Here is a 115,343-nt window from a genome sequence, read left to right as displayed (position 1 = left end):
AAACTCCTTTGGTGCAATGCTTAGAAACGTAATTTTACCATTTTTTTTAGTACACCTTAACAGGGGTAGTTGAACTATACCTACTCAATCTAGAAATCTCGCTTTCAAAACGGCTGATAGCGCACTGAAAAATTAAAGCCATTCTCTTGCAGCGAACTACCGCGATCGCTTGTGCCAATTAATGGTATACCATAGTCTGCACGCAATACCAAACCGTTAAAAGGTTGCCAGTTCAAGCCCAACCCCAAACTAGCAATGGTTTGCGGGTCGGCATTAATACCGCGATTATTCCAAGCTGTACCGATGTCAAAAAATGGGATTAGCTGTAATGTTTCCACATTTGAAGCCAGGGGAATCCGAACTTCCACACCTCCAACTACCCCATTGTCAGCCACAATTTGATTTTGATCGTAACCGCGCACTGTATCAACTCCCCCAATGCTAATTTTTTCTAACGAAAGTAAGGAATCAGGAGTAAGTTGAGTGTTAACTTTGGCTAGCATCAAAATGCGGGGAGATAGTCGTTGTACCCATTGAAATTGTCCCACCCAAGAGAAAAAACGCCCATCAGTACCACTATCGTTAACGGTTGCGTCAATTGCATCAATCCCAAAACTAAATTGCGATCGCGCCGCTAAAACACTGTTAGCATTACGTTGTAACCAATCTTGAGAAAAGCGGATTACCGTTAAATTTAAGTGAATTGAAGACCTCAATCAAAAAGGTGAGAAAATAGTTAGCAGCGATACCCTACAGAAAAAAATTGCCGAGTTTCGCACGGGACTAGTTAAAAGAGAAGAAATTAACTACGATACAACAATTGCATCACAGCTTTATGATTGGATAATTCGCCCCTTTGCGGAGGATATCAAACCGGAGAAAGTCAAAACTCTGGTATTTATTCAGGATGGGTTTTTGCGTAGTGTTCCGATGGCGGCACTTTATGACAGCAAACTTAATAAATATTTAGTCGAAACTTATGCAGTTGCAACAACTCCCAGTTTACGACTAACCACACCTAAACTACGCGATCGCAGTACGCAAAAGGCGTTAATTTTGGATTTGACAAAAGAAGCCACCATCGATGGCAAGACTTTTGAACAGCTTTTTGCGGTTCCCGATGAAGTCAGTGCAGTTGAAAGTATATTCCCCAATCATACCCCTCTAATCGACGATAATTTTATCCCCGAAATTTTTCAAGACAAACTTGACAAAACCACATATCCCATTGTTCACATAGCTAGTCACGCTCAATTTGGGATTATTCCTGAAGATACCTTCATTGTCACAGGGAAAAACCAAAAACTTACCATTAGCCAATTAGAAAACTCACTGCGAAACCTCAACAGCAAATCAGATAGCGTCAAACTACTCACACTAACTGCCTGTGAAACCGCAGTTGGCGATGACCGTGCCACACTAGGATTAGCTGGAGTTGCATTGCAAGTTGGGGTTAAAAGTGCGATCGCATCTTTGTGGAGTGTTACCGATCAATCGACATCCGAACTAGTGAAAACATTTTACACCAACTATCGCAACACTGGCATGAGTATTGCAGAGGCTTTGCAAACTGCTCAAATCAGAATGATTCATGCTAATAAATTACCGCTATCAGAAGGTGTCAATATTATGTACAATCATCCTGTATATTGGGCACCAATGGTTGCGATCGGTAATTGGGTTTGAAAAAGATCCCCAATATCGCAAGGCATAAGTCAAAAGGGACGCATAACATGCGTCCCTAAAGCAAATTGCTGTAAACTTTTAGAATGTGAAAGTTGTTCTCAGCGTACCGATAATTGCATCATCGTTATTGCTGTTTTGGCCAGGAGAGGTCAACCAAATTACACCAGGGGTAATTGAGACGTTATCTGACACGCGATACTTGTAAAAGCCTTCAAAGTGATAAGGTATATCATTACCAGTACCAGCAAAAGCTCCTCCTCGGTTACGGGCATAAGGTTCTGCACCAGCAAAAATACCTAAAACGTTACCCTTTTTACCAAGGTCAGGTAAGGCTACCCCAAGACCGTAACTCCAAGCTTCATAATCATCACCAGCACCAAAGCCTGTGACATCGTGGTAAGAAATGAAGCCACTGACTGACAGTTTGTCGCTGGGTTTGAAGGCTGCCGATATCCCATAAGAATTACTGGAAGATGCATTTAGGGTACTTAGAGTGTTAGCTTGATTAGTACCTACGACGCGGTTAGTGCTACCCAAACCACCACCGAAATCAAATAAATTACCACCTCCAGCACCATGATAACCGTGAACGTAGGTAGCACCTATAGAGAAGCGATCGCCAACACTAAAGTTCAACTGTCCAAGAGCTGCATAGTTACCTTCTAACAAACCTTGATTTGGTCCAGGATTATTAGCATTTGACGCCAAGTAGCCTATAGTCAATGAAGGTTTGAAAAAACTGCTGCCGCTACCTAAGGGTAAAGTCAGTGCTGCACCTGCACCACCACCAATGCGATAAATCGGACTTTCAGAAGCAAAGGTAGACAAAGCACCATTACCACCATCAAAATCCTCAAAGTAAGGATTATTAGTGGGCACATAATCGCTATGAATACCTCCGGTGCCCGCAAAGTAAGCTTGAACTGGGCCTATGGGTACGTAATACGCCAGCCAGTCGATAATCACACCGTTGTTACCAGTACTACCGATTTGAAAACTTTGTGTGCCTTCAGCAGTATCAATAGGAAGACCAGCATTATCCACTTGATTAAAGGCTAGTGCATTCCCGGCTGCAAGACGGGTATGTAAAAGGTCTTTACCGGTGAAACTGGTTTGCAAGTCTAAACGTACCCTATCTTGGAAGACAGTATTGTTCGCACCGCCAGTATTATTGCCAAAAATATCACTAACAGCAAAAATAGCTTCACCCACCAATTTTGTGGTAGTGGAAAACTGATTGGCTTCTAGTTCAGCAGTCCGTGCTTCTAGAGAATCTACTCGACCGCGTAGAGTTGCCAGTTCTGCCGAGAATTCCTCTTGCAAACGCTGGAGAGTCGCCAAATCCTGTTTTGTCACCAAGTCAGCAGTTGCTGTCGCAATCAGTTCATTAACTCGATCTAAACAAGCATTCAAACCCGCGGCAAACTCATAACGAGTCAGTGCCCGATTGCCACGGTAAGTAGAATTGGGGTATCCAGCAATACAACCGTAGCGTTCAACCAAGGATTGCAAAGCTTGGAATGCCCAATCAGTTGGCTGCACATCAGAAAATTGAGAAACTGATGTGACTTGAGACAGTGAATTCTGATTTTTGCCTTCGCTACTGTAGCGATTAACCTCTTCTAAAACCTTATTTTCATCGGTCTTTTGGGCAACTAATTGCTGATTAACTTTTGGTTGCTCTGTTTGAATGAATATTGAAGCATTAGCAGCTGTTCGTGCTTCTGTCTGAGCAGCTTTTGGCTTTATATGTTCAGAATAACTTGCTACTTCAGCAGCCATCGCCTTAGCGGAAACCAACACCGTCACCCCCAAAACTACTGGACTTAGTACCAGAGTTTTCCACAATAGATGAGACATTTTTATTTTCCTTTCCCAAAAAATAACCAAAATCAGTGGGTTCAAGAAAAAGAGAACAAGTGATTATTCTACTTGTTGGAAATCTTATCAGATTGCTGTTAACTAAGCTAGATATCTAAGAAAACTTTTCCAGATATGGAATTGTCAAGTTTTGCAGATAAATTATTTGCCAAAGGTTGGGTTTATAAGGGAGTTTTACACGATTTTTTGCTATATATCGACTTTAGCTTCTTGTTTTTAACTCTAGTTTTTGCTACCTCCTTTTTATCTTTCAATTTATTCTTTAATCAAGAAAGTGCATTTATGTATGGAGTTGTGATGATAAATTAGTAATTATTGACTATTAATTCTTTTGAACTTCCAACCTGCGGAATGTTGGATATAAGTCAATATCGTCAGTGAAGCCCAAAATTTTTGGTAGAGACACAAAAATTATCGTCTCTTGAGGTTAAAAATCAATACCAAAAATCCTTAACCCAAGGGAATTTGGATATAAATGTTAGTTTCAAGAGTCTTTAATAGTAGCCAGTTTTGTGTCAGGATAGCCCCCCCAAACACATCTCCATCCTTTTTTAAGTCTTTGATTTAGGCAGATAATTTTTCATAACTATCGGCAGTTGTTGCTTCTAATCCCAAAATGGGATACATATCTGGTTCAGATGTTCCGTGCATCGTCAGAAGCAGAGCGTCGATTAAGGCTTTGGCTTTAAGCAGCGTTTCCTGAAACTCCATCTCCGGCTCAGAAAGGGCTATAATTCCACCACCGATGCCAATGGAGGTTCGATCGGGAGTCAAAACAGCAGTCCGAATCACAATATTCAAATCGGCTGAACCATTCAAACCCAAAAAGCCGATCGCACCTGAATAGACTCCCCGCGCCTCTTGTTCTAAGCGATCGATAATTTGCATGGTGCGGATTTTGGGCGCACCAGTCATCGATCCTCCGGGAAATGCAGCCCGCACGCAATCCACCGCTTGTAAATCTGAACGTAACCGCCCGCGTATCGTTGTCACCAACTGATGTACTGTTGAGTATGTTTCCACATCCATTAATTTTGGTACATGGATGCTACCAACTTCACAGACTCGTCCCAAATCATTGCGTAACAGATCGACAATCATCAGATTTTCAGCTCGGTCTTTTTCGCTGTTGCGTAGCTTCTCACGGAGGACGAAATCGGCTTCGGGGGTTTCTCCTCGTGGTAGGGTTCCCTTAATCGGCTTAGTTTCTACCCATCCTTGGCGATCGATCCGTAGAAACCTTTCTGGAGATGAGCAAGCGATCGCAATTTCACCAAAGCGCAAAAATGCAGAGTAAGGAGCTGGGTTGATTTTACGTAATGTGCGGTAGAACGTCAATGGGTCGGGGGTTGCATCGGTGTGCAGCTGATTTGTCAGGCAAACTTGATAAGTTTCCCCTTTGTGAATTTCGTCCAAGCATTGCTGAATATCTTGAATGTAATTTTGGTAAGTGCGACTCAAACGGAATTTAACAGGCTGACAATTTTCTTGGGGTACAAGAGCAAAAAGAGGATCGAGAGTTTCGAGTTGTTGTTGGATAGTATCAAACCAAGTTTCTACTTGTTCTGTTTGTCCTTTTTTGATTAATTGCAGCAAATAAAGACACTGTTCTTGATGATCGATCGCAATCATGCGATCAGCAAGTAAGAAAATTGCATCAGGTAATGGTGAAGAATGCACCAATGACGACCCACACTCCGCCTTGAGTTCATAGCCAAAATAGCCAACAAATCCACAATTAAAATCAAAAGGTAACTGATCAGATTGACAAAATCGGCAATCTATTTCCCGCCTCAAATACTCAAAAATACTTTCGGTGCGATGAATCACGGTATCTGACTGTGTGACGATCAGTTCTTGTGTTTGGGTATGGTATCGCACCAATAAACTGTTTGCTCCACTTCCATCACCCATAAACGAGAAGCGAGATAGACCAAGTTCTACACGGCTGCTATCTAGCCAAAAAGCGTTTGCTGCATCCCCAAATAGCTGTACAAATATTTGTTCTGTATTTGGGCAGATATCTAACTTGCGTGTATGCAATTCAAACTTCTCTTCCTGTTCTTCTCTACGAGACGCTGCGCGAAGGCGGGGTCGATCAATAACAGGAGTAACAGATCCATATCCAATCCAATATTGCGTTTGTGGACTTCTTGACTCTGCCAATAGGCTTTCAAGCCCTGCCCCTTGTGGGTGGCTCTCCCTCCTGCCTTCTGCCTTCTTCCTCCTGCCTCCTGCCTCCTGCCTCCTTGACGATCTCTCTATAAATTGCAGCGTAATATCTCGAAAGTTTGCTAGTAATTTTTGCCCATATTCTGTACAAATAGACTCTGGATGAAACTGCACGCCCCAAAAAGGTAGATGGCGATGACGCAATCCCATCACCAGTCCTTCTTCAGTCCAAGCAATTTTTTCTAGACACTCAGGTAATTCATTAGCCACTAATAACGAGTGATAGCGCACCACAGAAAAGTTACTAGGAATACCTTGAAATAATTCCGAATTATTATGATAAATTTTACTGAGTCTACCGTGTCGAACTTCCGGTGCATGAATCACTCTTGCACCATGTAGGTAGCCAAGTCCTTGATGCCCCAGACAGACTCCCAGCAAGGGCACATCCGCATTCTCAATTATCTGTCGGCAGACTCCAAAATCTTCTGACCTTTCTGGACGACCGGGGCCAGGTGAAATCACAATGTTGTCAAATGCAATTTCTTTTAATTCATCCCAGTTAAGGCGATCGTTATAAATTACTAGAGGTAGTTTACCATTTACCTCGGCAATCATCTGATAAAGATTAAAGGTATAAGAGTCATAGTTATCAATAATTAATGTTTGCATACATACTTAATTAACGACTGTATAGAACATTTTTGCAATTAGAATAGCACCTAGATAATTTATCTGCTACTTTAAGTTTTTCGGTTCTATCTTTGTTAATAAGTTATGTTGTCATACACTTTGCAGTTCTTGATTTTGGTTAAGCTTGTCCTTACTGCCTGTAAAGTATCCTAGCATAAGGTATTTCCAACAAATAAATTATCTAATCTTGTCGGGTGGGCAGTATTCGACTCAGCGCTCACGTCGAAGTCCTGCTCACCCTGAATATGAGATGGGTAAGGACACCCATATTACAAGAAAATTTGGGATATTTTTTTATTTGGAAGTCCCTAATCTAAGGCTTTCGATTTTAAGTAATCATTAAGGATTGCTATAAATAACTATTCCGAATAGGAGGCGTAGCAATAATCAAGATCACTCACTTTTTGCTATTTCCCAAGCCCTTATCCCTTAATCTTATCCAGAGCTAAATTCAGCTTTAACACATTAACTCCAGGTTCGCCAAAGATGCCGAGAAAGCGGCCATCGGTGTTTTGAGAAATTAAAGTTTCGAGTTGGTTCGGCTGAACTCCTCGCGTCTTGGCTACTCGTGCAACTTGCGCGATCGCAGCTTCCGGGGTAATGTGGGGATCAAGGCTGGAACCGGAGGTATAGACTAGATCGCCAGTCGGTTGTACACCTGCTGTTTTCAGACGATTGAAGTCACCTTCAACTTTTTTGCTGGGGTCTGGGTCATCTTTACCTTTAATGCGTTCCAGCAATGCGGGATTACTGGGAGCCAAGTTACTAGCACCGGAAACTCCAGTTTTCAAAACTCCCGCATCATCCTTTTTGGGATCGGCTGTGCTGTAGCTGGTGCTACTGGGACGGCTGTTAAAATAGCGATCGCTACTAAAAGGTTGACCAATCAAAGCAGAACCGACAACTTGACCTGTGCTATTTTTCAGTAGACTGCCGTTTGCTTGAAAGGGAAAGACAATTTGCCCAATGGCAATCATCGCAAAAGGATAAATAATCGCTCCAATTACCCAGAGTACCAAGGTAGAACGAACGGCTCTACCAGCTTCGCGTGCAAAACTCATTAGAATTTCTCCGGTACAAACATTACAAAAAATAGATAGATGGAAAGTCCCAGTGTCACCAGTCCTAACAGCCCCAATCCCCAAGATTGACTGCGGGAAAGTTGTTCACCAGTAGCTGCATAAACTACAGGTGCAACCACTAGGTTGAAACACATTGCTAAGAACAAATACAGTGGCAGCTTTTGTCTACGCCATTGACACCAGATTTCGGTTATTTCTTCTAATACTTGGGATGCAGCGATCGCACGTCGGATCTGAACAGGTTTCATAGTAAATTAAGACAAAGGTAGGATAATATCTATCAGTTTGATGGCAATGAAGGGAGCAACGATACCGCCAAGACCAAAGATGAAGATGTTACGACGTAACAGTTGATCTGCTGTTAAAGGTAAGAACTTCACCCCTTTGAGTGCTAGCGGAATTAGTGCCGGAATAATCAAGGCGTTGTAAATCAGCGCCGAGACGATCGCAGATTGGGCACTCTTTAATCCCATAATATTAAGTGCGCCGATTCCAGCAGCAGCAAAGATTGTGGGAATGATCGCAAAATACTTAGCAATATCGTTAGCGATGGAGAATGTTGTCAATGCTCCACGAGTAATTAGCAGTTGTTTACCTATGGTTACTAAGTCAATCAACTTCGTGGGGTCTGAATCTAAGTCCACCATGTTAGCAGCTTCTTTGGCAGCTTGCGTCCCCGAATTCATCGCCACACCCACATTTGCTTGAGCCAGAGCAGGTGCATCGTTCGTACCATCCCCAGTCATTGCCACCAGTTTACCCTCAGATTGTTCCGAGCGAATCACCTCAATTTTGTCTTCTGGAGTGGCTTCGGCAATGAAATCATCCACCCCAGCCTCTTCAGCGATTACTGAAGCGGTAATTCGATTGTCACCTGTGAGCATGATAGTCTTAACACCCATGCGGCGGAGTTGGTCAAACCGTTCCCGCAAACCAGGTTTGACAATATCTTTCAGGTAGATGACACCATAAATTTTGTCATCTTGGCAGACAGCTAAAGGCGTACCGCCTAACCGGGAAACTCGCTCATAAGCTGCATCTATATCATCAGGAACGTTGCCGCCACGGGAACGGACAAATCCCTTAATCGCCTCTACCGCTCCTTTGCGAATTTGTTTACCATCAGGTAGATTCGTACCGCTCATTCGGGTTTTAGCGGAAAATTCTACACCTTCGGCTTTGTCAATGTTAAAGTCTACCCCAGCCTGAGATTTTTCTGCTAAAAGTACAATCGATTTACCTTCTGGCGTATCGTCAAATAAGCTAGCAGCTAAAGAGACTCGCGCCACATCTATTATTGAGTGGTTATCCAGGGGAATAAACTCATCAGCCATCCGATTACCCAAGGTGATCGTGCCTGTCTTATCCAGTACCAAGGTGTTGATGTCACCGCAAGCTTCTACTGCTCGACCAGAGGTAGCGATGACGTTAAATTGTGCTACTCTATCCATCCCTGCAATACCGATCGCACTGAGTAAACCACCGATAGTTGTGGGAATTAAAGCTACCAGTAGCGAGATGAGAATAGCAACGCTAGCACCCGCCCGCAAACTGTTTCCCGCCTCAGCCCCAAAGGCTGTACTGATAAAACTGGCGATGTAGCCCACGAAGGGAGGCATAGTTGCCACCACAATCAAGAACACCTGTGTTAACACTGCCAACAATACCGTCAAAGCAATCTCGTTGGGAGTTTTGCTGCGTTCTGCCCCTTCTACCAGGGAAATCATGCGATCGATAAAGCCTTGACCAGGATCGGCACTGATGCGAATTGTCAACTCATCGGAGAGTAGGCGTGTACCGCCTGTCACTGAACTGGCAATATCTGTACCTGGTTGCTTCAGTACCGGGGCAGATTCCCCAGTAATTGCCGACTCATCCACTGAGCCAATGCCTTTAATTACATCGCCATCGGCGGGAATCATATTATTTGCAACCACTTTTACTAAATCGCCCCGTCGCAGTTCCGTAGAATTGACTTTTGCTATCGAACCATCGGGGAGGATTTTGTTAGCGATCGTATCCGATCGCGTCGAGCGCAGTGAATCAGCTTGTGCTTTACCGCGTCCTTCAGCTACGGCTTCGGCAAAGTTGGCAAAAACGAGGGTGAAAAAGAGAATAAAGGTAATCAAACCATTTAACAGGCGTTGTTGGTTGACATCAGCCTGGATTGTGCCAAACAGATTTGGGTTAAGGGTAACAAGCAAGGTGATAATTGTCCCTACCCAAACAACAAACATCACTGGGTTTCTGACAGTAATTCGCGGATCTAGCTTGACAAATGACTCACGAATTGCCCTTTGATAAAGTCCCCGCATATCTGTTTTGGAGGTGTGTTTACGCGAGTCACGAGTTCCAGATGGAATACGGGGCGAGGGAGAATCAGTAGTAATTGGCATACATTAAATTTTGAGCATGAGTCTTTGAGGTGGATGAACGGAGTTCCAAAGTCGATGAATGGAGTTCCAAAGTCGATGAATGGAGTTCCAAAGTCGATGAATGGAGTTCTGAGGTCGATGAATGGAGTTCCGAAGTCGATGAATGAAGTTCTGAGGTCGATGAATGGAGTTCTGAGGTCGATAAATGGAGTTCCGAAGTCGATAAATGGAGTTCCGAAGTCGATAAATGGAGTTCCGAAGTCGATGAATGGAGTTCCGAAGTCGATGAATGGAGTTCCGAAGTCGATGAATGGAGTTCCGAAGTCGATAAATGGAGTTCCGAAGTCGATGAATGGAGTTCCGAAGTCGATGAATGGAGTTCCAAAGTCGATGAATGGAGTTTTGAAGTGGATGAATCAGTCTCTAATTCTCCTTGTCCCCTTGTCCCCTCATCCCCAATCCCTAGCCGATACCTTTAGCGATAAAAAAGGCTTCACCAATGGGGCCTAATGCTAAGACTGGGAAGAATGTAAGTGCGCCCAGGATTAAAATCACGCCTGCGGTGACGCCTGTAAATAGTCCGGTATCGGTTCGCAATGTACCAGTGGTGTAAGGAACAGCTTGCTTACGAGACATACTATCTGCTAAAAACAGCAAACCGATGATGGGAATATAACGTCCAGCAATTAAACTGAAGCAGGTACTCAAGTTCCACCACAAAGCGGTTAAAGTTGGTGCTGTACCTGTAGATATTGCCAAAGGTGAAGGTTGTGAATCTCCCAAGCCTTCAAAGCCAGAACCGTTGTTAGCAGCAGCTGAGGCGTATTCATAGATAACTTGAGCAAAGCCGTGGAATCCGGGATTGCTAATTCCTGCTAGTTGATCGGGAAACGCTAGGGCGATACCTGCGGGAATCATAATTGCGATCGGGTGAACTAGCAGAATCAAAAAACTAGCAAGTACAACCTCGCGCTTTTCAATCTTGCGTCCGAGAAATTCTGGTGTACGTCCCACCATTAACCCTGTAGCGAACACAGCCAGAATCAGATAAGCAAATAGATAAGCGGTTCCTGTACCCTGTCCACCCCAAATAATTTGCAAGAACATATTGGAAAGGGTAATAAAACCGCCGTTGGGCATGAAAGAATCGTGTAAACTGTTGACTGCACCGCACATAGTACCAGTTGTACTCGTTGCAAATAATGCAGATTGTGCCCAACCAAACCGGACTTCTTTACCCTCTAAATTCGGTTGCTGACTATCCAGCAGTGCATTCACAGCCGGATTACCGTTGTATTCACCAATGGCAGTAATGATGATAAATATTACATAGAGTACGCCAACCATACCGTAGACTAACCAAGCTTGCTTAGTGTTATTCGCAAACAACCCATAAGTGTAAATTAGGGATGTAGGAATCGAAAGCATGGCGACAATCTGAATCAAGTTAGAAAATCCGTTGGGATTTTCAAAAGGGTGTGCAGAGTTGATGGCAAAAAAGCCACCGCCGTTTTCCCCTAATTGCTTGATAATTTCAAAATGAGCAACAGGGCCGCGAGCGATCGCCTGACTGATATTCGGATTTTCCAAGGTGGGGAATACAACCGCACCCCCCAGTGTTTCGGGAACGCCAGCTGCCATGAGAGCGATCGCGCCGACAATACAAATAGGCAGTAAAATTCGGGTAATCGAGCGAATTAGGTCTACATAAAAGTTGCCCAACGATCTACCCGTCAATCCGCGAATAAAGGCAATTCCTACCGCTAAACCAGTAGCAGCAGAGGTAAACATGTGATAACCAAGTCCCCACATTTGGCTGCCATAGCTCATGTAGGTTTCACCTGAATAGTGCTGCTGGTTGGTGTTAGTAATAAAAGAAATAGTCGTATGCAGCACTGTATCCCAGGTTGGGACATCTATCTTAGTTGGGTTTAATGGCAGCCATCCTTGATTCATAATAATCAAGAAAATCAGCAACCCCATTGCTACGTTGCTGTATAGGATTGCCCGCCCATACTGCCAGCCGGTCATATTTTCTTTGGTTTTAACGCCAACCAAAGAATAAAGCACTCGCTCAACCGGATTCAAAATCGGGTCGAGAAAAGTACTTTGTTCTCGGTATACACGCGCCATGTATCGCCCAAAAACAGGAGTGATTGCTACTACAATTAGTAGCGTTAATCCAATTTGAATCCATCCTTCTAGCATGATTTAATCAAACTCCAACCTAAGTAAACTTGAGATAAATATCAGATATTTTATTGTTAATAATCTGAAAAATATATGAAGTATATCGGCATCATTATTAACTAACCAATCTATAACTATGGGCTTTCTCAATCAATCATGAAGCTTTTTGTTAAAGAACACAAGGTATAAATGGATATTTAAACTATGCTATATAAGAAATATATGTTTCTATATATAAGAGTGTTTATCTCGATATATATCTGCAAATATAGAAAGGCAGCTAAATACTAAACAAATAGCTATTTGACACTAAAACTAGCTGAGTCTTTGAGGATTACAGTAATTTTTAACTTTCTTGACTACGTAGGGAATGAGTAAGAAACTTAAAAGGGTGGTTATAAACTGCAACTATAGCGCTTCTCGTTTGCGTGAGGTACACCCGTAGGGGCACGGCAGTGCCGTGCCCCTACACCCCACGATATAATTTTGTACCGCATCTGAATGGGAACCGCTATATACAAACAAAACCACGATTTACGCGCAATTCGCCAAAAAGCTTAATTTATCAAATCACTTTCTCTACGAGACACTACGCTTTGCTTCTTGGAATATTTTACAAAACACTAAATTAACCTAAATATGGATATTTTGTAATATGACATTTCAATAATTGCATCCAATATTTTGTAGTATTTTTGTGAGTTATTTCTATATCGCGCAAATTATGACCTTTGCCTATCTTTAACATACAATATGTTAGTTGTACAGCTATAAATAAATAGCGGAAGCCCAAAGGTTTGAAATGTTGTAAGAATAGGTGATATATAACTTGAAGTTTCTGTTTGTGGCGAAAATAAATCCACCATTTCATTTGATGCTCGGCTATACTTTTTTGTAGACCTAATATAGCCTCAACCTCTATAAATCTATCTTTTACTTGATTATAAAATTTTATTTCTTTCTCGATGTCTCCAGCCTTGTATGATATATCAGCATCGTCAGATAACTGATAGGCTTCACTAATTAAATGACCAACAATTTCTGCTTTTTGTTGGTCATATCCAAGTTTCATATATATTTTAGTTGCTGCTTCTGCCAATTCAGCAAATTTTTCAGCATCATGTAGCCAATATATTTTTGTTTGTAGTTCTCCTAAAGTAGAAGCTAGAGTATTATTCATTAATTTGGCTTGAAATATACTTCCGATTGTCTAACTTAAAATTAAACACTAAAATATAGCCTTTTGGGCAGGGGTAGCGTGGATTCTAGTTTAGTTTGAAATTCCAGGTGTAAAATGCGTCCTTGTAACTGTAAAAATGTGACGTAATCGGCGCGAATCGGTTCAATACTCAATTCAGTTTTGAGGACTTTCACAGAAGTTTGTGGTGAGTCCAGCGCTGCGGGAGGGTTTCTTGCAGTAGGCGACTGGCGAACCCGAAGGGTGTACCTAAAACCCAACTGGCAAAGGTAACGGGATGTTTTTCTGAAATTAGTTTGCACAGGTTATCAAAAGACATTGATGAATTATGAATTATAAATTTCAGGGTTGACACAATAAGCCAAACGATCGCCTCTCAATCCCGCGATTAAATTAGCGATCGCCATTGTTGCCATTTTTGAGCGCGTTTGACGGCTGGCACTACCAATATGAGGTGCAATAATTAGATTTTCTAAGGTCAACAATAGGCTATCACTAGGAATCGGTTCTGGTTCGGTGACATCTACAGCCGCAGCAGCGATTTGACCACTTGCAAGGGCGCGATACAGAGAATCGGGATCTACAATAGTTCCCCGCGCCGTGTTGATCAAAATAGCCGATCGCTTCATCAATTCAAATTGGCGATCGCTAATCAGATGATAAGTATCATCAGCCGATGGCGTATGCAGTGTTACAAAATCTGAGTCTTGCAGTAAGTGTTCTAACGTAGCAAACTCCACACCTAAAGATTGTTCTAATTCTGGGCTGTATCGTTGCCTGCTCGTATACAAAATCCGCATTTCAAACCCTTTGGCACGACGAGCGAGCGCTTGACCAATGCGCCCAAAACCAACAATCCCCAAGGTAGCACCTGTAACATTTGGCCCCAACAGCAAGTCTGGTTCCCAAGTCTGCCACAAACCTGCACGAGTAAACCGATCTGCCTCCACTACGCGCCGGGCAGCTGCCATTAGTAATGCCCAGGCAAAATCTGCGGTAGCATCGGTTAACACCCCAGGAGTATGACCGACGGGAATTTGTCGTGCCGTGGCTGCGGCAATGTCAATGTTATCGTAACCCACCGCCATTTGACTGATGACTTTGAGTTTCCCTGACTCGATGAGTTGGCGATCGATTTGGTCAGTCAGCAAACATAGCAATCCATCTATTTCTTTGACTTTTTTTAGTAAAATTTCATAGGGAGGGGGTTGGCGTTCTGGCCAAACTTCCACAGTGGCGAGCGATCGCAGTTGCTCTAATTCGATCGGTAGGCGACGAGTAACGAAGACTTTATGAAGCATATTAAAATAATTTCTAGATAAAGGGACGCTTCTTGCATCGGTTTCCCCTTAAAATATCATGGCGGAAATTCAAAACCTGATAAAGTTGGTTTTTGTTCTGTGAAAATGAGGCGTGATGTTCCAATCAAGCAGTAGAGAGTTTACAGACAATCATCACAAGCCGTTGGAATTCAAAAGCTTGTCAAAATGTTCTGTCAGAAACTTACTCAATGAAGTAGATATTCTGAGGATTGCTGCAAGCTTGAAACAGGATCAAAAGCAAAAAGGAAAACTGGGGCAATTTTTGACTCCTGCTCCAGTAGCAGAATTAATGGCTGGGATGTTTGGCAAGCTCGATCTTCCTCAAATATCTCTACTTGACGCTGGAGCAGGAGTAGGATCATTACTTGCAGCTTTTGTGGCTAATCTTTGTCACAGCCAAAAACGCCCAGCCAATTTAGATATTGTTGCCTATGAAATCGACCCTTTTCTGATTGGGTATTTGCATCAGACATTGAAATTATGTGCTAGAGAATGTCAAATAGCTGGGATCTCTTTAAATTATGAGATCCGGGATACGGATTTTATTGAGGATGCAGTCAGACTTCTTCAGCCTAGTTTGTTCGATAATCTTGACAATTGCAGATTTACCCATGCTATTCTCAATCCCCCATATTTAAAAATTAACGCTCATTCCAAAGTTCGTAATTTGTTACGTTCTATAGGATTAGAAGCCAGCAATTTATATACAGGTTTTATTGCTGCTACAGTTCAACTTCTTGAATCAAGAGGAGAGCTTGTAGCTATCTCGCCGCGTAGTTTCTGTAATGGGCCATATTTTAGAGACTTCCGCAGAATGTTTTTGGAAATGATGGCTTTAGACCAGATACATCTTTTTGAATCCAGACAGCAAGCTTTTATTGATGATGAAGTTTTGCAGGAAACGATTATTATTCATGCTGTTAAACAAAAACCAAAATTTGACAATGTAACTATCAGTACAAGTTCAAATGCTGATGATGATTTTATTCTGTCAAATTCCTCACCTTATACAGAGATAGTTATTCCCAACGACTCGCAACAATTTATCCACATTATCCCCGATACACTAAGTCAGCAGGTCATTGAAAAAATGGCTAATTTTACCTGTACATTAAAAGACCTAGAATTAACTGTATCAACGGGACGTGTTGTAGATTTTCGTGCTAAAGAATATCTGTGTTTAATACCAGACAAAAATACTGTTCCTTTGATTTATCCATTGAATTTCTCAGGAGGATATGTTGAGTATCCCAAAGTAACTAAAAAACACCAAGCTCTGGTATATGCAGAACAAACTGTATCTCTTTTAGTACCAAATGAACATTATGTTTTGACTAAAAGATTCTCCTCAAAAGAGGAAAAAAAGCGAGTTGTTGCTGTTGTATATGATGCTAACCAAATTAATTGTTCTTGGGTAGGTTTTGAAAATCACCTGAATTATTTTCACAAGAATGGAAAAGGACTTAATCTTACCTTAGCACGTGGTCTTGCTGCTTATCTTAACTCTAGCCTTGTTGATGCACTTTTCCGGTTGTTTAATGGGCATACTCAGGTTAATGCAACCGATTTACGAAATTTAAAATATCCGACAATAGCGCAGCTAATGACCGTAGGACTATATATTACTGAGCATTTTCCATCACAGAAAGAAATTGATGAACTTGTGCAAGAAGAGTTACTGAGTATGAGCAATCAGTCTGAAAACAACCCCTTAATCATCAAAAACCGTATTGATGAAGCATTGCAAATACTAATTGAACTTGGACTTCCACGGGCACAACTTAATGAGCGTTCAGCCTTAACTCTTTTGGCTTTACTTGACTTAAAACCGACTGTTCCTTGGGATACTGCTACATCTCCCCTAATGGGAATTACGCCAATGATGAAATTTATGGCACAGCACTATGGCAAAATATATGAACCTAATTCGCGGGAAGGTGTTCGCCGCCAAACAGTCCATCAATTCTTAGATGCGGCTTTGATAATTGTAAATCCAGATGCGCCTGAACGTCCCGTTAATAGTCCGAAAACAGTATATCAGATTGAAGAAAGTGCGCTTGAACTCTTACGTACTTATGAAACTACTGAATGGAAAAAGAGCATTCGTACTTACCTTGCTTCAGTTGAAACTTTGAAAAAACGATATGCTCAGGAGCGGGAACTATCACGTATTCCTATTGTGATTGAAGGAAAGTTAAAAACTCTATCGCCAGGTGGTCAGAATATTCTGATTGAAAAGATTATTAATGAATTTGCAGAACGTTTTACACCTGGAGGAAAACTGATTTATGTTGGCGATACAGATGAAAAGTTCGCGTATTTTAATAAAGTGGGGTTGAAAGATTTAGGCGTTACTATCAATTCTCATGGAAAAATGCCCGATGTGATTATCCATCATCTAAAAAATGATTGGCTAGTTTTAATTGAAGCTGTAACTTCTCATGGCCCAATTAACCCTAAACGCAAGAAAGAACTTGAAGTCATCTTTGCTGATATAAAAATTCCTATTGTAATGGTAACAAGCTTTTTAAGCCGGAAAGCGATGGTAGAGTATTTGCCTGAGATTGCTTGGGAAACCGATGTTTGGGTTGCGGGAGATTCTACTCATCTCATTCACTTCAATGGAGAATATTTATTACAGGCTTACAAAATGGATAGAGATTCTGAAACGAAATAAACTATTTTTAATTTTTGATAATCTGTGCAAAAAGAAGCGTTAAGGCGATATCAGTATCCACAATATAGCTCCAACAGTTCAGGCAAAGCGTAGTAAAGTTAAAGTAAGAAATATCAAGGTGCGTGTAGGTATAGAAACCTACCAACTATAAACTTAACAGCATATACAGTGCTAACTTTGATCGCTCCCAAAGCAAGATTGTTGCCATGACTAACTCAACTCCAATGGATGACGATAAAAAGCTCCCCAAAAAGAAAGGCAAATCGCTTCCTCCGAAGCTAATTATCTGGCTGGGAAAGTTTGTCTGGACAAGTATTTGGCAAATAATGATGTCAAACCTTGCTCCTCGCAATCAGTCGGGAGCATATATTCGTCCTAATAGCCAGTTTCGCAAGTTCATCGGCACAGACGAAGGAAATCCACACCCACCAGCAACGGGGCGCTACAAACTCTATGTTGGGCTGGGCTGTCCTTGGGCACATCGAACCTTAGTTGTGCGATCGCTCAAAAAACTCGAAGCGGTAATATCAGTATGTGTCGTCTCTCCTTCTCCCATTGAAGGCGGTTGGATATTTAACCAAGAAGAAGAAGGTTGTCGCACACTGGCTGAATTTTATCAGAAGGCAGAACCCGGCTACAGTGGACGCTCCACAGTGCCAGTACTATGGGATAACCAAACAAAAACCATCGTCAATAATGAGAGTTCAGAGATTATCGTCATGCTGAACTCTGAGTTTAACGAGTTCGCCAACAATTCGACGCTAAATCTTTACCCAGAAGAACTGAAAGAGAAAATTGACTGGTGGAATGAAAAGATTTATCACGCCGTAAATAATGGTGTGTATCGCTGTGGCTTTGCCCAGACTCAAGAAGCATACAATCAAGCCTGTAATGAACTATTCGCAACTCTCGATGAGATTGAACTTGCATTACAGACTAATCGCTATCTCTGCGGCGAACATCTGACACTTGCAGATGTGCGTTTATTCACAACATTATTTCGGTTTGATAGTGCCTATTATGGACTGTTTAAATGTAATAAGCAGCGAATTCGAGACTATCAGAATCTCGGAGCTTATCTACGCGATCTTTATCAGCTTCCAGGTGTGGCTGACACTTGCGACGTAGAAAGCGTGAAGCGGGACTACTACGGAAACCTATTCCCACTCAATCCCGGCGGAATTATTCCCAACGGCCCTGATATGTCCTATCTTAATCAACCACACGATCGCGATCGCATCGGCAAGGTGAATGCTTCATGAACCAGGTTAATCGAGTTGCAATTGTCGGTGGCACTCATGGCAATGAGTTTACAGGAGCATACCTAATCCAAAAATTTGCCCAGTTTCCCGATTTAATTACTAGACCGAGTTTTGAGACAGTCACTCTGTTAGCAAATCCCAATGCTTTTGCCGCCGGAAGACGATATTTAGAAAAGGATTTAAATCGCTGTTTTCTCAAGCAAGATTTACAAGATCCGACTCTGAATAGTTACGAAGATTTGCAAGCTAAATTAATTCAGGATACCCTAGCATTAAATGGGGATAAACAAGCAGATTTCATCTTAGACTTGCACAGCAGTACAGCTAATATGGGTCTAACAATTATTCTTGATAACAGTCATCCCTTCAACTTAAAATTAGCTGCTTATCTGAGCCAGCTTAATCCTTTAGTTAGGGTTTATCGCTGCTCTTTTAAATCAATTGCAGAAAACCCCTTTGTAAATTCTCTATGCGAATTAGGCTTTGCGTTCGAGGTTGGCCCAATTGCCCAAGGTATCTTAAAAGCAAGGCTGTTCCAACAAACAGAGGAACTTGTTCGCGCGCTTCTGGACTACCTAGAACAGTTTAACCAAGGTAAAATTCCATCAAATAACGAAACTTTGATTCTCTATGACCACTTATCAGTTGTAGACTACCCAAAAAAACCGGATGGTACAATCTTTGGAATGATTCATCCAGAGCTTCAGGATAAGGATTATCAAGCCTTGAACCCAGGAGATCCAATTTTTATAACTTTTGACGATAAAACAATTGTTTATGAAGGTACATCTACTGTTTGGCCAATTTTTATTAATGAGGCAGCTTATTACGAAAAGGGAATTGCCATGTGTTTGACTCAGAGGCAGCAAATCAACATCTAAGATGTGAATAAAAATTTTTGGATAATTGCTTTCAATTGGAAGTGATGATAGAAATTAAACATCCAAATCATTAGACCTCTTGCATAAATCAAAAATAAAGAACCCCACCCCGCATTTGAGTAAATCAACCCCTTCCCTCCCCAAGGCATCGCAGGGTGGTTTCATACAAAGAAAGAAAAAACTTACCATCTTCAGTAAACATCGACGGATATATAATTGCTTCTGAGCACCGCTAGGGAATTGATCAACCGCACCCAGCAAGCAGTAAATTTGCAACTGCCACAACAACAATTACTAGAATTAATCGAGACTCATTAATGGAGTTCAAAGGCTCATTAATGGAGTTCTAAGACTCATTAATGGAGTTCAAAGACTCATTAATGAGTATCAAAGGCTCATTAATGGAGTTCAAAGACTCATTAATGAGTATCAAAGGCTCATTAATGGAGTTCAAAGACTCATTAATGGAGTTCAAAGACTCATTAATGAGTATCAAAGGCTCATTAATGAGTATCAAAGACTCATTAATGGAGTTCAAAGACTCATTAATGGAGTTCAAAGACTCATTAATGAGTATCAAAGACTCAAGAACCAGATGCAGCTTTAGTCGGTCTACCTTTGATAGCCTTAAAACGTTCGCCTAACTGTTCAGCGACAGTCTTTAAACCTGGAGTCTTTTTCGATGCAGTCTTCACGTAATCATAAACTGTCAAACTGCTAGTCATCGCTTCACTACCGACAGCCATTAGGGTATCATCTACCTGTTCGCTGAGTTGCTGGATTGAGATTAAAAGTTCGGTAAGCGCAGCAGCTAATTGATAATCCTGAACAAGTTCTTCAACATCAAAAGTGGCTGGAAGGATTTCGCGGTTAGACTGAGCAGCAGTGACGCTATTATTCACAAAAGCTAGGCTTTTATCGCCCATTTTTACTAACTTACGCCGTTCTTCAGTGCTGAGAGTAATCAGAAAGGGCAGCTTTTTTTGGACTGTCTGTAGCGCAGCTTTAATTTCTTGGATATCTTGTGGCGAAAGGGAGGCTGCAATATTTTGATAGGACATTGTATATTTACCTTGGGAGTTCTAATGGTGAAGTAGCAATAGTTGCTAAGTATAGAATTCCCATTGGTGGATGCGATCGCACATTTTCTGATAATTTTTAGTTTAGTAGGGTGTGAAAGCGTTGCGTAACGCACCACAATACAACTGGCTAATTGATTATCTCGAACAATTTCTTCAAGCGATGTCTACGACGGGCTACGCCTACGCACATCATAACCTATTTATTTATCTGTTTTAGCGCCGATGCTGAGGGATACTGACCAGATGCAATCAAAGCTTGTCGTTCAATAATCCTTTCGTCGCCGTTAAAATCTAGGATACGTGCGGTAACTTCACCAATGTCTGTTTGATGCTCAATTACAGCCTCATCTAGTCGAAAATGCTCACCCCAAAAATCTCTGCGTGGGTTAAAAAACCGTACAAGTTCGCCAGTTTGCCAATTAATTGACCCCAAATCAGTGCCTTTTTGCAGGTTACAGAAAATACAGGCATAGCAGAGATTATCTGCTGTTGTAGCGCCGCCGTGTTTGACGCTGATTATATGGTCAACTTGACAGCTTAAGCCCTCTACTTCTGGATATAAACAATACTCGCATAGATGGGCGGCGCGATCGGCAACTAAACGCCGCAGTTCTGCATTAATATATGAACGGGACACTTTGGATACTTACTTAGGGTTAATGTACTGATGAGCTTTTGCTTTTGCTAACCTCATAATATGTTCTAGCGTGAGGAAATGATCTAACTCTCGCTGGTCACTTCCTGTAAGACCTTCAGTTTTTGCGCGGTAAACGAGGTCCTCTAAACGGTCTTTGGCTGCATCCGAGAGTTTGAAATCGATAACGCTTTGGGGAGTGGTTCCAGCAGCAATAAACTCTATAATTTCATCGTAGACTTTGGCTGTATTTACAGATATGTTCATAAGCTACCCCTTTAATTCCTAAATTTTATGCAACTTCCAAAGATTTTCCTAGCGTTTTAGGCTCTGGTAAAGTTTGACTATCTGCCAAAGATGATTCAATCAGCATTTCTAAAACTTCTTGAGCATTTTTAAAAGCTTCTTCATAAGTCTCTCCGTGAGTGTGACAAAATTCTCCCCATTCAGGAAGACTGACAACAAAACACTCATCTTCATCAGACCACTGAATAATTATTGTGTAGCGAGAATTCATTATTTTTCTTCCTCTTGAGTATTTTTAACTTCTTCTAACCTAGTAATGTTTCCAGATTTCAGAGTTATTGCAGAAACATTCACAGGTATCTGGAAAACCTCTCTCTAAATCTCTCTCCTTTTAGGAGAGAGACTTTGAAATTTCCCCCTTCCCTCGTCGGTAAAGGGGTTAGGGGGGATCTTCGAGTTTGAAAACAGTCCCTAGAGGGTTAGTTTCGCGTTGATTTTTCAGAGCAATTGCTAAGTGTGATGTCTACAACGGGCTGCGCTTAGGCAATTTTCCCCACAGCACGCTCACTCTCGTTATAACCATGAGCCACAGCTAGTTATACCAAGGGATATGTGCAATCAATCACCACTATTTGAGAAAAAGCAAGTCCTCAGCCTTGGGTTTTTCAAACAAAAACTTGGCTTTTTGACTGGGAAAGAACGCTGTTAAGACCCTCTGGATAATGGTTTCGAGGCTAGCTTGAGGACTATTTTAGTTGGAAAGTGCGATCGCTCTGCCTTTTTTATAACTCTCGGTTCACCCATTTTTTGATGAGTTAGAAAAAATAGCAGTAGATAAAGATATTTTAAGTATTTAAAAAGAATAATACCTTTGAGTTAGCCTTATTCAGACTCTCGGTAAAATCGGCTAGCCGAGAATTATTTGTAACATAGATCACTACCAAGCTAGAGGAAAGTTCAAAATGGTTGCATTTACTCTAAAACCAACACAGACACTTGGACGCATACTATCCGCATCGCTAATTAGTTTGATGTCCTTAGAGGTTCTTACCACCACAGCGATTAGCCAACCGCCCCCTGCGTCTGTTGAAACCAAACTGAAAGTGCCTAGTACAATGACCTCTTGGCCCTTTAATATTAACCGTTACTTGAAAGTGCCGCCCAATTTCTCCGTCTCTGTTTATGCTCGCATTAATAAAGCTCGCTTTATGGCAGTTGCTCCCAATGGGGATCTTCTAGTATCACAGCCCAGTTCCGGTAAAGTGTTAATTGTCCGGTCAAATGGCAGCAAAGACCCAATTATTTCTGACTTCGTGACAGGTCTACGCAAACCACACGACATTGTGTTTCATAAGATTGACAACACCACATACGTTTATATCTCTGAGAGTCATCAAATTAACCGCTTCATCTACAACTCTGGAGACTTAATCGCAAAAAATCGTCAAATCGTTGTAACTGGCTTACCAGACAGCAGCACACAAGAACTCAAAGGCGCTTATGGTCACGAACTGAAAAATATCGCACTTGATAACAACCACAAACTGTACGTGTCGATCGCCTCTACATGCAATGCCTGTAAGGAAGATTCTGTCAGTACTCCAAAACGCGGTGCAATTTACCAGTACAACGCTAATGGAACTAATCAGCGACTTTTTGCCCAAGGTTTACGTAATGCTGAAGGGTTAGCATTCTTACCTGGCACAAATGACCTTTGGGTAGTCGTTAATAATCGAGATAACATCGCTTATCCTTTCAAAGATAGCAGTGGCAATTACGGTAAGATTATCCCCTCCTACGTAGACAACCACCCACCAGAGGAGTTCACGAAAGTCCGAGATGGCGGTAACTACGGTTGGCCATTCTGCAATCCCAATCCTGACACGTCAAACGGCCTCAACAATATGCCATTTAACTGGGACTATCAGTTCAATGGTAATGGAAAGGTTAATTGTAATGCAATGGACAGGATTAGCAAAGGTATCCAAGCCCATTCAGCTCCTTTGGGACTAACATTCTTACAAAATACTAACTTTCCCAGCCTATACTCAAATGGGGTAGTGACAGGGCTGCATGGTTCATGGAATCGGCAGAATAAAACGGGCTACAAAATAGCTTACTTTCCCTGGAACAGTACGACAAAGACTCCGGGGCAGGAGATAGATTTAGTCACCGGTTGGGTAGTTCCAGCAACGCAAGAAACCTGGGGGCGACCCGTGGATATGGTAGTAGATGGGCAAGGTAGTTTGTTAATTTCGGATGACTACAGTGGCACTATCTATAAGCTCTCCTACACGCCGTCACAACAGGTTAAGGTCTACAGAGACCCTAACTTTGGTGGAATTTCCCAGTCTTTTCCTACGACTCCAGGAATATACAAAGCCAACCAAGGTGACTTAAATATTGTTGGTAATGACACTATTAGTTCATTAAGTGTACCACCGGGTACACGGGTACGTGTGTGCCAACATGAAACTGGTGGTTTATGCCGTGACTATGCTGCTGGTGATTATAAATCCCTTGGAAAGGACCTTGATAATATCATCTCGTATATAGAGGTCAAGTAGCACCACTCACCGAATTTTAAATTTTGGATTTTGGATTTTGGATTTAATCCTTTACAGCAATTTTCATGTATTTGAACCATATCTGTCGTTAGGGCATAGGAATGCTGTGCCCCTATCGCGTCGTCTATTTAGCTGAAAATAGCTGTAAAAGTGTTCTACTGAACGCTTACGCCGAAGTCCAAAATTTAAAAAGGTCTGATATCAAGTCCGGTTAATCACTTATGATTACCGCATCTGTGCAAAAATCGGAAACGTCTCTTTCTCCTAGCAATAACTGGGGTCTAAATGATAAGTTTTTAGCCGGACACGATATGAGACTATGTTTTGAAAGTCAAATAGAAACTGTGATGTCTACGACGGGCTGCGCCAACGCAATTTTTCCCACTGCACGCCCGTCCTTGGCTTTCGTCCACCAGAGTTAAGACCCTACACTGGCTATGCAGTTGCTTAAGGTGCGATCGCTCTTTAAAAGTTAACACGGAACATTCTCTTTATTCTTCAGTGGTAAATACAACACCTTCATACAGCAATTCAATCGGGCATTCAAACTCAATGCTCGATAAAGCGATCGTATCTCCAGCCGTGTAGGGATAGTAAAGCCACATCCTACCCTCACCCCGACAGTAACGTTCGACGGAGATTTTTTCCGAGTCAATCAAGATATATTCTTGCAAACTGGGGATTGTCAAATAATAAGTGAATTTTTCACCCCGATCTTTAGCGCTTGTACCTGGCGAAAGAACTTCGGCAATTAGCTTGAGATGTTGAATAAAGTTGCGAGCATTCAGGTCTTCAGGAGCGCAGCTGACAATAATATCAGGATAATAGTAGCGACTCTGGGGAGTGAGTTGTATTTTCACATCTGACACATTCACTCGACAACCTCTGGAACGCAAATGAGGGTACAAAGGTCTGTAGAGATTTAGTGCAATGTCGTTATGGGGAATTGTACCGCCTGTCATAGCGAATACTTCGCCATTGGCATATTCGTAGCGAAGGTCTTGCTGAGGTTCCCATTCGAGATATTCCTCAACGGTCATTTTTAGCGGCTGTTGGGGGATAGCGATCATAACTAAGATTTTTTACGCTTGGTTTGATTGTAGCTAAATAGTATCAGTAACAAAGAGCGGTATCTGGAAAATCTCTCTCCTAAAAGAAGAAAGACTTTAAAGTTTCCCCCTTCTAACGCGGGAAGATGGTTAGGTTTTTGCTAAGGTTTGTAGTGAGCAATTCAGAAAATTCATTGCGATCGCTCAATCATGTTAGATTATAGTTTGTTGTTTCTCTCAAACACAAAATCTGAGAGTTCCTTAGCCATCTCCTGATTGTGGGAATGAAAAAAAAGGAGTTAAAAGTTAATTTTTTTGAAAATAATGTGCAGCAACGCCTCTATTTACAATCGCTCACATGGTTTGCCAGACAAGACTTAGAAGCACAATTGAATATCATTGTCAAAGCAAAAATTAAAAAAATATGAATTGCATTTTTACCCTCAAAAAAATGATATGTTAGATACAGAATTGAATTTCGCACGTTTGTGGAGTAGAACGATATAGACTACTCCAGTTTTTCACCCTCAAACCCTTGGCATTTATTGCTTTTGAAAGAATTTGAGGGCAATCTGAGTACACATTTAAATAACCCAAACCTAGTTTCAAGTTAATTCAAGTTATTGCTAGGATTGGGTTATAGCTGAGTACAAAGAAATCCTGAACCCCCATCTATAAACACTAGAACCCCAACCAAAAAATACTAGAACCCCTACCCGAAAAAAACTTTTTTAATTCTTGTAATGCTTGAATAATTAGGGTTTTTAGTATTTGAGTACAAAAGTAATAAATCCAATAAATTCTATCCTAGACAGACGCAACATCTGGCTGGGAGATGGCTGCTATAAATCTTATATCGCCAATCACCTAACGCTCTGAAACAAAACAAAGCGAAGAGTGAGTGGAGGGATGACATAGCACCATGCCTGAAGTGAATAGAAGTCGCGGCTGTAAGCACAAATTCTACCCAAGAACCGAACGTTGACACACACCAGCCGAACATCAGATATCTATCGCCTGCTTTACTTGAAAACAAGTTGCCCGAAGCCAAGGGTTTGCAGGCAGTGTGGAAGACGCGACTTCATTTCTGGGCATGAAAAAGTAGCAACAGCATCTCCCACAGTGGCAGCCAAGTCCACCGACCTTTTGCGAAACTCAATGACATCACCGTCTACACGACTCCTCAACTCCAACGCTACGGAATCGACAACCCAAGCAAAATCAGGTGGTTGCGGCTGCGACAGCACCAGCAGCGCCACCGTGGAAAGGGATGAAACGCTCGAAGAACGCATTGCGAAACATCCCTGCTACAGCGAAGACGCTCATCACCACTACGCTCGGATGCACGTTGCAGTTGCTCCAGCTTGCAACATTCAATGCAACTATTGCAACCGCAAATATGATTGCGCTAACGAAAGCCGTCCTGGAGTAGTTAGCGAGTTGCTAACACCAGAACAAGCAGCACACAAAGCTTTGGTCATTGGCGGCAAGATTCCTCAAATGACAGTTGTGGGAATTGCCGGTCCTGGCGACCCATTGGCGAACCCAGATAAGACTTTCCGCACATTTGAGTTGATTGCAGAGCAAGCACCAGATATCAAGCTGTGCTTATCAACCAATGGTTTAATGCTGCCCGACTACATCGATCGCATTAAAGAATTAAATATAGATCACGTGACGATCACCATTAACATGGTAGATCCAGAGATCGGTGCTAAGATTTATCCTTGGGTTCACTACAAGCGCAAGCGTTACAGAGGTCTTGAAGGCGCAAAAATTCTTCACGAAAGACAGATGGAAGGATTGCAAGCCCTGAAAGATGCTGATATCTTATGCAAAGTTAACTCCGTGATGATTCCCGGAATTAATGACCAGCACTTAGTCGAAGTGAATCGAGTCATTCGTGAAAAAGGTGCATTCTTGCACAACATCATGCCATTGATTTCTGCACCAGAACATGGCACACACTTCGGTTTAACCGGTCAACGCGGCCCCACACCCAAAGAACTCAAAGAAGTTCAAGACAACTGCTCTGGTAACATGAAAATGATGCGTCACTGTCGCCAGTGCCGTGCCGATGCAGTCGGATTATTGGGAGAAGACCGCAGCCAAGAATTTTCCAAAGAGAAATTCTTGGAAATGACTCCAGAATACGACATGGACAAACGCCAAGAAGTTCACGACGGTATTGAGAAGTTTAAAGAAGAACTTAAAGTTGCTAAAGACAAGGCGTTAGTCGGCAAGAAATTTGCCAACAATCCTAAAGTCCTTGTTGCAGTAGCAACCAAAGGCGGCGGATTGGTTAACCAGCACTTCGGTCATGCCAAAGAATTCCAAATTTACGAAGTGGATGGAAAGGAAGTTCTCTTTGTCGGTCATCGTAAAATTGACCAATACTGCCAAAGTGGATACGGCGAGGAAGCTTCTTTTGAGCATATTATGAAAGCGATCGCAGATTGCAAAGCAGTTTTAGTCTCCAAAATTGGTAACAGTCCTCAAGAAAAATTGCTTGAAGCTGGAATACAGTCTGTTGAAGCTTACGACGTGATTGAGAAGGTGGCTTTGGAGTTTTACGAGCAATACGTTAAGGAATTAGGGAATAAGGCATAGGGACTGGGGACTGGGGATTAGGGACTGGGAATTAACGAAGAATTTTCCCAATACCCAATACCCAGTACCCAATACCCAGTACCCAATCCCCACTCCCCTTGCCCTAAAAAGGAGAATAAATCATGGCTTACAAAATTCTTACTAGCCAGTGTATTTCCTGCAATCTCTGTCTATCTGTATGTCCCACAAATGCAGTTAAAGTGGTTGACGGACAGCACTGGATTGACGCTGAACTTTGTACAAACTGTGTTGGTAGCGTTCATACCATGCCTCAGTGTAAAGCTGGTTGTCCCACCTGTGACGGTTGCGTTAAGCAGCCTAGCGATTATTGGGAAGGCTGGTTTGCCGATTACAACCGCGTAGTTGCTAAATTAACAAATAAACAAGATTACTGGGAACGTTGGTTTAACTGCTATTCCCAGAAATACTCCGAACAGTTGCAAAAGCGTCAACCCCAATCAGTGGGAGCAGAAGTTTAACAAATAATTTGTAGTGACGCTGGTTCCGACGCTTCGCTATCGCTGCACTAACGTAATTCGTAATTTGTAATTGAAGACAACAATGCAAAATAACTGCATCTATCTCGATAATAATGCCACCACTAAGGTAGACTCAGAAGTTATAGAGGTAATGCTACCTTACCTGACGGACTATTACGGCAATCCCTCCAGTATGCATACCTTTGGTGGGCAAGTTGGTAAAGCACTGAGAACAGCAAGAGAACAACTTGCAGCCATCCTGGGAGCCGATCAGTCAGAAATCGTCTATACTAGTTGTGGAACTGAGGGAGATAACGCCGCGATTCGAGCCGCACTATTAGCGCACCCAGAAAAGCGACACATCGTTACCACCCAAGTCGAACACCCAGCAGTACTTAATGTCTGCAAACAATTAGAAACCCAAGGTTACAGTGTTACCTATCTTTCAGTAAATCATCAAGGGCAGCTGGATCTAGATGAACTAGAAGCTTCCTTGACGGGTAACACCGCCCTGGTGACAATTATGTATGCTAATAACGAAACCGGCACGATTTTCCCGATTGAGCAAATTGGGTTGCGGGTGAAAGAATATGGCGCTATCTTCCATGTAGATGCGGTGCAAGTAGTGGGAAAAATCCCCTTGAATATGAAGACTAGCACCGTGGATATGTTAACCGTGTCTGGTCATAAGCTGCACGGGCCGAAAGGAATTGGTGCTTTGTATATCCGGCGCGGGGTTCGGTTCCGTCCCTTCATACTTGGGGGACACCAAGAACGCGGACGTAGGGCGGGAACAGAGAATGTTCCGGGAATTATTGCCTTGGGCAAAGCTGCGGAACTTGAAATGTTACACTTAGAAGAAGCAAACAAAAGACAAACAAGGCTGCGCGATCGCCTCGAACAAGCTTTACTCACTACAATTCCCGATTGTGTAGTCAACGGTGACCCTACGCAGAGATTGCCCAACACCACCAATATCGGCTTCAAGTATATTGAAGGTGAAGCTATCTTACTATCGTTGAATAAATACGGTATCTGTGCCTCATCCGGTTCTGCTTGTACCTCTGGTTCACTCGAACCTTCCCACGTCCTTCGGGCAATGGGCTTACCCTACACAACTTTGCACGGTTCCATTCGCTTCAGCCTTTGTCGCTACACCACTGAAGCCGAAATCGATCAAGTGATAGAGGTAATGCCCAGTATTGTAGAACGTTTACGCGCCCTCTCACCCTTCAAAAATGATGATGCAGGTTGGCTGCAAGAACAAGAGCAAGCACTAGCTCATCGTTAGGGACTAGGAATTTTAGATTTTGGATTTGAGATTTTAGATTGAAATCCAATCCAAAATCCAAAATCTCAAATCCAAAATTGTCTGCCAATCCCCAAATCTAAAATCCAAAATCTAAAATCTAAAATTCATTATGTGGGACTACACCGATAAAGTATTAGAACTGTTTTACGATCCCAAAAATCAGGGAGCAATCGAAGAAACGAGCGAACCTGGGGTTAAGCTTGCAATGGGAGAAATCGGTAGCATTGCTTGCGGTGATGCTCTGAGACTACACCTGAAAGTGGAAGTAGAATCTGATAAGATTCTAGATGCTCGTTTTCAAACCTTTGGCTGTACTAGTGCGATCGCATCTTCTAGTGCATTAACCGAAATGGTCAAAGGTTTAACCTTAGATGAAGCCTTGAAAGTGTCCAACAGAGACATTGCAGATTACCTTGGTGGTTTACCAGAAGCAAAGATGCATTGCTCTGTCATGGGACAAGAAGCGCTAGAAGCCGCTATCTATAATTATCGTGGCATTCCTCTAGCTACCCACGATGATGATGATGAAGGCGCGTTAGTTTGCAGTTGCTTTGGGATCAGCGAGGCCAAAATTCGCCGCGTCGTTCTTGAAAATAATCTCACTGGTGCTGAAGAGGTAACAAATTATGTAAAAGCTGGTGGTGGATGCGGTTCCTGTTTGGCGAACATTGATGATATAATTAAATCAGTTCAACAGGAATACGCCTCAGCTGCTATCAACGATTACGGCGTAAAAGTTGCCACAGAAATTGTTACGTCTAAAGAGCGATCGCTAACTAACGTGCAAAAGATTGCTCTAATTCAAAAAGTTCTTGATGAAGAAATCAGACCCGTACTCATTGCAGACGGCGGAGATGTAGAACTCTATGATGTCGAAGGCGATCGCGTTAAAGTTGTCCTGCAAGGTGCTTGCGGTTCCTGTTCTAGTAGTACAGCAACCCTAAAAATTGCGATCGAAGCCAGATTACAAGATCGTGTCAGCAAGAACCTTGTAGTCGAAGCAGTTTAGGAATTGCTGTAGGACTTAACGTACTCTACAAATACGCCCTAATATGCATTCAGCCAGGAACAGAAAGTAGGATTTGAACCATATAATTGTCTCCACATCAATGCTTCAATCCTACTGACAACCGATAGCTAAATTAGCTATGACGGCTAACAGCATATAGTCAAAGAGATTAAGTGCCTACTTGCAATATTTCATCATCCAACTCGCTTCAAAGGAACAGAATATGAGCACATTGTACGACAAACTTGGCGGACAACCAGCTATTGAACAAATAGTAGATGAACTCCACAAACGTATTGCCACAGACAGCCTCCTCAATCCCATTTTTGCTGGTACAGATATGGTCAAGCAACGTAATCATCTAGTTGCATTCTTATCTCAGATTTTTGAGGGGCCAAAGCAATACGCAGGTCGTCCAATGGACAAAACACACGCCGGAATGAATTTACAGCAACAACACTTTGATGAGATCGCCAAGCTTTTGAGTGAATCAATGGCTGTGCGTGGAGAGTCGCCAGAAGATACCCAAGCTGCACTAGAGCGTGTCTCAAATTTCAAGGACGCTATTTTGAACAAGTAATAGGACTGATGCATTGATTGTTGACAAATAGCAACATCAAGTCCTATTTGGTCTTTCCAGTTAAAGCACATTATGACGTATTTGTAAATTGCGTAAGCTCTTAGTCATTAGTTATTTGACTAATGACTAAGGACAAAAGACAAAAAGAAAAGAAATTTAACCAAGAAATATATGTACTTGCTTTCGATCATTTTAGCTGTGGAGCGATCGCCCCCAGCAGGCATTTATGCCAACGCTACCAACGATGCTCTACACGCGCTCACTACTGTCGCTCAACTGGCGTGAACGCAACTGACAAACGCGCATACCCACCAACCAACCAATTGCAGGAAAACACGAACAATGACAGACGAAAAGATTAGACAGATAGCTTTCTACGGTAAGGGCGGTATCGGTAAATCTACCACTTCCCAAAACACCTTGGCAGCTATGGCAGAAATGGGTCAACGCATCCTCATCGTCGGTTGCGACCCTAAAGCTGACTCCACCCGTTTGATGCTGCACAGCAAAGCTCAAACCACCGTTCTTCACCTCGCTGCTGAACGTGGCGCAGTAGAAGATATCGAAATCGAAGAAGTGATGCTGAAGGGTTTCCGTGACGTTCTTTGCGTAGAGTCTGGTGGTCCAGAACCCGGTGTAGGTTGTGCGGGTCGTGGTATCATCACCGCCATCAACTTCTTAGAAGAAAACGGTGCTTACCAAAACTTAGACTTCGTATCTTACGACGTATTAGGTGACGTTGTGTGTGGTGGTTTCGCAATGCCTATCCGCGAAGGTAAGGCACAAGAAATCTACATCGTTACATCAGGTGAAATGATGGCGATGTACGCTGCTAACAACATTGCTCGTGGTGTTCTTAAGTATGCTCACACAGGTGGCGTGCGTTTGGGTGGTTTAATTTGTAACAGCCGTAACACTGACCGGGAAATCGACCTAATCGAAACCTTGGCAAAACGGTTGAACACCCAAATGATTCACTACGTACCCCGTGACAACATCGTTCAACACGCAGAATTGCGCCGGATGACTGTTAACGAGTACGCACCAGAAAGCAACCAAGCTAACGAATATCGGACATTGGCTACAAAGATCATCGACAACAAGAATCTAGCTATTCCTACACCCATCGAAATGGAAGAACTAGAAGAATTGTTGATTGAATTCGGTATTCTCGAAAGCGAAGAAAATGCTGCAATGCTAGTTGGTAAGAGTGCTGCTGAAGCTCCTGTAGTATAAATCGCTGCTAAGAAATAACGCTTTAGCACAAGGAAAAAGGAAAAAGGAAGAATCTCATATTTGACCTTTGACCTTTCCCTCTAATCTCCCCCCTAATCTTACAGGGGACTCCTAGTCCCCCTATGCCCCGATCCTTACAAATCACAGAGGCTAAGTATGACACCTCCAGAAAATCAAAACATCATTCAAGAAAGAAAAGAACTAATTAAAGAAGTTCTCAGTGCTTACCCAGAAAAAGCCGCTAAAAAGCGCGAAAAGCACTTAGGCGTATACGAAGAAGGTAAGTCCGATTGCGGCGTTAAGTCTAACGTTAAATCTCTTCCAGGTGTAATGACCGCTCGTGGTTGTGCTTACGCCGGTTCTAAAGGTGTGGTCTGGGGTCCTATTAAGGATATGATCCACATCAGCCATGGGCCTGTTGGTTGCGGTTATTATTCTTGGTCTGGTCGTCGTAACTACTACATCGGTACCACAGGTATTGACTCCTTTGGTACCATGAACTTCACCTCCGACTTCCAAGAACGAGATATCGTCTTTGGTGGAGACAAGAAACTTACCAAGCTCATCCAAGAACTTGATGTACTTTTCCCCCTCAACCGTGGTGTTTCCATCCAATCTGAATGTCCCATCGGTCTAATTGGGGATGACATCGAAGCTGTTGCCAGGAAGACATCGAAAGAAATTGGCAAGCCAGTTGTACCTGTGCGTTGCGAAGGCTTCCGGGGTGTTTCCCAATCTTTGGGACACCACATTGCTAACGACATGGTTCGTGACTGGGTATTCACCAAATCCGACCAAGCTAAGAAAGACGGTACACTCAAGTTTGAAGGTACTCCTTATGATGTAGCCGTCATTGGTGACTACAACATCGGTGGTGATGCTTGGGCTAGCCGCATCCTGTTAGAAGAAATCGGCTTGCGCGTAATCGCTCAGTGGTCAGGTGATGGTACCATCAACGAAATGTTGATGACCCCCAACGTGAAGATGAACCTCATCCACTGCTACCGGTCGATGAACTACATCAGCCGTCACATGGAAGAAGCTTACGGTATACCCTGGCTTGAATACAATTTCTTCGGCCCCACCAAGATTGCTGAATCTTTACGGGAAATCGCTTCTAAATTTGACGAAACAATCCAAGCAAACGCTGAGAAGGTCATCGCCAAGTATCAGCCCACAATGGATGCGGTTCTTGGAAAGTATCGCCCACGTTTGGAAGGTAAGACTGTCGCCATCATGGTTGGTGGTCTGCGTCCTCGCCACGTTGTCCCAGCTTTCCAAGACTTGGGCATGAAGATGATAGGTACTGGTTATGAGTTCGCTCATAATGATGACTACAAACGTACTGCTGGCTATATCGAAAACGGCACCATCGTTTATGACGACGTTACCGCTTACGAATTCGAGGAATTTATCAAAGCCCTCAAGCCCGACCTTGTAGCCTCTGGTGTGAAAGAGAAGTACGTCTTCCAGAAGATGGGTCTTCCTTTCCGTCAAATGCACTCTTGGGATTACTCCGAACCTAGCGATCGCTCCTCAACATCATATAATGCCAGGTTTTTTCGCGGCAAGATAAAAAAGAGCCTATTTCTAGCCTAAATCCAAGTTGCAGGGTTATCTAACAACAATCTTTTTTGATGCTTCAGATAGTATAACTCTTATGCAGTCTCGTTTTTAGATTTTGCTTGCATTTTGCTCAAAGAAAAACTGTTAAATTGAAAACTATTTTAATTAACGATTTTTTAGATTAAATGGCCGTTGCTTGCAGCAGAATTGTTAACTTGCTTGAGATGCAACCAATAAATCTGTTAAAACCGCGTAAGGTTAAAGAACTCTATATTGCCATATTTATCTCTCTGTGATAAAAATAACAATATTACACGTAAAGAGTAAGGTATAACCAAAACCAATACTCTTGTTCACCAATGATCTGAGACATTTACCCAAACTATGCTTTTAGACACTTTAGCAACCAAGGCTGTGGAGTATTTTGCACTGCAAGTTTCAGGTGGTGCTTTGCAAAAATTGGGGGCGGATGCAAAAGACTACCTTCAAAAGTTAGTGGATGTAATATACACTCACTTCGCTGGTAGACAAGAAATTCAGGAAGCTACACAAAATCCAGCAGCTTTGAAAGCAGTAATCATTAAAGAGGCTCCGAACAATGTTGCTTTTCGTGAAGAACTGGAAAGTGTAGTTAGCAAGCTGATTGAGATTGAGGAAAATCAAAATAGTGGAACTGTTAATCAGGTTTCTACTGGTTCTGGATCAAATATTAATGCTCCCCAAAATACAGGAAATATAGCGGGAGGAAATCAGTACTTTCGGGGCTGAAGAACTTCACTTACATTTATCTTCAAATTCTGAATCATTAGCAACAGAGCTTCCTAAACACTTAATATTAAAGTCATTTTGGAGGAGGCTCGGGAACTATATAATAACTTTATTATTCTTTTTTGTAGTATTTTTCGCATGGTTTTTTCTTGGACTCACTGCAAGCCATGCTTTTCCTATAAACCTTGTTCAATCTCTCACTAACTACCTATTTAGTGGGTTTAAGACATATAAATGGCAGTTGAATAAGGCAGTAGATCAGTCTCTTAACTCAATCTGGCAGGAAGTTAGAGCAAAACTTCATCATATTGCTGTTTCTGAGTCCGTAATCGCTACAGCAGATAAGAGAGAAGCTAATAAACTAAACAGACTTGACTCAGAGTATTGGCTACTCCTAAGAGCTATTGAGTTACTTACAATAGGCGTAAATAGCTATGACAGAGATTTAGTTGATTGGAAATTAAGTGAATTAGATGAACAAAAAGATTTTATTCTTAATAGGTTAGATCCTATTAAGAGAAAACATTATGGCTTGTTAAGTCAAATTCAATATACTTGGCATTCATGTTATGCAATTTTTACTTTTGAAGCAATTAGACGAGAAAAGAGTTTCAAAAAAATTGAGAAGATTTTAACAGATTTGCTCATTTATTATATAAATCAAGAATCTTCCAAGGAAAATATACAAGAAATGCTGGAAGTCTTGGACGAAAAAATTGCAAAAAATCCAAGGCTCAAAACTTTATACCAAACATCACGTTTACTCAATTGGGTTTACTCATATATTGGAAACTTGAGTACGAATATTAATGAAGACCCCATTTACGGAGATTATCCAGTGAGAGCTAAACGGGGAAGATATTGTTATCATCTACCTAATGGTTGCAGCCATTACCCTCGTGTAGAAAAACCTGAACATCAAAAAAAAATTTTATTTTTCAAAACTATTGAAGAAGCCAAAGCAAAAAATTTAGATTTATGTGGAAGTTGCAAGAGGATTATTAGGAGTGAATAAGCTGGTGCTAACTTTAAGAGTCGCACATCTCTAAAGCCCCAACTCAACAACACGCCACTGCATATTTAGAGATTTTGTGTGAGATGCACAAGAAGTAGAACGTTGTTGTGATCGCCTCGTAGCAGGGTGATGTGAAGCTGTTTTAGACTTAGAAATATGCTATACAGTTTATAATGACATGAGCTATTACGATATTATTACAATTGAGCCGGACAAGCAAGGTGGTAAGCCTTATATTCGACGGAAGCATCCACTTTTGGAGAAACATAATTATTTCGTGTCAAAAACCCACTAGATAGGTTGTCTAAAAAAGTCAATCTCCCAAAACCTGATGCTCCCGTATTCGACGGATGCGAATCACCGTGTACGATGTTCTAGGCTGGTTGGCTGTACTCCATAGTTTTGACTCAGGGATGTTACTTAATACACTTGAGGCACAAAAAACTGCTCATTGCGGGGAGCGCGAACATAATCCTCAGCCACTGGTCTAGACGGAAGCTCTAAGGGAGGAGGTGTCATATCTTCGTAAGGAACTTTGCTCAACAAATGATGAATGCAGTTGAGCCGCGCACGTCTTTTATTATCTGCTTCAATCGTAAACCAGGGGGCTTCTGGAATATTCGTGTAAGCAAACATGGTATCTTTTGCTTTGGAGTATTCTACCCAGCGATCGCGTGATTCCAAATCCATTGGGCTGAGTTTCCAGCGCCTTGCTGGATCGTGACTGCGAGAAAGAAAGCGTTCCTCTTGTTCTTCATCGCTGACGGAGAACCAGTACTTGATTAAAACAATGCCCGATCGCACCAGCATTCGTTCAAATTCCGGGCAAGATTGCATGAATTCTTGATATTCTGCTTCGCTACAAAAATCCATCACCCGTTCAACTCCGGCTCGGTTGTACCAACTGCGATCAAAGAGGACAATTTCACCTGCTGTCGGAAGATATTGCACGTAGCGCTGAAAATACCACTGAGTTTTCTCGCGATCGGAGGAAGTTCCCAAAGCGACTACACGACAACCACGAGGATTGAGTGGATCGGCAATCCGTTTAATTACTCCTCCTTTGCCGGCAGCATCCCGTCCTTCAAATATGACGACAACCCGATAGCCAACGTGCTTAATCCAGTATTGCATTTTGACTAATTCAATCTGGAGTTGCTTTAGTTCAGTTTCAAAAGTCTTTTTGGGAATTTTCTTGGCAAAAACTTCTGTGCTACCATCAAAAATCCGTTTTGATTTTTTAGATATTTTCTTGTCTTTTACTTTTACTAGTTTTTCTACTAAGTTTGTAGCGGTTTGAACTAGATCATTATTTTGTTGGTTTTCAACTTCATCAATTGACATCGCTGTTACCCTATGCGATTGAGTCGGCATAATTAGAGTTTATCTATCAAGTATATATTTTAATGCTGACTGAGTGTAACACGTTCTTGAGCTAGAGTCTTTCGGTAATCAACAGCCTCAGCAACTTTCGTAAAAGTTATCTCCGACCTACAGATTTTAAGTTCTGCGTCTGTTTCTCGTACAACTTTGACTATTTCTTCTAGCGAAACTCGGAAAAACTCTTTTCTGTTATTCTCTTTGTTCATTCTTCTAGCATGAAAATACCTGTGCAAACGAGATTCAAGCTCTGGAGCATTTTCACAAAAGATCATAGCGTGAACATCAAAAGGGAAAGGAACAGAAGCATCACCTAGCTCTTTAACTCGATCCATTGGTTCAAGCCTGCGTGTCATACCGATCTTATAAACATCTTCACCAAAGGAACCAATGTTTGAAATGATGTAGATGTGTCCAGATTTAGTCAGTTGAGCTTGAGAGATAGCCCTCTCCTTATTCGCTTCTGCTTCTGCAAGTCGCTTTTGCAACTCTTCGATTTGGCTAAAAAGTTTCTGCTGAGCCTTTCCTGTCACTGATTCTATATCTCTACGGGCTTTTTCCAGAGCCTCTTCATAACTGCGCTCTTCACGCTCAGCTTCCTGTTTAGCTTTCTCAAGGTCGCGTAATGCTTTTTCTTCTTCACGCATTTGTTCACGAATAGTACGCTGTTCTTCCTGTTCCTGATATTTTTTCTCTTGATATTCGTGGGTTAACCAAAGCTCTTCTAGTTTGATATCTAAGTACCGTGGTGCAACCTCACAGTGTGTAGTTTGAGATAGCTTATTCAAGTCCGCATAAGTTTTTCTAATGCGATTCTCCATTGTTTCGACGTTGTTGTACTTGACTTTTGCTACAGAGGCATCACATTCGCCATTGAAAGCGCGAAGAACCAATTTGAGAAAATTATTAGTCATTTTTTTGCCTTCTCTCACACTACCGCCAACCGACCATTCCGTATGACAGACAGCAGCTTGCTTATCCTTAATCATCTGTTTCTGCTGAGCACGAATCTTGTCCAAGCGTTGCTTATATTCTTCAGCTTCTTGAAAATCATACTTGGATTCGTGAAACCCGAAGGCTTCAAAAATTTCTTGCTCTTCAAGTCCTTGAAGTTGTGTCCTAAGCCCTGAAATTTTAACAGATAGTTCTCGCTCTTCCGTCTCTGCCTGTTTGTCAAGTTGTTTAATTCGATCTGTCAGGACAGTGATTTGCGTGTCTAGTTGCCTAGCAGTATCTTCTCTGGATATGAGTCCTCCATATTTCCGATCTGCTTCTTGTAATCGCTTGTCTGTTTCCTTTAATCTCTGCTCCGCTACTGCATAATCGTTTTTGCGTTGCTGTAGCTGTTTAGTTACCAAAGCAAGTGCAGTGGCTAATCCTATGGACACGAAAAATAATAAATATGTCATTTAGTTTCTTATAGATTTTTGTAGGCATATCTATTTAAGGTTTCAGCTAACCGGAAACAAGCAATTTTTACAGATTGGGTTAGACGCGATCGCAAACACTTTTTTACAATTAAAGTCATCAATATGCGATCTAACCCAACTCTCAATCTTTAATAACCAAATCACTGCGGATTCATCCGAATCAAGTCTGTTAAAATACTACCCAAGCTACCGTTAACTTGAATGCGATCGATCTTCTCTGCAATCCGCTCTAATACTTCCAGTTCCTTTAAACAAAGGCTAAAAGATTAGTTTTAGTAAATTGTTTTATTATATACTACAAAGAATTTATTTACTCTGCCAGTGCAGGTTTTTACAGTTCCGGTGCGGGCAAAAGCTTCTCCAAAGCTGGATTAAGATTGCTGTTACTTTTGCCAAACTGCTCAATGGCAATCTAAAAAAAGAGAACCGCGCTCAAATATGCCGTTCGCTTTGCCAATCCAGAATAGTGTTTTCATTGATATTTGCCAAGGGAGCTTGAGCAATTATTCTTGGGCTTCAGTCTGGAAAAGCTAAACCAGTCATGGGGTCACGAATATACAACCCTAATGTGAGACTACGCATTGCTTCATCCCAAACGGGTATTAGTTGTTCTGCTTGATCTGCCCAATAATCGAATGTAATTAAGCATTGAACATTCGACCCCAAACCAATGCAAGTCCGCGAAAAAGCTTCCCGTGGTTCTTCTTGAGTGTCAATGAACTTCATCTCTGTCCAGACAATTCTGGCGGTTTGACGCTTGACGATAATAATTTCTCCCTTGGCAATGATGTTGCGGCTGTCGTCTTCCAGGACTTTCTTCAAGGTGGATTTTAGCGGAAACTGGCTCCAGTCGTTGGGTGGCAGGCGATTAAAAGATACTTCCAGACAGCAATCATCGTTGGGCGGTTTTTTATCCATGAACTTGAAGGATTTCTCTTGTGGCTCAAAAACCCAATTCTGGGGAACATTGAAACGAACAGCACCTCTATCTGCGACAAAAATTTTGTAGCCTGATGGAGATTCCCAACGATGATCGGGTTTTAGTTCAAGTGTTTCTTTAATCCACTGAAGATTGCTTTTTTTACGCTTTGCCATAGTGTTTCTGCATTTTCTGCTGAAGAGGGCGTCACCGATAGCGTAGCCTAAAGCCTTCTCTTCTCTACGAGAGGCTGCGCAAACGAGACGCTGCGCGAATGGCATTGCTTCTCTTCTCTACGAGAGGCTGCGCCAACGAGACGCTACGCGTAGCTTGCTTCTCCGTAGGAGTATGCTTAGAGCGACGCAGGAGGGTCATAGCCCATCGTAGACATTGCCCTTTTTATTAATGTTATCAAATTGCTAGTATTTTGAATAACTCTTATATTAAATAAATAAAATTTTCGGGATTCTATATCAAGGAATCCAAGGTAATTGTAACGTTGTGATTAAAGTTTCAGCTTTTAGCATTAAAATCTTAGCAGCAGTATTCATGGTTATGGATCATCTGTGCTATTTGCTAATGCCAGAGTTGGTAATCTTGCACTTATTGGGGCGATTGAGCTTTCCCCTCTTTGCATGGCTTCTGGCTGAAGGCGAAAAACATACCCATAATGTACACCGCTATGGGGGGAGACTATTAATTACAGCAATAATATCTCAGCCAATCTATACTATTGTCTTCCAGAGCTTATCACTTAATATTCTGTTCACGCTTATTCTTGGACTTGTGATGTTGCGCTTAGTAAAGCGTTACCCACAATTATGGCAGCAATTAATAATTATCGGCTTGTGTGCAGTAGTTGCCGAGGGCTTGGGCGTTGAATATGGAACTTATGGGATTGGAGTAATTTTCTTGATGTCCCTAATAGACAAACTCAAACCCAAAGTATGGTTGCTCTACTGGTGCATTTTTCACTTTTTTATTTTAATAATCCTATCCATGCTTAATATATTTCAAGGTTGGGCAATTCTTGCAGTATTCATTGTTTTTCAATTTAATGGTAAACAAGGTTCACAAGCTAGATGGTTCTATGTATTTTACCCGGCTCATTTAATAATTTTAGGTATAATCAATTATTTAATCCAGTCCAGGTAGGATTTCTATATCTATCTAATCCACGTGCGGTTACAAGATAAACTACAAACGTTCCCAACCAATGACTACTAGAATAATGGTCAATTGCAACATCTACCAACCCACACTGGCGATGTAAAACAGTAACAGAACGCAGGGTATCGAGTCGAGAATCGTTATCGGGTAATCGAGAGATTATTCCCTCAAGCATCCAAGCTCGACTGAGATTTAGACCTCGAAAATGAGATTGTAAATAGTCGTTGGGTTTAGTTGTTTGTACAGGTTGCAACCAGTTTACTGCATCTTCTGTGAGTAAATGTGGAAGAAAATCGGTAAGCCAATTTGCAAAATCTGTTGGTGAAAGAATGCGTCGCATTAAATCCGCTTCTGCAAGACAGGGAGAGACAAAATCATAACCCAATGGTTCAAAATGCAATGGATAGTTGCGATCGCTCCGATAAAATTTTTGGGCTTTGTCTTCGATCAGATCGGCAAAGTCTTTATTCTTCCTAATTTGCGCCCAATCGAGTGCTAAACCAAGTGGAAACGCGGTTTGAAAGTGTGCTCCAGTGCGATTGGGAAGTTCGAGTTTTTCAAGCCAGTCATAAAAGTTGTTGGCAACTAAGGTTTCTAACGGTTCTAACGCCGCTAGCCATTCTTTACCTTGAGAATCATCCCATTCATGCAATTCCGTAGCGAGTTGCAACAGCCATGAAAACCCATAAGGACATTCAAAGAAGGGACATCGATTAAAATGGGTAATTTCTCCTTGAATTTTCTCTGGAGTCAGGGTTTGGGTTAGTGCTTCCCTTGCTGCCGGCTGAAATTCAGCATCAGGAAAATAACGAGCTAGCCTTGCAAGTAACCAATGCCCATGTACGGCAGAATGCCAATCCAAACAACCATAAAATGCTGGCATTAATTCGCGTGGCGGCTTAATGTCCTCATCGCTTTCAAACCAGAAAATATTGTTGTGCGGATACTCTTGGTTGACGCAGTTGAGCACTAATTGAACAAACTTGGCTGCGATCGCTACGTCAATCTCTATTGCTTGGAGTTGCATGGTTTCTCAGCAGTAGTCTTGCAATTGTCTTTTTAGCATTATAGAGAAAATATCCTAAAGCACAACTGGGGTGGGGTACAATAATTTTTCAATTGCGATCGCTCAAGCAATAGCCTCCGGTGGAATAGAAATCTGCCAGAAATCCTGCATCCCTCGACATGCCTCACTATCTGAAATCCTATCGGCCAGTTTTAAACAAAGTTGAGTAATTAACCAATTGTATTTTTATTGCTAAAAAAGTCTAAAATGCAGATGTATCTATATAGATAGATACTATATAGCTACATATCTTTCTTTAGGAAGATATGTTTTTCAAAAAACACTTTTATGAAATTATCAACTTGAAAAACAAATAGTGGATATACATTTCATTCAATGATATTAATCAGATAAATCTTATAAATCTTAGTCTTTTGTTAACCTTTACCAGTTATGATGCCAGAGTAGTGAATGATAATAATTCGGATTTAAATATCTAGGGATAATTGTGTCATCCAGGAAAAAGCCCCTAGATTTATCCCCGAAGCTGCAAAATTGTAGCCAAAACCAACTACTGAATAGCTAAATCTTTAAGGTAATAAGCATGAGTTATACTATCGATTCCGCACGTAATATTTTCTCTAGCACTCAAGTGGCAGATGCTGTTCCAGCTACTACAGCAATGTTTGCTGAACTGAACATTGAGGATCAACTGGCATTTCTCTGGTATGCCTACGCTGAAATAGGTCGTACAATTACTCCAGCTGCTCCCGGAAAAGCAAATCTCCAATTAATGGAAGGTATATTCAACCAAATTAAGCAGATGTCTCATGAAGAACAAACGCAATTAATGACAGATTTAGCGAGTAATGCTGATACTCCTATTAGCCGTTCTTATGCATATTTTGGTGTCAACGCCAAGCTAGGATTCTGGTGGCAGTTAGGAGAGTGGATGAAAGAGGGTATTGTCGCTCCTATGCCAGTTGGCTATCAAATGTCAACTCAAGTTAAAGCATTGCTACAAGCTGTTCAGAGAATCGATCAGAGTCAGCAAATTACTGTACTACGCAATACTGTAGTAAATATGGGCTTCGATCCATCCCTAGCTGATAACAAACAGGCAGAAGTCATAAACTTTAAGTTCCCACGTACATCCCTAACTCCCCAATTTACTATTGAAGGAGTTACAGAACCGACAGTGGTGAAATACATTGAAGCCATGAATGCAGATAACTTTGAAGCTGCTGTTGCTTTATTTGCTAATAATGGTGCGCTGCAACCACCCTTCCAAAAACCAATTGTTGGTCGAGAAGCGATCACTTCCTACCTACGAGATGAGGGACAAGGGTTAGTAATGAAGCCAACCAAAGGCGTTTCGGAAACTATAGAAGATGGTTATACACAGCATAAAATTACTGGTACGGTCGAAACTCCTTGGTTTGGAGGTAATGTTGGGATGAACATTGCTTGGCGATTTTTACTCGATCCTCAAGGTCAAATTTACTTTGTGGGTATTGACTTACTTGCTTCTCCCAAAGAACTGCTTAACCTAACTCGCAAGTAAAATTTCTTTGCTCTGTTAAGACAAAAGCAATTGCGCTTATCTTAGATGATGTTTTAAAATGTTTTTTTGCTCTTATAGTTAGCAAAGCATTGCATCTTAGTAGATAGCTAAAACCTGAATTTGGCGTTGTACTTAACCTAGTGCATAACTGCAAAATTATCACTTTAGGGACTTTTAAAACATCGTCTAAGCGCCATGACGATCGTTAAATCAAATCTCAATCGAAGCTCGGTTCACCTAGAACCGAGCTTTAGTTAAATGTAGGCAAACTGAGTAAGCAATGTCTGAATATACTCTCGATACTTAGCTATTTTATCAATTGCACAATCACCTCATTCATTGGGTCGTAGATAACTAACAAAACTTGATATATTTGTTTGTACTGCTGTCTGCGTGAACTTAAGCCGCTTATCCAAAATTGTCACAAACTCGCATCAATCGGTAGGTCTAAGTTTGTAACGATCATGTCAATTCTAACCCCAAAGCTTCAAGTTGCTCATTTAAATCCCTTTATCTGCGGGGTGATAAGCATTAGGCGCACCATCAGCATTAATGCTCATACCTGCTTTATAGAAAAATGCAGATTCTCCATTTGCCTGGAAAATCTGCATTTCAGCAATTTTAAGAACAGTCTTGATAGAAAATTTTGTGACTGGACTCAGGAATTTTTGAGCTACAAAACCTTCTAAAGTTTTTCCTTCAAGAATAGTTGCAACCTTCCACCACTTGTGATTATCTGAATGTTTAATTTTAGATACAATATATCCTTTTGGAAGAGATGCTATTAGATTAACTTCGTCAACAATCGGTGCTGAACGTATATTCAAACTATCTGAGATTACTTGAAATGGCTGCATAAATTACTCCAAATTTAAAAGTTGAACTCATGAAAATACATTAAAAAAAACCAAATTTTGTGCTGATGGTATTGCTAATATCTAGAACATCTCAAACTCTGATTTTTTGATGTCGCGCCAGCTGCTACAACGGGGAGTCAGTCAGTTGGGCGGGCAATACCTAATTTCCCTGCAAGGAAGCAAGGCAATACAAAAGAACGAACCCTCGCAATCCACGCCACATCTAGATATCACTTACCAAATCGCTGGATTTAGATCCCCGACTTCTTCAAGAAGTTGCGAATCTGGGCAGCAATTTTTGCTTAAAAAGTAGCATTCCACCTTACAGCCGCCTTTGACTTGAAAAAAAATTTAAACAAAGGTGAGTATGCGAACATCTTGGGAACTATAGAAGCAAATCCAATTAACACAACTTTCAGCTTCCAGTAATGAAGACTCACTATCTCAGCAAAGCTAAGGCGTTGCCATTACAGATTGTTCTTATTGTTCCCTTCGTGATTCAAATTTTTGCAGCCGTCAGTTTAGTGGGTTATTTGTCCTTTAAAAATGGACAAAGAGCAGTTAACGACCTGGCAGGGCAGTTGATGGATCGCAGCAGCGATGTAGTAGATGAACACCTGAAGTCTCATCTTTCCATTCCGCAAACGCTTAATCAGATCAACGCAGATGCCATCCACCGGGGAATTTTAAATGTACGCGATCGCCAAACCCTTGGCAAATATTTCTGGGATCAGATGCAGGCGTATGACCTGACTTATATTGGTATCGGACTAACGACAGGTGAGGGGCTGGGAGCAGCTCGTTATGATGGCAAGACAATTACTATTGATGATTGGACTGCCAAGCTTCCCAATAATATTTCCACTTATGCCACAGATAATCAAGGTAATCGAACTCAGGTAAATGCTAAGTGGACTTGGAACAATTTCAGTGAGTCTTGGTATACCCAACCTATGGCTGCTGGTAAACCAATTTGGGCAAAGATTTATACTGCAAATTTTCCAACGGGGCCTTACATCACCGCCTCTGCCAGTCGTCCGATCTATGATTCGCAAAATCGCTTATTAGGAATGATTGCAACAGACATTCACCTACTAAAACTCAGCGATTTTTTACGCAGTTTGGATATTAGTAAGTCTGGGCGGGTGTTCCTTCTGGAGCGGGATGGCACATTAATTGCCAGTTCCGGTACAGAGAAGCCTTTTGTCCTGGTCAATCAAAAGATCCGGCGATTGCAGGCGATCAACAGTTCTGACCCAATAATACAGAACATTGCCAGACACTTGCAAACCTCTGGGTTTGGATCTATCACCCAAGACACAGATTTTCAACTTGAGGTGCAAGGAAAACGGCATTTTGTCAATGTTATACCTTGGCGTGACAAGTATGGCTTGGATTGGCTGGTGGTAATGAGTGTGCCAGAAAACACATTCATGGCGCAAATTAATGCTAATACCCAAACCACGATCGCGCTTTGTTTGGGCGCATTAGTCGTTGCCTCAGTGATGGGCGTGTTTACTTCCCATTGGATTGTACGCCCGATTCTACGCCTAAATTGGGCAAGTGAGGCAATGGCATCCGGCAATCTAAATCAGACAGTAAAAATTAGCGGCATTCGAGAACTTAATACTCTGTCTAACTCTTTCAACTATATGGCAGGACAACTGCATGAATCGTTTACGGCTTTAGAGAAAAGCAAGGAAGAACTAGAAGAGCGAGTAGAAGAACGTACCACTGAACTTAAAAATACATTAGAGGAATTGCGGCGCACTCAATCTCAAGTTATTCAAAGTGAAAAAATGTCTAGTTTGGGACAACTAGTTGCTGGAGTTGCACACGAAATTAATAATCCAGTCAACTTTATTCATGGCAACCTCGATCATATCCAAGAATATACCCAGAATTTATTAGAATTTGTGCAATTGTATCAGCAGCATAATCCTAACCCTATTCCAGAAATTGAAATTGCTGCCGAAGATATGGATTTAGAGTTTTTGCAGTCAGATTTACCAAAATTATTGTCTTCTATGAAAGTGGGTACCGATCGCATTCGCCAAATTGTATTGTCGCTGCGGAATTTCTCCCGCATCGATGAAGCAGAATTCAAAAACGTTGATATTCATGAGGGCATTGACAGTACCTTGATGATTTTGCAGCACCGCCTCAAAGCTAAACCAGAACAACCCGAAATTGAGGTGATTAAAGACTACGGCACTGTACCCCCAGTAGAATGCTATGCCGGACAACTTAATCAGGTATTTATGAATATTTTAGTAAATGCTATTGATGCGTTAGAAGAAAATAATACCAAGCGTACCTATCAGGAAATCAAGGACAATCCCAGTCAAATTAAGATTCGGACATCCGTAGTTAATTCAATGTGGTTAGAAGTGGCGATCGCTGATAACGGAGTTGGTATTTCCAAAGAATTTCAGCAACGAATATTCGATCCCTTTTTCACCACAAAACCCATTGGCAAAGGAACCGGAATGGGTATGTCCATCAGCTACCAAATCATCACAGAAAAACATGGCGGTAAACTGGAATGCTTCTCAACTCCTGGAAAAGGAACCGAGTTTATCATTCAGATTCCTCTGCGGGTAAGGAATGATTGAATTATGAATTATGGCTGAGGCTGTGATGGGCGGACAGGGAAATGTAGAGAATTTTGGATTACACAGCAGATTTCAAGTTGAGGAAGAGTGTACTTCATTGACTTGTAAAATGCTGTGAGTAACAATATCTTTGCTAATTTACAAAGCCGGAACAATGATTTGTTGTTTAGGGCGAATCGGACTGCACTATCCAACGCCTGCTATTGATGCGATCGCCATCTTTAATCATACATCAGCCGCTCTTGCCACTCCACTGCTATAGAATTGTTCAACCCAAGGGTATTGGAGAATTTGTCTATTGTAAAGTTATTTTGCTGGTAATATAATATGCGAATTTTGAGCGCTAACAGATTATACAGTTAAACAGATAGTTAAAATCAGTAGTCCTGTTTGTTAAAAAATCTATGCAGATACATCAGGTGATTGAAACTTACGATCGGGGATCGGTGGATTATGACGCAATTATGAAGCGTTACTGGCACATCGAACGCAAACCCCTAATTGCTTCTTTGCAGCTAAAGCCAGGACAAACTGTCCTGGATGCTGCGGTAGGAACTGGTCTTAATCTTCCAGCCTATCCTGAAGGTGTACGTGTCGTCGGTGTTGATCTTTCTCAGAAGATGATGGATGAAGCACGTAAAAAGCGCGTACCCGCAGACATCACCTTCAAGGTATCGGATCTCTGCAATCTTGATTTTCCTGATAATAGTTTTGATGCAGCAGCATCGGGATTTACCCTCTGTGTCGTTGAAGATCCAGTCCGCGCTCTTGCAGAGATCCTGCGAGTTACTAAGCCTGGTGCCTTGATTGCCATTCTCGATTACTGCAAATCACAAGATCCAGAGATTCAGAAATGGCAAGAATTAATATCTGATAGTACTTCACAGCTAGGTTTTCCGACTGGCAAGATCAAGTGGGATGCATTGATGGATTATGACAAATTGATTTACAATAGCAGGCTGACCATAGAAGTGCTTGCAGACGATCGCACAGAGAGTCAAAATCCGTTTTTATGTGGTTGTCGATTACTGCTGAAAAACTCAAAAAGTTAAAAGCAATAGGATCGATTGACCTCTTGCACAAATACAAAATTCGCCCTCATCCCCCAACCCCTTCTCCCAATTTTGGGAGAAGGGGAGCCAAATTCAAAGTCCCTCTCCCTAGCTAGGGAGAGGGATTTAGGGTGAAAGCTCATTGATTCATCCAAGAAGTCCAATGAGTGCGATCGCAGTATGTGCATTAGAGTTTTACAGGTAGTTTTGAAACAGTTCTAAAACATGTTGCCAAGCATCAGGAGCCGCTTCTGGATTATAACTTGGGTGCTGGGCTAAAAATGGGTATTGGTCTTTGAAAAATCCAGCGAAGAATCCGTGTCCGGCGTCGTATCGAAATACACGATGATTTATTTGATGTTTTTTGAGTTCTGCTTTACAGCTATTTTCAGGTAAATAGACCACGCGTTAGGGGCGCAAGGCCTTGCACCCCTACAACAGATGTGGTTCAAATACTTGAATTCTGCTGTAATTTGCTCGTTTTCTTCCTGGGAAACTAATGCATCTCTTGTACCAAAAAATGCATAAATAGTACCTTTAATTTCTGAGGTGCGATTAATGGTTGGAGTGTCTTCACCATAACTAGCAGTGGTAATCCCACCACCGTAAAACGAAGCTGTTGCTTTGATATCGGGTAAAGTTGCAGCCATATAAGCAACATGACCGCCAAAACAGAAACCAATGACACCAATCGCATCATCTTTGACATTGGGTAAAGTTTTGAGGTAAGCGATCGCAGCTTGAATATCACTTAAGATATCTTGATACTTTACTTGTTGATAGTATTGCAAGCCCAGCCGATAACTTTCTGGGCTATAGCCAACATCTTCTTGGCTATAGTCAGCCTCAAAACCGGGAGCAATACGTTGATACATCGCCGGAGCAATTGCTACATAACCTTGTTTAGCGATTAGCTCGGTGATATCTCTAATATTACTGTTGATTCCAAAAATTTCTGGAAAAACTATAACCGCGCCAAAGGTTCCCTTTTGTGCTGGTTGAGCTAAGTAAGCATCGATTTATAAGTCATTGTTAGGTACTTTGACATAGCAAGTGTTGATTCCGATGTTTGTTGTTTCTAGCATCTTTGTTTCTACATAATTTATACCAATTCATCTATTCTGACTATTTTTTAACACCAATGGGCGATGACTACTACGGGCAGAAACACCAGCGATCGTAATCGCTACACAACTAACTTGCGCGTGTTAATGCCAAATATCTCAGTTGATCAGCTAAATTTCTAACTTTTGAATAGGTGGTATTTCAAACTTCTGGATGATGCTAAGGGTTTTTAATTTGTGCGACCTTAATCAAGTAAGCATAAAGACTCAATATTAAAAAGCACAAGAAAAAACAATGCCTGATGAATCATTTAGAACAAACGTTCCAGAAGTTGACCCAACGGAAATTGAAGATTCTCGAACTGCGATCGCAGACGAACATCATTCGTTCCTGGAAAAGGTCATGGTTCAAAGCGGATTTGCGGATTTGTATGACGCAAGAGACTTTTCCGAAGTTGTGTTTCGTGTTATGCGCGACTTAATGACCACGGACACAATTGATCGCGTCGAGGCAGAACTACATACAGAAGCTATACCTACGGATGAAAAAGCACTCCAGTTTGAAGTAGCCGACCTCTGGAAAGACACCAATCCCATTGTGAAATTTTTAAGTCGAATCCGTCAACCTTTGACAGGCCCGGCTCCCCTTGGAATTGATTCCGATTTATTTCTCAGGCGGGTTGCTAATGAAGGAGGACTCCCAGGAACAGTCGAGGTAGAGCAAGCAGTTAAAGCGGTGTTTTCTGCCACCAAAGACCAACTTTCCCAAGAGCGGATTCAGGAAATTGCTGGCTTGCTCCCTGACCGTATCCGTGAGCTTTGGGAGCAACCTTAATTAGAAGTTTAGAAAAACTCAAGTCTGTTTGCGAGTAATCATCACAAACAGGCTTTTTAATATAATATATTTATTAATTCACAACCATTAATGTAGAAGAAGCAATCAGCTACAATCTATGATTTCTAACAATTATGCCTTATAGTCAGTTTACAACTATTAGTAAAGTTAAAGAAGCTTTCGGGTTAAAAACACAGGAGGGTGGGCGATTTATTCCTGCCACTGAACCAATTGAAGCATCTGTAACACTGACGGCATATCTTGAAGAAAGTCTGCCACTTGCTTCTTCATCAAGTAAAAAAGCGCGTTCCGAAGGAATTATTTACCCAGTATTATTAGAAGTTAGACGCATATTAAATCGCCAAATTAGCTTATTTTCTGGAGAAGATTTTACAGTTGATGAGGCAGTTGGACTGAATGGAATGTGTGATTTCCTTTTGAGTCGTTCGCCGGAAGTACTAGAAATTGAAGCGCCTGCAATTGTCATTGTGGAAGCAAAAAAAGCAGATTTAAGAACTGGGTTTGGAGAATGTATTGCAGAAATGGTTGCAGCACAAAAATTTAACGCCGCCAAAAATCGTCCAGTTGCCGTAATCTATGGTTCTATTAGCAGTGGTACGCAATGGCGATTCCTGAAGCTGGAGGATAATCTTGTCACTATCGACTTGATCGATTATCCTCTCCCACCAGTAAAACAAATTCTCGGATTTTTAGTTTGGATGGTTCAAAATAATTGATCGCTTCAAAGTTACCCTACAGAAAACTCTGTATACTGGCGTACATGAGGTGCATGATATGCTATCACAATATCTTGCTTAGGCACTCCCTCACTCACAAGTTGATCTGCGATCGCATCCTCCGTTCCGTCATGCTGCACCCAAATTTTCTCATCCTTGATATCTATATGCAGCACACAGCCGTAAATCCGGGTACTGCTATCCTTCCATCCCACATGCACAAGCTGATAGTGGTCTTTTGTAGTATCAAAAATGGTTTGACTTTCTATTGGATCACTCCCAGAACGCAACTTTGCGCGCGCCGTCAATAATCTCTGAATTAATTCACGATACAAAATTAGCTTATCCATTCTGCAATCTCCTGTTTTTCTGTGTCGTACACCAAAAGGGGAATTTGATTACGGACAATGACCGTTTGAATAAATGGATATCTGAAAAATCGCTTATAAACGTCGAGCGGAACTGCTAAATACAACCGCCGTTTTGGATCATCATCTTCCAACGCAATGCGATAGTTAATAAATTGTCCAATCGCAGTATGGAACTCAGAAATCGTTGAGGGTGCCAAAAACGTTTTGATTTCAACTGCAATCTTTTCCTCATCCTTTGTCGCTGCTAGCAACAGTTCTGCACCTAAGTCGATATAAAAATCAACAAACCCTAAATCAATATGGTATGGATCGTGAGTAATTACCCACTCTGCTTTTTCAAGGGCAATCCTGACCAATTGATGAAACCTATCTCTTGCAGACATCGTAGACAGCTAACCAGAAAGATAAAGTCTTTGCCTAAATTCTATCGTGTATCCCACTCAAGCAGCACTAGGCTTAGACATATTCTGCTTTGCAGAACCTGAAGGCGATCGCGCAGTCTCTCGTACAAAAGAGAATATATTGCATCGCAGTATGACATTACCTCACAACCAAATCTGTGACAAAATAATATTGTTGTCTTATAGCTAATGCGATCGCCTAAGACCTATGATTTCTACCATCTCGCGCCGCTACAGCTTGGATGAATATCGTGCGATCGAAGAAAAAGCCGAAGGACGCAGCGAATATCGAGATGGAGAAATTGTACCCATGGCCGGAGGAACGCTTAAACACAGCCGCATCGGTGGAAACATTTTTGCCTTTTTCAAATTTCTGCTGCGTGATACTCAATTTGAGCCAATTAACAGCGATTTACGGCTGTGGATTCCCGAACATCGACGCGGAGTATATCCAGATGTAATGATTTTTGACGGCGAACCGCAACTAAATGGCGATCGCTTAGATGAAGTTTTGAATCCCATTTTGATTGTTGAAGTGCTATCTCCTTCCACCGCAGATTACGATCGACTTAGTAAATTTCGGATATATCGATCAATTGAGAGTTTTAGCGAATATTTATTAGTCGAGCAGGATGAACCTTTTGTGGAACGCTACAGTAAACAAGCTGAAGGTTGGTTGCTCAGTGATTTTAGCGGCTTAGAGCTATCTATTTCTTTGGATTCAGTTAGTATTGAATTGCCGATGACGGAAATTTATCGCGGCGTTGTTTTTGAGTAAAGTAGCTCTGGCTTTTTGCGACAACGCACCCTACGGGAGGGATGCGAGCGCATTACGACTGTGGACACACATCAAATACCAGTTGTGAACGATAGAAACACACATCAAATTCCAAAAAGAAGTTCATACGTCCTAGCAACAAAGGTACATCATTAGACAAACTCCACGCAAAAACTAAGCGAACAGGCTCAAATGATCCAATCTGAGCAGATACAAGCAAACCTTTTGCTTCAACAGGAACCAAATTACCAGCCAACATTACAGAAATCGTCTGTTCTTCCCAAATTGCGCTTAGTTGGACACCAATACTGTATGGCAGAACGCTGACGCTTGCTCCAGTATCTAACAAGCCTGAAACGTCTACTGATGAGTTACGATAGGTTAATACTAATGGTAGCTTTGGCAGCGCATCAGGAACACCAAATGTATCGTATCCCTCTGTAAAGGAAAATCTTTGAGGATTAACCATTGTGCATTTACTCGTCCGACTCTAGCAGTTGAGCAAGTTGATGTGCAGCTGTGTGGGAATTAAGTGGCGACCAAATAGGGTAAGTTGCTCCTTGCTCTAATGATGGTTCCTCATCCCTAGATAACTCTGAAACTAGAAACTGCATCACTTTCAGTTTGTCTGCACGAGTTAAATTTCGCAAGGTAGAAAATAGCTCTACGGTGTTCATAATTGTCATGCTGGAGATGAATCGACATTTCTATCTTTCCACAAATTTTTTCAGGCTGCGGTATCAGCTTTGTAAATTTGAGTTGATGCTGTATTGCGCTTTGCGACAACGCACCTTATGGGAGGGATGCGATCGTACTCCTAATTATCTGAATTTTTTACTAAGACAAGATAATTTGAATCAAGTGTTGCTCAATTTCTTGGATGTAGGCTGTTAAGCCTGTATAAACACCTCTTTCACGTAGAATTTTCAAACTCGTATCTTCCCAACACTGCTGTTCGCGTTTCATATCTTTGCCTGTTAGCTGCTCAACAATTACTTTTGGATTTCTAATTCGATCAGGTTCTTTCTGTGAGGTAGAGCGTAGTCTGTGTGAGTCTATGCAAGGGTCGAAATTCAATCGAGTCTTGATTTCTTCTAAAATTTGTTCTTCTTGATTAGACGGAAGAAACCCATTGAGAACCCATGCTTCACGTTTTGGATTAGCTGTACCAATAACAATTTTTAGTTGAGGCTGTCGATTGATATGTTCTGAGCGTGCTTGCTCAAGCCCTTCTCTACGCTCTGGTTGATTGTCTAAATCACGGATAAAGAGAATGGCTTTAATCTGTCGTGTTTTTTGAAGAAAATCTACCAACTTAAGAACCTTAATAGATATTGCTCCATCAGCTTTAAACGGTACACCTTTATTATGATGACCCAGAAATCTTGGAGATTTATATCTTATTTTTTCTTTTGCATCATCAATGATTTTATCAACGTCGCTCCAGCAGGAATATTCTGTTCCTTCCTCTAAGCCTCTCCAGTGGAATATATGTTTTATTAGATCAGGCTCTAACCAATCGATTTGCTCCTTCAAAACGCGCTCGGCTAATTTAGTAGCTGTTCGTGAATCTGCACCACTTTCCACTATTACAATGAACTCAAACACTGACTTCTCCTGCAAAAACCCAATCTTCACCCTCCGCATCCCAAAACTCACCAGTTGTCAAAGTTTGTTTTGCCCATTCCACATCAGGATGTTCATCTAGACGCTTAGAGATTGTGAAGCCTGAATTACTATTATTTAATATATGTACTTGAGAAGGAACAAGTTCATCAATAATATAAGGAGAGTGAGTAGAAAAAATAATTTGCAGATTCGTCTTATCTTGAATGATTTCCTTAAAGACAGTCATCATCTCACGTTGTGCTTTTGGATGAAGTCCTTGTTCCACATCATCGAGAAAAACTAAATTAGGTTGAATAGGGTTCATCAACACAGTTAGTAAACCTAAAGTTAGTATTGTTCCTTCGCTAATTGCATGGGCTGGAATACGCTCACCTGTATTCATGTCTAATATCACTTCTTGTCCTATCATTTCCTGACTTTCTTCATAGGAAATGGACTTCCCATCAACTTCGATTAAACGTTTGCGAATAACTGGAACTTTTGATCGCTTTATGCCAATTTTGCGTACATTTGGTACAATGCGGCTTAACATTTCCTCTATTAATCGAAATTTATCTGGAGCCTCGTTACGCAAAAAATCTAAAGTGGGTGCTAATCCTGAACCGTCGAACTCAACCCTCGGTGTAATTTCTTCACTGTAAGCTGCTTTAGCAAGATTACTTGCAACTAACTTCAGGTAAACAGCATATTTCAGAGATTGAGGAATTGGAGATGGAGATTCACTTAAAGAACTTGACCATCCTACCAATTTTCCAGGTTTTCCATCTATGTTCCATGATGCTGTCGGATACCAAGAATCATTGTTTTCGTGCTTCCAACTATAGGAAGCTTGCCAATACTGGCGATTGGTATATCCCCAAAAACCACTTGCAGTAACAGAAATATCTTTTTCCCCAATTGTTGTAATGAATTGAGGTGATCTTTCATATTGAAATATCTTTGCAAATGATGAATCAGCCAGCCTACTTAGATTATGTAATGCTTGTAAAACGGTTGTTTTGCCAGCACTATTTTTTCCTACTAGTCCATGTAATCGGGAACTATCAAAACTAAGTTCCGTATGTTTATGGCTTTTGAAATTATGAAGTATTACCTTTTCTAGCATTTGATTGTTAACATCCTTTCATAAATAGTCGAATTGGACTCATATTGCTTGCTCCATTTCTGTAGCTAATAAATTACGAATTGCTTGAACATCTTGTTCTAAGTTTTCTTCAGTGTAGGGTAAATAAGCTTGTTTACGTTTGAGGAATTCATAGGTTTCCCAGCGAGAAGATAAATTCAGCATTCGGTGAACTTCAGCGGCTTCAATGCGACCTTGGCGATAATTATCAGCTGCGATAAGTTCCAAAACTCTGCGAGAAATGTTCGTGGGTTACACTTTTAATTGGTTGGCTATATCATCGGGGAGTTCAATGATAATTTGCATAAGTTATACTCCTTGGTTAATTTTAACTCTTGCAGGAATCCTGCGATGAAATTATAATCCATGCATGACTTCGTTTTTTTGTATGTTGATGCTGTGTGACTGGCAAAATTCGCCAACCATAGTTTTTCATCTATAAATCATAGTAAATTATATCAAACTAGGATGATTGATTTATCAGGAAATTTAACTTTGTTTATAAACCATTTCCATTTTCAACTTCTCAATATCCAATCTCAACTTCTCATTATCCATTCTCAACTTAGCATTCTCCTCTTTAATCAACTCAACTTCATTTCTCTTACTCAAAGCCTGATTAATCGCCAACTTCCGCATATCTAACGAAAACCAACGCTGATAAGTTTGGGTGTGAACTTGCACGCTATGCCCCAAATTATCTGCCGCCGCTTTAATTGGTATCCCTAAAATATGCGCCCGAATTGCCCAGGCGTGGCGTAAATCATAAGGTTTAAAATCCAATCCTATCTTGCGAAACCACCAACTAACTCGCTGTGTTAACGCTGTTATCTCCGCATGATTAGTGTTATCTTTTTTAGCGATCGCACTTCTCAACATCTCTAAATATTTAGGATTTCTCAAATCAAAGTCCTCAATCCATTGCCTATATAATGGTAATGCTTGTCTTTCTCCAGTCTTAGAATCCTTATGGACTTTCCATGTTAAATCTGCATTTTCTTGACTCAACCACCAATCTATATCAGGATTAATAAAAAGTTCTCGTGGACGTAAACCAAAAACTGCTAACATTCCATACGTCCAGCGCCAAAGTTGCCAGCTATCTTGAACATTTTGATTAACTTGATTACCTCTGCCATTAAGGTAATCTTCAAACTTTATAATTCCCTCAGCTATTTCTGCATCACTCGGTATATTTCGATAATTACTCTCAGGCATTTTGGAATATTTAGATAAATCAATTTCGATTTTGAATGTTATGCAAAATGCAGATATAGCTCTGGCTGCATTATATTTAGCCCATTCCTTATCGATTTGTTCAATTGAACTTATCAGATTTTCAGCAGTTGCGAAATCTTTAGAATTCGTAAATCTCTTTGTTCGGGAAAAGTAATAAAAAAAAGTATGTTCGCTTTTGGTTGTGCGTTTGTGAGTTTTAAAATACTCATTTTCAAATTCTTCGACTAATTCTCCTATTGTTTGAAAATCTTTTCTAATTGCTTCATTACCTAAATATTTATCATTCCATTCAAAGGTTTTGCGAGCGATTAACTTCCCTAATTCATAAGCTTCTTCCTCAGCCGTCTTGAGTCCATCCAAATTAGCAGGAATATTCAAACTGAGATTGTATTGCTTTCTCCCAGTACCGTTGCTGTCCTTGTCCCCCGGTTTAATTGGTAACGTCGCCCGTAATTGCAGACTTCCATTCGATTCCCTAATTGTCACTTTTGCCTTTGCAGACTTCAAACGCAGATTAACTTTCTCTAATTCCAGTAGTACTTTAGTTCTCATGTGTTCTTTTTGCTGCTGTGCTTGCAGAGATGAGCAAAAAAACGGGCGATTTTTTAATCGCCTTGGCTCAGGACAACATTTAGATGATGCGTGAGTCCTGAACCTGATTATGCATCGCTGTATTTTTAGCCTATATTTAGCCTAAAAATAAATGTGTTATCGGCGAACAATGTTTATCGCTGACACTGTTTACTGCAAACATTAGGCTGTTGAAAAGAATTAAACCATAAAAAGGATTACTCCGGCCCTTATCACGGTTACGATGGCTTCGCCATCTTCGCACGCGACATGGACTTGGCACTCAACAGCCCAACCTGGGGATTAATTGGCGCTCCTTGGAATGAAAAAGCTAACGCTAAGAAGGCTGTAGCTAAAGCTGAAGCTGTAGCTAAAGCTGAAGCTAAAGTTAAAGCTAAAGCTGCCGTCTAGGGAAATGGGAGAGAGCGATAAGTAAGGATAACCTGGGGTTTTAGCCCCAGGGGGGAGTTGGGAATCCAAAATTCAAAACTGAAAAATTAAAATTTCTTTTGATTTTTGCATTTTGAATTTTGAATCATATTCCCATCTCCCTTGTACAGACGCGATTAATCGCGTCTCTACCGCCTCAAATCCTTATTTCTCAATCAGTAAAAGAATTCAGTAAGCTTGGAGATCCAGAAATGCCTCAGAATCCAGAAAAAATTCAAGACCACGTAGAGTTATTCCACCAACCAGAGTACAAACAGCTATTTAAAAACAAAAAGCAGTTTGAAAACGGTCACGAAGCCGAAGAAGTAGAACGGGTTTCAGAGTGGACAAAGGGTTGGGATTATCGTGAAAAGAACTTCGCTCGTGAAGCTTTAACCGTTAACCCTGCTAAAGGTTGTCAACCACTAGGAGCAATCTTTGCTGCTGTTGGTTTTGAAGGTACTCTACCTTTTGTTCAAGGTTCTCAAGGTTGCGTTGCTTACTTCCGCAGCCACTTAACCCGTCACTACAAAGAACCATTCTCTGGTGTATCTTCTTCAATGACTGAAGATGCAGCCGTATTTGGTGGTCTGCAAAACATGATTGACGGCTTGGCGAACTCTTACCAACTCTACAAGCCCAAGATGATCGCTGTCTGCACCACCTGTATGGCAGAAGTAATTGGTGATGACTTACAGTCTTTCATCAACAACGCCAAGGAAGCTGGTTCAGTTCCTCAAGATTTCCCAGTACCCTACGCTCACACCCCTAGTTTTGTTGGCTCCCACATCACTGGTTACGACAACATGATGAAGGGAATTCTTTCTAACCTGACAGCAGGTCATAAGAAAGAAACCAGCAATGGTAAAATCAACTTCATCCCAGGTTTTGACACCTATGTAGGCAACAACCGCGAAATCAAGCGGATTGCTTCGCTGTTCGGCTTAGACTACACCATTCTAGCCGACAACAGCGACTACCTAGATTCACCCAACACAGGTGAGTTCAATATGTACCCAGGTGGTACAAAGATTGAAGATGCAGAAGATTCAATTAATGCTAAAGCGACAATTGCTCTGCAATCACACTCCACCCTCAAGACTCGTGAGTACATCGAAAAAGAGTGGAAGCAACCAACCGCAGTTTGCCGTCCTTGGGGTATTAAGGGTACTGATGAGTTGTTGATGAAAATCAGCGAACTTAGTGGTTTACCCATTCCCGAACAATTGGAAATTGAACGCGGTCAGGCTGTTGATGCCATGACTGACTCCCACTCATGGATTCACGGCAAGCGCTTCGCTATCTACGGCGAACCAGATTTAGTATACAGCGTAGTTGGCTTTATGCTGGAAATGGGTGCTGAACCTGTGCATATCTTGGTTCACAACAGCAACGACGTATTTGAAGCAGAAATGAAAGAACTGCTTGCTTCTAGCCCCTTCGGTAGGAATGCAACTCTTTGGCCTGGTAAAGACTTGTGGCACATGCGTTCTCTAATGTTCACCGAACCAGTAGACTTCCTGGTTGGTAACACCTACGGTAAGTACCTGTGGCGCGATACCAAGACTCCCCTCGTGAGAATCGGCTACCCCATCATGGATCGCCACCACCTACACCGCTACGCCACCATTGGTTATCAAGGTATAATCAACCTCCTCAACTGGACTGTAAATACCCTGTTTGAAGAAATTGATCGCAACACCAACACTCCTTCTAAGACAGATATTTCCTACGACTTGATTCGTTAGAAATTGCGTAGAAACACAACGTGTTAATTAAGGGTAAAGAAGGGGAATAGGGAATGGGGAATGGGGAATGGGGAATGGGGAAATATCTAAACCCAATGCCATTCGCTCAATCCCCAATACCCAATCCCCAACTTCCCTTTTTCTTGATAGCATTTACCCAAGGGATTTATCAATGGAAACCATCAATCACACTCACGAACATACTCACACTCATCCTCATCCTAATTACCATCCACCTAACTATAAAAAACCAGGGAAGTTCAACAATCTTCTCAATCCGTTGCGCCGTGTAGTGGATGAAATTCAGGTTAAAAATAATCGCATCGCTCATCTAATTTGCCAAACAATTCCTTGTTGTTGTCCCTTTGAGCGACAAATTAAATTATTTGGGAAGTCTATTGATATCCCACCACTATGTAAACTCAATCCTTTATATGACGAATTTGTAGGATTGCGTTTCCGTGCTCTATCTTACCTCGCCGATGTATGTGGAGAGGATGTCACAAAATACATTTGTTAGTCATTAGTCATTGGTAACTGACGAATGACAAAGAACAATTCAGCACAAGAAGAGAGATGAAAACCACCCAAGGCAAAATCAACGAACTGCTCACTGAGACAGGATGCGAGCATAATCAGCACAAACAAACGGAAAAGAAAAACAAGTCTTGCGCCCAACAGGCACAACCTGGCGCGGCTCAAGGGGGCTGCGCCTTTGATGGTGCAATGATTTCCCTAGTGCCGATCGCAGATGCTGCTCATTTAGTCCACGGGCCGATCGCCTGTGCTGGTAATTCCTGGGGCAGTCGTGGTAGTCTTTCCTCTGGCCCTCAACTCTACAAAATGGGCTTTACCACTGACTTGGGTGAAAATGATGTCATCTTCGGTGGCGAAAAGAAGCTTTACAAAGCGATTCTGGAACTTAAAGAGCGCTACCAACCCTCAGCAGTATTCGTCTACGCCACTTGCGTTACAGCCTTAATTGGTGATGATCTTGATGCTGTTTGCAAAGCTGCGGCTGAGAAAATTGGTACTCCTGTTATTCCCGTTATTGCCCCAGGATTCATTGGCAGTAAAAATCTGGGCAACCGTTTTGGCGGTGAAGCTTTGTTGGATTATGTTGTCGGCACAGCAGAACCGGAACATACAACGCCCTATGATATTAACTTAATCGGTGAATACAACATCGCCGGTGAAATGTGGGGAGTAACACCACTGTTAGAAAAGTTAGGCATCCGTATTTTGTCTAAAATTACGGGCGATGCTCGCTACAATGAAATTCGCTACGCCCACCGCGCCAAGCTCAACGTCATGATCTGCTCACGAGCGCTGGTAAATATGGCGAGAAAGATGGAGGAGCGTTACAACATCCCTTACATTGAAGAGTCTTTCTACGGCATCGATGATATGAATCGCTGTCTGCGAAACATCGCTGCGAAATTAGGCGATCCTGATTTACAGGAGCGGACAGAAAAGCTGATTGCAGAAGAAACGGCTGCTTTAGATTTGGCACTGGCTCCCTATCGCGCTCGACTCAAAGGTAAGCGAGTTGTTTTGTATACTGGTGGTGTCAAGAGTTGGTCGATTATCTCAGCAGCTAGGGACTTGGGCATTGAAGTTGTTGCTACCAGTACTCGAAAAAGTACTGAGGAAGATAAAGCCAAAATCCAGAAGTTGCTTGGCAACGATGGCATCATGTTGGAGAAGGGCAACGCTAAAGAATTGCTACAAGTGGTTAAAGACACCAAAGCAGATATGCTGATTGCTGGTGGACGTAACCAATACACTGCCTTGAAAGCTCGAATTCCTTTCCTTGATATCAACCAAGAACGCCACCATCCTTATGCAGGTTATGTGGGAATGATCGAGATGGCGCGGGAATTGTACGAAGCTCTGTATAGCCCCATTTGGGAACAAATACGTAAACCTGCTCCTTGGGACGAAGAGGTAGTTTAATGGCGATCGTTAGCATTTCTAACAAAGCACTGACAGTTAATCCCCTCAAGCAAAGTCAAGCTTTGGGTGCAACCTTAGCCTTTTTGGGATTGAAAGGGACGATGCCCTTATTCCACGGTTCTCAAGGTTGTACTGCTTTCGCCAAAGTTGTCCTGGTGCGGCATTTCCGGGAAGCGATTCCCCTCGCTACGACAGCGATGACGGAAGTCACTACTATCTTGGGTGGTGAAGAGAATGTGGAGCAAGCAATTCTGACTCTGGTGGAAAAGGCTAACCCAGAAATTATTGGTTTATGTAGTACTGGGTTAACGGAAACTAGAGGCGATGACATTGAGGGTTTTCTTAAAGCAATCCGCGATCGCCATCCAGAATTGAATGATTTAGCGATCGTTTTTGCACCTACCCCAGATTTTAAAGGGGCGTTGCAAGATGGCTTTGCTGTTGCTGTGGAAAGCATAGTTAAAGAAATTCCTCGACCAGGTGAACTCAGAACTGAACAAGTGACAATTTTGGCGGGTTCTGCCTTCACACCTGGGGATCTACAGGAAATCAAAGAGATAGTCACGTCCTTTGGACTAGTGCCGATCTTTGTACCTGACCTTGGGGCTTCCCTAGATGGACACTTAGAGGATGATTATAGTGCGGTTACAGTCAGTGGAACTACCTTAAAACAGCTACGAGAAGTAGGTAGTTCTGCTTTCACTCTGGCATTGGGTGAAAGTATGCGAGATGCAGCAAAGATTCTCGAAGAACGGTTTGACACACCTTATGAGGTGTTTGGCGATCTGACTGGATTAGAACCAGTAGATGAATTTATCCAAGCATTGGCGTTTCTGAGTGGTAACAGCGTACCCGAAAAATACCGCCGCCAACGCCGTCAGTTGCAAGATGCAATGTTGGACACGCACTTTTACTTCGGTGCCAAACGAGTTTCTCTAGCACTGGAACCAGATTTGTTGTGGTCAACAGTGCATTTCCTGCAATCGATGGGAGCGCAGATTCATGCGGCGGTGACAACCACGCGATCGCACCTCTTGGAGAAACTCCCGGTTAAAAGCGTCACCATCGGTGATTTGGAAGACTTTGAGAGTTTAGTAGACGGTTCTGATTTGCTGATTGGGAACTCGAATGTCAGTGCGATCGCTAAACGGCTCTCGATTCCTCTTTATCGTCTAGGATTGCCCATTTATGACCGCTTAGGTAATGGTCAATTTACCAAAGTTGGCTATCGAGGCACGATGGAAATTGTGTATGGCATCGGCAACCTGTTTTTAGAGGCAGAAGAAGCGAGAGTTAAGCAGTTTCAAGAGTTGGGTACTGTGAGCGCAGAGTTTTGAATTAACACTTCAAAATTCAAAACTTTAGAGAGGAGAATTACGATGAAAATTGCCTTCACGACGAGTGACCGAGTTCATATTAATGCTCACTTCGGCTCGGCAAAAATGATTGATGTTTACGAAATTTCTGATGAGGGATATCACTTCGTAGAAACCCTCAATTTTGAAGGCGAACTCAAAGAAGATGGGAATGAAGATAAAATTACCCCCAAACTTGAGTCAATAGGCGACTGTACGATTGTTTACGTAACAGCAATTGGTGGTAGCGCCGCTGCTCGCTTAATCAAGAAAGGTGTCACCCCAGTGAAGGCGCGATCGGAAGAAGAAGAAATTAGTGAAGTGCTAAATAAGCTACTGAAAACTCTCAAAGGTAATCCCCCACCTTGGTTGCGTAAAGCTTTACAGCCAAAATCCAAAAGTTTTGCAGATGAAGTTGAAGATGAAGCAACAGTATGACTACAAATAATAGCGTTAACGGAACTGCTACAACTGAAGTCTTGAACTCGCCTTTCCTCAAGGTATTAATTAAACAAATCCGTGGTCAAGACAGTTATGGAGTTTATCGTAGTTGGTCGGATGAATTGATTCTCAAACCCTTTATTGTCACCAAACAAAAGAAACGGGAAATCTCCATTGAGGGCGAAGTTGATCCGATCACTCAAGCTCGGATTATGGCATTTTTTCGAGCTGTCGCTGCTGGGATTGAACAGGAAACAGGTTTGATATCTCAGGTTGTAGTTGATTTGAGCCATGAAGGATTTGGCTGGGCGCTAGTTTTTTCTGGTCGTCTTTTGCTAACTGTAAAAACCTTGCGAGATGCTCAACGCTTTGGCTTTGACTCGCTGGATAAATTAGCAGAAGAGGGAGAAAACTACGTCAAAAAAGGTATTGATTTGGCGAAGCGCTTTCCGGAAGTTGGCAACCTGTAACAATTTTAGATTTTGGATTTTGGATTTTGGATTCAAGTTTTAATAACTAGTATACTGTGATGGAAGTTTGCCTACCTTTAACAAACAAAGGGCTTAATCCCCTTGTCGGGTTAATTGAGATGGTAGCTAGATTTCTGCCGTGCTGTACTAATCTCATCACTATTTGATTAAAACAATATCATCCAATCCAAAATTTAAAATCTAAAATCCAAAATCCAATGTGGAGTGGCTGATTGTGCAAGCTGAAGAAACGAGTATTGAGGAACTACAAGGACAAATCAGACGGCTTAACAGCAAAGCAGGTCAAATGAAAATGGATCTGCATGATTTAGCTGAAGGTTTACCAACAGATTACAAACAACTTATGGATGTTGCCGCCGCAACTTATGAAATCTATCGCCAGTTAGATGAACTTAAGCAACATCTGAAAAAATTGGAGAGTGCTAAATGACTGGAACTATTGATGAATTCAAGAAACTCGCAGATGCAGAAGAATTTTTTCAATTCTTTAACATGTCCTACGATGTAAAAGTTGTAAATGTAAATCGTCTACATATTCTGAAAAAATTTTCTCAATACATCCAAGAAATTGATGATAATTCTCCTGACTTGAGTCAAGAAGAGAAATTAAATCAATATTCTTTGGCTTTGCAAAAAGCTTATCAGGTCTTTATCGAATCAACACCCCACGAACAAAAGCTGTTCAAAGTGTTTAACGACAAGCCGAAAAATGTAGTCACACTGACAGAAATCACTTCTGATTAGGAGGTATAAATTGGTTAACCTAACGCCTACCGAATTAGAACGCTATCGTCGCCAAATGATGCTTCCGAATTTTGGCGAAACAGCACAGAAGCGCTTGAAGTCAGCGACGGTTCTGGTTACAGGTGTGGGGGGATTAGGTGGTACGGCGGCGCTTTACCTAGCAGTAGCGGGCGTTGGGCGGCTAATCCTAGTCCGGGGTGGTGACTTGCGGCTAGATGATATGAATCGTCAGGTTCTCATGACTGATGATTGGGTAGGTAAGCCAAGGGTATTCAAAGCTAAAGAAACTCTGGATGCGATTAATCCTGATGTCCAAGTGGAAGCTGTTCATGATTACATCACCCCGGAAAATGTAGATTCCTTAGTGCAGTCTGCTGATATGGCTCTTGATTGCGCCCACAACTTTACAGAGCGCAATTTGTTAAATGAAGCCTGTGTGCGATCGCGTAAGCCAATGGTGGAAGCCGCAATGAATGGGATGGAGGCTTACCTAACGACGATTATTCCTGGTGTGACTCCTTGTTTATCTTGTCTGTTCCCAGAAAAGCCTGATTGGGATCAGCGCGGCTTTTCAGTTATAGGCGCTGTTTCTGGGACACTAGCTTGTCTAACAGCACTGGAAGCGATCAAGCTGATCACCGGGTTTAGTCAGCCTTTACTTTCGCAATTGCTGACAATAGATATGAATCGGATGGAATTTGCTAAACGCCGTTCTCACCGCGATCGCTCTTGTCCAGTATGCGGTAATAGTGCGCCTTGGAGACACGCTCAATCCAATTCGATAGAAGCCACAGGGATTGCACAAAATAGTCATTAGTCATTGGTCATTAGCAAAAGACAAAAGACAAAGGACAAATGACAATCCACATCTGAAATCAGAACAACTAATCGCTACAAATCAGGAGACCTGATGACTGTTACTCTATCAGAAAAAGCAGAATTACATCTGCAGGCATTGCTTCGAGGTTCCGCACCCAACGCTAATGGCGCAACTAAAGGTGTCCGCATCTCAGTAAAAGATGGTGGTTGCGGTGGCCATGAATATGCAATGGATATCACCAGCAAGCCCCAACCAGATGATTTAGTAAGTCAGCAAGGCAAAGTGCTGGTTTACGTTGATGCCAAAAGTGCGTCATTATTAGAAGGAATTGTGGTTGACTTCGTTGAGGGAGTGGTGGAAAGCGGTTTTAAGTTCACCAACCCCAATGCAACTGATAAATGCGGTGGTTGTGGAAAGTCCCTGAAAGCAGGCGACAGTAAGCCTACTGGTGTACCTTGCAGCTAACATCATTCCGTTAGAGCCAAGTCAATTGTAGAAGCTTCCCATAGACGCACTCCGCACAGTTTTTCATAGATGCTTGAGGTGGCTTCTAGTTCGCGTTGCATCCCTTACTCGTATAGAGAAGCCGACTAAGCGTAGCATCTCCGTAAGTAGAAGGGAAGCAAAAAGTAGGATAGGTTGCTCAAAAACTTCGGATATTACACCAACTGTATAACGTTTGAGGAGAATCGGTAAATGGCTTCCTACCAAGTTAGATTAATCAACAAAAAAGAAGACATCGACACCACAATTGAAGTTGACGAAGAGACCACGATCTTAGAAGCAGCAGAAGAAAATGGTATTGAGTTGCCCTTTTCATGTCATGCAGGCTCTTGCTCTAGCTGTGTTGGTAAAGTTGTCGAAGGTGAAGTTAATCAAGACGATCAAAACTTTTTAGATGACGATCAAGTTTCTAAAGGATACGCTCTACTTTGTGTAACTTATCCTCGTTCTAATTGCACAATTAAAACACATCAAGAAGCATATCTAGTCTAAATTATCACTTTGGTTGTTGTCTTTTGCAACCAAATAAAAGATGAAGGATGAAGGATGAAGGATGAAAATATACTTCCTTCTTCCTTTCAAAATTCATAATTTATATATAATTAAAATGTTTACCCGCTTTAGTGTTACTGGCTGTTCATTAGAATTATTGAGAACGGCAGACCGAGGAATCGTAACTTCCTCTAAAACTCAGGATAAAACAATATTGAAAAAACTTTTATCAATAGGAATAGTAACAGTAACTCACGTCCCTTTAAAATTTCCTTCTTTAATTATCAATATTAAGAACATAGATTTTGTACTAAATTTAGAAAGTGTTCGAGCCATTTATGTTCGTATTATTAATAATTTCATTAATTAACCTTTATGTATAGCCTTACTTAATTATTTCTTAAAAATCAGATACCCAACTTTTTAAATAAGTCGAGTATCTGTAATTTTAAATTCTTAAAAATCTCCAATCTAATATGATTAGTGTAATTACGCTTGACTACGCTATTGCAATTTTTTAGTCACTAAATTATATAAATGCAATTTGATAAGAAAAATAGAGTGGCTTGTAAAAGAAGCCAACTCTATTTTTTAATCAACAGCAACTATTACATCTGATGATTTAATCACAGCATAAGCCTGCTTACCTTCTACAAGTGATAGCTTTTCTGCTGATGATTTTGTGATGATTGACACTAGCTCTACTCCTGGCCCTAGTTCTAAAGTTATCTCAGTATTAACTGAACCATGTATAACTTTTTTGACAGTACCCTTAAGAGAATTACGAGCGCTAATTTCCATGTTTTTAATTCGCTAAAGTGAACTATTTATACTTTAGTAAGTTAGCAAGTTTTGATTTTAAAACTAGCTTTTTTTAAGATATCTTAATAATTTTGAAATAATTCTCATTTACTTAACAGTAGTATCTCTACTTGACGAGCATTACACAAATGGGTGGGGTGGTCATTTGCTACAAAAAGTAAGATAAAAATTAAAAAAAACTAACTATTGATGGATATTATCATCAATTTAACCTAGCTATTTACTTACGTATAGATACTTAGGGAATGAAAGTTGGCGTATTTAGATTAACTAAAGTAGCCAGAAGTTCATATTGTGCAGGCTCGACTTAATACAACAAGACAAAATCTATTTTTTGAACACTTAACTCCAGGTGTAGGCGTAGGATTTCCTGTTCCTAAAGACTGGTTGCCAATAACAAGTTTTCCTTTACTAATCATAATAGGTATGACTGGCGTGGGAAAAAGCACAATCACAAAAGCTTTGGTTGAAGAAGGCTTGGATTTCACATTTTACCTAATCGTCATATTTTAACCGAACGCGTAATAATTGCGCCAATGTTAAAAATGCAAGAGAAACTTATGCAACCTCATTGCCGGATTAAACGCCTAACTTACACTCGCCTTTACCCTGAATACTTCCCTGGTGGAAGGGGTCATATTTTAGCTTTGCTACACATCAATCCGCAACAAGTCAACTCTATGTTAGCTTTCGATAGTTTGCGTGGTGAAAATGAAGTTCGCTATGCAGCTAAGGTTTTAAAAATGCTAAATTTGTAATATTAACTGTACCAAATACAGTGCGTTTAGAAAGACTTTTGAAACGTCATGATTCTTTTGATCGGATTGCTAGTCAAGAGTTAGATAATAATAAGCAAACTATCCCAGAAGCACTGACAAACTTTACTAGTTTGGGCGTACCAGAAGCTTCTGCTTATTTTACTCTTAAAGAAGAACAAGAAATCTTAGAACTTGTAGGTAAACAAGTTGTTACAGGTGTAGAATTGCGGGACAAACTAAAAATATTTATCGAAGAGAGTCAGAACTATGATTTGGTTCCGACGAAACAGATTTTAGAGGCGATGGATACGAGCGATCGCTCTCTTATAATTGATACTATAGCCAGTCCCCAAGAATCAGCCAAAGCAATTATTTGTCAATTATGCAATTATGGTGATATTAAAACTAACAAGTAAGCATAATTGGTAACAATTAGCACAAAGGAACGGTCAATGTCGCTATCTAAATTTGCAATTGTAGAAAGCACTCTCCGTGAAGGCGAACAATTTGTCAAAGCCAATTTTTCTTCAGATGATAAAGTCGAAATTGCTGAAGCTCTTGCTGCATTTGGAGTGGAATATATAGAGTTAACATCACCAATTGCTTCACCTCAGTCTAGAGGAGACTGCGAAAGATTGGCTCGGTTAGGCTTGCCAGCCAAAATATTAACTCACATTCGCTGTCACTTAGAAGATGCTAAAGTTGCCTTAGCGACAGGCGTAGCTGGGATTAATTTAACTATCGGTAGTTCTTCTTTAATGCGTCAGTTCAGTCATGGTAAAAATATTAATCAAATTATTGATTTAGCATCTGAAGTTTTAACTTTTATTCATCAACAAGCTCCCGATATTGAGTTACGGTTTTCTGCTGAGGATTCGTCACGCACTTCCATAGAAGATTTAATCACAATTTACTCGGCAATTGAGAAATTAGGTTTTATCAAACGCATAGGAATTGCTGATACAGTAGGAATTATTACGCCGATGCAAGTATTTGAATTAGTGAAGACTTTGCGCCAGTTCACCAATTTAGATATTGAGTTTCACGGTCATAATGATACAGAATGTGCAAATGCTAACAGTTATACAGCACTGGAAGCGGGAGCAACTCATATTGACACTTGTGTTCTGGGAATTGGTGAACGCAATGGTATTACCTCACTAGCTGGATTCATCGCTAGGTTATATGCTACAAATCCAGAGCAGATTAAGTCTAAATATAACTTAGATCGACTTGGTTACTTGCATGAATTAGTTGCAAGAAAAGTAGGGATTTCTATTCCTTTTAACCACTGTGTTTTTGGGGAGAGTGCTTTTAGTCATAAAGCTGGGATTCATACTAAAGCTATGCTCAATAACTCGGAGACTTATGAAGCTATTAATCCCCGGAGTTTTGGTGTAACGCGCTCAATTTTAATCAATCATAAATTGGCTGGAAAACAGGCGGTTAATCACAGAGCTAATGAATTAGGACTTTCATTTAATCTATCCCAGCTTAAAGATATTACCCATAGATTGAAAACTTTAGCTGATAAACAAAGTCTTACCATCGAAGATGTAGACAATATTTTATATTATTATCATTGTCAGTAAATTTAAAAATATACATCTTTACTGCTTAGATTGCCAACTTATTGAATAAGTCGGGAATTTGAATCCACCTTTAGGACATATCTGCTATTAATCTATTTTATAAAACATAACTGTAATCATTAGTCCTTTTATTTTATTTTTCAAGCTTTTTTAAGAAAAATATCTGGCGATCTTTATAAATAATTCATAATTTAAATTTATGAACTTGATAGCATATATGTAAGTTTAAATAATTTAGATAATATTTTTTAAATAATGGTGGGCATTGCTCAAAATTCTGCTTACCAAGCAAATTTATATTAGTAAATTAGCACAAATCAAGTTAACTAAGGAATAGTGATGAATCGAACCAATAGTCAAAAATTGAGTGAAGCAACAACCCAATGGCTAATAGCAAAAGGCTATAATCATAGCAATTTAAATCAGTCAGGTGAAAATGGCGATACAGCTTTAATGAAAGCGACAAGAGAAGGAGTTTATACAGTTGTCAAAGAACTAATTGATGCTGGTGCGGATATCGATGCTCGAAATAGCGATCGCAACAATGCTTTGTGGTTTGCTTGTTTTGGTAATCACTACGATTTAATTAATTTACTGTTGGCTCAAAATATTAACATTGACAATCAAAATGATAATGGTGCAACTGTTTTAATGTACGCAGCATCAGCGGGAAAGACAGAAGTCGTAAAGTTACTTTTACAACATCATCCTAATTTATATTTAAAAAACTTAGACGATTATAAAGCAATAGATTTTGCTAGCAACGTAGAAGTCTTAAGGATAATTAAAAATGCCATCAAGTCAGATATCGGGGAAAGCCTATCATAACGCTACCAAACATACTTACTTCTCGGTACAAATTGACCCAAATTATGTAGATGCTTCAACACAGCCATCTTCATTTAAAGTTTATCCCAAGTTTTATCGCAGAGTGAAATTAAATCTTAATAATTCTGTTCATGCTTTTATCTCATTAACTAGTGCGATAACACTGGAAAAAGTATATAAAGATGGCCCCTATAAACTGCGAGTGAATCCATCAGCAGGCGCTCTCTATCCTACAGAAGTTTACGTACAGGTTCGCGGGATTGAGGGAATAGTAGATGGTATATACCATCTAGAAGTTGAGAATAATTGTCTAACTTTGATCTATGAATTAATTGATGATGGGTTAGAGAGTTATATTATACCGGGTAAAAGTATCAACGGATTCATCTTTTTAATTAGTTGTGTTTATTATAGGTCTAGCTGGAAATATCAAAACAGAAGCATAAGATATTGCTTCTTAGATAGCGGACACCATTTAGGCGCAATCGCAGCTTCAGCTTATCTTCACAACCGAGATATACAACTAATTTTCGACTTTGATAAACTTACCCTCATTTCTGATTTGGGATTTGAGAATAAAGAGTTTATCACTGCTTGTGCGGTGTCAGGAGAAATACAAGACAAGAAAATCAGACGTTTAAGGCTGAAAGTTCCTTTTGTTTCTGGTACTGATTATTTTGAATCCAATCCATTTATTGAAGATGCTTATCAAGCAACTACTCTAGAAAAGAGTCGTCAGCAAAAATTAGAGTATCCTCAATTTGATTTTGATCGGGATAAATTTTACCAAACTGTTTGGGATAGACGTTCTATTAGACGTTTCCGGAAAGAGGCTATTTCTCAAGAAGATTATTTATATGTAGTGCAACAACTTCAGCAGCCAATACCGACAGAAAATTATGAGGAAATAGAAATTTACTCAGTGGTGCATCGAGTAGAGGGAATGACACCTGGGTTATATAGAGGTACACATCTGGTTAAAACGGGTAATTTTAGTGAAAAGACAGGTTACTTATGTATTAATCAGGCTATTGCTAGAGATGGCGCTGTAACTTTATTTTTTGTGTCAGATTATTTAAATTATCAAAATGCTATGCAAATAGCTGGTTTTCTTGGACAGAGACTTTATTTAACTAGTAATTATTTGGGAATTCAGTGTAGTGGGATTGGTGCTTATTATGATGACGAAACCCAAGAATTATTAGAAACAAATAAAGATGTACTTTATGGAATGGTGATTGGAATATAAGCAGGAAGCTAAAGAGAGATGGCTAGAAAGATGTATTACTTAAATGGTGATGACTCACATCCGATACAACCAACATCAGCAGATATTATACTGCGGCAGCAACTAGAGGATTCTATTAGTAGATACTTTTATGACGCTTGCGATCGCACAATTCAAAATCTTCTATCTGATTGTCGGTGGTATGTCACAACCCATGCCAATGCTCTCACATTGGTAATTGAATGTCCCGATCAAGTTACTAATTGGCGTATTTTACAACAAATCGTGCCAATGGGAACATTACTATATGGAATTGTCAGCAGTGCGAAAATCCGTGTTTGTCCGCCAGAGAGTCAAGTAGTACCTTTTGAAATGAGGGTAGATGAACTTTCTGTTTATCGGGATTGGGCATAATTCGATTTTCGATTTTCGATTGTTAATTAAAAGTTAATATTCTGGCTGATAAGTGCAGCTACCTCTTCAAAAACCAAATCAGCAGAATGTTTGACAACAGGACTTAACTCTAGTCCCAAACCAAGATTTGCTGCTTCAATTAAATAAACTGTTACATCTTCGGGAAAATCATTTTGAAAGATTTTCCGTCCGGCGGCTAAAGCATTATCCCAACGAAAATCGTGCAAGTTATAACTTGCTTCTGGCAAAGCTTCCAGTTCTTTTCCTGGAACTTTAAACACAGCACCAGGTTCAGAACCAGTTGAACTTGCATCAATAATTACTAATTGTTTACTACCTCTAGCTTGAAACATTACTTCCATCCCTGCGGTACCACAGTCATATACTCGCACATCAGGATGAGGATTTTCAGCTAGATATTTTTGTAAGCGTTGGGCAATGATTACGCCTACTGCATCGTCATTGCGATTGAGATTGCCGCAACCGATAATAGTTAGCATGGGATGAGATTTAATTGTTTAACTAGTTGCAAATTCAGTTAAAGCGCGATCGGAGGATGGAGCGATCGCAATTCAATAATCAACGGTAACTAAAGTTTCTAAATTAGGCAATCAGTAGTGACTAAAACAGAGGCTCTGACTAATAATATAGACAAAGCCTCTGAAAAACTAAATTCTCAGCAGGAATCTAGAACTCTACACCATGTTTCCTGGCAATTTCAGTAAGTTTCTCAGACTGATTTTGTGATGCTTTAGTTAATATTTCGTCAGCATCTTCTTTAGTACTTCCCTCTTTAGGAATTAAGTACTTGACATAAAGAGATACAAAATCGGCTGCGATCGCTAGACCAGATAAAGCGTGTTTGTCAGCTTCCTTACCAGCGATCGCAGCTACCAAACCGGCTTTAATTGGGTCTGGTTTAACTTTCATGAACTGCTCGACAAGTTTAGGAACGTAGTCTTCTGGTGGCAAATTCTCTAACTTACTTCTATCAGGAGTAAAGTTACATTCTGCGGCTTTTGCCTGCTCTAAAACACACCATTCTATGTATTCTTGCAATGCAGCATCGGGAACGCGAGGGAGATATTCGTGGAGCGCTAAATCAGACACAAGCTTACCTTGAAAATTTCTGTTTTGTTGAAGTGAATTAACGCAAGCCTAACCCACTATTTCTATAAGTTTTAGTGTGTTACGCTACGAGTTTTGAATATAAAGCATTGGGTATAGGGCATTGGGTATAGGTTATTTCTCCCTCATTTTCCTCATTCTTCACTCTCCAGTTAAAATAGTTGATGGCGTGATGTCTCCGACGGGCTACGCCTACGCATTTTTGGTGTTGTGTATTTGTGTAGACAAAGGCACACTAGAAGACAAGTATAAATATATAATTTGTTTATGAAACCTGCTTTACACAAAGGGCAAGTAATCAAATGGAAGGACGATCGCGGGTTTGGTTTCATACAACCCGATGATGGTAGTCAAGAAGTCTTTTTACACATTACAGCATTGAAAGACGTTAACCATCGTCCCCAAGTTGGTGATTTAATTTGTTATCAATTAACAGCTAGTAAAGATGGCAAAGTACGCGCTTGCAATGCTTCTATCGAAGGATTTACATCAAAATCCTCATCTACTACCGCACCAAAGAAGTCTATATCCAGAACTGTAGACAAATCTACATCATTAGCATTAAAGACATTACTTCTATCTTTACTACCTGGATTGGGTTCAATTCATCTTGCACTCACAACTGGCAACCCAATTCCTCTAATTCTTTATCCTGTCATGAGTTTAATTACCTTTAGGCTATATGCCGATGATAAATCTCGTGCACAACAAGGACGATGGAGAAAGCAAGAAAATACTTTACATCTATGCGAATTTATGGGTGGTTGGTTAGGTGCATTTGTTGCCCAACAGAGGCTACGTCACAAAAGCAGTAAAGTTTCTTATCAAGTTGTATTTTGGGTAATAGCAATTCTTCACATTGTATTTTGGTTAGATTGGCTATTTTTTGGTAAGGCGTTGATAAATCTGTTTTTTGGTATTGCTTTTAGGGGATAAGTAAGTTTACTTTGATTGTCATAATGGTACAAAGGCGATGTCTACGACGGGCTACGCCTACGCTCAGGTAAATGACTAATCCAGTAAGCTGTAAGTAACCCTAGTTGGAGAAATGGAGCGCGAAACATGACACTCACTGAGCTACTTCCTGCTGTCAGGAAACTCTCTATGTCAGAAAAAATTAAGCTAATTCGCATTTTGGCAGAAGAATTGGATACTAACGAAGATATTTCGCCTCTAGAACCATTTAAGACCTATGATTTGCCTACACCCTACAATTCGTTTGGTGCAGGTGAAATTCTCATGCAAGCCTTGAAACAGGAAGATTAGGTCTGACCACATGCGATTCAAATATTCGACCACTGACCCTTCCCAAAATGAGTTTGACAATTTGCCACGGATTCCACTTTGTCTTCGTCAGGGTGATAAAACTGTTGAAGCTCTTGGATTAGTGGACAGTGGTGCAACTGTAAATGTCTTGCCCGATGAAATTGGTATTGAGTTAGGTGGAGTTTGGGATGATAGCAGGGCGATTATTCAATTAGCAGGCAACCTGAGCAATATGCCAGCAATGCCATTCTTTGCAAACGTTGAGATCGGTAACTTTGCGCCAGTTCAACTGGCATTTGCTTGGGTGAGAAGAGCGAATGTACCCTTGATTCTTGGACAGACAAACTTTTTCCTAGAATTTGATGTGTGTTTCTACCGTTCCAAACTGGAATTTGAGATCGAACCAAAATCTGAGTAATAAATATGAATTTGTCAATGATGCGATCGCCTCCGACACGCTACGTGATGCCTACAGCTGGCTATGCCTACGCATTTTATTTGAGTATAAATTAGGGGCGATCGCTTCTTTGGTGCTGTGATAACCTGAGTACCCCTTGTTCATAAAGAGCTTCTATAGTTATAGTCATAAACTTTTTCCTCATGCCATAGCTATTTCTAATCATGGCATAATATCTAACATAGTAAAAAACACAGCTAATGACTAACTGAAAAATAATTAGCCATTAGCTATTAGAAATTAACATCCTCTACGCAGTCCGAAAACGCGCTAACTCTTCACCAGTCTTAGCATCGTGGGCGTGAACTGTACACACCAAACAAGAATCAAACGATCGCGCCACATGACCAACTTCCACAGGATCGCTAGAATCGTAAATGGGTGTGCCAATTAAAGCTTCTTCAATCGGGCCGCGGATTCCATCACCGTCACGAGGGCCAATATTCCAAGTACCTGGGGCAATCACCTGGTAATTCTTAATCTTACCGCCCTCTACTTCCACCCAGTGAGACAAGGAACCCCGTGCTGCTTCCGTTGCACCCCAACCGCGACCATCTTTTTCTGTGGGTTTGATATACCAAGGGTCGTTTAACTTGAATTCACGTAAACAGTGTTCAGCTTGACGATATAACTTGACAAGTTCGTGAACTCGTGCTAGCTGACGCACATGAACACTAGCACCACCCATTCGTTTGAAGACATCAAGGATAAATCCGTCGTAGTGCTGCCAAGATTCGCCATGTTTACCACCAGCTACTAATTGCCGCGCTAAGGGGCCAGTTTCCAAACGTCCGAAGTCTTTGTGCAGGACTGCACTCGACCAAGAGTAGGCGTTATCGAAGTCTTTTGTATTGATTGCAGTCGGTTTAGTGGTGCGATCGCTAGGATGAATATCTTCTGTCCCTTCATCGTACCAAGAGTGAGTCGTATTCTCGCGGGTAAATGACTGATCCATTAAGCTGTGAGTGTGTGTGAAGCTGTCGTACACTCCATTTTTCATGATCATCGCCGCATTTCGTCCTTCGATAGTCGGCTTTTGGTATTTATCTTCATGGGCTAAATATCCCCAAGTGACATATTTACCAACACCAGCGCCATATCTATCTAGACCGATGTCTAAACCCATGCGCCAATAAAAACCCAAGTCGGAATCTCGATGATTTCGGTTTTCATCTAACCAGTCTCTGAAGTCGTCATAAGTCTCGATTTGTTCGTAGCGTTCTAAAGAACAACCCAACCACACTGGTTCTAACCAATTGGTGCGGAAATATTCTAGAATCGCCCAAGCGCGGGTAATGTCTGTTAAAGTTGGGGCGCACATCACACCACCAGGAACCATGTAACTAGAATGGGGCCATTGTCCGCCTAATAGTGCATAAATTTCTACGGGTTTAGCAGAAATTGTTATGCCTAATTCATAAGATTTACCAGTGAAAGCGGCAAAACGTTTCACAGCTTCGTCATAAAAGCGACTATTGCGGTATTTTTTATTGGTTAAATCAATGGCAAAGAGTCCATAAAAATAACGGGGGATGCTTTGAATTGTCTCGACAATTTGTCCTAAGTTTCTTGCCAGAATTGCATTGCGCGGAACTTCTGTTTCCCAAGCTGTATCTAATGCCCAAGATGCACAAGTCAGGTGAGAACCGCCGCAAATTCCGCAAATACGAGGTGTGACAATTAATCCGGCTTGGGGGTCTTTACCGCGTAGGATAACTTCAAATCCTCGGAAAAGTTCGGCATGTGTCCAAGCGTTAACTACTCTTCCATGTTCAATATCGACTCGAACATCTAAATCGCCTTCAACTCTACCGACGGGCGATATATCTAATGATTGAATTCCCATTTGTTATTTGTCCTTTGTCATTGGTCATTGGTCATTGGTCATTGGTCATTGGTCATTAGTTTTTCACAAATGACAAAGGACTAATGACTAATGACTAAACTGTAAAAAAGTCTTCTTCTGCCCAAGCTGGTGTGGCATCTTTGGCGATCATTGTGAGTAAGGCGTAGTCTTTTTTGTTCACACCTGGCGGTAATTCTTTGGGAACTCCCATTACTGTTTGGGTTTTGAATACAGTTCCTGGTTTGAGGTCAAAAAAGGGAAATTCTGGTTCTGTGCAACCTAAACAAGGCATTCCGGCGCGAGTTTTGGAGGAAACGCGATTCCATAAGATGCGGTTGCAGGAGGAATGAGTCATGGGGCCGCGACAACCCAAGTCATAAAATAGGCAGCCTTTACGCTGACCAAATTCGGCGGTTGAGGCTTTGTAGGCAAAGTGGACGTTGCGGGTACAACCTGTTTGGGTATAGGTGTTGAAGAAGGTTTGGGGACGATTTAGTTCATCGAAAGCAATGTCTGCTATGCGTCCAGTAGCGATCGCAACTAATATCTGCGTAATCCAGTCGGGATGGGCGGGACATCCAGGTATATTAATTACAGGTAATCCGGCTTGAGACAAGAAGTCTTTACCTAAAAAGCCGCCTTCTTGACGCTTGAGAAATTGCAAACCTTCCGATTCGGTGGGGTTGGGTGACATGGCAGGAATTCCTCCCCAGGTTGCACAGTCTCCCACAGCTACGATAAAATGAGCAACTTTGGCGAGGTCTGCTAACCAATCTTTCATGGCGCGATCGGCAAACCGATTCCATTCGCCAGTGCCGTTGGGGGCGTTAACAACACTGCCTTCAAATACCAAGATATCTAGGGGAATTGTGCCAGAAATGCAATCTCGCAGCATTGTTTGCAAGTTGTTGCCTATTTCTAACCCCAAGGATGGATGCCAAAGTAAATTGATGCCAAAGTCGGCAATTAAATCGCAGACTGTCGGTTCTTCGGCGTTGAGGAATGACATGGTGTTGCCGGAACAAGCACCACCTTGTAGCCATAGTACATTAGTCATCGGCTATGCGTTTTTCTATTGTTTCCCATGCATGATGTAGGTGATAATGCTTGCAAGGTTTCACCTGTTTATCAATATTTATTTTTCAATTTTAAGATATTTTTTTATTGAATTCTATTTCATTAAAAAAGAATTAATCATTAACAATAGCTAAAGTTTTTACGAGATTGTTTGAAAATATTATGTTTGTTATACTCGTAACAGATTTAATAAATAAAAAATAGTAAAAACAGAATTATCGTTTTTTAGTTACTGACGTTAAATAATCTTGTCTACTGAATTAGGTGAATTCTAGTAATAAAATTACCATAGCCGTTGGTTTCGACTACAACTCTTGCAGAGGCTGCGCCAACGACTTCGCTCAGTACAAGTTCGCTCAACCAACTGAGTGGTCGAGAGTTGAGCGACTCGTGCCGAGCATCTCGACTTCGCTCGATGGAGCCGGAGCCGAGGTAAGTCGAAACTCGTCAACATAAGTATTTTTTTCATCATAAATCACCTTAATTACTGTTAAAACTCTGTAATAATTACTACTAACTGTTAATTTTTACAAAAGTATGAGTATTTTAAGCAGTCATATTTTAATGTGATAACCAAGTAAAATTCAGCAAAATATTGGGGCACAAGACTTTGCACCCCGTTAGCTATATATCAGTTGTTCTAAAATTTTGGTTGTGCAGCTTGCCTAACAAGTTGTTCGTCCAAACCTAACGCTTGAGCTATCTGCTCAATACTTAAACCTAACCCTAATAACTGGGGTATCGCTTCTAACTTCCCTTCTTGTTTCCCTTCTTGTCTACCTTCTTGTCTACCTTCTTGTTTCCCTTCTTGCCTACCTTCTTGTTTCCCTTCTTGTCTGCCTTCTGCAAAAACATCTTGGTAAAATCTAGTTTGCTTTAACTCATTTGATCCAAACATTTTTCCAATCTCCTCCTGGCTCAATCGCGGCAACTTGTAAATTAATATCGTCTCTATCAATTGTATAATTTCCCTAATAGTAGTGACATCTGGAATTTGCTGTCGGGCACTGTTGACTATTTCTATAGCTTTTATTGTGGCAGTTGATTCAGGTTCGATAATGAGTTTAACTGTCTCTATGCCGATTGATGATGCCTCAATTGAGCTTAATTCGTCAAGATAGACGCGAGTTACTCGTTGTGAGTTGAGTAATTCTGTATATCTTTCAGTATCTCCAGTATCAACGCTGCGATTGGGGAAGATGACAACACCACGCCAATTGTTAGTTAATTCGGTTTTGTCGAGATAGTTAAAGATTTCGGTAAACAAACGTGAGTAGAATTTTTTGTCTGACTGAAATTGCACTTCGGCAAAATAAATCGGTAACTCTGGTGTATTTGGGAGAAAGACACCATCAATTCTAAACGCCAGTTGTTTGACTTCTACTGAAGAAAATTGGTAAACACTAGCTAGTTGGGGTGGTTGGTTAATCAGTTCAAAGAAAGTGCTGGGGATACTCTGAAAGATCCGATAAAAGATACTGTCTGTTTTCAAGGGAACTTGTTTTACAGTTGATTAACGTATTTTACACTTCGACGATCCAGTGGCGACTATTTCAAGTACACTAAATATTATGTATGTTAACAATTCAATAAAAAATCTTGAAATTGTATAAGATGATGATACAAAAAGTATTTAAAAAATATTAGGTGTTTAAAGCTGACATTAATATTAGCAATTTCCCCCTAGAATTTTAGAAATAGGGTGTTTTATATTTTAATGACTGGGGATTGGGTATTGGGTACTGGGAAAACTCTTCCCTAATCGCCAGTAACTCATCCTTAGTATCAAACAAAAAAGGGGAATTCCGCCTAAAGGACTCGAAGCCTGCGTAAATCAGTATGGCCCGTGACTAGACACATAAACGTGTCTTGATCATTCATGGGTGTTGGACTCAATTCCCAATTGGCTAGAGTACGGCAGAGTTATGACCCCCAGCATTACAGATTCAGCAGTCAAGGCTGCGATCGCAGCTGTTGCATCGGAGTCAGCTACAGCAGAGGAAAAAATCCAAATGCTGATCGAGATAGCACAGGGCTTTCAAAAAAAGCCCAAAGCTGCCCAAGACTTGCGAAATGCAGTTGGGTTATATTACCGGGCCTATGAAATGTGTGGTGAGGAATATCCCCTACTGAAAGCCAGGGCCCAAGTGGGTATGGCGGGGACATTACAGGCAATACCGGATGCTGATTACCAACTGTTGATGCAAGCGAAAGTCGGTTATGAAGAGGCATTACCGATTTTACAACAATTAGCAACGCCAGAGGAAGTGGCAGAGACGCAGATGAATTTTGGGCTGGTGTTGCAGTCGCTAGTGCCATTCAATTTGGCGCGGATAACTGATAGCATCCAGGCTTATCATGAGGCGTTGCGGGTGTTTACTTGGGAAGATTACCCTCAAGAATACGCGATTTTGTATAACAATATTGCGATCGCTTACCTTTCTATGCCCCTAGCATCGGAACGGGAATACTTGCGTCAAGGGTTAGCTGTGCAATCATTTGAGGTGGCACTAAAGCATATTAACTTGATTGATCATCCTAGAGAATATGCGATGTTGCAAAACAATTTAGGTAACGCTTTGCAATATTTAGTGAGTTCCCATCCTGTGGAGAATAATTTAAGAGCGATCGCAGCTTATGACGAAGCCCTAAAAGTGCGTAACTCTAAAGATACACCTCTAGAATACGCTAACACAATTTCCAATAAAGCCAATGCCTTATTCAATTTACCAGACGACCAGGAAAAACCAGAAGCTGGTAATCCTAAAAACCTTTTGCAAGCGCGTGTCTACTATCAAGATGCTTTAGAAATATTTACAGAATACCAACAAATTGCACAAGTAGAGGTAGTACTTCAAGCGCTAGAAGATGTCAAAGCAGAAATGAAGGATTAAGAGTTATGAGTTATGGATCTATAGTGCTTCTCAGTGTAGTCCAATACAGACCTAACCCCCAGCCCCTTCCCTACAAGAGAAAGGGAGTAAGATTCAAAGCCTCTCTCTTTTTAGGATAGAGGTCAAAGTGTATTGCATACAAAACTCACTATATTTCACTCTTCACTTTTAACTTTAATAATGAGGAAAAAACAGCATGAGAGATATTTTAACCTACCCAAATGTGATAAATTTTCTCACAAGTTTAGCAGATGGTGATCTGAATATAGCAACAGAATTCGTGTGGTTAATCATAGCAGCAGCCTTGTCTATGGTCGGCGGTGCAATTGGTGGAATGCTATTAGCTGGGAAAGATATAGGCTATCAGTTTTCAGCAATGCTTGGTGCATTATTTGCCCCTGCTGGTGTAATTCCTGCTATCCTTTTAGGGCTTGCTGCCTTAAATTTATTGACAAATTATTAGGAGAAAATATGTTAGAGATAGGTTGGTTTTCTGCCAAGTTATTTTTGAAAGGAAAGCTACTACGCGACCCAGTGTATTTTGTCAAGCAAACTGCTATTGGTAGTGCTGTAGGTTTCTTCTTGCTAGTATTACTCGCACAAGCACCAATTCCTTTCTACATACCAATAATATTATCTAGCTTAGTGACGGGTATGATTATGCCATTTCTTCTCAAAGACTTCAAAATGAAGTGAATTGTCATTAGTCATTAGTTGTTTGTTAGTTGTTTTCCAATACCCATGCCCAATCTTGAAGAATTAGTTCAGGAAATTAATCGTTTTGAGGCAATTATATCCGATTGGGATGAAAGCCAACGGTGTGTAGCAGTGGGTTTAAAAAGGGCAATTGAAGCTTTGCATAAAGCTGCATTGACTAGTTTGATTAAAAGCTTAAAACAAGAATCAATGCCAGCTTTGCGTCATGCTGTTGCAGATGAAGTAGTGTATGCAGTACTACTGTATCACGAACTAGTTAAACCACCAAAACCACCATTAGCACAGCGCATTCAGACAGCCCTTGAAGAAGTTCGCCCAGATTTAAAAAGCCATAATGGAGATGTAGAATTGGTGGCAATTAAGCCACCAGATACAGTAGAAGTCAGATTAATTGGAACTTGTAGCAGTTGTCCAACTTCTACTTTGACTTTATCTCAAGGAGTAGAACAGGCAATAAAAAACCATTGTCCTGAAATTACCAAAGTAGTTGCAGTCAATAACAACCCTACTGTTAACAACGCTAATTCTGGTTTAATCAGTCCCTTTTCTGCCAAAATAACTTCTACTTGGATCAAAGTAGCAACTATTGATGAAGTTCCTGAATTTAGTGTAGTAGCAGTACAACTTGCTGGTAATTCACTAATTTTACATCGTCAAGGTACTACAGTAAAATGTTACCTTAATGCTTGCGCTCATCTAGGATCTCCCTTAGAAAAGGGTAAGGTTGAAAATGGTATTATTACCTGTCCTTCCCACGGATTTCAGTATAAGTTAGAGACAGGTGAATGCTTAACTGCACCTGATGTTTCGCTTCAGTCGTATCAAGTGAGGATTAAAGACGATAAGGTTTTTGTGAAACTGCAAAAATGATCATGCAAAGGTAACATTTCAGCAAATATACTTGACAATTAGTCAATCACAGCTACTTTGCTTTTTCATTTCAGTAGTTCGCGTATTTATTTCAGTGTCTTGTGCAAGCAAAATGCCTAAATGCTTTCTCAATATCCCTGAATTCATTCTCATTTGTGTAATTCAGGTAACGATTTTAGTGTTTTGAGAAAGCAAAATGACATATTACTTTCTCAAAATGGCATTTGACTTATTCAAACCCCAGTTTGCTTACTCATTTTGGTGTTTTCCGCAAGCAAAAGGTCATTTGACTTATTCAAACCCCAGTTTGCTTACTCATTTTGGTGTTTTCCGCAAGCAAAAGGTGATTTGACTTACTCATTTTAGTGTTTTCCGCAAGCAAAATGAGCTTTTACTTTCTCAAACCCCAGTTTGCTTTCTCATTTCAGTATATCGCGCACTCATGCCGAAGATTCGCTATGTAGCAAAAATTACTATTAGCTAGATTTTTTTAAGCTTGATTAATACGGAAGTTGATTAAAGGTTTTAACTTAATTTGAAAAAAGCATAATGCTAAACTGTTACTGTTGTTACACGCTAATCAACATTAATGTTTTTAAATAATTATCAGCGTCTATTTGCGGTTCATGGATATCCCAATCAAAATTAATCCCATATCACAATTACCGCTAGAAGCAACAGAAATTTATCAAGAATTACCTCTATCACCTCAAGGTGCAGAGGTAATTTTAGGCAACATTATTGAACCAGAACAATTAGTCATACCTGTAGCACCCAGTCCCGTAACAATGTTTGGGCCTCGTGGTGCTTGTTTAGTATCAGAAACTGGCCCGTTATGGGTATCAGATACCGGACATCATCGATTATTAGGATGGCAGAATTTACCCACAAGAGATAGTCAATCGGCTGATTGGGTAATTGGACAACCTGATTTTTATCATGAAGGACAAAATGCTAAAAATACACCGGGAAAGGCAACCTTAAGTGTACCAACTGGAATTTGTGCTTGCGGCGAAGGGTTAGCTGTAGCAGATGCTTGGAATCATCGGGTTTTGATTTGGAAAAACTTACCAGAAGATAACAATGTTCCAGCAGATTTGGTATTAGGGCAAGTGAATTTTACCGATAATGAACCAAATCGAGGAAATCAAGCAGCATCTGCTAGGACAATGCACTGGCCTTATGGTATTTTCTATTATCAAGGACGGCTATTTATTGCTGACACTGGTAATCGAAGACTATTAATTTGGCATCAGTTACCAACAGAAAATGGTCAACCGGCTGATTTAGTTTTAGGACAACCGGATATGATATCTCGCAATGAAAACGGCGGTGGTTCTGCAACCGCAGCGAGTATGCGTTGGTGTCACGACATCACCTTTTGGGGAGAAAATCTGGTTGTCAGCGATGCAGGTAATCACCGAATAATGATTTGGCAGGGAATACCAACAGAAAATAATGCCCCTTGTGCAGTAGTTTTAGGACAAAAAAACTTTGATTTTGTGGAAATGAATCAAGGAGTTTATTATCCTAGTGCTAGTAGCTTGAGTATGCCTTATGGTGTAGGGGTGACTGGAGATTGGTTAGTAGTTGCAGATACTGCTAATTCTCGTTTGTTAGGATGGAGAAAGCCAGAATCAATTTTATCATTGCAAGGTGTAATGGCAGATGGGTTGGCAGCACAAATAGATTTTCAAAGTAAAGGTGAAAATCGGAATTTCGGACTGCCAAAACGAGACAGCTTAAATTGGTGTTACGGGATAAAAATTTGTGGCAATACGGCGGTAATCGCTGATTCTGGAAATAACCGAATATTGCTGTGGCAGTTTAACTATGCCGACTGAAGAAATTAGAGTTAATGGTACTGTTCAAGGAGTAGGTTTTCGCCCTACTGTATATCGTCTTGCTAAAGCCTGCGGTTTGCGTGGAGATGTTTGTAATGATGGCCAAGGTGTTTTAATTAAGGTATCTGGTAGTGAGGAAGAAATAACCAAATTTATTGCCAGATTGCAAACAGAATGTCCACCGTTGGCAAAAATTAATCAGATAATTAGAACTCCTTATGAAGGTGAATTAAAATTTGATAATTTTGTGATTTCTACTAGTGTCAGTAATGCCATTAAAACAGAAATTACCCCTGATGCAGCTACTTGTTCGCAATGTCAACAAGAAATATTCGACCCCTTTAGCCGCTTTTATCGCTACCCTTTTACTAACTGTACTCATTGCGGCCCCCGCCTGAGTATTATTCGTGCGATTCCTTACGACAGATGCAATACCAGTATGTCTGCGTTTGCTATATGTCCCGAATGTGCAAAGGAATACCATGATGTTGAAAACCGCCGTTTTCATGCCCAACCTGTAGCTTGTTATGTTTGTGGCCCCACAGCTTGGTTAGAACGCGCTGATGGGAAATCGGTTACTGCTTCCATGTTTTCTATGCTGGATGATGTTGATGCCGTTTGTACCTTGTTGCAAAAGGGTGAAATTGTAGCAATTAAAGGGTTAGGTGGTATTCATCTGGCTTGCGATGCAACTCAGGAAACCGTTGTACAAAAACTACGTCAGCGCAAAAGGCGCTATTATAAACCTTTTGCTTTAATGGCGCGAGATATTGAGGTAATTGAAGAATATTGCACTGTTAACGCTAAAGAAAAGGAATTATTGGCAAGTTCTGCTGCACCAATTGTTTTACTACAAGCGACAGGTAAAAAAGTAGTAGCATCATCGATAGCATCGGGGCAAAATAGCCTCGGTTTTATGCTACCTTATACGCCTTTACATCATTTAATTCTGCGGCGGATGAATCGCCCAATTGTTTTAACAAGTGGCAATCTAGCCGATGAACCACAATGTATTGATAATCAGGAAGCAAGAAATAAATTAGGGACAATCGCTGATTATTTCCTCTTTCACAATCGAGAGATTATTAATCGGGTAGATGATTCGGTTGTGCGTGTTACGGGTAATAAAGCTCAAACAATTCGCCGTGCCAGAGGATATGCACCAGCACCGATTAGTTTACCACCAGGATTTCACAATGTCCCGCAAATTTTAGCAATGGGTAGTGAGTTAAAAAATACCTTTTGCTTACTGCGTGAAGGAGAAGCAATTATCTCTCAACACCTGGGAGATTTAGAAAATGCTGCGGCTTTCAATGCTTATCAAGAGACTTTAAATTTATACTTAAATTTATTTGAACATCAACCAAAAATAATCACTTTTGATAAACATCCTGAATACCTCTCAAGCAAACTTGGTAAACAACTAGCAAAGACAAATCAAATCCCAATTCATCAAATCCAGCATCATCACGCCCATATCGCTGCTTGCATGGCAGAAAATGAGATTCCTTTAGATTCACCTCCAATATTAGGTATCGCTTTAGATGGTTTAGGCTACGGTGATGATGGTACACTCTGGGGCGGAGAATTTCTTTTAGCAGATTATCGAAAATTTCAACGACTAGCAACATTTAAACCAGTAGTAATGATTGGTGGTGAACAAGCAATTTATCAGCCTTGGCGTAACACCTACGCCCAATTAATAGCTGCTAACCTTTGGGATGATTGCCAACAACAGTATGCTGATTTAGAAATCATAAAATTTCTGAAAAACAAGCCACTAAATCTACTCAATCAACTTATTGAGAAAAAAATTAACTCTCCTCCAGCTTCTTCCGTGGGGCGGTTGTTCGATGCAGTGGCAGCAGCTATCGGTATTTATAGAGATGAATGTAGCTATGAAGGACAAGCTGCGATCGCAATGGAAGCTATAGTAGATGTTAGTAGCTTAAATAATCATAAAGAAACGCCAATATATCCTTTTAACTTTAGCTTTTCAGATAGTATTTATTGTATAGACCCGCGCCCAATGTGGCAAGCCTTACTCAATGACTTACAGCAGCAGATTCCAGAACCAGTTATAGCTGCGAAATTTCACAAAGGTTTAGCTAATGCCATTGTGGAAATGGTTAAGTATCTTTGTCAAGAAAATCTGATTAATCAGGTAGCTTTAACAGGAGGAGTCTTTCAAAATTGTATATTGTTAGAGCAAGTTACCAAACGATTACAAACATTAGGAATAAAAGTACTCACTCACAGCTTAGTTCCAGCTAATGACGGCGGCTTATCTTTAGGACAAGCAGTGATTGCCGCCGCACAATTAATACATTGAAAATTGATATTTCATAACCTTTTCGTCACAAATAATTCTCTCTGTGTTCTCCGCGCCTCTGCGGTTAGTTTATCTTAAAGAAAAAAATGTGCTTAGGAATCCCCGGACAAATTATAGAAATTACCAACATAAAGCATAAATTAGCCATAGTTGACATTGGTGGTGTTAAGCGCGAAGTAAATATTGCTTGTATCGTAGATGAACAACATCCCCTCGAAGCTTGTATTGGCGATTGGGTGCTGGTGCATGTTGGCTTTGCCATGAATCGAATTAACGAACAAGAAGCAGCAGAAACATTACAACTCTTTCAAGAATTAGCAGCAGCACAAACAGGGATTAGTACTTAAAAGAACTTTTTTATCTTATGCATAAGCGTAGAGGTACAGAGAAAGAGTCTAAAACTCACGCCTTTCTTTCTTTCTTTCTTCGCGCCCTTCGCGCCCTTCGCGGTTCGTAAAAAAAAAACTCATTCCCACAAAAGCGAAATTAACTGATACATAAAACTCACCACTCCTCACTTCCTATGAAATATGTTGACGAATTCCGCGAACCGGAAAAAGCTGAAGCCTTATGCCGTGAAATCGCCAAATTATGCCATCGACTAGAAAAACCCATCAAAATCATGGAAGTATGCGGCGGACATACCCATTCCATATTTAAATATGGTATCGAAGAAATTTTACCCCCAGCCATTGAACTAATTCATGGGCCTGGTTGTCCAGTATGCGTTATGCCAAAAGGGAGATTAGATGATGCGATCGCAATCTCCCAAAATCATAACGTCATTTTTGCCACCTTTGGCGACGCAATGCGAGTTCCCGGTTCCAAAACAACTTTACTGCAAGCCAGGGCACAAGGTGCAGACATCCGTATGGTGTACTCTCCCCTAGACAGCCTGCAAATTGCCAGAGATAACCCCGACAAAGAAGTAGTCTTCTTCGCCTTAGGCTTTGAAACCACAGCCCCCAGCACCGCTTTCACCATCCTGCAAGCAGCAGCCGAAGAAATTCATAACTTTAGTATGTTTTCCAATCACGTCCTTGTGATTCCCGCCCTCAAAGCACTATTAGATAATCCCGATTTACAACTTGATGGATTTGTTGGGCCTGGCCATGTCAGCATGGTAATTGGCACTGACCCTTATGAATTTATTTCCCAACAATATAATAAGCCAATTGTTGTCTCAGGATTTGAACCCTTAGATATTCTGCAATCAATTTGGATGCTATTGCAACAGCTAGTAGAAAATCGTTGTGAAGTTGAAAACCAATATAACAGAATTGTCCAAAAAAGCGGGAACACAGTAGCACTGCAAGCCATAAATAAAGTTTTTGCCGTGCGAGATAGTTTTGATTGGCGCGGCTTAGGTGACATCCCCTATTCAGGATTAAAAATTCAATCTGAATATGCTCAATTTGATGCCGAACTTAAATTTACCATTCCTAATCTCAAAGTAGCCGACCATAAAGCTTGTAAATGTGGAGAAATTCTCAAAGGAGTCTTAAAGCCTTGGGAGTGTAAAGTATTCGGTACAGCTTGCACACCAGAAACACCAATCGGTACTTGCATGGTATCTTCCGAAGGTGCTTGTGCAGCCTATTACAAATATGGGCGACTCTCCAACATTGCCAAAAAAACAATCGCCCAAAAACCAAAAGTAGCTATAACTCAAGAACCTCTCCCCGCCTGCGGCTTCTCCTCAGACTAATATCACAAATACTCTGAATTTCAAAAAATCCTCCATTTTAAAATGAATATTCCCCCCCCAAACTCAATACAAAATCCCCTATTCCAAAAAATAGAACAAGCCCGCCGTCGCCAAGGTAAAATACAAGACACTCATATAACTCTCGCACATGGTAGCGGTGGTAAAGCCATGCGCGATTTAATAGATGATATCTTTGTCAGTAATTTTGATAATCCAATTCTCTCCCAACTAGAAGACCAAGCCAGCTTTAATTTAGCCAGTCTCATGCAACAAGGAGACAGACTAGCATTTACAACAGATTCTTATGTTGTAGACCCGTTATTTTTTCCCGGTAGTGATATAGGAGAATTAGCCGTCAACGGCACAGTTAATGATTTAGCTGTCAGTGGTGCTAAACCTTTATATTTAACTTGTAGCGTAATTTTAGAAGAAGGATTACCTGTAGAAACCTTACGGCGTGTCGCAGCCAGCATGAAAGCAGCCGCAGAAAAAGCTGGTGTAAAAATTGTCACTGGTGACACAAAAGTTGTACATCGTGGTGCTGCTGATAAACTATTTATTAATACTGCTGGTATTGGTATCATCCCGCAAGGAGTTAGTATTTCCGCCCGCAATATTCAACCGGGAGATACAATAATAATTAATGGTGAAATAGGCAATCATGGGACAGCAATTTTAATTGCCCGTGGGGAATTAGCTTTAGAAACTAATATTGAAAGTGATTGTCAGCCGCTACATAGTTTAGTAGAAACTATTCTGCATGTATGTCCTCAAGTTCATGCTATGCGAGATGCCACACGCGGTGGTTTAGCCACAGTCTTAAATGAATTTGCCCTTAGTTCTAATGTGGGAATTCGTCTCTTTGAAGAATCTATCCCAGTGCGCGAAGAAGTCAACGGAGTTTGCGAAATTCTCGGTTTAGACCCATTGTATTTAGCTAATGAAGGTAAATTAGTTGTAGTGATGCCAGGGAAATATGCAGAAACTGTTTTATCTGCTATGAAATTACACCCAGCAGGCAAAGATGCTTGTATTATTGGCGAAGTTATTACCTCACCCCCAGGTATCGTATTGTTAAAAACAGTTTTTGGTGCAGAAAGAATTGTTGATATGTTGGTAGGCGACCAATTGCCACGAATTTGTTAATCTTTAATAGATTTATAATATGCACGAATTTGGAATTACCCAAAATATTGTGGCAATTGTGACTGAACATGCCAAAGGCGCAAAAGTACAGCGAGTTTTATTAGAAATTGGCAAACTTTCAGCCATTATGCCCGACGCTATCCGATTTTGTTTTGATATTTGCACTCAAGGCACACTTTTAGCAGGGGCGACATTAGAAATTTTAGAAATTCCTGGATTAGGGCGATGTCGCCAATGCGGTGCAGAAATTTATTTAGATAAACCATTTGGTATCTGTAACTGCGGTAGCGTGGAATTAGATTTAATTACTGGTGAAGAACTGAAAATTAAAGAAATAGAAATAGAGGAATTATGTGTGTAACTTGCGGTTGTTCTGATGATGGCGAAATCAAAATTACCAATCTGGAAACAGATGAAACTGAACATAATCATACTCACACTTTATCAGATGGAATCATCACTCATTCCCACAGTCATGACACTCATATAAAAGCACCTCAAATTCATGCTAAAATACACAAGACAACGATATCCTTAGAACAGGATATATTAGCAAATAATAACCTACTAGCTGCCCAAAATCGGGGATGGTTTAAAGGTCGAAATATTCTCGCTTTAAATTTAATGAGTTCTCCCGGTGCTGGGAAAACAACTCTTTTGACGCAAACCATCAATGATTTAAAACATCAATTATCTATCAGTGTCATTGAAGGCGACCAAGAAACTGCTAACGATGCCAAAAAAATTAAAGAAACTGGTTCTAAAGTCATCCAAATCAACACTGGAACAGGCTGTCATTTAGATGCATCAATGATAGAGAGGGGTTTACAAAAACTGAATCCGCCTTTGAATTCAGTTGTGATGATTGAAAATGTAGGAAATTTGGTTTGTCCAGCCTTATTTGATTTAGGAGAACAGGCAAAAGTTGTGATTCTCTCTGTCACGGAAGGAGAAGATAAGCCGATAAAATATCCCCACATGTTCCGTGCGAGTAACATCATGATTCTCACCAAAATTGATTTGCTGCCTTATGTAGATTTTGATGTTCAAAAGTGCATAGAATATGCTAAACAAATAAATCCCCAAATTCAGATTTTTCAGGTTTCTGCAACTACTGGTACTGGGTTAGAGAAGTGGTATGCATGGCTAATTGAAAAGTTAACAAACTTGTCAACAATCCCTTCCAGCTTGAGGAATACCTAATTTTTTTACGAACCCCGTTATCTCTACAAGAGGCTTACGCCAACGCGCAGCGTCTCATTAGAGAAGGAAGCAAAGGAAGAGATAGGTAATTTTAAAGCCTATCATCACAAAATGAAGTCACTGAATTAGGAAATCCCTCTGTGGGTTAATGAAAACTGGAAGTAGTTTTTCTAACATTGGAAATGCATACTTCTGTTTTACTATCAGTCCGTAAATCCTCATTTTGAGAGATGGCTTTGATAAAAATTGCAACACCCTGCACTTTAGAAGTACAGGGTGGAAGACAGCGATAAGAATGAATAAGCTATATTTTGTGTGATTCCCAGTTTGTGCCTATTTACCTCAAAGCCAATCTCGATAAGCAGATATTTCATTTACGCTGATTTCAAATGGCATCCCTTTACCAAATGGCGGATAAACGCGAATTTTGCCATTGCTAGCAAACCGCTCTAACCTATTACCCAACTGGGGAATATTGCTGACTATATGCCAGTAAGATACTAAATCAGGGCAGTCAATAATTAATGTTAGGATGCTAGCATTTGTTGTGAGATACCACTGACAATTAGATAATAGGACTCGCGTAATGCGATCGCAAGCTTGAAAAAAGCATCTGCCAGTAGATTGCTCTAGCTCCATTTGCAACATTCCATCCTGTTTCGTTACCTCCGCAGGAGGTAAATCATCAGGAGGAAGCAGGTATAGTTTAGAAGACATAATTTCGCACCTCTTGGTTGTAGCGCGTCAAACTCTCCAGGTTTTTTTGCAGATTCGCAGACGAGGGTTTGAGTGCTAGCGTACCTAAATTTAATTCGTCCTGAAATTTCTTGATTTTGTCTCGACAAGTCCCCACATCACCGATAATTGAGTTCTCAATCAAATAATCTTCGTCGAAACAAATATTTGTGCGATCGAATGGTTTTTGGTTGGGATTGGCACTATTCTGCAATAATTCAGCCGAATTAGCTGTCATTTTCTGGCTAAATTGGCGGATGAAAGGCAATGCCTCACTCACTGCCTCATCAAATGTTTTGCCAACATAAAAAAAGCGTGCCAGCACGAAGTTTTCTGCACCACTAGAATTTAAGGCTCGATATTTGGCAACAGTATCCTTCAATCTCTCTAGGGAGAATGGCGGCCCACCCATTAAGCTGAAGGAATGTTTAGCGGCAAGTTCGATACCGTCATCACCGCCAGTAGCAACATACACTGGTACTTTACTCTGCAATGGTTTGGGGTAAATTGTCAAGCGATCGCATTGAAAATATTGCCCATTAAATGATACATCAGTTTCATATAAAAGCTTTTGAATCAATGCGATCGCCTCTAGCATCTTGGGACGGGATTCACTTGGGGGTGTCGCAAAATGCTTATTTTGTTGGGGAAAGGGGCCGCCTTTAGCAACTCCAAATAATAATCGTCCATTGCACAGATTATCCAGAGTGGCGATATCTTCCGCTACCCGAATCGGGTTATGGAATGGCAGTAACACCGCCGCAGTGCCTAATTCGATAGTTGAAGTCAGTCCCGCCAAATGTGCCATTAACAGTAACATAGACGGGCTGAGATTGGATTCACTAAAATGATGCTCACTCACCCAGGCTGACTCAAAACCTAAGCTTTCCGCCTGTTTAATCAGCGTGACTTGCTCAAAGATGGCACGATGAGCATCTTGGTGGTGATTATCGTAATTGCAGAAAATTCCAGTTTTCATTACTTGCGTTGATACTTTGTGCTAGCTATTCGAGTGGTCGATAAGTTCGTACTAAGCACTTTAGTGCTTAAATATTTGAGGGTTAAAGTCCTCAAATTTCCCCTCTCGATTAATGCGATAAATGACTAAGTTGCAACCCACTGCAACTCCAACCATAAGCGTGGGTTGTTTTGTTTGAGCTTCGACATCGGATCGCGCAATAATCGCTTGGCATTCATGCAGACTACCTGCACTAGACCCATGTTGCCTGCTATTTCTCTGAGTATTTCTTTGTGAGCTTGCACACAGGAAATCATTTCGGCAGAGCAATAAATTCCTATATATTGCAAGCGTCTAGCAGGTCGTCCCCAAAAACAGGTGATGACTTTCACATAACACCCGTCTAGTAATTCCCCAACTTTTGGGTAGTAGTGGTTGAGGACTCTTGTGAATTCTTTGGCTAAGATATCTTCAGCAATCATTGGAACTGATGTTTCTGTAGCGTCCATCACGCTATTTAATATAACATAATTCTATCAATTAAATATAATAAAATGTCTGATTGTGCTTAAACAAAATATTAAATGTCAAAAAAAAAGGTGTACCTTATTTGGTATCACCTCAGATTTTTTCAAATATTTTTATATTGAATAAAATATCAAATTAGTGGTTTGAATATCCGTAGCCTTGGCGAATATAATTCGCAGCTACACGAGACTTTACCCACCGCCATTAGTTAGTTTTTTAATCAGCATGCAGATAAATTGCGATTTATCATCAACAGGTAGATTTGCCAAGGATAGATGCTCCCAAATACTCTGATATCAAAGATTATGAATTCAAATAAAATGTATTAAAATAGCACATTTTAATGTTGAATTCTAAATATGTAATTTTGAATCATTATCGAGCATTGCGTTCACAAACTAAGACCTCGGCTATGATATCCGGCAGATTTCCAAAGTCTGCAAATCCTTCATAACCACGCATTGGTGATATAAATGTATAGTTTGGATCGCATACCCCATTGTCATATACTTGAAGAAACCACCTATCGGGAAATCCTTCTACACCTAATTCCACAGTGTACCAACTCTCGCCAATCAGACGAGAGTTAAAGATTGTGAACCACTCCCTATTCTCTTCTGACATATTCCAATCTGCCATGAGCAGTTCTAAAGCTATTTGCCCCGCATCCGTTGAAGTCAACAGCATTTTTACTCCTTATTTGCGGCTTCAGTATTTGCAACTTCAGTATTGGGAACTTCTGGGTATAAACCTAATTCTTTAGCTAGCTCACGCGCCACAAAAAATAAAAATTGTGCACCATCTTGATTGCCTTCATGGGCAAACATAGTTGCTACTTGTAACATTGTTTGTACTAAACCGGAATCAATCAATTCGGGCTTAGATTCTAAAATTTCTGGTTCCTGACCATTAGGGCATTTAAGTAACTCATCAATCAGATTAAAATACAGCTGTTCGCGTTGTTCTGTCATGGTAATTTTGTTGATTTGAGTGAGTAAATTGTGAATAAGTTACTGTTCGATACTTTGATGCCACAGTCTTTCCAACATTTCAACTTGTTCTTTTAAGACAGCAGCACGATGAACAAGATATCTGTCGTAAAAAAGAATTCCTAACCCAACACAAATGGGGGTTAACAGGAAGAACCATTGTAGGATAGTGGCAAATTTATATTGTTCAGCAACAGTCAACATTTGATGAACCACATTCCGATCGGAGGATTGAATGTTAGTTTGAGGGGAATGTGTACCCTCTGTGTAGGGAGCCAAGGCGGGAGCATCTGTAGTTGTGTTGTTAACTTCACAAGCTAAATTCTGAGATTTTACTAACTCCAGATGTCGCTCCCAAACGATGCCAAATACTACTAGTTCTGGTGAAAGCACTGCTAAAGTAACGACGCAAACTGTGAGAAAATTTAAAAGTTTGGCTTTCATCTTGGCTCTCCCTCGCTAGGTAGTATGCACCCAGTAAGAAAATATCTTTTGCTGTTTCTCTAAAGTAGTTGTATATTTCTACCTATCAAACAGTTTTGATATTAAAATATGTGTAATTGGTAATTTTGACAATCGTTAGTTTTCAGTTATTTTTCTCATCACCACTGATCCATGACTAATAAAAAGTTACCAACCTTTTCGCAAAACATAGGATTATTCAGTCAGAAGTAACGCACTTAGATTCGGTCATCTGATTTCATCCCACTCTCAAAAGAGAGATTAAGAAGTCCCCCCTAGTTCACTAAGCTTGCGCTCAGGAATGTTGGGGGGTAGAGGGGAATCTCTGCGTAAATCCTATACGATTTATATCAGCCGCTCTCCACAAAACAGTTTACCCCGGCCCTGTTAAGATTATTAAATTCATTAGAATAGTACTCAAAGCCTATAAGCCTCACCTAATAAGTATTTTAAAAATTCATTGGGGTATGGGTGCTAGTGTTTTTGGGATGGGGTTCTAGTATTTCCGAGGTGGGGTTCTGGTGTTTTTGCACTCAACTTTAAAGCAATGTAGGCAATGGTTAAAGACTATTTTCGATGTAATTTTGGACTGACAAATCTGTACTCAAAAGAAAATATTAATGTCTTTTGATAAAGATAGACTAATAAATCAGGAAAAGCAATTAAATATTTTGAAAATCAATTATTATATTTTCCTAACAAATAGAAAACAAAGAAAAAATATTTATATATACAGAATTACAAAAATTGAATCTTAGCCCAAGAGACAATAATTAACAATTCCAAATGGTAAAATAGAAGAATGATAAGCTAGCCTCTTCTCAAGTGAGAATCAATGGGAATATCTAATAAAAGTTCTTCCTAAGCTTTCAGATTGTGTGGTTTAGTTAGAATACATACTATATGCACTCATTGGCATGAAACGGCAAAAGAAATACATCAAAGCTTATTGTTATAAGTAAATATTCTGTACTAAGATTTAGGATTTTAGGAGTTAAATAATGCGGATTGCTCAAGACGTAACAGAACTGATTGGACGAACACCTTTAGTTCAACTGAACAAGATTCCTCAAGCTGAAGGAGTAGTTGCAAGGATAGTTGTTAAATTAGAAGGCATGAACCCAGCGGCTTCGGTGAAAGACCGTATTGGGTTAAGTATGGTACTCTCGGCGGAAGCTGCTGGCTCAATTTCTCCAGGAAAGACCATTTTAGTTGAGCCTACTTCCGGTAATACAGGAATTGCTCTAGCAATGGTAGCAGCAGCGCGTGGCTACCGTTTGATTTTGACGATGCCAGAGACTATGAGCCAAGAACGACGGGCTATGCTTAGAGCTTATGGTGCAGCTTTAGAATTGACACCAGGCACTGAGGGTATGCGGGGAGCAATTCGCAAAGCCGAAGAAATTGTGGCTAATACTCCTAATGCTTTTATGCTGCAACAGTTCTGCAACCCTGCGAATCCCAAAGTTCACCAAGAAACCACCGCTGAAGAAATTTGGGCAGATACAGACGGGGAAGTAGATATCGTCATTGCTGGGGTAGGTACTGGTGGAACGATTACTGGGATTGCCGAAGTACTCAAACAGCGCAAGCCGACTTTTAAGGCGATCGCAATTGAACCCAGCAACAGCCCAGTCCTCTCTGGCGGTGAAGCCGGGCCACACAAAATTCAAGGTATTGGGGCTGGATTTATCCCAGATGTTCTCCGCCTAGAATTGGTTGATGAAGTAATTAGAGTCAGCGATGAACAAGCGATCGCCTATGGGCGACGTTTGGCAAAAGAAGAAGGCTTATTGTCTGGCATATCCTCTGGTGCAGCTTTGTGTGCTGCAATTCAAGTAGGTAAACGTCCAGAAAATGCTGGACGTTTAATTGTGATGATTCAGCCTTCCTTTGGCGAACGTTATCTCAGCACACCGATGTTTCAAGATTTGTCTTTAGAAACCGCTGGCGTGCGTTAAAAAGACAGGGGGACAAGAGAGTAATGAACCTCTCTGTCCTTCTCATTTGGCTCTTACATAAATTAAGGCAACTTACCTTTTGAGGTGCGATCGCATCTCATATTACATTACTAGTACAGCACGGCGTAAATAAACCACCCATTCCAAATCAACCAAACGGTTATACTGCATTCATTTTGAATTTCAAATTTGGAATTTCGGCTTGCGGTACTAATGCTGCTAACTCCTTGACATTCCCACGGCTGCGTAAATATTGCTACGCTCATTCCCTTTAAAAGCCGTGGTATTCTTGTGCGGAACTTGCCTATGTTGGGTTGCCCCGATTACAGTTCTTATAGTTCGGGCAAGCATGAACTATAGATATAGCGCTTCTGGGTTGAGTGCAATACAGACCTAATAAGAACAGCCCCTAACCTTATAAAAAGATTTATTTTCTCCAAACTCTTGCTGTCTCGGTGGGTAAAGATTAACATATCTGTGGGCAGAAGCAATATCTCGTCAAACTAACCCTAACAACAGTGAAAACCTTGGGCTGTCTATTTTAAATCTTGTTTAGCACCAGTTAACCTTATCTGGATATAGTGACTTAAGACCATTACCTGCTAGGTTATAAATCAGTACAGACTATACTATAGACAATTTACTCAAAACTCTTTTCAGCTTTAAAATCAGAGGTATCAATGATTATAACTAATTTTAGCAAACAAAGAAATGAATTTAAGGAATCTAAAGTACTCAAAGCTAAACCACATTGGCAAGGGCAAAATTTGAGCGATACTGCTGTCAAAGGTAAAGATACCAAGATGCGAGATCCTGCACCTGATAGTTCGATTTTGAATAACTTAAATCGTGGTCGAGTTGCTATTTTTATTGATGGCTTAAGCCTGTTCCATACAGCTTTGCAACTCGGCATAGAAATTGACTACGTTAAATTGCTTTGTCATTTAACCAGCGGTTCCAGACTGTTGCGTGCTTTTTTCTATACTGGAGTTGATATCAGTAATGAAAAGCAACAGGGTTTTCTATTGTGGATGCGTCGTAATGGCTATCGCGTAGTGGCAAAGGAACTCGTTGTACCAAGCGAGAATTTCAAAAAATCAAATCTGAACGTAGAAATTGCTGTAGATATGATAACTTTAGCTCCTTACTATGACACAGCGGTTTTAGTTAGTGGCGATGGAGATTTAGCTTATGCGGTGAACGCTGTCAGCAGAATGGGGGTTCGAGTGGAAGTAGTCAGTCTGCAAACAACGACTAGTGAAAGTTTGATTGATGTTGCTGACTGCTTCATTGACCTCGATAGTATTAAAGCACACATTCAAAAAGATTCTAGTCTTGGCTATAGTTATCGCACAGCGTCAAATTCAAACCTCTAATTAACAAGAAACAAAGAGTGGGAGACAGAGGGACGCAGTTAAAGACATCTCCGTGTCTCCGTGTCTTTGCTCTGCCCATTTTGCTCGACCCTATATTTCAGATGGATATTTTAATAGTTGAAGATGAACCAGAAATTGCTCGTTTAATCGAACTCTCTTTAGAAAAAGAAGGATTTTTTTGTCGCACTAGCCGCGATGGCATGAATGCTTTGCGGATGTTTCAAGAGCAACCACCTGATTTAATCATTCTAGATTTAATGATTCCTGGTTTGGATGGGTTAGAAGTTTGTGCTCGAATTCGCCAGAAACCAGGTGCAAAAGATCCTTACATCTTAATGCTCACTGCTAAGGGTGAAGAAATTGATCGCGTCATCGGTCTATCTACTGGTGCTGATGATTATATGGTCAAACCCTTTAGCCCCAGAGAGTTGGTAGCTAGAGTGCGGGCACTATTACGGCGTAGCCTCCGCCAAGGGGGACAACATCAAGTCAATCGTACCCAACACTTTATTGTCGATGTAGACCAGCGCACTGCCAGTCGCCAGATGAATTCTCAAGAAGTTGAAATTTTGGACTTAACTACCCTAGAATTTAACTTGCTAACCACCTTTGTCAGTAATCCTGGTCGAGTTTGGAACCGCACTCAACTAATTGATAAACTTTGGGGAGATAATTTTTTTGGCGATGAACGAGTTGTAGATACTCATGTAGCTCGGTTGCGAAAAAAGATTGAACCCGATCCGGCAAATCCGACTTTTATTAAAACTGTTGTTGGGGTGGGTTATAAATTTGAAGATCCTTTGGTAGTGTAAATGTTATGAAGATGGGGCTGAGAGGGCGCCTATTTTTCTCCCACTTAGTAGTAATGATTGTGGGGGTCGCTAGTCTGGTGAGCATCAGCAAAATTTCTTCCCCCCGCTTGTTTGTCTTGCATTTGGAAGGATTAGAAAATCAGGGGTTCGACTTAATCGATGTCCGTGCGGAATTGGTTACAGGATTTGAACTTGCTTGGCAGCGAAGCACTCTTTGGTCAGTCTTAGTCGGCACTACCGCCGCCGGAGGATTGAGTTACTGGGTATCTAGACGGATTATGCAGCGATTGACCGAGATGGAACAAATCACCCAAAAATTTGCTGCTGGTCAGATGGATGCACGACTACCTGTGTCTGATATTCCAGAACTTAGTGGACTGAGTACTAGTTTCAACCGAATGGCAGCCAGTTTAGAAGGGGTAGAAGCGCGGCGGCGAGAAGTGATTGGAGATATGACCCATGAATTACGAACACCATTAACTGTGGTGCGTGGTTATTTGGAAGAACTGGCTGATGGGGAAATTGAAGCGTCTCCTGAAATCTATCGGCGTTTAGCTAAAGAAACTCGACGCTTAGAGCGCTTAGTGAACGATTTACAAGAACTATCTAAGGCAGAAGCAGGTTATCTACCAATTAATATCCAACGGGTAAATTTGCGTCCGTTGTTAGAGTCATTAGTGGAGAAATTTTCCGACCAACTATTAGAAGATGGGCCAGTTCTGCTCTTGCAATGTCCATCTGTGCTACCTCCTGTATTGGCAGATATCGATCGCACGGAACAGGTATTGGTTAATCTGCTAGGTAATGCAGTGCGTTATACTAACGAAGGTTCAATTACCATTGGTGTTGGGATTGAAGCATCTCAACTCTGGATTGCAGTTAGTGATACAGGCATTGGTATCGCTCCAGAAAATTTGCCTCATGTGTTTGAGCGCTTCTGGCGAGCCGACCAATCGCGCGATCGCCATTCGGGAGGTACTGGTATTGGTTTAACTATTTCCCGTCGTTTGATTGAATTACAAGGCGGTCAAATTCAGGTAGAAAGCGAATTGGGAGTTGGCAGTACGTTTCGCTTTTTTCTGCCTTTGGCTTGAGTTGAGCCATAAAACCTTGAGATCCTAGACATTGACACAAGGTAGTCACGGCTGTGTCATACCCAATTGCTAATTTGAAAGTATCCAAAATCTTGGTTTGTTGATGAATGCCAGGATTTTAGAGATACATAGAGTGTAACATTATGTCTACTTTTATTTTGGCTGCTTTTTTGGTTAGTTTACTCAGTGCTTCGGGTTATGCTGCGATCGCTTACCTGTTCCCTCAAAATCGTTCCCAAGACTGACCAATTAAAATAATTCGTAATTCCTAATTCGTAGTTAAGAATTGAATTACGAATTAGTAATTTAGTTAATTTCCTTTCGCAATAATTCTGGAATTTGAGAAGGGCGTTCAGCTACTGTCACTTCCGCTTCTTTTAAAGCAGCTAATTTACTTTGGGCTGTACCAAAGTTAGGATCGCGTCCGATAACTGTTGCTAAAGTCCCAGTTTGACGCCAACTTTTTCCTGGTGGTGCTTGTCTACCTGCAATGTAGGCAATTACTGGTTTATCAATTGCCTCAGCAATGTACCGCGCTGCTGCTTCTTCACTACCACCACCAGGTTGACCGACTAAAACGATCGCTTGTGTGGTTTCATCCTCATCAAGAATTTGCAGCCATTGGAGAAAGGAGGAACCGACGATCGCATCACTACCAATACTGACACTAATCGACTGCCCTAAACCTGCTTTTGTTAATTCGTAGGCGATTTCGTAGGTGAGGGTGCTGCTACGGCTAACGATCCCCACTGTCCCAGGGGTATAAAATTCGCTGGGTTGAGTCCCTAAGAGAATTTTTCCCGGTACAATGATCCCCGGACTATTTGGCCCGATTACCAAGGTTTCACAAGCTTCGGCTTTGCGGAGTAATTGCACCATATCCAAGGGTGGCACACCAGCAGTAATAATAATAATCTGGCGAATATTAGATGCGATCGCTTCTAATGCCGCATCTAACACATCGTAAGGATCTACACAAATAATTGTCGTGTCAATTGCCCCAAGTTGTTCTATTACCTCCTCTACTAAATCAAATACTGGCAGTCCATGCAGTTCCTGTCCGCCGCATCCAGGATTGACACCAGCTACTAAATTTGTGCCATAAGCTTTCATTTGAGCGACATGAGTGCTTGATATAAATTCACAAAAGCCTTGAATTAAGACTTTACTTTCTGGCGTTAGGTTCATAAAAAATTACCGTAAGTTTGGCAACCCAGCGCCTTCAACCACCGGGCATAAATACGACACTGTAAATGTCTCGTATTGATTCAATTTTTACTTAAATTCCAAAAATTAGTCTGGAAGCTGAGTGTTCCAAAACTCAGAAAACCAGCCTCTAGCTAAGAATATTCAGTTTGAATGCACTATATAATTTAGTTCCAGGAAGTAAAGCTGTACTTGATTTGAGCATTAAATTCAAAAATTTATACCCGACGGTAAAAATTAATAACTTTTGATTTTTGAATTGGAACAAAATGACATTCACTATCTTTTATTAGCCGTTGGTTTAGCAAGGAGAACTGCTGCTGCCACTGCCTCATCTAAATTTTCTACCACGACAAGGGCATCGCTATGGGTTTTTAGTGTTGTCAAATATTTTCTCGCAGTGTTAAATTCAGAACCAGCAAGGCGGACAACTAAGGATGGAAAATTAAGCTGTCGCCGAACTTTACTACCATTAGAACGTACAACCTGTGATTGAAGTTCGCTGTTGTCTGGCTGCAAAACTCTGGCTATCACTTCAGCCACTTCCTCAGTTTGTGGAATGCTACCCAGAAAGTTAATTAGTATTACTTGAATGCTTTTATCAGCCTCCAGCATTTTCAAACCTGTTTCTAGGCGATCGCGGAAGGTAGTTGGTGTAGTATCTGTAAGGAAAGCATGACGTAGATTCAAACAAACACCTGGATTACCACCAGCATTCGCAACTAAATCCAAAGTTGCCATCACCGAACCAGTACCATTACCTAAAATACCGATTTTCCCATGCATTTCCACACCATCCCAGTCGCCCAAAATACCGTTGATTTCAGTACTGGTATGACGGCTGATAATTTTTGCCGCCATCTCGGCGAGATCGGGATGACGCTTGATCGCCCGTTCGTTGACACTGACTTTACCATTAAGAGCCATAACTTGATCGGTAGTACTGACTGCCAAGGGATTAATTTCTACTAAATCCAGGTCTTTTTGGACAAATAAGTGATACATCTTCTCCACAACACTGCTTACCGACTGCATCAGCGTCCCTTGCAAACCCATTTTCAAAGCCAATCGTCGAGCATAAAATGGCGAGAATTCTTGTTCTACGACAACGTAGTGCATTCTTTCCCCAGCCGATTCCCAATCAATATCTGCTTCTTTGCAACCTAAAAGTACCGGTCGGCAGACAGCAGTATCTAAAACTACAGCTAGATAAAATTCCTGGTTGGCGTCGTATTGAGATTCTGCCAGCACAACTTCCGGCAATTCGCCCCATATTGGTAAACTAAAGATATTTTGAGCTGCTGCGATCGCATCGATAGTCGTTTGGGCAAACCTGACTCCACCCGCTTTTGCCCGTTCCGCTCCGTGGACTTGAGATTTCAGTACAATTGGAAAGCGAATTTTTAACCGTTTCAAATCTGTAGGATGGTCAATTCGTTGGGAAGGCAATACTGGAATGCCTATCTTCGCAAACCATTCTTTAACTTGGTACTCTAATAAATCCATTGATACACCTTGTATTGACACTTTCTAAGCTTTTGGTTAGTCCTGTCTTGATATTTTGCAGCACCTTTATTGCAGAATTAACCTTTTTGCAGCTATAAAAAGTTATTTTTCACGGATCAATTTTATCGAATTCAGTAAATTAAGCATATTAATTTTGATAGTCAACTTGTTTGTGCCAAAGCCACAACACATAATTAATCTCCTCAGCAAGTTCCCCAGCATAGAAGATAGCTAGCATTTTTGTCAAAACCCTCTGACATAACATCGTTTTCTTAACCTTTAGATAATTTGGTAAAAATTGCTTTGCAACAAGAATTTCGCAGAGCAGTAGCTTTTGTGAATTTAATTATCGCAAAGTAATGCAGTGAAAATACTCAAACCTTCTATTATTCCCATTTTTTATTTGTAATTTATATCTGAAGACAGATTATTTTATTTTGCATCTAGCACTCTAAAAATGTATCGCCACGAACAATAATTACTTTTTTAACTTTTGGTGAAAAGTCAGAATTTGTGTTAGAAAGTTGGTCGTTCAGATTCTCAGGCTGTGGTTGATTAAACTGTGCATTTGCATTCAACAAACCTAAAAAATTCATTTCATCCCCTTAAAGATAATCAAAACAATATAGAAGTTCAGCGGCAAAGCTCTATGAAAGTAGCAGTCCAGCAGGAAGATTTACAGCTTTTAGCCAAAACTTTGCAAGAACAATTACTTGTAGAAGTCTCAACCGCTGAAGTCTTCGAGGTTAAGTGCGTCGTCAATAAAGGCGAGCTAATGATTTTAACGCAACACGCGTCAGATGTAATAATTGACGCTCAACTAATTTTTGCAGTCATTGAGGAAGTACTTCAATCTCTAGCACCCCACAAAGAGCAGCGGGTGCAATGTTTCCTCAGAGTTTTTGGCGAACAACTCCCTTATACTAAATGTTTCTTGGCGTTGAAGCCGACTGAGGGATGGGTAGCAGAGGGAGATGAGGAAGCACAAGAAGAGAAGGAAGTAATATCCGCCTCATCATCTCTGACATATTCTCCATCAATCAATGAGAGTGAAGAAGAACTGTTTGACCCGTTTGCAGATGTGCCGAATTTGTCGGCTTCAAAGCCAGGATTCCAGGTCAAACTTATCCTACTGGGTGCGGCGTTGGTAGGAATTATAGTTTTAGGCGGTGGTGCTTACTTATTGACTCGCCCTTGTGTGATGTCTGAGTGTCAAGAAATACAAAACGCCGAGCAATTAAAAACAAAATCCCCGCAGCTGATGCGCCGCGCCAAGTCTGAAAAAGAATTAATAGCTGTACAACAGCAACTTACAGCAGCCAGTACAGACCTAAATGTAATTCCTAGTTGGTCGCCTCGTTACCAGGTGTCAAAAGAACTACAAGCAAGTTTGTCTGGGCGATCGCAAAGAATCAATCAGGTGGTCAAAGCTTTGCAAACTGCATCTTTGGCGACACAAAAAGTTCAAACTCCTGCATCTAGCTTAGAGGAATTACAAACTAGGCAACACTTATGGCAACAGGCTATAGCGCCACTAGAAAGTATAAGTTCCAGTAGTGAACTCTATGGGCTGGTGCAGGGTAAATTACTGAATTATCGTGTCCGTTTGCACGCTGTAAATCAACAGATATTTATTGAGGAAAAATGGCTGAAAAAACTAACCGCAGCAAAAGTTGTAGCCGTTGCAGCCGAGAAGCGCGAAGCTACTGCTAAATCCTTGAATGACTGGCAAAAGGCGCAGTCTACTTGGCTGGTGGTAATTAATACCTTGAATACCATTCCCCGAAATAGTGTTGGATACCAAGAAGCTCAAAAGCTGTTGGTAGATTATAAACCTAAGTTAGTATTAGTACGCGATCGCGCTACTAAAGAACAATTAGCTGTTAAAACCTACCAACAGGCCCTTAGCACCGCCAAGCAAGCCAAAGTTTATCAACAACAAAACCAATGGCAAGCAGCGGCGATATATTGGGATCAGGCTTTGCAAACTGCTAAAAAAGTTCCCCAAGATAGCTTGTACTACACTCAAGCTCAGTCTCTCATCGAACCTTATTCAGCTGCGCTCAAACAAGCACAAGAAAAACTACAAGTTGTTAGTAGTTTGCAACAAACCCGCACTGACTTGGATAAGACCTGTACTAATGGAATTCGGATTTGCACCTTTAGCATGGACAATGCAGGAATTATTGTCCGGCTAACCCCAGAGTATGACCAAATAAGGCAAAATAACTTAGCTAATCCTTATTCTAAGAACTCTAATACTGCTGTTGACGTTACCAATCACTTGCAAATCTTGCGGGAAGCCCTAGCCGTAATTGGTGATAATGCCAATCTGCCCCTTTTTCTTTATGATTCCCAAGGTCAGGTAATTTATACGCGGACTTTAGGCGGGTAAGTAGAATACCCATTGAAGTATAAAGGATGAATTGTACATTAACTAATTATTTGTCAATTTAACAAAATATTGCCACAGCATTTCAAATACCTAAAACCCTAACATATAGGAGTCCTATATCCGATATCTGTTAATTCTGTACCAGCAGCAAGCTTCTGCCGCAAGTTTTCATTACTGGGATGTTGGAGAAAACCTGTACCTAACTGTATTAGTGCTTTTTCTACCCCATCTCGGAGTCTGTCGCGTACCCGTCCGCCCTGTTGCAGTGCTTCTTGGTGGTAATATTCCAGCAAGCACTTATCCGCATCATCCATACCTTCGGGCAAGCGGGAACGGTGAAACAACCGATAAAATAGCCCAAATTCGGCAAAGTTCTCACCGTTGAGAATCTGTTCTAAGTCAAATTCGATATAAGTCAAACGAGTCATTAAGGAAGCAGTCGCGCAGTAACCGCCAGCGAAAACCGTTAGTTGCGATCGCCCACAGATGCTCTGTCTTGTTAAGATACTCCTGCACCAGTGCGTGTGCTGATAACCTGGGTGTGCCACTGGGAGGACGATGATCTACCTTGATTCGACAACCAATAATGTGGATAGGTGGCTTGTTTTCGCCTAATTCCGCACGATGAGAAATCGCATAAGTTTGTCCCTCCACGACTTCGGCTTTAGCAGTGTAAACAGGGTTATATCCGAGACTGCGTAGTAAGGGAACTACCCACAGTTCGCGGGTGACGCTAGTAGCGGTATCATCTGCATCTAACCACCTAATATTAAAAATTGTCTAAAAAATTACTAATTAAGAATTACGAATTTTCCCAGGTTGGAGAATATAAACCCCCAGAATATCCATTTGTAGCTGGGGTTTAACCTGAATCTGTCCTTCTTGGGTGGTAGAACTTTGTGAATGATCTAACTAATATTTTTTAGTAATAGGTAATTGGAGAAAAGCTATTACCCATTACCCATGACTCATTACCGAGGTTCAGCTTGAGTTGAGACTGTTAATACTTGCGGTGGTGTAGCATCTGGGGGATAGAGAAAGTCTACTTCTACTAAAGAGCGATCGCCAGCTTTCATCTTTAATAAAACTAAGGGTTCCCCTAGTTGACCTCTCTTTTGCACTAAATGCACAAACTGAGTTTGTGGCTGATTTTGCTTATCTTTGTAACGTACCCGTACCGTTCCCCGAAAGAATACTTGAGGATCTGGTGTACTAAGAAAGCGTAACCCCGGTTTTCCCAATTGATCCTCCTTGAGTGGTGTTTGTATCGACACACTAACAGTTTGAGGACTTTGAGTATTGTTGTATAGCGGCAACTTGAGATTATATTGAATTCCATAGTTGCCATGAGCGCGATATGCGGTGTCAGGATAGCGTACCAGCAGAGGCGCACTTTGAATTTGACCAGTTCCTAATGTACCGCCATGCAGGGTATTCAAAGCGTAGGAAAACACTTGACCAGGCTGGGGAATAGTTAGATACCTGGCTTTAGGATTATCTACTAATAAAGCTCTCCATCGTGAACCACCAACCACTCCCGCAACTCGCCCATAAATTCTTGGCTTGCCAGTTTCCTCTAAGGGAGTGGGAGTTTTATCTCGTGGCCCAGCCAAATCGCCATTATCTAGTAAATTCTGCCATTCTTCTAAACTAGGCGATCGCTCACTGCCATCAGGATTCACCTGTGCAAACATCGCTAGGCTAGCTGCATAGACAGTGCCATTACTTTGCAGTCGGATCAATGTAGACCGACCATTCAGGGGTGGTGTCAATCCTTGCACAGGAATTGGTAAATTGAGTAACATCCGACTTTGCTTTGGTGGAATCTCAATTTGGGCTGGAAAAATCTCTTGTCGCACTCCCCGAAGGACATCAGACATGACGCGATCGCCTGGCCCGGCAAAAATTTTACCTAAAAGATTTTGGCTAAAAGATGGTAACTGAATAAATGGTGCATCCGGTTGACTCAAATAACTCGCCGCCTGCCAAATATTTACCTTCACGGGTTCCGAACCAGGGTTGTGTAAAATTATTCCTAAATAAAGAGAACGCAAATTCTCTGCTGGTTCAGCCTTCGCAACGTGATGAGCAAAAATATCAAATCGTCCCCGAAAAGGAAAATTCAGATGCGCTGTTGGCACTTTTTTGCCATCTGGTGGAAAGGTGGAAAGTAAAATTCCTTCTTTCAAAACCAATTCTGGACTATTGCTGTTAAAGGTTGGCACTGTATCCAACTTCCCTGGTAGAGGTCGTACTTCTTGTGGTTGAACGACTTCTTCAGGTGGTGGTGTAGCAGGAGTTAATTGGGCTATTGGGAAAAATAGTAACAATGGCAACATATACTTAGATATTTATTTTACCATACAGACATTAACAACTTGATGAAAGTGCCAGTTTGTTAATAATTAATACGAAATCGGCAAGAATCCCGATCAAATTTTCTTGATTGAGAACCGGAACGTGGACAAAAATACAACGTGCCGTAAGTTGATTTTGGCTTAAGTAGTCCAACACGGAATAGTAAAGACCTTCACAGACAAATTTCCCACAGTCGTAACTAATCTGAATTGCTGCTGCTCCCGCCACTAATTTTTCTAAATCAACTTCTGTCTGTAAAACAATTTCTTTGCAGCTAGCAACTGCTTCCACACTTAATTGTGTACGGCTTGCAGCCATGCCACAACAGATGATGTAATCAGGTTGGGTTGCCTTGATTTTTTCCCTTACCTGAGTACTGGCAAGTTGCACATCTACGGGTAACTGGCGTAAAAAAGTTAAGTCATGTGGTATCAACTCAAGTTTGGTAACTTCAAGTAATAAATCATCAGAAGAATTTGACTGTTGATCTTTTAGCCAAGTGTCAAAAGAAGTTAATAGAATTCTTTTCTTCATAACAAATATTATTTAGAATAGAAAAACCCTCCATAATAAATTTACAAGGAGCAGGTAAATGCCAGTAATTGCGGTCGTAGATTATGAGATGGGAAATTTGCACTCAGTTTGTAAAGGCTTGGAAAAAGCTGGTGCAACTCCTAATGTTACTTATTCTCCAAAGGAATTAGAGCAGGCAGATGCTATAGTCTTACCGGGAGTGGGAGCATTTGATCCAGCAGTGCAACACCTGCGATCGCGTGGTTTGGAACAACCTATTAAAGAAGCGATCGCATCTGGTAAACCTTTTTTGGGAATTTGTTTAGGATTGCAAATTCTCTTTGAATCAAGTGCAGAAGGTACCCAACCAGGGCTAGGAATTATCAAAGGAAAAGTGCGGCGGTTTCGTCCCGAACCTGACATCACTATTCCTCACATGGGTTGGAATCAACTAGAAGTGACTCAACCAAAAAGTATTTTGTGGGAGCATTTACCGTCCGATCCTTGGGTATATTTTGTCCATTCCTACTATGTTGACCCAATAGACCCGCTAATCCGTGCAGCAACTATCACTCACGGTACTCAAACCGTGACAGCTGCGATCGCCCATGAAAACCTCATGGCAGTCCAATTTCACCCCGAAAAATCCTCTAATATCGGATTGCAAATCCTATCTAATTTCGTTGCTCAAGTCCGCGAAAAAATTCCTGCCTAATACTAATTTTGTCATTTGTTCTTTGTCTTTTGTCTAAAACTAACGATCAATGACCAATGACTAATGACCAATGACTAATAACTAATGAGCCTGAGAATTTACGGCAATCGCCAGCTAAAAACTTTACCAGGAAAAGAAACTAGACCGACTAGTGCGCGAGTAAGAGAGGCAGTCTTTAATATTTGGCAGGGAGAAATTGTAGGTTGTCGCTGGCTAGATTTATGCGCCGGTACTGGTTCAATGGGCGCAGAGGCTTTGTGTAGAGGAGCCAGCCTAGTAGTGGGAATCGAACAATCGAGCCGAGCCTGTGCCACCATCCAACAAAATTGGCAGCAAGTAGCTGATGCCGACCAAGAATTTCGGATATTGCGGGGAGATATTACGCAGCAGTTAAAGACTTTATCAGGTAAGCAATTCGATAGAATCTACTTCGATCCACCTTATGTCAGTGGATTGTACCAGCCAGTATTAGAAGCGATCGCTCATCATCAACTTTTAGATCCTAGCGGCGAAATCGCAGTTGAACACGCTTTACAAGGTTGGATACCGCCAGAGATTCCCGCTTGGGAAATTTGCCGCCAGAAAGTTTACGGCTACACATCACTTACTTTCTACAGAATTATGGAATGACAGGAATGGGGAGTGGGGGAGAAAAATTGCTTCCTTGTCCTCTTTATCCCCCTTCCCTCACCCTACTCAGCAACACCAGTTGCTTCTCCTGTCGGAGACGCTACGCGTAGCTTGCTTAAGAGCAGGGGTACAAGTACGGCAGAGCCACCCAACGTACTGGCTCCTCAGCACTCACCACTGGCACTCCCTCATCCCCCCAACTGATTGGGGCGCTTATATTGCTTATAGGCAGCGTAAAACAGTCCGGCGAGGGTGACGAAAACTAGACCAAGGACAATACCTGATAGCAGGGGTTCAACCACTGTAAATCTCCTCTTTGTAATTATTAAATATTCGTTGCCTGTTTTTTATTTTACCAAATTTCGTATGAATCCTGCGCCCTACAGCCTTTTTAGAGGGCGACTGCCCACAAGAAAATAGTCTTCTGTGCTTGCAGACACAATCAAGAACTTTTAAGCTATGTGTAGGAAATGAAAACTTTTTAGCACACCTAGACTTTCACAGCAAACCTTTTGGATAACCAGATTACCAAACCTGAAATTTTGATTCAGCGGATCGTTTTATTGACGCTGGCTATACTGCTAGCAGTCCCTTTGGGCTTTTTTGGTGTTCAGTTGGTTCAAGCCTCCGATCCATACGTCAAAAGTGTTCTATCCTTAACAGGAAACCCAGTTCAAGGACACGCGATCTTTCAAATTAACTGTGCTGGTTGTCATGGCTTGGAAGCAGACGGGCGAGTAGGACCCAGTTTGCAAGCTGTCTCAAAGCACAAGTCTCGATATGGACTGATTCGCCAGGTGATCAGTGGCGAAACGCCGCCAATGCCAAAATTCCAACCTAGTGCCCAAGAAATGGCGGATCTTCTGAACTATTTAGAGTCGTTGTAAATGTTAGAATTTTTGGTTGCGGGATACATAATAGGACTTTGGGATAGAGGTATAGTGAGCGTAGGCGCAGCCCGCACAACTCTTGGAGACGCTCTTGCTAGCTTGCTTCCACGTTCGCGGAGCGTGCCGTAGGCAAGGGGTACGACAAGCTCAGTGACCATTGTAGACATCGCTCTACCAAAAAGATAACGGGAAAAGTCAGATTCAAATGAGACTCGCTATAGAGTGAGTATTTCTGGTTAACTAAAAACACCTTTGTTAAGAGAGAGTTATCTCAAAGCACCCTAGCTCAGTCTGATAACAACGCCCTTCTAAGTTGCAGTAGCGAGAAGTGTCATTAGTCATTTGACTTTTGTCCTTTTCTTCACATCTGGTCGTATTTACGTAGAATCTTTGATAAAAACTCATATAAACTGTATATTTTAAAGTATGTTAAAGCCACTATTTAATTAGTACGAAAGTGAGGTTAGCGTACCTAAGTCGGTAAGATTAAGACAAAAGATCCCAGTGAATGGGCTACGCTTTAGCTTCTTTGACAGACCAGATATTCTTAAAATGCCCGAAAGCTAATGACTGAAGCGATCCAAATCGGTAATCGTACAATCACAGCTAGTGAACTGATTTCCTTACTGGCAAGTTATCAAATGCTGCCACAGTTGCAGCGCGAATTAATCATTGATGAGGCGATAGAGCAAAACTCACGCTCCGCCAAGGTCGCAATAGAGTGTACACCTGAGGAAGTAGCCCAAGCTAAACAGCAGTTTTTCACTGAAAAACAGTTCAAAAATGAAGAAGACATCCAGGCTTGGATGGCACATCAAGGACTGACTCTTGAGCAACTAGAAGTTCTTACCACTCGTAAGCTTAAAATTGAAAAATTCAAGCAAGCTACTTGGGGTAATAAACTAGAATCTTACTTTTTTCAGTCCAAGGCAAAACTAGACAAAGTAATTTATTCCCTGCTGCGAACCCAGGATGTGGGAATTGCCCAAGAACTTTACTTCCGGATTCAAGCAAAAGAAAACTCTTTTGCTGACTTGGCGCGTGAATATTCACTTGGGCCAGAAGCCCAAACAGGAGGCTTGGTAGGCCCGATTGAACTGAATGCACTACATCCGGTAATGGTGCAAATGCTATCTAGCAGTCAACCAGGTCAAATATTGCCCCCTACCCGCATTGCCGACTGGTTCGTGATTTTGCGGCTGGAAAAATTTATCTCCGCACAACTGGATGAATTTATGAAGGTACGACTACTGAATGAACTCTTTGAAACCTGGCTACAAGAACAGCAAAAGCAAATCATGTCTGCACCACGACCAGATACGGGGACGGGACTACAGGGAGAAGCTGCTCAACCTTTAACCTAAGTATGGGAGGTGACTGCCATACTTGGCTTCAAAACCGAAGCTAGCGATCGCTCTGTTAGTTTTCCAGGCTGGACGAGCGATCGCTTTTGATGTTGTTCATATAGTAGGTGGAATCCCACCTCATTAATTATTTAAAAAGTTGAATCTCGCCTTTGTCAAGATAAAAATAGGGCTAGTTAGACTAAAGATTAGATAACTTGTAGCAGAAAGAAGTTGGACAATCAAAGAGTTGGCTGAACGTGCCAAAGTAAACTACAACACAGTGAAAAGTTACGCCTGACCATCCGGGGATAAATATGGTTGATCTGACTGCTGGTCAAAAATTAAGCCCAAATGTAGCCTAAACTAGCTTTATAAGCGGCAAATACGTCACGGTTATAGGTCAACCAATCAAAAAAACGATAAGACATATAGCGGTTCTCGTTTCCGTGAGGTACACCCGTAGGGGCACGGCACTGCCGTGCCCCTACACCTCGCAATATAATGTTGTACTGCATCTGAATGGGAACCGCTATAGCTGTTCTAAAGGCTTCCAATGCTTCAGTGCTAGTAAAGCATTATACTCTATTTTTTCCTTCTATTTTGTTTAAGTCCCGTTATGCTTCTGGATAATTTCACTTATTTACTACTTGCTTACTTCGGAAAGTGACAGAAGAGGGATAACAGGGCGGTCAATATTGATCGGTGAATTAACTTCTTCATATTGATAAGGCTTTTCACCCCAAGTTTGTGTATTAAGGGTGAATACTTATTCCGCTCCATGCGTTGCAATAGAAATAGCAAATTATAGCAGGCAATAAAAGGACGGCATGGCAACCGATCAGAAAATCAATCAAGAAACTGAGTTAAATTCGCTCCAGCACCTTATTGGAACCACTATCTTACTGGTAGAGGATGAGCCAGATATTGCAGATTTGCTCACTTTCATTTTGGAAACAGCAGGTGCAGAGGTAATGGCTTTAAGCGATGCAGAAACAGCCCTTGACTTGATCGAATCGCTTCATCCCGATATTCTAGTGTGCAATGTGAAGTTGCCCGATCATGATGGAAATTGGTTAATTGAGCAAATTCGAGTGAATTCTTGCTCATCTATAAGAGAGTTGCCTGCGATCGCGATCACTTCTTATACACGGGAAGTCTCAAGCCATAAAGCATTGAATGCTGGTTTTAATCGATTTCTAGTCAAGCTTGAGAGTCCAGAAGAAATTGTAGATGAGATTGTTAGCCTGTTATCTATCGATCCTTAAATATAACTAACCAGCTTCGATCTCGTTTTGGATACTGGTTTCAGGCAATATATCGTGGGAGCGCACAGCTAGCTATACACTCCTATAAAGCACTTAAAGAAAGGAAACCATACAACCCTAAGTGGGTAGGGTAAAGTGTTGCATATATTTGTTAACCTCGTTGAAAACCCTTTGTTGGCTTTTGTTGCCCCTTACTCTTTGGCTTCGATTTGTTAACTTCTCCTAAAGCTTCCTGAAATAAGTTATGTAAATGTATGGGTACACTAGCAATCTCTGGCAACTCTGGCTCAATCGGTTTGTGAAATTCTTGCAAAAGCGTATCCAAGTCATTTTCAAGCCTAAACTCTGGACGTTGCAAAAATGTTTGCAACACATTTTCTAATTGAGTTGGATACTGTTGTGCTAATCGATGCCAAATAAAAGCATTAATACTTTTATCTTCGAGGTAGTAGCGAATTAGTTTTTCTGCCCCTTGCACACTTTGCCAGTCTTCTGCCGATAAAATTGCTTGTACCTTACTATATGTTGGTAAAAACATTTGTCCCCAACGGGGATGAGAAAGAGCCGTTACCTGTTCTGCTTTCTTGAGTTCAGCAGGCAAATCAACCTTTGGCATAACCATTTTGCTTTTGCTGCTTTTGTTGTTAAACATCTCAGAGACTACGTTAGAATCAGCACCAAATTCTTGTGCGGCTGCTTTTATTTCTTCGTCGCCAATTCCAGCTGCTTCTGCCACTTCCGCAAGAGATTTAGAAGTATCAATTCCTGCGGCTGCAAAGGTTTTTTCAGTAATTACTTCTTGAAATTCCGCTATTTTTTTATTAAGCTGGTATCCAGGTAGTGTGATATCATCAGTGCCAAAAAAGTCCACAAACTGCTGATGATATTGTTCTACTGACTGCCAAGCTTCTTCTAGCAAGTCTGGAGCATCGCTGTAAAGATTACTTTTATAGTTTTCTTTAAAATTACCAATTGCTACGGCAAGTTTTGGTTTACCTAATTTACCCATTATTGTGTAAGGCCCAGAAAACATCCAGTAGCTATCGGTAACGGGGGAAATACGAGTTAGCAAGATTTCTCCGACTTTCAACCGAGATATTGCCTGTAATGTTTGAGTATTGTTTGGCTTGACAATGTAGCGTTTATCTGTCAACCAGTTCGTCAATTCAAAGCCATCAGGTAAAATACTAGTGATGGCAAATAAGCCAATAAAACTATGATGCCAACTGTTTATCAGGCTGCGATCGCTTTCTGCTAAATCTGGATGGCTTTCGATAAACAACTCTAATGGAGACTTATCACCGACTTTTCCATCTGTCAGAAAGCTATCGATGATTAAGTCTTGCTGTGTACTATCCCCACTTCCACGGCGCGACTGTGCTGCTGCATAAGTTTCCAGTGTTTGTGCCAGTTCGCCTTCAGCATCAAAGACAAAATCAACTAAGGCTTGTTTTAATTCGTGCGATCGTTCTAATATGACATCCACAAGTTAATCTCTCGGTGCAACAGATGTAAATTATAGCTTTTGAGAGAATTTCAGCATCTAGCTATTGCTAGATTTATGGAAATACACACTTACCAGAATTGCTTTTGGGATATGGGATTGATTTGTTTTTTGTCAAGCCTGATGCGGTGCATTTGGCGTTGTTTACTGGATTGACAGTTTCAGTGGCGATGTTGTTTGTCAGCTTTAATATTTTGAAGGGTAGCCTCAGCTTTTATCTAGGCAATTCCGAAGGACTGACACAACAGTGGCGAAATGCCATGCTTACCTTCAGTACTTATCGAGCAACTTTGTTTGAGGGAACGGTGAAGCTACTGTTGTACAGGTTGATTCCAGCTGGATTTGTGACTTATTTGCCGATTGAGGCATTGCGATCGCTATCATTAGACTTCTTGCATGAATCAAAAGCCCTCACCCTAAATCCCTCTCCCAAGCTTGGGAGAGGGACTTTAAATTTGGCTCCCCTTCTCCCAATTTTGGGAGAAGGGGTTGGGGATGAGGGCGAATTTTGCATTTGTGCAAGAGGTCTAATGAATTGCCACTATCTGAGAATCAGGGTTGAGGCTATCGTTTTCATAAGTCCTGTAGATGGACATATTCAAAATCTGAGAGTACACCTCGATACAAATAAACAATATTTTGAATCACTTAGCAGCTTTTTTCAAACCTTGCCATCTTTGTCGCAGTTGATGCAAGTTAGGCGTATGACCGCCATAACGCCAGCCAACATAAGCTTGACAAATTTCATCTATTACCTCAGCAGTTGCTAGAGCATGATGCTGGTATGATACTCTGGCATACTCTAAAGGTGTTTGTGCTGGATGTTTGCCTAAACCTTTTTGGGTTGTCCATTGCAGCATTTGTTGATAAAGGCTCTCCATCGCTGGCAATTTATTTAACCATCTACGGTTGCGCCACTCTCGCCACTGACCCCAACCTAGCCAACTTAAGAAAGCTGCTGTAGTTGCCAAGATTAAGCCAGTCAACACGCCGAACCAACCTTGAGAGAATAAAGCTAAAAACCAAGCGATCGCTCTAATCACCCACTTAAATATTGTCTCAAATAGATTATTCAACAAACCTGTCACCGGAGAAGGTAGCCAGCCAGCAACCCAATGCCACAATTGGCGCAACACACTAAAAGTCTGAGTGTCTTCAATGGATGGCGGAATCAGAGGATGATTGGGAATAGGGTCAAAGGCAAACCAACCATATTTCGGAAAATACACTTCCGTCATCGCATAAGCGTCAGTATTACGGACAACATACAGCCCTGTAAATGGATTAAATTCTCCCGCACTAAACCCTGCTACCAACCGCGCGGGGATACCAATGGAACGCAACATCACCGTGAGAACTGTTGAAAAGTGGTCTGGATAGCCTCCCTTTTGCTTAAACAAAAAAGTTTCTACTAAGTCTTCTTTTTCACTCAAATAAGGTAATTCTAAGGGATTTTGGGGAATAGAGTAGCGTTGTTTTAAATATTGAGCTAAGTAGAGAGCCTTCTCATAAGGTGAATCCAGGCTTTTAGCAGACTTTGCGACTTTTTCTTGATTGTAGTTAGCGAGGATTTCTTCGGTAAGTTGCCGAACTTTTTCGGCAATTTCGGGAGGAATTTGCAGATAATGCTTTTTAATTTGTGGTGGATATTTAGTAGAAGCTTCACCTAACAAAGTCCGATCGCGGTATGGTACTTCGGAAATTATTGTGTAGGTGAAACCTTCTGATAATTCTACAGGCGATCGCAATCCGTCTTCCTTATCAACAGCGATCACTGGTGCTGGAAAGTAAACTTCTTTGGGATAAGTCATCGCTGGAATCAGGTTAGGCAAATCCGACACCACTGTATAAGTTTGTACTACCTCTTGGGTTTTACCAGTAAGCACAGACGGGGAAAGAAAAATTTGGTAAGACCAAGGCGATCGCCTAACAGTCGTCACATCTTCATTCCGAGAAACTTCCCATCCTTTACCTGTATAGCGATCGAATCCTAATACTCGCCAAAAACCCTCAGCTTGCGATCGCACCCGCATTACAACCTTGGGTTTCATCTCGCCCCGCAGGTTTTGGTTTATTTGGCTATTAAAACCGTAATAAAAGTTATTATCTACTTTACCTGGTTGACCAGTTTTATTTTGTCCCGTACTACCGCTACCACTGCCTTGATTATCAGCTTTACCTTGGCGGATATAACCGGGATTAATGATGCTACGTCCTGTGAAACTATTTTTTACTTGAATAGCAGAACTTACAGGAAAATTCCGTAATTGATAGCCGGGAAATCTGGGTAAAACAGCAAAAATTGCCAGCCCCAGACCAACAATTAGTAAAAAATTTAGAATTAAAAATTTAAAATTCAGACTTGAGGAATTCTGCTGATTGAATTTTTCATTTTTTATTTTTAATGGCTGTAAACCCAAGCGTGAGCGGTAATCTAATACTAAAGTTGGCAGAGCGATCGCTAAAAATAACAGCAACACAGGTGCAAATGCTAAAGTCTGACTTAGAGTTGCTGCCACACCCAATAAAATCAGTCCGATCACAATCGAATAGCCCAAATTTTTCCGGCGGGGTGTATCAAAACTATGCAACACCTGGAGTTGAATTAATAACTCTGCCAAACCCAAGCGCGTATCATTTAACTCTCCTACTAATCGCCCAAAGAAAGCACCCAGTGC

112 protein-coding genes and 6 pseudogenes (2 of these 118 cut by a window edge) are annotated in these 115,343 nt (G+C 41.0%); 67 read left to right on the top strand and 51 right to left on the bottom strand.

All coding sequences use genetic code 11. The annotated features are described in order from the left end of the window. Nucleotides 1-24 carry the 3' end of an ADP-ribosylglycohydrolase family protein gene (locus tag NLP_RS24820; RefSeq protein WP_234017054.1) on the top strand. It extends 474 nt beyond the left edge of the window, so 24 of the gene's 498 nt are visible here — the last part of the coding sequence; its start codon lies beyond the left edge, outside the window; it ends in the stop codon at nt 22-24. Nucleotides 25-104: 80 nt separating this feature from the next. Here the strand turns inward: NLP_RS24820 and NLP_RS24815 are convergent. After that, nucleotides 105-692: pseudogene (locus NLP_RS24815) on the bottom strand (ShlB/FhaC/HecB family hemolysin secretion/activation protein); the annotation flags it as partial. A gap of 10 nt (nt 693-702) precedes the next feature. Here NLP_RS24815 and NLP_RS24810 point away from each other — a divergent pair. Beyond that, complete coding sequence (locus tag NLP_RS24810; protein ID WP_325034771.1) at nt 703-1,686, top strand: CHAT domain-containing protein; 984 nt, start codon at nt 703-705, stop codon at nt 1,684-1,686. 78 nt (nt 1,687-1,764) lie between these two features. On the opposite strand, the gene NLP_RS24805 is transcribed toward NLP_RS24810, so the two are convergent. The 9 genes and pseudogenes from NLP_RS24805 to NLP_RS24760 form a co-directional block, all read right to left on the bottom strand. Continuing rightward, the gene (locus tag NLP_RS24805; RefSeq protein ID WP_104908650.1) at nt 1,765-3,546 is read right to left on the bottom strand and encodes an iron uptake porin; all 1,782 of its coding nucleotides are present in this window, start codon (nt 3,544-3,546) and stop codon (nt 1,765-1,767) included. Between the two features lie 585 nt (nt 3,547-4,131). Beyond that, a complete protein-coding gene (pabB, locus tag NLP_RS24795; RefSeq protein ID WP_104908648.1) occupies nt 4,132-6,411 on the bottom strand; it encodes an aminodeoxychorismate synthase component I in 2,280 nt (759 codons plus the stop codon). A 443-nt stretch (nt 6,412-6,854) separates the two neighbouring features. Further along, nucleotides 6,855-7,493 carry a K(+)-transporting ATPase subunit C gene (kdpC, locus tag NLP_RS24790; RefSeq protein ID WP_104908647.1) on the bottom strand — a complete coding sequence of 213 codons (639 nt, stop codon included), beginning with the start codon at nt 7,491-7,493 and terminating at the stop codon, nt 6,855-6,857. Further along, on the bottom strand, nt 7,493-7,762 hold the full coding sequence (locus NLP_RS24785) for a potassium-transporting ATPase subunit F (RefSeq protein ID WP_104908646.1): 270 nt from the start codon (nt 7,760-7,762) through the stop codon (nt 7,493-7,495). The genes kdpC and NLP_RS24785 overlap by 1 nt, the downstream gene beginning before the upstream one ends. 6 nt (nt 7,763-7,768) lie before the next feature. After that, on the bottom strand, nt 7,769-9,910 hold the full coding sequence (kdpB, locus tag NLP_RS24780) for a potassium-transporting ATPase subunit KdpB (protein ID WP_104908645.1): 2,142 nt from the start codon (nt 9,908-9,910) through the stop codon (nt 7,769-7,771). Nucleotides 9,911-10,351: 441 nt separating this feature from the next. Next, nucleotides 10,352-12,097, bottom strand: a complete 1,746-nt coding sequence (kdpA, locus tag NLP_RS24775) for a potassium-transporting ATPase subunit KdpA (protein WP_104908644.1) — start codon at nt 12,095-12,097, stop codon at nt 10,352-10,354. Between the two features lie 610 nt (nt 12,098-12,707). Beyond that, a complete protein-coding gene (locus tag NLP_RS24770) occupies nt 12,708-13,259 on the bottom strand; it encodes a hypothetical protein (RefSeq protein WP_104908643.1) in 552 nt (183 codons plus the stop codon). A 56-nt stretch (nt 13,260-13,315) separates the two neighbouring features. Further along, a pseudogene (locus NLP_RS24765) lies at nt 13,316-13,596 on the bottom strand (hypothetical protein); the annotation flags it as partial. A gap of 7 nt (nt 13,597-13,603) precedes the next feature. Continuing rightward, on the bottom strand, nt 13,604-14,578 hold the full coding sequence (locus NLP_RS24760) for a 2-hydroxyacid dehydrogenase (protein WP_104908642.1): 975 nt from the start codon (nt 14,576-14,578) through the stop codon (nt 13,604-13,606). 115 nt (nt 14,579-14,693) lie between these two features. Here NLP_RS24760 and NLP_RS24755 point away from each other — a divergent pair, with 115 nt between their 5' ends. The 3 genes from NLP_RS24755 to NLP_RS24745 all read left to right on the top strand — a co-directional run bounded on the left by NLP_RS24755 (nt 14,694) and on the right by NLP_RS24745 (nt 19,419). Continuing rightward, nucleotides 14,694-17,276 carry a BsuBI/PstI family type II restriction endonuclease gene (locus NLP_RS24755; protein WP_104908641.1) on the top strand — a complete coding sequence of 861 codons (2,583 nt, stop codon included), beginning with the start codon at nt 14,694-14,696 and terminating at the stop codon, nt 17,274-17,276. A gap of 206 nt (nt 17,277-17,482) precedes the next feature. Then, complete coding sequence (locus NLP_RS24750; protein WP_199784683.1) at nt 17,483-18,538, top strand: glutathione S-transferase family protein; 1,056 nt, start codon at nt 17,483-17,485, stop codon at nt 18,536-18,538. Beyond that, nucleotides 18,535-19,419 carry an aspartoacylase gene (locus NLP_RS24745; protein WP_104908640.1) on the top strand — a complete coding sequence of 295 codons (885 nt, stop codon included), beginning with the start codon at nt 18,535-18,537 and terminating at the stop codon, nt 19,417-19,419. Before NLP_RS24750 ends, NLP_RS24745 begins: the two co-directional genes overlap by 4 nt. 584 nt (nt 19,420-20,003) lie before the next feature. On the opposite strand, the gene NLP_RS24730 is transcribed toward NLP_RS24745, so the two are convergent. From NLP_RS24730 to NLP_RS24715, 4 genes are all read right to left on the bottom strand, one after another. Next, a complete protein-coding gene (locus NLP_RS24730) occupies nt 20,004-20,480 on the bottom strand; it encodes a hypothetical protein (protein WP_104908638.1) in 477 nt (158 codons plus the stop codon). A gap of 217 nt (nt 20,481-20,697) precedes the next feature. Beyond that, nucleotides 20,698-21,138, bottom strand: a complete 441-nt coding sequence (locus tag NLP_RS24725; RefSeq protein WP_104908637.1) for an HNH endonuclease — start codon at nt 21,136-21,138, stop codon at nt 20,698-20,700. Between the two features lie 9 nt (nt 21,139-21,147). Further along, nucleotides 21,148-21,402 carry a hypothetical protein gene (locus tag NLP_RS24720; protein WP_104908636.1) on the bottom strand — a complete coding sequence of 85 codons (255 nt, stop codon included), beginning with the start codon at nt 21,400-21,402 and terminating at the stop codon, nt 21,148-21,150. A gap of 25 nt (nt 21,403-21,427) precedes the next feature. After that, a complete protein-coding gene (locus tag NLP_RS24715; RefSeq protein WP_104908635.1) occupies nt 21,428-21,652 on the bottom strand; it encodes a type II toxin-antitoxin system HicB family antitoxin in 225 nt (74 codons plus the stop codon). A 691-nt stretch (nt 21,653-22,343) separates the two neighbouring features. Here NLP_RS24715 and NLP_RS24710 point away from each other — a divergent pair. After that, the gene (locus NLP_RS24710) at nt 22,344-23,948 is read left to right on the top strand and encodes a PQQ-dependent sugar dehydrogenase (RefSeq protein WP_104908634.1); all 1,605 of its coding nucleotides are present in this window, start codon (nt 22,344-22,346) and stop codon (nt 23,946-23,948) included. 491 nt (nt 23,949-24,439) lie between these two features. Here the strand turns inward: NLP_RS24710 and NLP_RS24705 are convergent, their stop codons facing one another. After that, nucleotides 24,440-25,018 (bottom strand): Uma2 family endonuclease, encoded by a 579-nt coding sequence (locus NLP_RS24705; RefSeq protein ID WP_104908633.1) that lies wholly within the window; start codon nt 25,016-25,018, stop codon nt 24,440-24,442. Between the two features lie 1,137 nt (nt 25,019-26,155). On the opposite strand from NLP_RS24705, the gene nifB reads away from it, so the two are divergent. From nifB to NLP_RS24660, 9 genes are all read left to right on the top strand, one after another. Then, entirely contained in the window at nt 26,156-27,607 is a 1,452-nt protein-coding gene (gene nifB / locus NLP_RS24700) for a nitrogenase cofactor biosynthesis protein NifB (RefSeq protein ID WP_104908632.1), read from the top strand. A 122-nt stretch (nt 27,608-27,729) separates the two neighbouring features. Continuing rightward, on the top strand, nt 27,730-28,086 hold the full coding sequence (locus NLP_RS24695) for a 4Fe-4S binding protein (RefSeq protein WP_104908631.1): 357 nt from the start codon (nt 27,730-27,732) through the stop codon (nt 28,084-28,086). A gap of 82 nt (nt 28,087-28,168) precedes the next feature. Then, nucleotides 28,169-29,377 (top strand): cysteine desulfurase NifS, encoded by a 1,209-nt coding sequence (gene nifS, locus NLP_RS24690; RefSeq protein ID WP_104908630.1) that lies wholly within the window; start codon nt 28,169-28,171, stop codon nt 29,375-29,377. Between the two features lie 130 nt (nt 29,378-29,507). Next, nucleotides 29,508-30,407 (top strand): Fe-S cluster assembly protein NifU, encoded by a 900-nt coding sequence (gene nifU / locus NLP_RS24685; RefSeq protein WP_104908629.1) that lies wholly within the window; start codon nt 29,508-29,510, stop codon nt 30,405-30,407. 223 nt (nt 30,408-30,630) lie between these two features. Next, nucleotides 30,631-30,987 (top strand): globin domain-containing protein, encoded by a 357-nt coding sequence (locus NLP_RS24680; protein ID WP_104908628.1) that lies wholly within the window; start codon nt 30,631-30,633, stop codon nt 30,985-30,987. Nucleotides 30,988-31,329: 342 nt separating this feature from the next. Next, nucleotides 31,330-32,223 (top strand): nitrogenase iron protein, encoded by an 894-nt coding sequence (gene nifH / locus NLP_RS24675; protein ID WP_104908627.1) that lies wholly within the window; start codon nt 31,330-31,332, stop codon nt 32,221-32,223. 156 nt (nt 32,224-32,379) lie between these two features. Continuing rightward, on the top strand, nt 32,380-33,822 hold the full coding sequence (gene nifD, locus NLP_RS24670; RefSeq protein ID WP_104908626.1) for a nitrogenase molybdenum-iron protein alpha chain: 1,443 nt from the start codon (nt 32,380-32,382) through the stop codon (nt 33,820-33,822). Between the two features lie 351 nt (nt 33,823-34,173). Further along, nucleotides 34,174-34,557 carry a hypothetical protein gene (locus tag NLP_RS24665; protein ID WP_104908625.1) on the top strand — a complete coding sequence of 128 codons (384 nt, stop codon included), beginning with the start codon at nt 34,174-34,176 and terminating at the stop codon, nt 34,555-34,557. A 241-nt stretch (nt 34,558-34,798) separates the two neighbouring features. Next, the gene (locus tag NLP_RS24660) at nt 34,799-35,572 is read left to right on the top strand and encodes a hypothetical protein (RefSeq protein WP_104908624.1); all 774 of its coding nucleotides are present in this window, start codon (nt 34,799-34,801) and stop codon (nt 35,570-35,572) included. Nucleotides 35,573-35,992: 420 nt separating this feature from the next. Here NLP_RS24660 and ppk2 read toward each other — a convergent pair whose 3' ends face one another. The 3 genes from ppk2 to NLP_RS24645 form a co-directional block, all read right to left on the bottom strand. Further along, a complete protein-coding gene (ppk2, locus tag NLP_RS24655) occupies nt 35,993-36,916 on the bottom strand; it encodes a polyphosphate kinase 2 (RefSeq protein WP_104910023.1) in 924 nt (307 codons plus the stop codon). A 59-nt stretch (nt 36,917-36,975) separates the two neighbouring features. Next, nucleotides 36,976-38,361, bottom strand: coding sequence for a DUF4041 domain-containing protein (locus tag NLP_RS24650; protein WP_104908623.1), 1,386 nt, complete (start codon nt 38,359-38,361; stop codon nt 36,976-36,978). Nucleotides 38,362-38,898: 537 nt separating this feature from the next. Further along, on the bottom strand, nt 38,899-39,477 hold the full coding sequence (locus tag NLP_RS24645) for a hypothetical protein (RefSeq protein WP_104908622.1): 579 nt from the start codon (nt 39,475-39,477) through the stop codon (nt 38,899-38,901). A gap of 325 nt (nt 39,478-39,802) precedes the next feature. Between NLP_RS24645 and NLP_RS24640 the strand changes: the two genes are divergently transcribed. Continuing rightward, on the top strand, nt 39,803-40,456 hold the full coding sequence (locus tag NLP_RS24640; RefSeq protein WP_104908621.1) for a TraX family protein: 654 nt from the start codon (nt 39,803-39,805) through the stop codon (nt 40,454-40,456). Here NLP_RS24640 and NLP_RS24635 read toward each other — a convergent pair. Beyond that, on the bottom strand, nt 40,431-41,498 hold the full coding sequence (locus NLP_RS24635) for a DUF2891 domain-containing protein (RefSeq protein WP_104908620.1): 1,068 nt from the start codon (nt 41,496-41,498) through the stop codon (nt 40,431-40,433). The two genes, NLP_RS24640 and NLP_RS24635, sit on opposite strands and share 26 nt — an antisense overlap. Before the next feature lie 583 nt (nt 41,499-42,081). Here NLP_RS24635 and NLP_RS24630 point away from each other — a divergent pair. Then, nucleotides 42,082-43,041 carry an orange carotenoid protein N-terminal domain-containing protein gene (locus NLP_RS24630; RefSeq protein ID WP_104908619.1) on the top strand — a complete coding sequence of 320 codons (960 nt, stop codon included), beginning with the start codon at nt 42,082-42,084 and terminating at the stop codon, nt 43,039-43,041. A gap of 500 nt (nt 43,042-43,541) precedes the next feature. Here the strand turns inward: NLP_RS24630 and NLP_RS24625 are convergent, their stop codons facing one another. Beyond that, nucleotides 43,542-43,898 carry an SH3 domain-containing protein gene (locus tag NLP_RS24625; RefSeq protein WP_104908618.1) on the bottom strand — a complete coding sequence of 119 codons (357 nt, stop codon included), beginning with the start codon at nt 43,896-43,898 and terminating at the stop codon, nt 43,542-43,544. A gap of 428 nt (nt 43,899-44,326) precedes the next feature. On the opposite strand from NLP_RS24625, the gene NLP_RS24620 reads away from it, so the two are divergent. The 3 genes from NLP_RS24620 to NLP_RS24615 all read left to right on the top strand — a co-directional run bounded on the left by NLP_RS24620 (nt 44,327) and on the right by NLP_RS24615 (nt 47,565). Further along, entirely contained in the window at nt 44,327-46,513 is a 2,187-nt protein-coding gene (locus NLP_RS24620) for an ATP-binding protein (protein ID WP_104908617.1), read from the top strand. A gap of 130 nt (nt 46,514-46,643) precedes the next feature. Further along, entirely contained in the window at nt 46,644-46,775 is a 132-nt protein-coding gene (locus tag NLP_RS35660) for a hypothetical protein (RefSeq protein WP_267894890.1), read from the top strand. A 142-nt stretch (nt 46,776-46,917) separates the two neighbouring features. Further along, nucleotides 46,918-47,565 carry a class I SAM-dependent methyltransferase gene (locus tag NLP_RS24615; RefSeq protein ID WP_104908616.1) on the top strand — a complete coding sequence of 216 codons (648 nt, stop codon included), beginning with the start codon at nt 46,918-46,920 and terminating at the stop codon, nt 47,563-47,565. A gap of 195 nt (nt 47,566-47,760) precedes the next feature. Here NLP_RS24615 and NLP_RS24610 read toward each other — a convergent pair. Next, a pseudogene (locus NLP_RS24610) lies at nt 47,761-48,584 on the bottom strand (dienelactone hydrolase family protein). A 340-nt stretch (nt 48,585-48,924) separates the two neighbouring features. On the opposite strand from NLP_RS24610, the gene NLP_RS24605 reads away from it, so the two are divergent. Together NLP_RS24605 and NLP_RS24600 are read left to right on the top strand one after the other, a co-directional pair. Beyond that, nucleotides 48,925-49,464 (top strand): DUF2267 domain-containing protein, encoded by a 540-nt coding sequence (locus NLP_RS24605; protein WP_104908615.1) that lies wholly within the window; start codon nt 48,925-48,927, stop codon nt 49,462-49,464. A gap of 134 nt (nt 49,465-49,598) precedes the next feature. After that, nucleotides 49,599-50,201 carry a hypothetical protein gene (locus tag NLP_RS24600; RefSeq protein WP_104908614.1) on the top strand — a complete coding sequence of 201 codons (603 nt, stop codon included), beginning with the start codon at nt 49,599-49,601 and terminating at the stop codon, nt 50,199-50,201. An 11-nt stretch (nt 50,202-50,212) separates the two neighbouring features. On the opposite strand, the gene NLP_RS24595 is transcribed toward NLP_RS24600, so the two are convergent. Both NLP_RS24595 and NLP_RS24590 read right to left on the bottom strand, forming a co-directional pair. Beyond that, a complete protein-coding gene (locus tag NLP_RS24595) occupies nt 50,213-50,551 on the bottom strand; it encodes a XisI protein (protein ID WP_104908613.1) in 339 nt (112 codons plus the stop codon). Continuing rightward, nucleotides 50,539-50,955 carry a XisH family protein gene (locus NLP_RS24590; protein ID WP_104908612.1) on the bottom strand — a complete coding sequence of 139 codons (417 nt, stop codon included), beginning with the start codon at nt 50,953-50,955 and terminating at the stop codon, nt 50,539-50,541. The genes NLP_RS24595 and NLP_RS24590 overlap by 13 nt, the downstream gene beginning before the upstream one ends. Before the next feature lie 226 nt (nt 50,956-51,181). On the opposite strand from NLP_RS24590, the gene NLP_RS24585 reads away from it, so the two are divergent. Beyond that, on the top strand, nt 51,182-51,751 hold the full coding sequence (locus NLP_RS24585; protein WP_104908611.1) for a Uma2 family endonuclease: 570 nt from the start codon (nt 51,182-51,184) through the stop codon (nt 51,749-51,751). 52 nt (nt 51,752-51,803) lie between these two features. Here the strand turns inward: NLP_RS24585 and NLP_RS24580 are convergent, their stop codons facing one another. The 6 genes and pseudogenes from NLP_RS24580 to NLP_RS24555 all read right to left on the bottom strand — a co-directional run. Continuing rightward, nucleotides 51,804-52,220 (bottom strand): hypothetical protein, encoded by a 417-nt coding sequence (locus tag NLP_RS24580; RefSeq protein ID WP_104908610.1) that lies wholly within the window; start codon nt 52,218-52,220, stop codon nt 51,804-51,806. A gap of 7 nt (nt 52,221-52,227) precedes the next feature. Further along, a complete protein-coding gene (locus tag NLP_RS24575) occupies nt 52,228-52,428 on the bottom strand; it encodes a hypothetical protein (protein ID WP_104910022.1) in 201 nt (66 codons plus the stop codon). A 160-nt stretch (nt 52,429-52,588) separates the two neighbouring features. Next, entirely contained in the window at nt 52,589-53,359 is a 771-nt protein-coding gene (locus NLP_RS24570) for a hypothetical protein (protein WP_104908609.1), read from the bottom strand. Then, entirely contained in the window at nt 53,352-54,485 is a 1,134-nt protein-coding gene (locus NLP_RS24565) for an AAA family ATPase (protein WP_104908608.1), read from the bottom strand. Before NLP_RS24565 ends, NLP_RS24570 begins: the two co-directional genes overlap by 8 nt. A 39-nt stretch (nt 54,486-54,524) precedes the next feature. Beyond that, nucleotides 54,525-54,746 (bottom strand): UPF0175 family protein, encoded by a 222-nt coding sequence (locus NLP_RS24560; protein ID WP_267894947.1) that lies wholly within the window; start codon nt 54,744-54,746, stop codon nt 54,525-54,527. Nucleotides 54,747-54,992: 246 nt separating this feature from the next. Beyond that, nucleotides 54,993-56,336, bottom strand: a pseudogene (locus NLP_RS24555) (site-specific integrase); the annotation flags it as partial. Nucleotides 56,337-56,519: 183 nt separating this feature from the next. Here NLP_RS24555 and NLP_RS24550 point away from each other — a divergent pair. The 12 genes and pseudogenes from NLP_RS24550 to NLP_RS24495 all read left to right on the top strand — a co-directional run. Then, a pseudogene (locus NLP_RS24550) lies at nt 56,520-56,723 on the top strand (hypothetical protein); the annotation flags it as partial. A gap of 230 nt (nt 56,724-56,953) precedes the next feature. Then, nucleotides 56,954-58,489, top strand: a complete 1,536-nt coding sequence (gene nifK / locus NLP_RS24545) for a nitrogenase molybdenum-iron protein subunit beta (protein ID WP_104908606.1) — start codon at nt 56,954-56,956, stop codon at nt 58,487-58,489. 172 nt (nt 58,490-58,661) lie between these two features. After that, entirely contained in the window at nt 58,662-59,009 is a 348-nt protein-coding gene (locus NLP_RS24540; protein ID WP_104910021.1) for a Mo-dependent nitrogenase C-terminal domain-containing protein, read from the top strand. 56 nt (nt 59,010-59,065) lie between these two features. Next, complete coding sequence (gene nifE / locus NLP_RS24535) at nt 59,066-60,445, top strand: nitrogenase iron-molybdenum cofactor biosynthesis protein NifE (protein ID WP_104908605.1); 1,380 nt, start codon at nt 59,066-59,068, stop codon at nt 60,443-60,445. Further along, entirely contained in the window at nt 60,445-61,782 is a 1,338-nt protein-coding gene (gene nifN, locus NLP_RS24530; RefSeq protein WP_104908604.1) for a nitrogenase iron-molybdenum cofactor biosynthesis protein NifN, read from the top strand. Before nifE ends, nifN begins: the two co-directional genes overlap by 1 nt. 42 nt (nt 61,783-61,824) lie before the next feature. Beyond that, on the top strand, nt 61,825-62,238 hold the full coding sequence (gene nifX, locus NLP_RS24525; protein WP_199784681.1) for a nitrogen fixation protein NifX: 414 nt from the start codon (nt 61,825-61,827) through the stop codon (nt 62,236-62,238). After that, entirely contained in the window at nt 62,235-62,711 is a 477-nt protein-coding gene (locus NLP_RS24520) for a NifX-associated nitrogen fixation protein (protein ID WP_104908602.1), read from the top strand. The genes nifX and NLP_RS24520 overlap by 4 nt, the downstream gene beginning before the upstream one ends. A 235-nt stretch (nt 62,712-62,946) precedes the next feature. After that, nucleotides 62,947-63,162 carry a CCE_0567 family metalloprotein gene (locus NLP_RS24515; RefSeq protein ID WP_104910020.1) on the top strand — a complete coding sequence of 72 codons (216 nt, stop codon included), beginning with the start codon at nt 62,947-62,949 and terminating at the stop codon, nt 63,160-63,162. After that, nucleotides 63,159-63,476 (top strand): nitrogenase-stabilizing/protective protein NifW, encoded by a 318-nt coding sequence (gene nifW / locus NLP_RS24510; RefSeq protein ID WP_104908601.1) that lies wholly within the window; start codon nt 63,159-63,161, stop codon nt 63,474-63,476. The genes NLP_RS24515 and nifW overlap by 4 nt, the downstream gene beginning before the upstream one ends. A 10-nt stretch (nt 63,477-63,486) precedes the next feature. Continuing rightward, on the top strand, nt 63,487-64,293 hold the full coding sequence (locus tag NLP_RS24505) for a HesA/MoeB/ThiF family protein (RefSeq protein ID WP_104908600.1): 807 nt from the start codon (nt 63,487-63,489) through the stop codon (nt 64,291-64,293). Between the two features lie 93 nt (nt 64,294-64,386). Next, on the top strand, nt 64,387-64,761 hold the full coding sequence (locus NLP_RS24500) for an iron-sulfur cluster assembly accessory protein (protein ID WP_104908599.1): 375 nt from the start codon (nt 64,387-64,389) through the stop codon (nt 64,759-64,761). Between the two features lie 231 nt (nt 64,762-64,992). Further along, nucleotides 64,993-65,292, top strand: coding sequence for a 2Fe-2S iron-sulfur cluster-binding protein (locus NLP_RS24495; RefSeq protein WP_069069799.1), 300 nt, complete (start codon nt 64,993-64,995; stop codon nt 65,290-65,292). A 591-nt stretch (nt 65,293-65,883) separates the two neighbouring features. On the opposite strand, the gene NLP_RS24485 is transcribed toward NLP_RS24495, so the two are convergent. Beyond that, nucleotides 65,884-66,093, bottom strand: coding sequence for a TOBE domain-containing protein (locus NLP_RS24485; protein ID WP_104908597.1), 210 nt, complete (start codon nt 66,091-66,093; stop codon nt 65,884-65,886). A gap of 566 nt (nt 66,094-66,659) precedes the next feature. Between NLP_RS24485 and NLP_RS24475 the strand changes: the two genes are divergently transcribed. The 6 genes from NLP_RS24475 (at nt 66,660) to NLP_RS24450 (ending at nt 70,934) form a co-directional block, all read left to right on the top strand. Then, nucleotides 66,660-66,872, top strand: coding sequence for a hypothetical protein (locus NLP_RS24475; RefSeq protein ID WP_158680520.1), 213 nt, complete (start codon nt 66,660-66,662; stop codon nt 66,870-66,872). 38 nt (nt 66,873-66,910) lie between these two features. Beyond that, nucleotides 66,911-67,288, top strand: coding sequence for a hypothetical protein (locus NLP_RS24470; RefSeq protein ID WP_158680519.1), 378 nt, complete (start codon nt 66,911-66,913; stop codon nt 67,286-67,288). Nucleotides 67,289-67,324: 36 nt separating this feature from the next. Beyond that, nucleotides 67,325-68,464, top strand: a complete 1,140-nt coding sequence (locus NLP_RS24465) for a homocitrate synthase (protein WP_104908593.1) — start codon at nt 67,325-67,327, stop codon at nt 68,462-68,464. Nucleotides 68,465-68,803: 339 nt separating this feature from the next. Beyond that, nucleotides 68,804-69,292, top strand: coding sequence for an ankyrin repeat domain-containing protein (locus NLP_RS24460; RefSeq protein WP_104908592.1), 489 nt, complete (start codon nt 68,804-68,806; stop codon nt 69,290-69,292). After that, complete coding sequence (locus NLP_RS24455; protein WP_104908591.1) at nt 69,255-70,541, top strand: SagB/ThcOx family dehydrogenase; 1,287 nt, start codon at nt 69,255-69,257, stop codon at nt 70,539-70,541. Before NLP_RS24460 ends, NLP_RS24455 begins: the two co-directional genes overlap by 38 nt. Nucleotides 70,542-70,559: 18 nt before the next feature. After that, nucleotides 70,560-70,934 carry a hypothetical protein gene (locus tag NLP_RS24450; RefSeq protein ID WP_104908590.1) on the top strand — a complete coding sequence of 125 codons (375 nt, stop codon included), beginning with the start codon at nt 70,560-70,562 and terminating at the stop codon, nt 70,932-70,934. Nucleotides 70,935-70,960: 26 nt separating this feature from the next. Here NLP_RS24450 and NLP_RS24445 read toward each other — a convergent pair whose 3' ends face one another. Together NLP_RS24445 and NLP_RS24440 are read right to left on the bottom strand one after the other, a co-directional pair. Further along, nucleotides 70,961-71,434: a hydrogenase maturation protease gene (locus NLP_RS24445; protein ID WP_104908589.1), complete on the bottom strand. Its 474-nt coding sequence runs from the start codon at nt 71,432-71,434 to the stop codon at nt 70,961-70,963. 187 nt (nt 71,435-71,621) lie between these two features. After that, entirely contained in the window at nt 71,622-72,044 is a 423-nt protein-coding gene (locus tag NLP_RS24440; RefSeq protein WP_104908588.1) for a hypothetical protein, read from the bottom strand. Nucleotides 72,045-72,329: 285 nt separating this feature from the next. Here NLP_RS24440 and NLP_RS24435 point away from each other — a divergent pair, with 285 nt between their 5' ends. The 4 genes from NLP_RS24435 (at nt 72,330) to NLP_RS33550 (ending at nt 73,867) form a co-directional block, all read left to right on the top strand. Continuing rightward, a complete protein-coding gene (locus tag NLP_RS24435) occupies nt 72,330-72,998 on the top strand; it encodes a DUF1294 domain-containing protein (RefSeq protein ID WP_104908587.1) in 669 nt (222 codons plus the stop codon). 126 nt (nt 72,999-73,124) lie between these two features. Beyond that, nucleotides 73,125-73,328 (top strand): hypothetical protein, encoded by a 204-nt coding sequence (locus NLP_RS24430; protein WP_104908586.1) that lies wholly within the window; start codon nt 73,125-73,127, stop codon nt 73,326-73,328. Between the two features lie 61 nt (nt 73,329-73,389). Further along, nucleotides 73,390-73,746: a hypothetical protein gene (locus tag NLP_RS24425; protein WP_234017052.1), complete on the top strand. Its 357-nt coding sequence runs from the start codon at nt 73,390-73,392 to the stop codon at nt 73,744-73,746. Continuing rightward, on the top strand, nt 73,721-73,867 hold the full coding sequence (locus NLP_RS33550; protein ID WP_158680518.1) for a hypothetical protein: 147 nt from the start codon (nt 73,721-73,723) through the stop codon (nt 73,865-73,867). The genes NLP_RS24425 and NLP_RS33550 overlap by 26 nt, the downstream gene beginning before the upstream one ends. 168 nt (nt 73,868-74,035) lie before the next feature. Here the strand turns inward: NLP_RS33550 and NLP_RS24420 are convergent, their stop codons facing one another. The 3 genes from NLP_RS24420 to NLP_RS24410 all read right to left on the bottom strand — a co-directional run bounded on the left by NLP_RS24420 (nt 74,036) and on the right by NLP_RS24410 (nt 78,200). After that, nucleotides 74,036-75,631, bottom strand: coding sequence for a nickel-dependent hydrogenase large subunit (locus tag NLP_RS24420; RefSeq protein WP_104908584.1), 1,596 nt, complete (start codon nt 75,629-75,631; stop codon nt 74,036-74,038). A 94-nt stretch (nt 75,632-75,725) separates the two neighbouring features. Continuing rightward, nucleotides 75,726-76,688: a hydrogenase small subunit gene (locus NLP_RS24415; RefSeq protein WP_104908583.1), complete on the bottom strand. Its 963-nt coding sequence runs from the start codon at nt 76,686-76,688 to the stop codon at nt 75,726-75,728. 660 nt (nt 76,689-77,348) lie between these two features. Further along, complete coding sequence (locus tag NLP_RS24410; protein ID WP_104908582.1) at nt 77,349-78,200, bottom strand: Rpn family recombination-promoting nuclease/putative transposase; 852 nt, start codon at nt 78,198-78,200, stop codon at nt 77,349-77,351. A 433-nt stretch (nt 78,201-78,633) separates the two neighbouring features. Between NLP_RS24410 and NLP_RS24405 the strand changes: the two genes are divergently transcribed. The 11 genes from NLP_RS24405 (at nt 78,634) to hypB (ending at nt 89,422) form a co-directional block, all read left to right on the top strand. After that, nucleotides 78,634-79,602, top strand: coding sequence for a hypothetical protein (locus NLP_RS24405; RefSeq protein WP_104908581.1), 969 nt, complete (start codon nt 78,634-78,636; stop codon nt 79,600-79,602). 196 nt (nt 79,603-79,798) lie between these two features. Then, complete coding sequence (locus NLP_RS24400) at nt 79,799-80,065, top strand: hypothetical protein (RefSeq protein ID WP_104908580.1); 267 nt, start codon at nt 79,799-79,801, stop codon at nt 80,063-80,065. A gap of 8 nt (nt 80,066-80,073) precedes the next feature. Beyond that, a complete protein-coding gene (locus NLP_RS24395) occupies nt 80,074-80,298 on the top strand; it encodes a hypothetical protein (protein ID WP_104908579.1) in 225 nt (74 codons plus the stop codon). 45 nt (nt 80,299-80,343) lie between these two features. Further along, complete coding sequence (locus tag NLP_RS24390; RefSeq protein ID WP_104908578.1) at nt 80,344-81,189, top strand: NifU family protein; 846 nt, start codon at nt 80,344-80,346, stop codon at nt 81,187-81,189. 626 nt (nt 81,190-81,815) lie between these two features. Beyond that, nucleotides 81,816-83,033, top strand: coding sequence for a hypothetical protein (locus tag NLP_RS24385; protein ID WP_234017051.1), 1,218 nt, complete (start codon nt 81,816-81,818; stop codon nt 83,031-83,033). Continuing rightward, complete coding sequence (hypF, locus tag NLP_RS24380; protein ID WP_104908577.1) at nt 83,023-85,365, top strand: carbamoyltransferase HypF; 2,343 nt, start codon at nt 83,023-83,025, stop codon at nt 85,363-85,365. The genes NLP_RS24385 and hypF overlap by 11 nt, the downstream gene beginning before the upstream one ends. Before the next feature lie 86 nt (nt 85,366-85,451). Next, nucleotides 85,452-85,712: a HypC/HybG/HupF family hydrogenase formation chaperone gene (locus tag NLP_RS24375; protein ID WP_104908576.1), complete on the top strand. Its 261-nt coding sequence runs from the start codon at nt 85,452-85,454 to the stop codon at nt 85,710-85,712. 176 nt (nt 85,713-85,888) lie between these two features. Further along, entirely contained in the window at nt 85,889-87,073 is a 1,185-nt protein-coding gene (gene hypD / locus NLP_RS24370; RefSeq protein ID WP_104908575.1) for a hydrogenase formation protein HypD, read from the top strand. A gap of 42 nt (nt 87,074-87,115) precedes the next feature. Next, nucleotides 87,116-88,219 carry a hydrogenase expression/formation protein HypE gene (gene hypE / locus NLP_RS24365; RefSeq protein ID WP_104908574.1) on the top strand — a complete coding sequence of 368 codons (1,104 nt, stop codon included), beginning with the start codon at nt 87,116-87,118 and terminating at the stop codon, nt 88,217-88,219. Between the two features lie 19 nt (nt 88,220-88,238). Continuing rightward, the gene (locus tag NLP_RS24360) at nt 88,239-88,580 is read left to right on the top strand and encodes a hydrogenase maturation nickel metallochaperone HypA/HybF (RefSeq protein ID WP_104908573.1); all 342 of its coding nucleotides are present in this window, start codon (nt 88,239-88,241) and stop codon (nt 88,578-88,580) included. Further along, nucleotides 88,571-89,422 (top strand): hydrogenase nickel incorporation protein HypB, encoded by an 852-nt coding sequence (gene hypB / locus NLP_RS24355; RefSeq protein WP_104908572.1) that lies wholly within the window; start codon nt 88,571-88,573, stop codon nt 89,420-89,422. Before NLP_RS24360 ends, hypB begins: the two co-directional genes overlap by 10 nt. 342 nt (nt 89,423-89,764) lie before the next feature. Here the strand turns inward: hypB and NLP_RS24350 are convergent, their stop codons facing one another. The 6 genes from NLP_RS24350 to NLP_RS24325 all read right to left on the bottom strand — a co-directional run bounded on the left by NLP_RS24350 (nt 89,765) and on the right by NLP_RS24325 (nt 93,076). Beyond that, on the bottom strand, nt 89,765-90,139 hold the full coding sequence (locus NLP_RS24350) for a hypothetical protein (RefSeq protein WP_104908571.1): 375 nt from the start codon (nt 90,137-90,139) through the stop codon (nt 89,765-89,767). Beyond that, the gene (locus NLP_RS24345) at nt 90,129-91,136 is read right to left on the bottom strand and encodes an LLM class flavin-dependent oxidoreductase (RefSeq protein WP_104908570.1); all 1,008 of its coding nucleotides are present in this window, start codon (nt 91,134-91,136) and stop codon (nt 90,129-90,131) included. The genes NLP_RS24350 and NLP_RS24345 overlap by 11 nt, the downstream gene beginning before the upstream one ends. Nucleotides 91,137-91,261: 125 nt before the next feature. After that, nucleotides 91,262-91,624 (bottom strand): hypothetical protein, encoded by a 363-nt coding sequence (locus tag NLP_RS24340; protein WP_199784680.1) that lies wholly within the window; start codon nt 91,622-91,624, stop codon nt 91,262-91,264. A 394-nt stretch (nt 91,625-92,018) separates the two neighbouring features. Then, entirely contained in the window at nt 92,019-92,330 is a 312-nt protein-coding gene (locus NLP_RS24335; RefSeq protein ID WP_104908569.1) for a hypothetical protein, read from the bottom strand. A gap of 2 nt (nt 92,331-92,332) precedes the next feature. Further along, on the bottom strand, nt 92,333-92,614 hold the full coding sequence (locus NLP_RS24330; RefSeq protein WP_104908568.1) for a hypothetical protein: 282 nt from the start codon (nt 92,612-92,614) through the stop codon (nt 92,333-92,335). Nucleotides 92,615-92,653: 39 nt separating this feature from the next. Further along, complete coding sequence (locus tag NLP_RS24325; RefSeq protein ID WP_104908567.1) at nt 92,654-93,076, bottom strand: hypothetical protein; 423 nt, start codon at nt 93,074-93,076, stop codon at nt 92,654-92,656. 1,019 nt (nt 93,077-94,095) lie between these two features. Between NLP_RS24325 and cysK the strand changes: the two genes are divergently transcribed. The 4 genes from cysK (at nt 94,096) to NLP_RS24305 (ending at nt 98,337) form a co-directional block, all read left to right on the top strand. Further along, entirely contained in the window at nt 94,096-95,055 is a 960-nt protein-coding gene (cysK, locus tag NLP_RS24320) for a cysteine synthase A (RefSeq protein WP_104908566.1), read from the top strand. 680 nt (nt 95,056-95,735) lie between these two features. Further along, entirely contained in the window at nt 95,736-96,431 is a 696-nt protein-coding gene (locus NLP_RS24315; protein ID WP_104908565.1) for a LabA-like NYN domain-containing protein, read from the top strand. Between the two features lie 101 nt (nt 96,432-96,532). Continuing rightward, the gene (locus NLP_RS24310; RefSeq protein WP_104908564.1) at nt 96,533-97,243 is read left to right on the top strand and encodes a response regulator transcription factor; all 711 of its coding nucleotides are present in this window, start codon (nt 96,533-96,535) and stop codon (nt 97,241-97,243) included. Between the two features lie 5 nt (nt 97,244-97,248). Next, nucleotides 97,249-98,337 (top strand): sensor histidine kinase, encoded by a 1,089-nt coding sequence (locus NLP_RS24305; RefSeq protein ID WP_104908563.1) that lies wholly within the window; start codon nt 97,249-97,251, stop codon nt 98,335-98,337. A 306-nt stretch (nt 98,338-98,643) separates the two neighbouring features. Here the strand turns inward: NLP_RS24305 and NLP_RS24300 are convergent, their stop codons facing one another. Beyond that, complete coding sequence (locus tag NLP_RS24300; protein WP_104908562.1) at nt 98,644-99,525, bottom strand: succinate--CoA ligase subunit alpha; 882 nt, start codon at nt 99,523-99,525, stop codon at nt 98,644-98,646. A gap of 297 nt (nt 99,526-99,822) precedes the next feature. Further along, complete coding sequence (locus tag NLP_RS24295) at nt 99,823-101,049, bottom strand: succinate--CoA ligase subunit beta (RefSeq protein WP_104908561.1); 1,227 nt, start codon at nt 101,047-101,049, stop codon at nt 99,823-99,825. Nucleotides 101,050-101,698: 649 nt separating this feature from the next. Here NLP_RS24295 and NLP_RS24290 point away from each other — a divergent pair. Continuing rightward, complete coding sequence (locus NLP_RS24290) at nt 101,699-103,444, top strand: hypothetical protein (protein WP_104908560.1); 1,746 nt, start codon at nt 101,699-101,701, stop codon at nt 103,442-103,444. Nucleotides 103,445-103,542: 98 nt separating this feature from the next. On the opposite strand, the gene NLP_RS35180 is transcribed toward NLP_RS24290, so the two are convergent. The 4 genes from NLP_RS35180 to NLP_RS24275 all read right to left on the bottom strand — a co-directional run bounded on the left by NLP_RS35180 (nt 103,543) and on the right by NLP_RS24275 (nt 106,336). Next, nucleotides 103,543-103,872 (bottom strand): hypothetical protein, encoded by a 330-nt coding sequence (locus tag NLP_RS35180; protein WP_234017050.1) that lies wholly within the window; start codon nt 103,870-103,872, stop codon nt 103,543-103,545. After that, nucleotides 103,844-104,098, bottom strand: a complete 255-nt coding sequence (locus tag NLP_RS35175; protein WP_234017049.1) for a hypothetical protein — start codon at nt 104,096-104,098, stop codon at nt 103,844-103,846. Before NLP_RS35175 ends, NLP_RS35180 begins: the two co-directional genes overlap by 29 nt. A 317-nt stretch (nt 104,099-104,415) precedes the next feature. Further along, nucleotides 104,416-105,783, bottom strand: a complete 1,368-nt coding sequence (locus NLP_RS24280; RefSeq protein WP_104908559.1) for a DUF3370 domain-containing protein — start codon at nt 105,781-105,783, stop codon at nt 104,416-104,418. A gap of 31 nt (nt 105,784-105,814) precedes the next feature. Beyond that, entirely contained in the window at nt 105,815-106,336 is a 522-nt protein-coding gene (locus NLP_RS24275; protein WP_104908558.1) for a pyroglutamyl-peptidase I family protein, read from the bottom strand. Between the two features lie 58 nt (nt 106,337-106,394). Between NLP_RS24275 and hisH the strand changes: the two genes are divergently transcribed. Together hisH and rsmD are read left to right on the top strand one after the other, a co-directional pair. Beyond that, nucleotides 106,395-107,030, top strand: a complete 636-nt coding sequence (hisH, locus tag NLP_RS24270; RefSeq protein WP_094352505.1) for an imidazole glycerol phosphate synthase subunit HisH — start codon at nt 106,395-106,397, stop codon at nt 107,028-107,030. Nucleotides 107,031-107,114: 84 nt separating this feature from the next. After that, nucleotides 107,115-107,660 carry a 16S rRNA (guanine(966)-N(2))-methyltransferase RsmD gene (gene rsmD / locus NLP_RS24265; RefSeq protein WP_104908557.1) on the top strand — a complete coding sequence of 182 codons (546 nt, stop codon included), beginning with the start codon at nt 107,115-107,117 and terminating at the stop codon, nt 107,658-107,660. Nucleotides 107,661-107,848: 188 nt separating this feature from the next. On the opposite strand, the gene petG is transcribed toward rsmD, so the two are convergent. Beyond that, entirely contained in the window at nt 107,849-107,962 is a 114-nt protein-coding gene (petG, locus tag NLP_RS24260) for a cytochrome b6-f complex subunit V (RefSeq protein ID WP_063721252.1), read from the bottom strand. A 210-nt stretch (nt 107,963-108,172) separates the two neighbouring features. Between petG and NLP_RS24255 the strand changes: the two genes are divergently transcribed. Beyond that, nucleotides 108,173-108,547: a c-type cytochrome gene (locus tag NLP_RS24255; protein WP_104908556.1), complete on the top strand. Its 375-nt coding sequence runs from the start codon at nt 108,173-108,175 to the stop codon at nt 108,545-108,547. A gap of 569 nt (nt 108,548-109,116) precedes the next feature. Continuing rightward, nucleotides 109,117-109,914, top strand: a complete 798-nt coding sequence (locus tag NLP_RS24250) for a peptidylprolyl isomerase (protein ID WP_104908555.1) — start codon at nt 109,117-109,119, stop codon at nt 109,912-109,914. Between the two features lie 323 nt (nt 109,915-110,237). On the opposite strand, the gene NLP_RS24240 is transcribed toward NLP_RS24250, so the two are convergent. After that, nucleotides 110,238-110,411, bottom strand: coding sequence for a hypothetical protein (locus NLP_RS24240; protein WP_158680515.1), 174 nt, complete (start codon nt 110,409-110,411; stop codon nt 110,238-110,240). Nucleotides 110,412-110,723: 312 nt separating this feature from the next. Here NLP_RS24240 and NLP_RS24235 point away from each other — a divergent pair, with 312 nt between their 5' ends. Next, nucleotides 110,724-111,161, top strand: a complete 438-nt coding sequence (locus NLP_RS24235; RefSeq protein ID WP_104908553.1) for a response regulator — start codon at nt 110,724-110,726, stop codon at nt 111,159-111,161. A gap of 151 nt (nt 111,162-111,312) precedes the next feature. Here the strand turns inward: NLP_RS24235 and NLP_RS24230 are convergent, their stop codons facing one another. Beyond that, nucleotides 111,313-112,647, bottom strand: a complete 1,335-nt coding sequence (locus NLP_RS24230) for a hypothetical protein (protein WP_104908552.1) — start codon at nt 112,645-112,647, stop codon at nt 111,313-111,315. 98 nt (nt 112,648-112,745) lie between these two features. Between NLP_RS24230 and NLP_RS35170 the strand changes: the two are divergent. Next, nucleotides 112,746-113,024 (top strand): annotated as a pseudogene (locus tag NLP_RS35170) (ABC-2 family transporter protein); the annotation flags it as partial. Nucleotides 113,025-113,309: 285 nt separating this feature from the next. On the opposite strand, the gene NLP_RS24220 reads toward NLP_RS35170, so the two are convergent. Next, a protein-coding gene (locus NLP_RS24220; protein ID WP_104908551.1) for a transglutaminase TgpA family protein crosses the window boundary here: on the bottom strand, nt 113,310-115,343 show its 3' portion. Its footprint extends 270 nt past the window's final position; only the last 2,034 of its 2,304 coding nucleotides appear in the window; its start codon lies off the right edge, out of view; it ends in the stop codon at nt 113,310-113,312.

It is taken from the genome of Nostoc sp. 'Lobaria pulmonaria (5183) cyanobiont', from assembly GCF_002949795.1.
Taxonomy (GTDB): domain Bacteria; phylum Cyanobacteriota; class Cyanobacteriia; order Cyanobacteriales; family Nostocaceae; genus Nostoc.
This window is presented reverse-complemented; position numbering and strand designations above follow the sequence as displayed.

Excerpts from the sequence above, each read along its gene's own strand:
- NLP_RS24405 (WP_104908581.1), top strand. The coding sequence starts at position 78,634 with ATGACCCCCAGCATTACAGATTCAGCAGTCAAGGCTGCGATCGCAGCT.
- NLP_RS24360 (WP_104908573.1), top strand. The coding sequence starts at position 88,239 with ATGCACGAATTTGGAATTACCCAAAATATTGTGGCAATTGTGACTGAA.
- NLP_RS24715 (WP_104908635.1), bottom strand. The coding sequence starts at position 21,652 with ATGAATTCTCGCTACACAATAATTATTCAGTGGTCTGATGAAGATGAG.
- NLP_RS24300 (WP_104908562.1), bottom strand. The coding sequence starts at position 99,525 with ATGAACCTAACGCCAGAAAGTAAAGTCTTAATTCAAGGCTTTTGTGAA.
- NLP_RS24710 (WP_104908634.1), top strand. The coding sequence starts at position 22,344 with ATGGTTGCATTTACTCTAAAACCAACACAGACACTTGGACGCATACTA.
- nifU (WP_104908629.1), top strand. The coding sequence starts at position 29,508 with ATGTGGGACTACACCGATAAAGTATTAGAACTGTTTTACGATCCCAAA.
- nifD (WP_104908626.1), top strand. The coding sequence starts at position 32,380 with ATGACACCTCCAGAAAATCAAAACATCATTCAAGAAAGAAAAGAACTA.
- NLP_RS24615 (WP_104908616.1), top strand. The coding sequence starts at position 46,918 with ATGCAGATACATCAGGTGATTGAAACTTACGATCGGGGATCGGTGGAT.
- hypB (WP_104908572.1), top strand. The coding sequence starts at position 88,571 with ATGTGTGTAACTTGCGGTTGTTCTGATGATGGCGAAATCAAAATTACC.
- NLP_RS24590 (WP_104908612.1), bottom strand. The coding sequence starts at position 50,955 with ATGTCTGCAAGAGATAGGTTTCATCAATTGGTCAGGATTGCCCTTGAA.
- NLP_RS24540 (WP_104910021.1), top strand. The coding sequence starts at position 58,662 with ATGGAAACCATCAATCACACTCACGAACATACTCACACTCATCCTCAT.
- NLP_RS24770 (WP_104908643.1), bottom strand. The coding sequence starts at position 13,259 with ATGAATAATACTCTAGCTTCTACTTTAGGAGAACTACAAACAAAAATA.
- NLP_RS24445 (WP_104908589.1), bottom strand. The coding sequence starts at position 71,434 with ATGCTAACTATTATCGGTTGCGGCAATCTCAATCGCAATGACGATGCA.
- NLP_RS24250 (WP_104908555.1), top strand. The coding sequence starts at position 109,117 with ATGACTGAAGCGATCCAAATCGGTAATCGTACAATCACAGCTAGTGAA.
- hypE (WP_104908574.1), top strand. The coding sequence starts at position 87,116 with ATGAATATTCCCCCCCCAAACTCAATACAAAATCCCCTATTCCAAAAA.
- NLP_RS24665 (WP_104908625.1), top strand. The coding sequence starts at position 34,174 with ATGCTTTTAGACACTTTAGCAACCAAGGCTGTGGAGTATTTTGCACTG.
- hypF (WP_104908577.1), top strand. The coding sequence starts at position 83,023 with ATGCCGACTGAAGAAATTAGAGTTAATGGTACTGTTCAAGGAGTAGGT.
- hypD (WP_104908575.1), top strand. The coding sequence starts at position 85,889 with ATGAAATATGTTGACGAATTCCGCGAACCGGAAAAAGCTGAAGCCTTA.
- NLP_RS24600 (WP_104908614.1), top strand. The coding sequence starts at position 49,599 with ATGCCTTATAGTCAGTTTACAACTATTAGTAAAGTTAAAGAAGCTTTC.
- NLP_RS24500 (WP_104908599.1), top strand. The coding sequence starts at position 64,387 with ATGACTGTTACTCTATCAGAAAAAGCAGAATTACATCTGCAGGCATTG.
- NLP_RS24755 (WP_104908641.1), top strand. The coding sequence starts at position 14,694 with ATGTTCCAATCAAGCAGTAGAGAGTTTACAGACAATCATCACAAGCCG.
- nifX (WP_199784681.1), top strand. The coding sequence starts at position 61,825 with ATGAAAATTGCCTTCACGACGAGTGACCGAGTTCATATTAATGCTCAC.
- nifW (WP_104908601.1), top strand. The coding sequence starts at position 63,159 with ATGACTGGAACTATTGATGAATTCAAGAAACTCGCAGATGCAGAAGAA.
- NLP_RS24465 (WP_104908593.1), top strand. The coding sequence starts at position 67,325 with ATGTCGCTATCTAAATTTGCAATTGTAGAAAGCACTCTCCGTGAAGGC.
- nifK (WP_104908606.1), top strand. The coding sequence starts at position 56,954 with ATGCCTCAGAATCCAGAAAAAATTCAAGACCACGTAGAGTTATTCCAC.
- nifH (WP_104908627.1), top strand. The coding sequence starts at position 31,330 with ATGACAGACGAAAAGATTAGACAGATAGCTTTCTACGGTAAGGGCGGT.
- NLP_RS24395 (WP_104908579.1), top strand. The coding sequence starts at position 80,074 with ATGTTAGAGATAGGTTGGTTTTCTGCCAAGTTATTTTTGAAAGGAAAG.
- NLP_RS24430 (WP_104908586.1), top strand. The coding sequence starts at position 73,125 with ATGACACTCACTGAGCTACTTCCTGCTGTCAGGAAACTCTCTATGTCA.
- NLP_RS24580 (WP_104908610.1), bottom strand. The coding sequence starts at position 52,220 with ATGGTTAATCCTCAAAGATTTTCCTTTACAGAGGGATACGATACATTT.
- NLP_RS24760 (WP_104908642.1), bottom strand. The coding sequence starts at position 14,578 with ATGCTTCATAAAGTCTTCGTTACTCGTCGCCTACCGATCGAATTAGAG.
- NLP_RS24400 (WP_104908580.1), top strand. The coding sequence starts at position 79,799 with ATGAGAGATATTTTAACCTACCCAAATGTGATAAATTTTCTCACAAGT.
- pabB (WP_104908648.1), bottom strand. The coding sequence starts at position 6,411 with ATGCAAACATTAATTATTGATAACTATGACTCTTATACCTTTAATCTT.
- NLP_RS24275 (WP_104908558.1), bottom strand. The coding sequence starts at position 106,336 with ATGAAGAAAAGAATTCTATTAACTTCTTTTGACACTTGGCTAAAAGAT.
- NLP_RS24495 (WP_069069799.1), top strand. The coding sequence starts at position 64,993 with ATGGCTTCCTACCAAGTTAGATTAATCAACAAAAAAGAAGACATCGAC.
- NLP_RS24240 (WP_158680515.1), bottom strand. The coding sequence starts at position 110,411 with ATGCAGTACAACATTATATTGCGAGGTGTAGGGGCACGGCAGTGCCGT.
- NLP_RS24565 (WP_104908608.1), bottom strand. The coding sequence starts at position 54,485 with ATGCTAGAAAAGGTAATACTTCATAATTTCAAAAGCCATAAACATACG.
- NLP_RS24350 (WP_104908571.1), bottom strand. The coding sequence starts at position 90,139 with ATGTCTTCTAAACTATACCTGCTTCCTCCTGATGATTTACCTCCTGCG.
- NLP_RS24305 (WP_104908563.1), top strand. The coding sequence starts at position 97,249 with ATGAAGATGGGGCTGAGAGGGCGCCTATTTTTCTCCCACTTAGTAGTA.
- NLP_RS24280 (WP_104908559.1), bottom strand. The coding sequence starts at position 105,783 with ATGTTGCCATTGTTACTATTTTTCCCAATAGCCCAATTAACTCCTGCT.
- NLP_RS24745 (WP_104908640.1), top strand. The coding sequence starts at position 18,535 with ATGAACCAGGTTAATCGAGTTGCAATTGTCGGTGGCACTCATGGCAAT.
- NLP_RS24575 (WP_104910022.1), bottom strand. The coding sequence starts at position 52,428 with ATGAACACCGTAGAGCTATTTTCTACCTTGCGAAATTTAACTCGTGCA.
- NLP_RS24340 (WP_199784680.1), bottom strand. The coding sequence starts at position 91,624 with ATGGACGCTACAGAAACATCAGTTCCAATGATTGCTGAAGATATCTTA.
- NLP_RS24585 (WP_104908611.1), top strand. The coding sequence starts at position 51,182 with ATGATTTCTACCATCTCGCGCCGCTACAGCTTGGATGAATATCGTGCG.
- NLP_RS24680 (WP_104908628.1), top strand. The coding sequence starts at position 30,631 with ATGAGCACATTGTACGACAAACTTGGCGGACAACCAGCTATTGAACAA.
- NLP_RS24595 (WP_104908613.1), bottom strand. The coding sequence starts at position 50,551 with ATGGATAAGCTAATTTTGTATCGTGAATTAATTCAGAGATTATTGACG.
- NLP_RS24330 (WP_104908568.1), bottom strand. The coding sequence starts at position 92,614 with ATGACAGAACAACGCGAACAGCTGTATTTTAATCTGATTGATGAGTTA.
- NLP_RS24475 (WP_158680520.1), top strand. The coding sequence starts at position 66,660 with ATGCAAGAGAAACTTATGCAACCTCATTGCCGGATTAAACGCCTAACT.
- NLP_RS24705 (WP_104908633.1), bottom strand. The coding sequence starts at position 25,018 with ATGATCGCTATCCCCCAACAGCCGCTAAAAATGACCGTTGAGGAATAT.
- NLP_RS24345 (WP_104908570.1), bottom strand. The coding sequence starts at position 91,136 with ATGAAAACTGGAATTTTCTGCAATTACGATAATCACCACCAAGATGCT.
- NLP_RS24625 (WP_104908618.1), bottom strand. The coding sequence starts at position 43,898 with ATGCAGCCATTTCAAGTAATCTCAGATAGTTTGAATATACGTTCAGCA.
- NLP_RS24650 (WP_104908623.1), bottom strand. The coding sequence starts at position 38,361 with ATGACATATTTATTATTTTTCGTGTCCATAGGATTAGCCACTGCACTT.
- NLP_RS24750 (WP_199784683.1), top strand. The coding sequence starts at position 17,483 with ATGACTAACTCAACTCCAATGGATGACGATAAAAAGCTCCCCAAAAAG.
- rsmD (WP_104908557.1), top strand. The coding sequence starts at position 107,115 with ATGAGCCTGAGAATTTACGGCAATCGCCAGCTAAAAACTTTACCAGGA.
- NLP_RS24630 (WP_104908619.1), top strand. The coding sequence starts at position 42,082 with ATGAGTTATACTATCGATTCCGCACGTAATATTTTCTCTAGCACTCAA.
- NLP_RS24235 (WP_104908553.1), top strand. The coding sequence starts at position 110,724 with ATGGCAACCGATCAGAAAATCAATCAAGAAACTGAGTTAAATTCGCTC.
- NLP_RS24375 (WP_104908576.1), top strand. The coding sequence starts at position 85,452 with ATGTGCTTAGGAATCCCCGGACAAATTATAGAAATTACCAACATAAAG.
- ppk2 (WP_104910023.1), bottom strand. The coding sequence starts at position 36,916 with ATGTCAATTGATGAAGTTGAAAACCAACAAAATAATGATCTAGTTCAA.
- NLP_RS24310 (WP_104908564.1), top strand. The coding sequence starts at position 96,533 with ATGGATATTTTAATAGTTGAAGATGAACCAGAAATTGCTCGTTTAATC.
- NLP_RS24635 (WP_104908620.1), bottom strand. The coding sequence starts at position 41,498 with ATGCAACTCCAAGCAATAGAGATTGACGTAGCGATCGCAGCCAAGTTT.
- NLP_RS24295 (WP_104908561.1), bottom strand. The coding sequence starts at position 101,049 with ATGGATTTATTAGAGTACCAAGTTAAAGAATGGTTTGCGAAGATAGGC.
- nifE (WP_104908605.1), top strand. The coding sequence starts at position 59,066 with ATGAAAACCACCCAAGGCAAAATCAACGAACTGCTCACTGAGACAGGA.
- NLP_RS24645 (WP_104908622.1), bottom strand. The coding sequence starts at position 39,477 with ATGGCAAAGCGTAAAAAAAGCAATCTTCAGTGGATTAAAGAAACACTT.
- NLP_RS24420 (WP_104908584.1), bottom strand. The coding sequence starts at position 75,631 with ATGGGAATTCAATCATTAGATATATCGCCCGTCGGTAGAGTTGAAGGC.
- nifS (WP_104908630.1), top strand. The coding sequence starts at position 28,169 with ATGCAAAATAACTGCATCTATCTCGATAATAATGCCACCACTAAGGTA.
- NLP_RS24485 (WP_104908597.1), bottom strand. The coding sequence starts at position 66,093 with ATGGAAATTAGCGCTCGTAATTCTCTTAAGGGTACTGTCAAAAAAGTT.
- NLP_RS24805 (WP_104908650.1), bottom strand. The coding sequence starts at position 3,546 with ATGTCTCATCTATTGTGGAAAACTCTGGTACTAAGTCCAGTAGTTTTG.
- NLP_RS24520 (WP_104908602.1), top strand. The coding sequence starts at position 62,235 with ATGACTACAAATAATAGCGTTAACGGAACTGCTACAACTGAAGTCTTG.
- NLP_RS24695 (WP_104908631.1), top strand. The coding sequence starts at position 27,730 with ATGGCTTACAAAATTCTTACTAGCCAGTGTATTTCCTGCAATCTCTGT.
- nifB (WP_104908632.1), top strand. The coding sequence starts at position 26,156 with ATGACATCACCGTCTACACGACTCCTCAACTCCAACGCTACGGAATCG.
- kdpB (WP_104908645.1), bottom strand. The coding sequence starts at position 9,910 with ATGCCAATTACTACTGATTCTCCCTCGCCCCGTATTCCATCTGGAACT.
- NLP_RS24450 (WP_104908590.1), top strand. The coding sequence starts at position 70,560 with ATGGCTAGAAAGATGTATTACTTAAATGGTGATGACTCACATCCGATA.
- NLP_RS35180 (WP_234017050.1), bottom strand. The coding sequence starts at position 103,872 with ATGACTCGTTTGACTTATATCGAATTTGACTTAGAACAGATTCTCAAC.
- nifN (WP_104908604.1), top strand. The coding sequence starts at position 60,445 with ATGGCGATCGTTAGCATTTCTAACAAAGCACTGACAGTTAATCCCCTC.
- NLP_RS24460 (WP_104908592.1), top strand. The coding sequence starts at position 68,804 with ATGAATCGAACCAATAGTCAAAAATTGAGTGAAGCAACAACCCAATGG.
- NLP_RS24415 (WP_104908583.1), bottom strand. The coding sequence starts at position 76,688 with ATGACTAATGTACTATGGCTACAAGGTGGTGCTTGTTCCGGCAACACC.
- cysK (WP_104908566.1), top strand. The coding sequence starts at position 94,096 with ATGCGGATTGCTCAAGACGTAACAGAACTGATTGGACGAACACCTTTA.
- NLP_RS24785 (WP_104908646.1), bottom strand. The coding sequence starts at position 7,762 with ATGAAACCTGTTCAGATCCGACGTGCGATCGCTGCATCCCAAGTATTA.
- NLP_RS24335 (WP_104908569.1), bottom strand. The coding sequence starts at position 92,330 with ATGCTGTTGACTTCAACGGATGCGGGGCAAATAGCTTTAGAACTGCTC.
- NLP_RS24385 (WP_234017051.1), top strand. The coding sequence starts at position 81,816 with ATGGATATCCCAATCAAAATTAATCCCATATCACAATTACCGCTAGAA.
- NLP_RS24455 (WP_104908591.1), top strand. The coding sequence starts at position 69,255 with ATGCCATCAAGTCAGATATCGGGGAAAGCCTATCATAACGCTACCAAA.
- NLP_RS24325 (WP_104908567.1), bottom strand. The coding sequence starts at position 93,076 with ATGAAAGCCAAACTTTTAAATTTTCTCACAGTTTGCGTCGTTACTTTA.
- NLP_RS24290 (WP_104908560.1), top strand. The coding sequence starts at position 101,699 with ATGAAAGTAGCAGTCCAGCAGGAAGATTTACAGCTTTTAGCCAAAACT.
- kdpC (WP_104908647.1), bottom strand. The coding sequence starts at position 7,493 with ATGAGTTTTGCACGCGAAGCTGGTAGAGCCGTTCGTTCTACCTTGGTA.
- NLP_RS24315 (WP_104908565.1), top strand. The coding sequence starts at position 95,736 with ATGATTATAACTAATTTTAGCAAACAAAGAAATGAATTTAAGGAATCT.
- NLP_RS24605 (WP_104908615.1), top strand. The coding sequence starts at position 48,925 with ATGCCTGATGAATCATTTAGAACAAACGTTCCAGAAGTTGACCCAACG.
- NLP_RS24720 (WP_104908636.1), bottom strand. The coding sequence starts at position 21,402 with ATGAACATATCTGTAAATACAGCCAAAGTCTACGATGAAATTATAGAG.
- NLP_RS24620 (WP_104908617.1), top strand. The coding sequence starts at position 44,327 with ATGAAGACTCACTATCTCAGCAAAGCTAAGGCGTTGCCATTACAGATT.
- NLP_RS24390 (WP_104908578.1), top strand. The coding sequence starts at position 80,344 with ATGCCCAATCTTGAAGAATTAGTTCAGGAAATTAATCGTTTTGAGGCA.
- hisH (WP_094352505.1), top strand. The coding sequence starts at position 106,395 with ATGCCAGTAATTGCGGTCGTAGATTATGAGATGGGAAATTTGCACTCA.
- NLP_RS24730 (WP_104908638.1), bottom strand. The coding sequence starts at position 20,480 with ATGTCCTATCAAAATATTGCAGCCTCCCTTTCGCCACAAGATATCCAA.
- NLP_RS24435 (WP_104908587.1), top strand. The coding sequence starts at position 72,330 with ATGAAACCTGCTTTACACAAAGGGCAAGTAATCAAATGGAAGGACGAT.
- kdpA (WP_104908644.1), bottom strand. The coding sequence starts at position 12,097 with ATGCTAGAAGGATGGATTCAAATTGGATTAACGCTACTAATTGTAGTA.